Origin of the sequence: Parapedobacter deserti (genome assembly GCF_042646065.1) — a bacterium.
In the GTDB taxonomy this organism is placed as follows: domain Bacteria; phylum Bacteroidota; class Bacteroidia; order Sphingobacteriales; family Sphingobacteriaceae; genus Parapedobacter; species Parapedobacter deserti.
In genome coordinates, this window is the sequence record NZ_JBHRTA010000038.1 from 346,029 (window position 1) to 461,371 (window position 115,343).

Here is a 115,343-nt window from a genome sequence, read left to right on the forward strand (position 1 = left end):
GCAGCGTGAATGGTTTATTGAGGAACTACGGTATGCCGATACGTGGCGGCCCGGCCAGGCCGTTATTGTCTGTGTGCACCACGCGCCATACTCCGCTGATACCAACCACGGCTCCAGTCCAGCGATCATTACTTTTCTTGAGCATGCGTTTGAGACTGCGGGTGTGAAACCTGATATTGTCTTCAGCGGACATGTACATAATTACCAACGGTTTTCCAAGGCATACGAAGATGGTACGGTGGTACCTTATGTTGTAGCCGGCGCAGGAGGATATGCTGATTTACATCCGGTAGCCTCGGTCGGTGATTCCGAGGTGGACAACATCAACGCCGCCCATCAGGTGCACTTGGACAACTTTTGTGACGACCGCTACGGTTTCCTCAGCATAGCGATCGAGAAGAAAGCGGAAGGGCTGGAGCTGGTCGGTGAATATTACACGCTTGCTCAGGACGTGCTACGGCGGCCGCAAACGGAACCGGCACTGTTCGACCGATTTGTGGTGCCATTGCGGCGTCCGGCGGAAGCTTTGGAGAATACGGATTGTCTTGGTCAGCAATGGCAACACGGATGATGGGAAGCTCCCAGAATTGCTGGCTGCGGCTGAACTTAATAATAACGTTGCAAATTTTTAACAATTAATTGGATAAATGGCTGTTTATTTGCCTGTCAGAAACAAAACAAAGATCGATTTGAAAAAGCTAATTTTTATTGTCTCAATGCTGGCATTCGGCCAGGCGCTGTATGCCCAGTCGACGGTCAAGGGGTATGTGTATCATGATGCTAACGGCAATGGTAAGCGTGATCGACGGGAACAAGGCGTCGCTGGCGTTTCGGTCAGTAACGGTGTGCAGGTAGTGGCCACGGATCAGAAAGGGCACTATGAATTGCCAGTGGGGGATGATAATATCATTTTCGTTATCAAACCGGCTGGTTATGGAGTACCTATAAACGATAACAATCAACCTCAGTTTTACTACATTCATAAACCCAACGGGTCTCCGGCATTGAAGTATGGAGGCGTGGCACCGACGGGGCCGCTGCCGAAGTCGGTGGATTTTGCGTTGATTCAGCAAGAAGAACCTGTTACATTTTCTGCGCTGATATTTGGCGATCCGCAAGCATACAACGAGCAGGAAATCGATTATTTCTCCAAAGGCGTGGTGGCCGAGGTAGCGGGGATAAAGGACGTTGCTTTCGGACTGAGCTTGGGCGATTTGGTAGGAGATCATTTGGTGTTGCATAGCCCTTATGTAAAGGCCGTGGCCGAGGTCGGAATTCCCTGGTATAACCTGATGGGCAACCACGATATGGATTTCGATGTGCTGGCAGATTCCCTGTCCGATGAAACATATGAGGCTACGTTCGGTCCGGCCAATTATGCGTTTAACTATGGCGATGCACACTTTATTGTGCTGGACGACATTCTCTATCCCGATCCGCGCGACGGCAAGGGATATTGGGGGGGCTTCCGCAAAGATCAGCTGGATTTTGTGGAAAATAATTTGAAGCATGTAGATAAAGATAAATTGATCGTTTTAGCATTCCACATACCTTTGCTGCACGAAAATGAAGGTGCTTTCCGTAATGCCGATAGGCAACGGCTGTTTGACTTGCTGAAGGACTATTCAAATACCTTATCGCTGTCAGCCCACACGCATTTGCAGCGCCAGAACTTCTATGGCGAAGCAGACGGCTGGCGGCAGGCGAAACCCCATCATGAATATAATGCGGGCACTACATCGGGTGACTGGTATTCGGGTGAATTGAACGAAGATGGGGTGCCCATGTCGACGATGCGCGACGGCACACCCAAAGGCTACGCCTTCCTTCGAATAAATGGCAATAAGTATGTGATAGACTACAAGGTGGCTGGTGAGCCCAACGACATGCAGATCAAATTATTCCATCCAAAGGTGATTGCGCGGGGACGTCGCTCACAGGCCGGCATTTTTGCTAATTTCTTCATGGGGCATGAAGGCAATACCGTAGAATACCGGATCGGGGATGGCAAATGGCGGCCGATGACTTATACGGAAGCCCCAGATCCGGAATTTGTACGGCTGCTCTACCGTTGGGACACTGCCGATGAGTTGATGCCCGGTAGGCGCCCCTCCAATGCGGTAAACAGTACGCACCTGTGGCGTGGAAATATTCCCACAGACCTGCCCGTTGGCGAGCACCGTATCGAAGTGCGCGCAACGGATATGTTTGGCCGGACATTTACGCAGCAGAGCACCTACCGGCTTGCCGAGCCCGTTGCAAACCAATGACCACTTAGATAACGATTAACAACTTATTCCACCCGCAAGCCTGATGGCAGCGGGTGTTTTTTATTTACTCCATTTCCTTTAGCAGCAGTAATGGAACGCTAGACGCTTTGATTAGCTGTTTGCTGACACTCCGGTGAAACAACCGCTCGAAAAATCCATACGACTTGGGGATGGTGATGATCAGCCCTGCATGCTGGCCTTCCGCAAAATTTTCTATTTCCTCAGCTACATCATCGCTTTCTGCGTAATGATATGCGGGCCGTAATCCATCCAAAAGACCGTATAATTCGTGCTGTTCGGCGATGATATCGGATTTGAGGTGTTTTCCTTCGGTTGTCACATTCAGCACGAGCAATTCAGCCTGCAGACGTTGGAGCCACAAGTCGATTTGGCCCACTGGAGTATTGTGCGACGCACGCTTAAGATCGCAGGCAAAGACGATCTTTTTGATGGGTTCGAAGCGGGCGTTTCTTGGCACAACCAGCAGTGGCACCATACACTCCGCTGCCAGGTTTACGGTGTTGGTTCCCACTAGCACCCGTTCGAAATTGCTTTTTCCCGTTGTGCCTACGACTACTAGGTCCGCTCGTCGTTGTTCGGCAAGCATATTGACGCCTGTTAGCAGCGGCAGATCATTGGTCACCAACTCAATACCTACATCAGCTTGCTCGCCAAGCACGAGGTGGAGCTCCCGCTCGGCCATTTCAAGTTCGTGCAAGCTCCCTTTGTAAGCCAGGTCCGTATCCTGATTGACGACAGGAATTTCTGTGCTGACGGGGATATTGTAATTGGAATGGTAGAGGATAATATGGCTAATTCCGAGGGGTTTGACTAGCGCTGCCGCATATTTCGCTGCGTTCCGGGACGATTCCGAGAAATCTGTGGTAATGATGATTGTTTGCATAGTTTCGTGTGGATGGTTTCCTTTAAAATAAATAACGCAGTAATAGCGTAATGGTTTGAGTCGGTTCGCTCCCGATGTCAACGGCGGATAATAGGCCACGGCGAAGTCGGAAAAAGTCGTAGCGGTGGCAAGAAGCAATCTGAATTTTTTACTTTCGCGGGCGTAACGTTTTCCGCTGAAGGCTCAAGGAATGGGGGGTAGACACGGTCCGTTTTAGATGAAACGCGAGGAACTGCAGGCGAACGCAAGTTTACGGCGGGTCGTGCATAAAAGACCAGGGTCGGCACATGTCACGGGCCAACTGGATTTTTACCTGCAATAAAGCCTCATCACTTTGACTGCCGTTATTTAGGTGTTTCCCCGCAAAGGCTGCCTTGGCTGTCAGGACAACCAAGGCAAAAGGATTATCGGATGCCAAAAGACTGCCATTGTCCTGTTCAGCAATTTTGTATGTGTTGAACCTGTATTGGATATTTCCGGTTGTGTTCGGTAAACGTTTCCATCAAAAACCGCCGCTGCACGTCTTTGCCAAGGTACTTTAGTTTCAGCGTTTCGGCAGTGATTTCCGCGCCGTCCTTTACGAGTTGCAGGTGGGCATCGGCCATCTTTCGCTCCATCGTGTCGAGGTAGGCGTTCAGGCCACGGATATCCTCTTTGGTACCTTTTGCACGATTGGCCTTGGCATTCCAGCGTACGGGGTCGCATTCGCGGCCAGTGGACATTTCCTTGGGTTCACCGGCCACGGTGATACGCATGTAGATGGGTTTGGCACCACCCGCATAGTTTTTCGGCTTCTTCAAGTAGAAGAGCAAGGAATAATTTGTACTCCTGATAATACATCATTTATGGTTAACAAACCGAGCCGCCATAGCGGCGAGCTCTGCATCGCCACTGAAAAACAGTTTTCAGTGATGCAAATTAGCCTTGCAGCCTTGCGTGGTCAAGATGTTCAATAGTTTAACACGTTGTCTTACAGCTCTTACAACGTTTTCGGTGAGTAAAGGTATGCGAGGAATTGACTCACTGAATTACTCACTGTTTCTATGCGAATAATTGAATGAATCAGGATGTTGTAAAAAACAAAAAGCCCGCAAACGTTTTATTGCAGGCTTTTGTATGTTTTGATTTCAAGATGTGTAGCCCGTAGGGGAATCGAACCCCTGTTTTGAGAATGAAAATCTCACGTCCTAACCCCTAGACGAACGGGCCATTTTGATGTTCCGAAAACATACTCTTTTGTTTTTTCGGTCTGCAAAGATAGAAGTAATTCCATTCACTCCAAAGATTTCGGTGAAAAATTTTTAGCGCACTGCTATATTTCGCTATGTAGCAGTGATAAATATTTCTTCGCGCATCATCTCCTGTTTTGAGGCACCAACGATCTTGTGCTCTCTGACCACGGTACCGGTAAGTACAAAGCCGTTTGCTAACAGGAGTTCCTCTGCTTCTTCGGGGGCATATAGCGTAAAGCCATAAGCGGAAAAAGGAAGCGTTTCCATAAACCGTTTGCTGGCGATCGCAAGACAAAAAATACCGCTTGGCTTTAATACCCGCCGGATCTCCATCAGCTGCAAGGCAGGGTTTTTCCAGAAATACAGCGTGTTGACCGTAAATATCTTGTGAAAGGTGTTGTCGGAAAAGGGGAGATAAAGACCGTCTGTAAGTTTGAAAACAGCCTGTCCATTGCTAACGTATGGCTTATTGATCTTCTGTGCTGCCGCTACCATGGTTTCTGAAATATCTACCCCTGTATAACGGACGTTTGCCCCTTTTAATAACACATATTCCGCGAAACGCCCATTGCCGGGGCCGATTTCCAATATGCTGTCCCCGTCTTCGCAATCCAACAGGTCGATAGCGTGCCGGGTCATGTCGGCATTGCTGGTATTCATGTGCTCAGCGGTTGTAATGCCGTCTTCGCCCTCGGGCTTGGCCAGCTGCGCTGCCGCGGCCCGGAAGTCTATTGGGTTATTCATGGGTTATCGTTTGTCTACACTGTATTTGCCGGGGCCGACGAAGGCCAGTCCAAGAAAGACGACACCGACTTCTATGGCATGGGATGCACCCATCAGCCCATCGCCCTTATCAAGGTGGAAAAGGGCGGCGATAAGCATGGTAAATGCCAGTATCAGCGCCGTGGGCCGGAAAAATAGACCGATGAGAAAAAGAAATCCACCTATGGTTTCGGCTAAGGCAGCCAGCAAGCCCCATATCAAAGGTTGAAAGGTAATGCCTATGGCACTCATAGCTCCCCCTACGCCTGCCCAGCGATCGGGGCCGCCCAAGAGCTTTGGATAGCCATGCATAATGAACATGATCCCCAGCCCGATTCGGATCAGTAATAGTCCGGTGTTTTTGAATTTGCTCAATGATGATAGTGTTGCCATATCACGCAAAATTGAGTTATCTTTGCCCAAACTTGCAAGTATAAGGATTCATTTTTGTGTAAAATTGACGCCGATACCTGCTGACTAAATTAGAATAAATTGAGTAGTAAAGCTTTACCTTTCAAACGATATACGGTTACCTCGGCGTTGCCTTATGCCAATGGGCCGCTGCATATCGGGCACCTCGCGGGCGCCTACATACCGGCTGATATTTACGTGCGCTTTCTGCGCCTTAATGGGAAAGACGTAGTATATGTGTGCGGTTCGGATGAGCATGGTGCGGCCATCACCATCAAGGCGAAGAAGGAGGGAACGACACCGCAGGAAATTATCGATAAATATCATGCGCAAATCAAAGCGAGTTTCGAGCAGTTCGGGATTTCGTTCGATATTTATCATCGTACTTCCGAGCGGATTCACCATGAGCTTTCACAGGAGTTTTTTCTGAACCTGCACGACAAAGGCGAGTTTATTGAGCAAGTGACCGAACAATTTTACGATGAGGAATATCACCAGTTTCTGGCAGACCGCTACATTACCGGGACCTGCCCGAACTGCAAAAGCGAAGGAGCTTACGGCGATCAGTGCGAGAAATGCGGTACGTCGCTGAATCCGACCGACCTGATAAACCCGATTTCTACATTGAGTGGCAAGCCGCCGGTGCTGCGCGAAACCAGGCATTGGTACCTGCCCTTGGATAAATACCAGCCTTGGCTGGAACAATGGCTACTGGACGGGAAGAAGGATGTGCTTAAGCCTAACGTATACGGACAGTGCCGGTCATGGTTGAAATCGGGGTTACAGCCGCGTTCGATGACGCGGGATCTGGACTGGGGCGTGGATGTGCCGTTGGAAGAGGCTGAAGGCAAGAAGCTGTATGTGTGGTTGGATGCGCCTATCGGCTATATCTCTGCCACAAAACAATGGGCGTTAAATACGGGCAACGACTGGGAGAAGTATTGGAAAAAGCAGGCCGACCCGGCGGATGATGCATGCTTGATTCATTTCATCGGCAAAGACAACATCGTATTTCACTGCATTACCTTCCCGAGCATCCTCCATGCACATGGCGAGTATGTGCTGCCGGAGAATGTGCCGGCCAACGAATTTCTTAATCTGGAAGGGGATAAGCTGTCCACTTCACGCAATCATGCTGTATGGTTGCACGAATACCTGAACGAATTTCCGGAAAAGCAGGACGAGCTCCGCTTTGTGCTGACATCCATCTTGCCAGAAACGGCCGACAGTGAATTTACCTGGAAGGATTTTCAGGCGCGCATCAATAACGAGCTGGTGGCAATTTTAGGCAACTTCGTAAATCGGGTGCTGGTACTCTCGCATAAGTATTTCGATGGAAAGGTGGCGGCAGGGTCGGAGTTGACGGATACTGATCGTTTTATTTTCAGTGAACTGGTGCGTTACCCCAAGCATATCGCGGGGTCGATTACGCAATTCCGCTTCCGTGAGGCGCTGGTGCAGTTTATGAATGTGGCACGCTTGGGCAACAAGTATTTAGCCGATGCTGAACCGTGGAAACTCATCAAGACGGACGAAGAACGGGTAAAATCGGTATTGAACGTAAGCTTGCAGCTGACAGTTAACTTAGCGGTGATGGCACAACCCTTCCTCCCGCGTACGGCGCAAAAGATGTTTGAGATGCTCAATTTTGATGGACGCGATTGGAGCCTCGCCGGAGGAGAAAACCTGCTTCCGCCTGGGCACCAGTTGGGCGAGGCGCAATTACTTTTTGAAAAAATCACGGATGCTCAGGTGGATATGCAGTTGGCTAAGCTCTCCCAGTCGAAAGCGACGGCGAGTACCCAGGCAGCTGCCAAACCGATGGCCGAGGCTAAAGGAAATGTGAGCTTCGAAGCGTTTGCCAAGATGGATATTCGCGCTGGAAAGATATTGGCGGCTGAAAAGGTGACTAAAACCAAGAAGTTGCTGAAACTGACCATTGATACAGGCATCGATAAGCGTACGGTGGTGTCTGGCATTGCCGAATTTTTCGCCCCGGAAGAGATTGTGGGCAGACAGGTATCAATACTGGCCAATCTCGAACCACGTGAAATTAAGGGGATAACCTCACAGGGTATGATCTTGATGGCCGAAGATGCCGACGGGCGATTGGATTTTGTGGCACCGCAAACGGCCGTGCAGCCAGGCAGCGTTATCCGTTGAAGCCGCAATCCGTTTATTGGAGCAGGGTAATGGCCTCTTTGGCGGCCCTGACGTCATGGACACGGAGAAGCTTTACGCCCTTAATCAGCAACACGGTGTTGAGCACGGTGGTGCCGTTGAGGGCATCTGTTGGACCGAGTCCCAATTTTTTATAAATCATCGATTTGCGGGATATCCCGCCGAGGATGGGCAATCCGTGCAAATGCAGCTCGTCAAGACGGCGGAGCAGTTCGTAATTCTGTTTCAGGGTTTTTGCGAATCCGAAGCCTGGGTCAAGGATAATATCTTTTACGCCGAGGGCGCGCAAAGCGGCTATCTGTTTCCCGAAGAACAGGTTGATCTCCTGCACGACATCGGTATAATCCGTCAACTGCTGCATAGTATCGGGTGTGCCACGCATGTGCATGAGGATGTATGGCACCTGCAATTCGGCAATGGTTGCAAACATGCCGTAATCCAGCGTTCCGCCTGAAATATCGTTGATGAGGTGTGCCCCTGCAGCGATGCTAGCCCGGGCCACGTCGGCACGGAAGGTGTCTATGGATATGATGGCTTCAGGGAAATTAACTCGGCAGGCTTCGATGACGGGAATAAGGCGGTCCTGCTCTTCGGAGGGGCTGACCTGTGCAGCGCCCGGCCGCGAAGAATAGGCGCCTATATCCAACATGTCGGCGCCCTCCTCAAGTAGCTTTTCAGCCCGCAGCACAGCAGCGTCTACCGTGTTGTACCGGCCACCGTCGAAAAATGAGTCTGGAGTGATGTTTAAAATGCCCATCACTTTCGGGATGGATAGGTCGAGGAGTCTGCCGCCGGCGTTCATCTTCAATTCACCACCACCACACCATCGGCCACGATGTTGATGTCTGTCTTTGGCTCGGTGATTTTAGCGATCTCTGCGGCATTCTTGCCTGCGTCTTCTGCAAAGTGCTGCAGCTGAGCGACAGAAACTTCTTCGATTTTGGCCTGTCCTTCGAGTACCACGGTCTTACCGACAATATCCTGCGGCATAAAAAAACCATAATCCTTGAACCGTACAAGAATAGGGGCGCCGTCCCCTTCCCGCGACACGCGGATAAAGCAGCCTTTCTTCTTGCATACCTCTACGACCTTGCCGGTTACCTTGCCTGTATAAACGGAATCATCCGCCAATCTTGCTTCCAATTCGTGTACAGTGATGGCGCCGTCTTTGCTGACAGTTTTGCCGTAGTGTGCACCTGACCGGGCGGGCGGGATGTTGTCCTGAGCTTGCAATGTGGATGCAGCGCATACAGACACGATGAATATAATGATCAGTCGTTTCATGAGGTTGTTTATTTCCCAGACAAAAATAATGATAAATGTTGATAATAAACTACTTCCGGATGAATGAAAACTTTCCTCCGGATTCGAGCTTCATCACAATGGATGCCTGTCTTTCAGTTAGGTCGTCTTGTCCGTATTGGACCACATAATCCACCCCACCGATGATTTCCGGAGCGATTTCACCGAAGTTGCGCGGAGCTGGCTGTCCGCTTACGTTGGCCGATGTGGATACGATAGGCTTTCGGAAGCGTTGCAACAGACGGGTACAGAAGGTGTGGTTTACGATACGTATGCCGACACTTCCATCTTCAGCCAGCAGGTTTGGGGCCAAATTTTTGGCGTCGGAATAGACAATGGTAAGTGGGCGTTCGGTATATTCAATAAGCTGGTAGGCTACCTCCGGCACGTCGCTTACGTAGCTTTGCAGTTTATTATCGGTGTCGAGCAGTACAATGAGGCTCTTACCTTGTGCACGGCCTTTCAAACGGAATACCGCATCCACCGCTTCCGCGTTTGTCGCATCGCAGCCAATGCCCCATATGGTGTCAGTGGGGTATAAGATAAGGCCTCCGGCACGGAGGGTGTCGAGGGCCTTTTCGATATCCGATGACTGAGGGTTGTGGTGCATTCCTGCCTGGTTAAACCGCTACGTTGTGTTCCCGCAGGGCTTCGTTGAGCGACGTTTTCTTGTCGGTCGATTCTTTGCGCTTGCCGATAATCAGCGCGCAGGGCACTTGGTATTCTCCTGCTGGAAATTTCTTAGTATACGAGCCCGGTATTACTACCGACCGGGAGGGTACTACGCCTTTGTATTCAACAGGTTCGGGGCCGCTCACATCGATGATCTTGGTCGAGCCCGTAAGCACCACATTGGCGCCGAGCACAGCATCTGCTTCTACATGCACGCCTTCCACGACAATAGCACGCGATCCCACAAACACATTGTCTTCGATGACTACAGGAGCCGCCTGGACGGGTTCTAATACTCCACCGATGCCTACGCCTCCGCTGAGGTGCACATGTTTGCCGATCTGTGCGCATGATCCCACGGTGGCCCAGGTGTCGACCATGGTACCCTCATCTACATACGCGCCGATATTGACATATGAAGGCATCATGATGACTCCTTTAGCCAGATAGGCCCCATAGCGCGCGATTCCGTGTGGTACAACGCGTACCCCCAGTTCCTTATAATTGGTTTTTAGTTTCATTTTGTCGTGGAAGACAAACGGGCCGGTTTCGACAACTTCCATCTGTCGGATAGGGAAATACAAGATAACAGCCTTCTTAATCCAATCGTTTACATGCCAACGCGAGGCTATAGGTTCGGCCACTCGCAACCTTCCCTGATCTAGCTGTTGGATAACGGTCTCAATGGCTTCCTGATATTCCTTGTATTCTAAAAATTGCCGGTTTTCCCAGGCATCTTCGATGAGTTTCTGCAATTTCTTAATCATGTTGACTGGCGTAATAAAGTTATAGCCGCAAAGAAAATAAATTCTGCCGACATCCGCCGGGTTAACGGGCGTAAAAATCATAACTTTGCAGCATGGCTGCCGATAACGAAAAATTACGCGTAGACAAATACCTTTGGGCCATCCGGGTTTTTAAAACCCGGAGTCTGGCAACCGAGGCCTGCAAGGCGGGTCGGGTGAAATTGAATGGGCAGAGCCTTAAACCTTCTGCCATGGTGAAGATGGGAGACACCTATCATATCCAGAAAGGGGCCGAAAAGAAGGTCGTAAAAGTGACTGGCCTACTCGATAAACGGGTAGATGCTAAAACGGCAATTAGCTTCTATGAAGATCTGACTCCGCCTGAGGAGACTTATGGGCACAAGACGATACATCACGCTTCGGTACTCAAGCGAGACAGGGGGACCGGAAGGCCTACCAAAAAGGAGCGCCGGGAAATCGACGGCTTGCAAAATGACTGGTGGGAGAAGGACTAAGGTTTAATGAACTTTTGTTCTTCGATGTTGACCAATGCGGCTGCGATTGGATAAGTAATGCTCGTGCTTGCGTCACTTCCCGTGAAACGAGTAGGCAAAACCAAGCCACCGCCGATGTCTTTGAACCCGCTTATCGTAAAATGGTTTGTGTTATTGCTTGCCCGCCATCGCTTTGCTTGGCCCGTTTGCAAGTCAACGTATAACTGGCCCTCCACAGGCGTTTCGAAACTTGTTTTTGGGTTCTTGATATTAATTACGACTAAGCGCTGTGTGCCCACCAATTTTTCCCCGGTGACGGTGTAAGAGGCCTGGCCGCCGCACAATGCTGTGGGGAGAAATAACAAATAAGCATCTTTTTCAAACTCATCGGATACCTCGGCGATAACGTCTGCCGTGGTCCGTGGGTTGTCAAGCTTAACCCCGTTGATGTACACGGTCCCTTCTGCCGTTTTGGTGTTGAATAACACGATAGCGGCTTCATCATCCGTTGTAATCCCTTCGAAACGGCAACTCCCTGTTTTTTTGTCCCACAGATATTTACGTTCCCCCTGGGCAAAGGATTCATCTTCCCGCCCCACACAACTGAACATGAAGTAGCGTGCGTCCTCCCAATTTTTCTTTCCACCGATGGCGTCCCAAAGTTTTGTTTCGATGTCTGAATCAGAAACTTGGCCCTGAACGATGGCTGCGAAGGCGAGTAATGCAGTGAATAGGTTTAGTATAAATTTGACGAAATTGTGCATCATCTCTGTAATTCTACTTTTCAAATAGCTTTAGTAGCCACTATATTGAAAGCGCTAATATATGAATGATCGCAATACGGTGTCTATTATTGAATGATAGTAACAATTATCGCATTCGTTTGGTTTTTGGATAGGTGTTGTAGGCTGGGCAGGATTTTCGTGAGCAGGACTGCAACGACAATGAAACAAGCAAAACAAGTGTGATACTGATGGCGAACGTCCTTCTCATGTTGAACCCCTTATGGAAATGGGTACCGCAAAACTAGTATTGAAATCCGGTTATTCCAAATTAATAATGCAACCTTATCCGATTTCGGCGTTGAGTGCGGCCATCTGTATGGCAGTCACCGCTGCTTCCTCTCCTTTGTTGCCGTGTTTACCGCCGGCCCTATCCAAAGCCTGTTGTAGATCGTCTGTTGTCAACACACCGAAAATAACGGGCTTATTGTGTTTTAGCGCTACGTTGGCAATGCCATGAGCCACGGCGCTACATATATAATCAAAGTGTTTGGTTTCTCCCTGGATAACGCAACCCAGGCATATTACGGCATCCAATGACTTGTCACGAAGCACAATGTCCGCACCGCTTGTCAATTCATAACTGCCAGGCACCTGTACAATACGGATGTTTTCCTCAAAGCCACCGTATCTTTTCAGTGTGTCAAACGCCCCTTCCAGCAAGCGACCTGTAACCTCTGCGTTCCATTGCGACACGATGATACCAAACCGGTATGGAGCGGCTGAAGCAACCTCCATGTGGGCGAAATCCGATAGATTTTTGTTATGGCTTGCCATGAATAAACGGGACTGCCTATAGCTGCGCTTCTGCCCTTGCGATGTAGCTTTCTATAGCGGACGCTTCCTGGCTTTCAGGAAAGTCTGCTTGGATTCGCTTATAGGCATCAAGTGCTTGTTTAAAATCGTTTTGTGCCTCACATACCAACCCTAGTTTTTTAAGCAGCAATGGTGAGGTAAATGTATTTGAGTTTTTTTCGGCCGCTTTCTTGTAGTAAGAAGCGGCCTTCTTATAATCCTTGAGCTCAGAATACGCATCGCCAAGCAAGCCGATGACAAGGGGATCCAAGACGGTGCTGCCAGTATTGCTGTACTTTTCCAGGGCCTCGATCGCCTCTTGATATTTGCCCTGGCGGAGGTATAAGCCGCCGAGGTATGCATTCGCAATATTCGCTGACTTCGTGTTTTCATATTCCTCGGCAATTTCCCGGAATCCGGGATAAGACCCATCGCCATCAATAGCCCGTTGATGCAATGAATCTACCGTTGCGTAGGTTTCCGCTTTGAACAGTTGGTCAGCGGCAGTCGCCGCCCGGGGAGCCAGGTAGAATCGCTGGTAACCGATATAAAGCAATATCAACACAACTATTCCGCCTATAATGAACACCAAGCTCTTTTGGTTCTCCATAATGAAGTTGCTGTTTCCGGGCTTTTTCTCGGGAGCCGGCGCCGCCGTTTTATGTTTTTGATTACTTGACATTTCTGTTTGTAAATTCGGATTGCAAAAATACACTTTTGCTTATTATATCCAAGGCTTTTTTGTAACGTGTCTTCAAACGTCAAGTCCTGTTTTTCGTTTTTCGTCCAGGTCTTCGTAGACTGAATTGTTACTTTTAAACTCGGGTACCAACTTTTTCATTTTAAGAACGATTTCCCTCTCGTTCTGATTTTTGGTCAGGTTGATCAGCTGACTTACCTCGTATTCGATGTGCTCGAAATCATAATTCCTTACTTTAGCAATCATGATCTTTTGATGGTGGGTGGGAAGCGTATTTTCAAGATCGTTGAGCAGTTCTTCATATAATTTCTCCCCCGGTCGCAGTCCGGTGTATTCAATATTGATGTCCTTGTTGGGGACCAAGCCCGATAGCTTAATCATCTTGTTGGCCAGTTCGACGATTTTTACCGACTTGCCCATATCGAATACATATATTTCGCCTCCATTGCCCATAGACCCGGCCTCCAGCACTAACTGGCAGGCCTCGGGAATGGTCATGAAATATCGTGTGATCTCAGGGTGTGTGACGGTGACAGGCCCTCCCTTTTCAATTTGGCTTTTAAACCGGGGTATCACAGAGCCGTTGGAACCGAGCACGTTGCCGAATCTTGTAGTAATAAATCGGGGGTATGTGGCGCCGCTATTGCTATTTAATAAGGAATGCTGCTGAAACAAATGATTGAAGTAAGTCTGTACGTAGATTTCAGCGATTCGCTTAGACGCGCCCATGACATTGGTTGGATTGACAGCCTTGTCGGTAGAGATCATGACAAACTTTTCCACACCGTATCTAACAGCTAGGCGCGACACTAAGCGCGTGCCCAATATATTTGTGCGTACGGCTTCAACGGGGTGGTTCTCCATCATCGGAACATGCTTGTACGCCGCAGCGTGGTACACATAATGTGGTTTGAACGTACGGAATAAGGCGTCCATTCGGTCCTCGTCTCGAATGTCCCCGATGAATGCATGATAAAGCTGATTTCTTTGAGAATCCTCCAGCTCCAGTTGCAACTCATGCAACGGTGTCTCCGCCTGATCGGTTAGGATGATCATTTGCGGCAAATATTTTCCCAATTGCCTCGCGATTTCACTGCCAATGGAGCCCGCGGCACCGGTGACTAATACCCGTTTTCCACGCAATTGCTGACTAATGGTTTGATTATCTATTTTTATAGGCTCCCTTTCCAGCAGATCCTCAATTCGCATCTTTTGGATTTGGTTGGGCGTTACTTCCCCATTGATCAACCGATGTATGGGAGGCATGGTAAGCACTTTGATGTTTCGCTCCAAGCACAAATCTACAATGGCTGCCTTTTTTTCCACCGGGACATTATGAGAAGAGATAATAAGTTCGTCTACCTTGCCTTGTATGATAAGCTGTTCAAAATAATCGGTATGGTAAATGCGTACGCCATCGATTACCTTACCCACTTTCTGTACGTTGTCATCAATGAATCCGACAACCACGTTGTCGGCGGCATGATCATGGTCTAAGGTTCTTTTTGCAGCGATCCCGACGTCGCCAGCACCATAGATAATCGTTTGGCGACGGTTTACTTTCATGTTCTTGATGTACAGAAAGAAAAGTTTTACCGTAGAGCGGTATGTGATCAATAACAGAAAGTTCATTAAACCGTATGCAACCAACAGACTATTGGAAATTAACGGTGAGCGGTTAATAGCGATCAAAATGGTGTTCAGCAGAAAGAGGATGAGTACACATAGTGCTACTGAAGACAATATCCGCACGGAATCCAGGGCACTGGTATACCGTACGATACCCGCATACATTTTTAGCCGGTAGAAGACGGCAGAACTTACCACCGACACGACGAGAAGTTTCCGGCTGAAATCTACAGAATTTATGGTGTCGAAGGCAAAACTATTAAGCAGCAGGTTGGCAAAAAATAAAGCGGTCGCACTGCAGCATAAATCTAGCGTGAAAATAATCCAACGGGGAACGATGTTAAGTCTGTCAAACATCCGGTGCGATTAAAGGCAGCAAAATGGACACGTTATGGGGATAAATACGCCTCAAATATACAGAATTTTAAATTACAACCAAGCGTTCGGCAATTTAGCTTGTACTTGTCGTTCGAATAGGGACGCCGGAACTAACCACTTCTTGTGATCAGCCTAGATTTTGAAAAAAATTAACTATTTTCGCATCTTGAACCCAAGTTTTATGGATAAAGTAAGCGCATCATGAGCGAGTTATCAAAATTGGCGCGGCAGGCATTGTTGCAACCACAGGAGGCAATGCTTGAAACTGGAAAGAAGAAAAACAGCCTATACATCGGGATTCCCAAAGAAATCAGCTTTCAGGAGAACCGAGTGCCATTGACCCCGCTCTCCGTTGCGTTACTTGTTGAAAACGGCCATGATGTCGTGCTGGAAAGCGGGGCAGGTGCAGCAGCGAATTTTCTTGATCATCACTACAGTGAGCAGGGAGCGACTATCGTGCATGATAAGGAAGAGGTATACAAGGCTAATATTGTCATCAAAATCGCTCCTCCGACATTGGAGGAAATCAATATGATGCACAGTGGCCAGGTGCTGTTGTCGTCCCAACAACCTTCATTGATGAGCCTCGATCATCTTCAGGCCCTGATGAAAAAGAAGGTGACCGCACTGTCGTATGAGTACCTTCGCGATGAGGGCAATACCCTTACAGTGGTACGCGCTATGAGCGAGATTGTCGGCGCAACGTCCGTACTTATTGCCGCCGAATACCTGAGTAATGTATTTGACGGCAAAGGGTTGATGCTGGGCGGGGTCACCGGAGTTCCCCCCACGGAGATGGTCATCCTCGGTGCTGGGACGGTGGGTGAATTCGCTGCGAGGACAGCCATCGCACTGGGCGCCCAGGTCAAGGTGTTCGACAGCTCAGTTTATCGGCTCCGCCGTTTGCAGAACAATGTAGGAAGTAGGGTATTCACATCGGTGATCCAACCCATCGTATTGCGCAAGGCGGTGATTGGATGCGACGTTGTGATCGGGGCTATCCGGGCGAGCAATGGACGCAGTCCATGTATCATTAATGAAGAGACCGTGTCAAGGATGAAGCCTAATTCTGTGCTGATCGATGTCAGTATTGATCAGGGCGGATGCTTCGAGACGTCGGAAATTACCAACCACGAACAGCCCGTATTCCGGAAATATGATGTAATCCATTACTGCGTCCCCAATATCGCGTCCAGGGTAGCGCGAACCGCCACGTACGCGCTGACTAACATTTTCACGCCCATCCTGTTAGATATCGGTGAAAGTGGAAGTATTATGAATCTAATCTGGACGAGGCCCGGTATCCGAAATGCCATCTACCTCTATCAAGGGCATCTCACGAACAAGGATATTGCCAATAAATTCAACCTCACCCCTAAGGATCTGGATTTGCTCGTCGTTTCTAACCATTAACCGCTGCATGCTGTATCCAAGTACGATAATATGTATTATGCTCATGGTGACGCCCGTAGCTGCAAATTCCCAGGTCGTTATCAACTTATACGATGATGCGGTGCCAAACAGCAAACCGTCGTCCATGGAGGAGATTTCGACAACGGACGATCATGGAGTAGTCCGTATTTCTGGTGTGACCAAACCCACACTAACCGCATATCTCCCGAACAAAAAGACAGCCCACGCCGGAAAGGCGGTCATCGTCTGTCCTGGAGGAGGGTACAGCATCTTAGCAATCGGCCACGAAGGCCATGATGTTGCACAAGCGTTCGCGGCGCACGGCATAGCAGCCTTTGTGCTGCAATACCGGTTGCCTACCGATGATGCCATGATAGATAAGCGTATCGGCCCGCTTCAGGATGCCCAGCGCGCTATCCAATTGGTACGGGAAAGAGCAGATGAATGGGGAGTAGCACAGGATAAGATCGGTGTAGTGGGCTTCTCCGCGGGAGGACATTTAGCATCAACCCTTTGCACACAACATCAGGAACCACTCATCGATAATCCGGAGGGTACATCCCTGCGGCCAGATTTTGCCCTGTTGGCGTATCCCGTCATCAGTATGAAGGAGGGGATGACACACAACGGGTCAAAGAAAAATTTGCTGGGTAGTAATCCCGGGGCTGGAGACGTCGTCCGCTTTTCAAACGAAATGCAGGTAACGGCAGCTACGCCGCCGACGTTTCTGATGCATGCTGCGGATGATACCGTGGTGCCCATAGCGAATAGCGAAGCGTATCTAACAGCTCTAAAAAAATACGGTACAGCGGCACGGCTTGTCCGGTACCCCAGCGGAGGACATGGCTTTGGCCTCCACAACACGACTACTTCCGATAAATGGGTTGACCAATTTTTGACGTGGCTGGCCGAGCAATAAGTTGATTTTGACCATGGTGGCTGTTCCGGTGTGCTTCCTTTCGATTCTTGTTCGTCCGAACCACTTGGAAGCTGGTTGATCGCGGGGAGCGACACCAGCTAACCAGTGATTCACAAACACACATTATATCTTGGTCGTTCAACGACTAACGTTCTGTTCGAATATTCCGTCTCTATTAGGACGCTGACGTATTTAAAACGTTGCACGCATTTTGAAAAAAAATATATAAACCGCGCGTCAAAATCACAATCATAAGATTATCAACGCATTAAGTTTTTGAATACGTCATGGCGCTGTTTGAAAACGGACAATCTGCGTGTCAAAAGTGAACAGTTGGCGCTTACCCGATCTACATTAATTTACTAACTTAGCCGGGATGCAACAGTTTACGTCGACCCGCATTGCACCGACACCCAGCGGCTTCCTGCACCTGGGCAACGCGTATTCGTTTGCTCTGACAGCAGCGCTCGCCAAGCGATCCGGGGCACAGATCTTGCTGCGTATCGATGACCTGGACAGAAAGCGGGTAAAGTCCGAGTATCTGGCGGACATATTCGATACATTGAGCTATCTGGAGATTCCCTGGGATACGGGGCCGCGAGACTACCATGAATATGAAGCAACCTTCTCACAAGTGCACCGAATGGCGCTGTACGAGGATGCATTGCGCCAATTGCGAGCGAAAGGGGTGGTGTTCGCCTGTGATTGTTCGCGCACGACGCTGCTAAACGGTCATCCGCAGGGCGTCTATACGGGGGCATGTAAAACCAAGAGGTTATCGTTGGATACGCCGGGGTGCAGCTGGCGTATAGATACTGCGGCTGCGGCTCTGCCTGAGTATATGCAATATTTTGTCGTGCGGAAAAAGGACGGATTCCCCGCTTATCAACTCGCTTCTTTGGTGGACGATACCCACTTCGGGATCGATCTCGTTGTCCGGGGCAGCGATTTATGGGAGTCTACTCAGGCGCAGACCTATTTAGCTGAAGTGTTGGGGTACCCAGCCTTCCGCGATGCCACGTTTTGCCACCATCCCCTGTTGACGGCCAATGGCCAAGAGAAGCTTTCCAAATCGGCGGGCGCTACCTCGGTAAGGTATTTCCGCCGGCAGGGGATAGCGAAAGAGGAAATCTATCAGACCATTGGCCGTTTGCTGGGCCTGGCATACCCTGTTTATGGTTGGCAGGATCTGGTACCCAGTATAGGCTAGGTAAATTGTGTCATGCATTGCACATAATGGGAAATTCTATTAGTTTTGTTTTCACTACGAGTTATTGTAACGCATGAATAGACACATAAACTTTATCGTATTGGCTATGAGTATCGCGGCCTGTCAGAACCAAAAGACCATTAACCCTGCAGCGGAAATTTCGTTGTTGCCATATCCCGAATCAAAAAAAGGCGATGTGGTAGACCACTATTTTAGTGCCGAGGTGCCCGATCCATACCGGTGGCTCGAAAATGACACCGCTGATGATACCAAGGCCTGGGTAGCCGAACAGAATAAGGTGACCGAACATTACCTAGAGCAGATACCTTTCAGAGATGCCATTTACCGCAGGTTAGAAAAGCTGTGGAATTATGAAAAATTTTCCGCTCCTTTCAAAGAAGGCGACTATACATACTTTTATAAGAACGACGGGCTGCAGAACCAGAGCGTGCTATACCGGCAACAGGGAGATGACGGTGAGGTGGAAGTTTTCCTTGATCCCAATAAATTTTCTGAGGATGGCACCACTTCGATGGCGGGCATAGCATTCAGCAAAGACGGTAGTTTAGTTGCCTACCAGCTATCCGAAGGTGGTTCAGATTGGCGCAAGGTGGTGGTTATCCGCACAGATGACAAATCCATCGTCGGCGACACACTGGTTGATATCAAGTTCAGCGGACTGGCATGGCGGGGGAATGATGGCTTTTATTATAGCAGTTATGATAAGCCCAAGGAAGGCAGCGCACTATCTGGTATCACTGACCAGCACAAGCTCTATTTTCACCGGCTTGGCACGCCGCAGGAAGCGGATCAACTAATATTTGACGGACCGAATGCGCCGCGTCGCTACATCGGTGGATACCTCACTGAAGACGAACGGTTTCTCGTCATCTCGGCCGCCAATACTACAAGCGGAGCTGAATTGTATATCCAGGATTTGTCCAAACCTGGCAGCCCGATCGTGACGGTAGTGGATAATTTCGAAAAGAATCACAGCGTCGTTGACAATGACGGGAGTAAGCTGTTTATTTACACTAATTTGGGAGCGCCCAATGGGAAAATCGTAACGGTAGATGCAAACGACCCCCGGCCTGCAAATTGGGTAGACCTCATACCGGAAACGGACAATGTGCTCAATCCAAGTACGGGGGGCGGCAAAATATTCGCTCACTACCTCAAAGATGCCACCTCTTTGGTACAGCAATACAGCCGCGATGGCAACTTGGAGCGAACCATTGAATTGCCGGATGTTGGGTCGGCCGGCGGCTTCAGCGCCAAAACAGAAGATAAAACGTTGTATTATTCCTTTACTTCCTATATATATCCGCCCACAATATTTAAGTATGACATTGCCTCAGGCAACTCGGAATTGTACAAAGCGTCCGGTGTGGATTTTGACCCAACCAGGTACGAATCTAAACAAGTGTTTTATACCTCAAAAGATGGCACGAAAGTGCCCATGATCATTACACACAAAAAGGGAATAGCCCTGGATGGAAATAACCCGACGTTGTTGTATGGCTACGGAGGGTTTGATATCAGCCTCACCCCTTCGTTTAGCACGTCTAACATCATACTGTTGGAGCAGGGTGGGGTGTATGCGGTCGCGAACCTCCGGGGAGGCGGCGAATACGGTGAAAAGTGGCACTTGGCTGGCACTAAGCTTAATAAGCAAAATGTGTTTGACGATTTCATCGCCGCCGCAGAATACCTTATTGGAGAAAAGTATACATCTTCTGCAAAGTTGGGCATTGCAGGTGGCTCCAATGGCGGTCTGCTGGTTGGGGCGACCATGACGCAACGGCCTGAATTAATTAAGGTGGCATTTCCGGCCGTCGGTGTCTTGGACATGCTACGGTACCATAAATTCACCGCAGGTGCAGGCTGGGCATATGATTATGGTACGGCCGATGATAGCGAAGAAATGTTTAACTACTTATATCGTTACTCACCTTATCATGCATTAAAGCCAGATACGGCTTACCCGGCTACAATGGTAACTACGGCTGATCATGACGACCGGGTGGTACCAGCCCATTCCTTCAAGTTTGCGGCGCGTCTGCAGGAATACCACACGGGGCCAAACCCCGTATTGATACGGATTGAGACCAAAGCTGGTCATGGAGCGGGTAAGCCTACTGCTATGGTCATTGCTGAACAAGCAGATAAATGGGCGTTTCTGTTCCAACAAACAGGAACGCCCTTCAACGAGCCGTGATCTATGGCTATAAAAGCGATGTGACAATGGAGATTTTCAGAGACGACGATGGAAAGAAAGGCCGGTTCAGGATACTGATCGACGGCAATGAGGCAGGTCTAATGACCTATACCTGGGCCGGCGAGGGTAAGTTTATTATCGACCATACCGAAGTATACCCGGACTTCTCCGGACAAGGGGTGGGCAAGGAATTGGTAATGGCAGGCGTGGCGTTTGCGCAAGAAAATGACTTGAAAATCATTCCGTTATGTACGTATGCCAAACGCGTTTTCGATAGAACTCCGGACATCAAGGATCTGTTATTCTAACTGCCTGTGTTAGGCTACCTTACTTTGCGGCTGCGCGTTACCTTCGCAGCCGGTCGTGTTGGTAGCGGCGTCATGCGTCATGTGTCTGCCCGTTTTACAGGTCCGCTGGTTTTGTTTTTTTCGGAAAAATAAGCGACGCAATGACGCTGATTGCCAATATTGATACAATAACAATCAAGGAATGCGATGTGGTGAATCCCCAACCGGCCAGCCAGTGATGCAATAGCATTTTTGCGCCGATAAAGACAAGTAAAAACGACAATCCGGTTTTGAGGTAGTGGAATTTATGGATAATATTGACCAATAAGAAAAACATCGACCGCAAGCCGAGTATAGCAAAGATATTAGAGAAGAAGACGATATAAGGATCTTTGGTTACGGCAAAGATTGCCGGTATCGAATCCACGGCAAATATCAGGTCGGTAAATTCGATGACAAGCAGCACGAGAAAAAGCGGAGTGACATACTTTTTGCCGTTTTCATTATGGAAGAATTTGCTGCCCACGAAGTTGGGATACACCGAAAAATATTTTGACGCAAATTTCACCACTTTGTGGTTTTTCGGATCAATTTCCTCCTCTTGGTTGCGGTGGACGAACATCATGATCCCTGTATATACTAAGAAAAGTCCGAACAAATAAAGTATCCACTCGAACTCGCTGATCAACGCCGCACCGATGAAGATGAACAGAAAACGCAGTACAATTGCGCCAATGATACCCCATACCAGCACCTTATGGTAATACTCTGCCGGTACACCAAAGGATGAGAAGATCAATACCATCACGAAGATGTTATCGACGGAGAGGGCATATTCGACGACATAACCTGTGATGTATTCGAGGGCCAAATTCCGTTTATATAGTTCGAGGCTCGCCGCAAAATCTCCCGGGATGAGCCGGATATTATGCAGGTGTTTTTCGGTAACTTCAACAAGACGGGCGAAATCCTGGATGTCATGCAGTTCGTCTCCCCACACACGTAAGACAACATAGAAGCCAAGTGCGAAGCTGACCCAAACGGTACTCATGATGGCTGCTTTCGTGAAACTTACTGCTTTATTACCTTTACTGAAAAGCCCTAAGTCAATAGCCAGCATCAGCATGATGAAAAGTAAGAAGCCACCAAAAAATAAAATTTCGTTGCTCATGTTATTTATTCCGTTCTGTTGTATATCGTACAAGTTGTTCAAGCCCATTCCGGTATTCATTGGACGGGAAATGGGTAAGGATCTCAAAAGCTTCCTGCTGATATGCCAGCATCTTTGCTGTCGCGTACTCCATCCCGCGATTGGCCTTTACGAAAGCAATCACCTCGTTCACTTTTTCGCGATCTTCATGGTGGTTTTTTATCAAATTGATGATATACCTTTTTTCGGACTTACGCACCTGTTTTAGTGCATGAATCAAAGGCAGGGTGATTTTCTTTTCTTTGATGTCATTTCCAAGGGGCTTGCCCACATCATCAATACCGAAGTCAAATAAATCGTCCTTGATCTGAAAAGCTATGCCCACTTTTTCACCGAATAGGCGCATCCGGTTAATGGTTGCTTCATCGGCGCCCGCTGACGCCGCCCCGCAGGCGCAGCAAGATGCGATCAACGAGGCGGTTTTCTGTCTGATGACTTCAAAGTACACCGGTTCTTCGATGTCCATCCGCCGGGCTTTTTCCAGCTGCAACAGCTCACCCTCAATTATTTGTTGCACGGCATCGCTGACGATATTGAGCATCCGAAAATCATTGTTTTTCAGTGATAGCTGCATTCCTTTTGCCAATAGAAAATCGCCGACCAATACTGCGATTTTGTTTTTCCACAGTGCGTTAACCGAGAAGAATCCCCGCCGCACGTTAGCATTGTCCACCACATCGTCATGTACCAGGGTAGCGGTATGCAGCAACTCCACCAATGCCGCTCCGCGGTGGGTGGCATCGTTAATCGTGCCGGATAAACCTGCCGAAAAAAAGACAAACATGGGCCGCATTTGTTTGCCCTTGCGCTTTACGATGTAGTGGGTGATACGATCGAGCAGCGGAACAGAACTCTGCATTGAGTCCTTGAACTTGTCTTCAAATACGGCCAGTTCCCCGGTTATGGGTTTTTGTATTTCACTTAGTTTGAGCATGTAGAATGGTGGGCAACAACGAATGTAACCTGTCTGAATAAAACCGGCGCAAGATACTAAGATAATTTAACAATGACCTATAGCAGGGCTACCGATTCTTCCAGCTCTTGATACCATTTCTGGCCATATTTCCGGATGAGCGGTTCTTTCAGAAACGCGTACACCGGCACTTTAAGTTCGCGGCCGAGGGAACAGGCAGTACGGCAGATGTTCCAACGGTCATAGTGCAGCACGTCAAATTCCGGATATGCGGTGGCGCGGATGGGATACAAGTGGCACGAAATGGGCTTCCTCCAGTTAATTTCGCCGCGTTCATACGCTTTCTCGATGGCACATTTTGTAATACCATTTTCCCAGGTTACATAAGCACACGCTTTATCACCGTCGACGCAGGGAGTGGTGAGGTCGCCGTCCGCGTCGATCACATGCGTGCCCTGCTCTTCCACCGTGGCAATTCCCTTCTCCGTCATGTAAGGTCTTACTTTGGGATAAATTGCGTCCAGCATGCTCAGTTCATCACGCTGCAACGGTGCACCCGCATCCCCCTCGATGCAACAAGCGCCACGGCATTTGCCGAGATTACATACAAACTCTTCTTTAACCAGTTCTTCGCTTACCAAGACAGCGCCTATTTCGATCATCATGGTCAATTGTATTTTATTTTGACACGCCTTTTACTTTCTGCCCAAGAGGGTATTTTAATCCCCGGGCATCGGCAATCTCCAGCGTTACCGAGCCGATCAGTATCTCTACTTGCGCTTTTACCGGAATGCGGTTTCCATCGTTGGTGACCCATAGGTAAAGCCGGCTGTCCTTCTTGAATATCCTACCCGGCGTGATTTCTGGGCTGAATTTCAGACATTCCAGCGTTCCAAGTGGCGTCTTCACGTTTTCGATGCCTATGTATTCGATGCCCAATGTTGCAATTTCGTCATTCAGGAAATAAGTCATCTTGAACGACTGCCCGGGTTTTACGTTGGTGAGATCGAGGTTGCGGGAGAAGTAATACGCAGACAACAAATCGAATGTTTGGGCAGATTCACTTTTGAATGTGCCTTTGTTGCCCTGCACCGTTCGGGTCCGATGGTCAAACCGAACAATGTCCGTGCGGCGATAGTTTCCCTCCCGTATATTTTCAGTATAGTAATGAGGCAGAAAAGTTCGCGAATCGATATACGAATTGTAGCGGTTATCGACCGTATAGAAAACACTGAATGCCTTGGAGGTCTGGCCCCGTGCAGACAAGTGGTAGGTATGCGGGCTGCTAAATTTTATTTTCGAATCCTCCACGGTAAGTGTGCCCACTGCAGCTGAAATGACCCCATAACGCAGCCGGTAGTGCAGCTCTTCGCCTGCTTTAAAAGCTGACTCCTCAAGGTAGGGGAGGGGTTGGCTGCTGGCAACCAATACAGCGCCCAAAATGACGGAAATTAAGGCGAGCGTTTTTTTCATGGGATGCGATATACAACTAATATGCGGCTTCGTTGGACAGTGGCGTTACGCCTTCCGTTTAAATACGGGGACGGTGGAACACGGTTCTCCATACATGATGCTTTTTGCGACCTTACTCAGTTGGGCGGTAAATTTGACGAAAGCTGACTCTGGAATTGGGATATCTCCACAGCCTTTGACCACTACGCGCTGGTCTCTGAATTTTTCTATGTCAATTTTTTCGAGCGCTCTTTCGTATAGCATGGTTTCAAGTGTCGCTAGATCGCCGAACACGATGTCTTCTGCACAGCTTGCCAGCCGGTTGGCGAGAAGCATATACGCCCATGTGGGTACAATGGCATCAGCCGTACAGGTGATGGCGACAAACTTGCCGCGATACTGTTCCCAATCATGGTTCTTGACAAACTCCCTAAAGTCCTTTTCCCTCAGAATGAGGCCTTGGAATAAGTTGTCTTTGATATCATATAGTACCCGCTCGCCCTTTGAAGCAAAATCAGCAAGATCAACGGTCAACAGACCACTTTGCGCTACTTTATTGATGACGGTTTCTTGTATATCCATAACAAAAAAAATCCGGACGGTGCTTGCACCATCCGGATACAAAGTTACGAAAATAAAACTAAGTGTCCGTGTCTTAAAAGAACTGGGCCCGGTTATCGACAATCTTGGCCTGGTCTTGCAAAGCCCGGAACACCAGCGACCATGTGCGCTGAGCGAGCGATTGCATCAGTTGCCTTTTCTGCGCATCCAGGTCTGCAGGAGCCTCTGGGTTGACAAACCCGGTCACTTCTACCACATACACACCTTGTGAACCCCGAATCGGTTTTGACGGCTGTTTCGGCTGCAATCCGAAGACGGTACCTACGACCGCATTCTCCTGTGCAACGCCCGGTATTACCGGATTTGAAAATACGATATTTTCTGCTAGGGTCGGGGATTTACCGAGTTTCTGTGCGATTTGAGCGAGGCTATTGGCTCCGTTGGAAGCCTCTTGAGCCTGGGCTATCAATTTCTTTCCTTTTACCCTGCTTCGCACCACGCCTTCGATTTCACTTTTTACTGCTTCCAACGGCAATTGGCCTTTTTTGCGAATACCAGTAAGTTGCGCCACGATAAATTTGTCGTCTGTCTCGTAGATTCTGTCCGTAACCTCATTACGGTCGGCGTCGAACGCCCATCTCACCAGTTCACGTGGCACCTCTGTTCCCATAAGCATGGTTTCCATTGCCGTAACATCTTCCGCTTTCAGTACCGAAAGACCTTGTTGTGCGGCCGTTTCCTGGAAATTATTCTGATTGGCGGCTCCGAAGAATTCGCTTGCTTTAGCGTAGGCAGCGCTTGTTGTCTCCTTTCCGCTTGTTATCTGCTTGTCGACGATGGCCGCTTTTACCACCCGTGATGAACCGATCTGGTCTTCAACTTTGATGATATGGATACCAAATTGAGTAGTTACTACTACTACGTCTCCGCGCTTTGCGTCAAAAGCGGCGTTTTCAAAAGCAGGTATCATCATACCACGACCAAATGTACCCAGGTCACCACCATTGATTTTACTGCCTTCGTCCGTACTGAATTGAATAGCAAGGGCAGCAAAATTCTCTCCGTTTTCGATTAGGCCTTTGATGGAATCCGCTTTGGCTTTTGCCCTATCCATGCCGCCTTCCGCTGCCGGGTTAAGCAGGATATGGCTGGCTTTTACCGAGTCGGGGCCGACTTTGGTTTCCACGACTTTGCCGATCTCAAACCGACCGTTGGCAAGCACTGGTCCCACCGTTGTACCTACCGGCACGTTGAAAAGCAGCGTGTCCAGGGCAGGACTAAATTCGCCCTGTTTACGGAAGATAAAAGGGTATTTAGTGTCTGAGTTGACTGCTGCAAACAACGAATCGGTTGTCGTTTCGCTCAGCTGAGCCTTCAGCTCTTCGATGGCAGTTCGCACCGCTGCGGTGTCCTGGGCCGTTGGGCTTGCATCGAAAACAACAAATGCCAAACTGCGCGTTTCCTCGGGGTTTTTAAATACCCCTTTATTTTCATTGTAGTAATCCTTATAGTCCTGTTCGGTGATGGTTACCGCGCTGTCAGGCACTGAATCGTAGTCCAGCAGTACGTATTCAAAATTAGCCAGTTTGTTCCGGTTGGTGTATTCTGCGGTAGCTTCCAACGACGTGATATAGATGCTGTTGTTGATGAGGTTGGTGTATTTGGTGCTCAACCGTTCATCAATGACACTTTGCAACAGTGCTTCCCACTGCCCATGCGCTTCGTGGCCCTGGGGAAGAGCGCCTACTTGGGAGATGAAGCCCGTAAGTTGGCCACGGTCGAACTGCCCGGTTTGCGGATCGCGGAACGCTTGCTGTATTTGCATGGAGGGATTGTCCCCTTGCACAAGGTCGTTCAATTCTGTTTTCCCCACGGAAAGGCCAATGCGTTCCACCTCGCTTTTCAGCAGCTCTCGATTGAGGTATTGGCCCCACACCTGCTGTACTGCCCATGACCTCATCTGCGGATTTAGTGTGCCGCCGCCCATCTGTTGCCGAAACATTTCCGAGGTTTGCTCAACCTGCGCATTGAATTCGTTGATATCAATAGCTTCACCGTTGATGCTGCCCACCTGGTTTTGATGGCGGGCCCAGAACGGTGTGCCATAGCTGATCACGTCTCCCAACAAAAATGCAAAAATTGCGAAACCGATAAAAACAATGATAACCACTCCTGCCCGGTTACGCAAATAATTCATTAATCCCATAGCCTGTATAAAACTGTTTTCGTTATGCTGTTATTTTTCGTGTCAAATCCTTGTTTTCAGGCGGTTGTCCGACCTTTTTTCGAAATGAGGCGCAAGATACGACTTTTATCAAAAAAAGAATAAAATAAATAGAAATGGGCCATACATGCTATCGGAAAGCAGGCCCTTCCCCATCTTCAAAAATGTAAAGCCCGGTCGAATTCTGTACCTCGATATTTTCAAAGTTGCCGTCTGAGTGAAAAGAAGATCCCATGAAATTACCTCTTCCATCTTTGAAATACGCTTCAATGGGTACATGGTTGTAAAACGTGTTGGCTTTCTGATCGTGAATAAGCTCTTCCGTCTTAATAATTGACCCATCTGCCCGTGTGATGACGACATTCCCTCTGAATTCAGTCAGCTCCTGGAGCTCCTTCTGAATAGCATAATCAGACGTAATGCGTTGGCTTTCCAAGCCGTTTTCGTCATAAAAAATAATGGTTACCCCTTTTTGAAATTCATAATAGGGCTCTTCCACGTTGTAATGTCGCATTTCAGGCGCGCTCATTTTCGCCTTTACCTTTGCTGAGTCGCTATATATGACGGTTACCCCCAAGGAGATGTCTACGGGTTCTTCGGCTTGAATGGCCGCAATGCGGTCTACCTCCTTCAGGTCCGTTTCGCACGCGGCGAACATGAGCACGCTGCACAACGCAGCTACCGCAAAAAGGAAAATTTTTTCATTAGGAGCGCTCATTATCCATTGTTGCGATCGGGTTTAGCCATTAATCGTATTGTCTGCGTCGGAACCAACGCTCGTTGAGCGTAAACCCTAAGTTGAAATTAATGTAGCGTTCGCGTACCAAGTTATTGGACAAGGTACCCATCTGACCGAATTCAGTGGAAAAATTTATTTTGTAAAAAGAGCCGCCGAATAGCGAGGGAAGCGGGAAGCCGAAGCCTGCTGTCAGCGCCATTTGGTCTACATTTTGGTTATCTATATTGATATGGGTCTTATTGTATTTGAATCCTAACCGGTAATCCACCACATTGAAATACCGCACAGAGGTAACATCGGGTGTAAACTGTCCGCCGACCGCAAAGCCGTAGCTGTCAGTGAGGCCCGGATTGTTGTCGCCAATGCGAAAATCGCTCCATTTGGCATAATTTACATCGCCGCCTACCATCCAGCTGTTGCCCTTCGCAATGCTGAACCCGACCCGGTGTTTCATGGGCATGGCTATTCGTTGTTTCTGACCTTCGTACTGGCCACCGATTGAATCGACCGGCAGGTTTTCAAAATCATTTTCCACACTGGTCGGCGTGCGCGTGATCACGCGCGATGCGCTGGTGTTCATCGGAGTTCCCGCGGTGCCTGTGTAGCCAATGGTTAAGCTTACGTTATTCCCAAGCGGTTGGAAGTATTGCAGGCCATAATCAAAACTGAATCCGTTGACGTACTGACTGCTGTCTATTCTGACGTTCAGCGCACCAATGTCGTTGGGGATTTCTACAGACCTGATGTTTTCCAATGTTCCAAAAATATAGGAAGCATTCACACCGACACTGAAGTTTTTGTTAAGCTGAATACCATATCCCAAATAGGCCTTGGTTGTACCACCCGCGCCAGCATATACGGTGCGGATGTTTGTGGTATCGATATTACCGGGTATGGCGTAGCTGAAACCGACATCGGAAAACGGCATGATGCCAAAGCTGATTCCGCCGGGCCGCCCCAATGGGATGCCGAAGTTGATGTGACTGAGCGCAAAATTGTAAGAGTCTTCAGAAAGTTGATTTTTACTGAGTTGGGTAATGTTTCCAAAAACCCCCACATCTATGGTAGTGAGTGCCAGCGCTGAATAGGACGCTGGATTACCCACGTTAATATTACCATACCCGCTTAGGTAACGAACGCCTGTTGAGATTCCTCCCATTGCACGGGTTTGTGGCAGGAGATCTCCCCGTATCTCGCCTAAACCAAACCGTGAATAAGGCGAACTGGTGGTTGAGCGCTGTGCATTTGCCCAGGTGCTTGCCAAAAGAAAAGAAATGAATAGGAAAACTTTCGGAGTGAGATGCATAGTGCTGTAAACGTACTTCAGGATGCGATGCTGCATGTATGAATTTAAGGGAGTTATGCTTGAATTACCAACTATAATACGCAAAAAAATGTATGCAAAGCTATTTAAATTTTAGTTGCAACAGGACATCCTTTTTGTTAAAAAAGGTTAAAACGCTGTTTGTAAAACAATTAGAAGAACTGAAAGTAGAGAATGGTGAGTATCAATATCGCAAATACACTTTCGTAAAACCACCGTTTAACGGCGTAATTGAAGTAGTAAGTCATGTATATCGCGATGGGAGGCACCGTCAACAAAAAATGGTTTACAGACCAGTCCCGGTTTAGGTAAAATGAGACCACTGCGAGCACCAACATACAAAACAGGAGTTGAAAAGATTTGCGGATATGAACGACGCTTTTAAACAGGTTTTGCCGCAAGGTAAAAATAAACAGCACCATAATCAGGACTACCGGTAGCAATACCAGGTAGTCATGGATATCAATGTGAACGGATGTTGGGAACGGGTACGTCAGCGGCAGCCATATTTCATAAAATTCGTCTAAGCGATCGAACCAAAGGTATACTACGCTCAGCAGAAAGTAGACAGCAGCAAAGCCAATAGAAGGCGCCAACCACTCACGCCAGTTGAACGGCCGGAAAATCAGCAAGCCACACCAGGCAAGCAACAGCATGATGATGAAAGGGAAATAGACCAGGCTGCCGAGTGCCACGATCATGCCCAGGTCGAACATCAGTGGTTTTATCTCGTTGCGCCGGTATATACTGAGCAGCTTATCAAGCATCCAAATCGATATGAAGTTGCAGATGAGAACGGGCGATAGGACTAGAAAAGGCAAGATGAGGCTCGCTAACGTCATGTACATCAACGCGGCTAAGAAACTGGGCCTACCAACAAGATTGAAGTGATTGATCACCCGGTTGATCAGGAGTGCCTGAATGATCGTCAATACCAAGGTGATAAGCACGTTAGCTTCAGGCGAGATTTGTTGCGGGATTAATCTGCCGCTAAAATTGCTGATAGCAGGCTCGAAAAACACCGGAATGAGGTCCTCCGGCAGATGAGTAAACACACCGATGCAAAGCACGAAGCCCAAGGCGGACAACAGCAAGATATTTAAAGGAGTGTACTTCCGAAACTGATTAATCATCGTATTGCATACGCCGAATCGGCACTGCAATAATAAAGGTTAATTGCTAATTATTAATGATTAATTGACAATTGGTGGGCCCAAGAACATCAGCTGCTGACCATCGGCTCGGCTTTGAGCAGTTCAAGGAGCCTTTTGATGTCTAGTTTGCCATTGAGATCGTCATTCTCAAACGTATCCAGGTCTTTATCGGCCGTGGCATAATCCGCCGCTTGGTAGCGGTATATCTGCCAGGTGCCTTTGTGGTACTCTAATGCGGTAAGGTTTTCTACCCAATCCCCTGAGTTGAGGTAAGTCACGGCCCCTTTTTCGGTTTGGATCAGCCGGATTTCCGGGTGGTGTATGTGGCCACAAATCACATATTGATAACCTTTTTCTATGGCTAGCGTTGCAGCGGTGACCTCAAAATCGTTAATGAATTTAACGGCATTTTTTATGCTGTTTTTTATTTTCTTGGAAAGGCTCATCTTTTCCCTGCCGAGTTTCGTGAGCATCCAATTGACCACGCCATTCAGCAAAATCAGGCTGTCGTACCCAATAGCACCTAGCCTGGCAAGCCATTTGGAATGCTGCATGGTCACATCGAAGATATCACCATGGAACACCCAGGCCCTTTTTCTGCCAATGCAAAGAGAAAGTTTGTTGGTGAGCGTAAGCGAACCTAGGTTGAAGTCGGCAAATTTCCGGAGCATTTCATCATGATTGCCAGTTAAGTAGGTCACCGGAACACCGTCAGCTACAAATTTAAGAATCTTCCTGACGACTTTCATATGCGATTCCGGCCAGTAACGCTTGCTGAACTGCCATACGTCGATGATATCGCCATTGAGAACTATTTCCTTTGGCTTGATACTTTTAAGGTAGTGCAACAGTTCTTTGGCATGGCAGCCGTATGTGCCGAGATGTACGTCTGATATGACAACAAGGTCCACATTTCGTTTGTTCATAGGTGTTCGGATTAATAATCTTCGCCGTCTTCAAACCGCACATCGATGTACTTGATAAAGAAATATGATAATATTATTAAGCAAAGGATGATGGCGAAAATGGATATTTCAACTAAGTATACCATATTGCACACAAATATGAACAACCAATGTTATGTATTCATTACGGACAGATTAAGCTTTTCGCTGAGGTTGTGGCGATCTTTTTGATTTTTTTCCGCATATGTTTTCATAACCTATCCATTCTTTGTTATTTTGTGGCATTCGCTTTTCTAACTTAAAAACTCAGCAACGATCTTATGTTTTTTTTCCGGAAGACAAAACCGCTTACCTTTTTTATTACTTGCATCACATTAATCATACCTTTTGCCAGTGTCCGGGCCGCTGGCATCGACGAACAGATCGACGCTTGGTTTTCACCCATTGCAGACAGATGGGAACGGATCGTATTTTTTGAAATTCCGTTTACCGAGCAATTTTCTATCCCATTGGTATTGATTCTTTTGATCTCTGGAGGTGTCTTTTTTACGCTCTACTTCAGGTTGGTGAACATCCGGAAAATTCCTATTGCTTTTCGCGCCATCCGTGGCAAATACGATGCATTTGAGAGGCGCTCTCCGACAGATGGTCGCCCGGCAGCTGGGGAGCTCACCCATTTTCAGGCGTTAACTGCTGCGCTTTCGGGAACGGTTGGTTTAGGTAACATTGCTGGGGTAGCCGTTGCAATCGCCATCGGCGGGCCGGGAGCAACTTTTTGGATGATTGTTTCGGGGTTGATTGGCATGTCTACCAAATTCGTCGAATGTACGTTGGGCGTGAAATACCGCGACGTCGATGGAAATGGACAGACTTATGGCGGACCGATGTATTACTTGACAAAGGGGTTTAAGGAATTGGGCGTGGGCCGTTTAGGCAAAGTGCTGGCCGTGATCTTTGCAGTAATGTGCGTGGGGGCTTCTTTCGGAGGTGGTAATGCATTGCAGGCGAATCAGGCCATCGCCCAACTAACCAGCACACTGGGTATGGAAGGGGACTTCATAAGGACATTGTTAGGTGGGGTACTGGCCATTTTGGTTGGGGTTGTTATTATCGGGGGAATCAAGAGGATCGGGCAGATCACCGAAAAATTGGTACCTTTCATGGGGATTGTTTATGTGCTGGGCTGCTTGGCCGTCGTCATATCCCATTATTCGTATATCGGGGAGGCCTTCAGACTGATTGTTACCCAGGCGTTTTCGCCCGCAGCGGGATTTGGCGGTTTTGTAGGGGTATTGATTACCGGTTTCCGCAGGGCTTGCTTTTCGAACGAAGCGGGGATAGGCTCGGCAGCTATTGCGCATTCTGCCGTACGCACAAGCTACCCGGCGAGCGAGGGATTGGTGGCTTTATTGGAGCCGTTTATTGATACCGTTGTTGTCTGTACATTGACCGCCCTGACCATCATTTTTTTTAACAGCGAAGGTGTTTTTACCTATGGTGTGCAGGATCAATGGGGCAACGTGCTGATCGGTGAGCATGAGCGGGCGGTCGGCGGTGTGGAGCTGACCAGCTTGGCATTCGAAAGTGTAATTCCCCATTTTTCGATTGTGTTGACCGTAGGCGTCTTCCTGTTTGCATTTTCCACAATGCTGTCTTGGTCTTACTACGGTATTCAGTCGTGGAAATTCCTTTTCGGTCGGTCGAAATGGGCGGACCTTTCCTACAAAGTATTATTCCTTTTGTTCATCATTATCGGTGCTGCGGCCACCTTAGATTCGGTCATCAAATTTTCCGATGCGATGATTCTTGCCATGGCATTCCCGAACTTAATCGGACTTTTCCTTTTGGCACCCAAGGCAAAAAGGGAATTGACGAGCTATTTAGATGCTATTCGAAAGTTTACAAAAGACCGATAACAAAATCTTCTGACAAGCTTGCAGCTGACAAGCAGTGATTATCGGCAGCCTGTCAGATTTGCAGTGTATGCCTGTATTCGTCCATTGCAGGGAGATAGGGTAGAATCCTTGCGGTGTTATTCTGTTAGTTAAATCCCATGAACTAACAATATGGCAAAAATTGGCATGCCTGCATGAAGCTTGTTCCAAATAGGGTACATAACTTATTTTTCAAACTTTAAAAGAAGAAAAAATGAAAGTACTTGTAATTGGCGGCGGCAACATGGGAATGACATATGCGGAAGCAATGGCCAAGTCCAATTTTCTATCGCAAGATGGGTTGATGATTTTTGACAAAGACGAAGCAAAACGCGCAGTATTGCGTGAAAGCGGGTTGTTTACTGTGCACGACAGCTTGGGCACGTGTCTGCCAAACGCAGACGTAGTACTGATCGCAGTAAAACCGATACATGCGCCGGCGCTTATGGAAGAGATGCAACCGCTATTAAAGGACGGGCAGGTATTCATCTCGATTATGGCAGGTGTGACCATCGAAACCATAAAACAAGGGCTCGGCGCCGAGAAAATAGTGCGGGCTATGCCCAACCTTCCTGCGTTGGTAGGTTTAGGAATGACTTCCTTCACCGCATCGGCGGAAGTTTCGCGGCTTGAACTTGCAGCCGTCGAGGGGCTGCTGGACACTACGGGCCGTTCGATTAACCTGAATACTGAAAAAGAAATCGATGCATCGACCGGTATCTCGGGGAGTGGGCCGGCCTATATTTTTTATTTTATGCAGGCACTCATGGACGCAGCGTCACGGATGGGGTTTTCGAAAGACGAGGCCCGCTTATTAGTTGGGCAGACCTTTGCCGGCGCTGTAGAGCTGTTCAATTCGTCAGACCTGAGCCCGGAAGATTGGATGGACAAAGTTGCTTCTAAAGGAGGGACCACAAGGGCGGCACTGGACTCAATGGATGATAACAACTTAAATGCGCATATTCAGACAGCAGCCTATGCTGCATTCCGTCGGGCAGAGGCCTTAGGGCAGGAAACACTCGAAAAGGAGGGCACCCATGCTTGAGACACCGGTGTTGAATGCTGGCATAAAGCGAGTAGTCATTAAGGTAGGAACCCAGGTCATTACCAATAAAGATAACCGGATCGTCGGCAAGCTATTGGCGAAGCTGGTTGAACAGATCGCTTATCTTTACGAGCGTGGGATTACCTCCGTGCTGGTCTCGTCGGGCTCGGTAATCGCGGGTAAAGAGGTGATGAGCCGGGGGCTCATAACCACCGATAAAATTACGCGAAGACAAGTGTTTTCTGCAATCGGTCAACCGCGGATGATGCGGCACTACTACAACCTTTTTCAGGATCACGGTATGCGCTGCGCACAGGTACTGGCCACAAAGCGTGATTTTGACCCAGGAAAACACCGAGACAATATGGTCAACTGTTACGAAGGTCTGTTAGCCGAAGGAGTTATTCCGATTGCCAATGAAGACGATGCGGTGTCATTGTCGATGTCAACCTTCACGGACAATGACGAACTGGCCGGTTTGGTAGCTGAACTAATCGATGCGGATATGCTCATTCTACTGACGGATACCGACGGATTATATGACGGTCACCCGGATAAGGCTGATAGTCGGGTTATTTCGCATGTACAGGTTGATGAGCCGGTTGAACAATATATCCAAACGTCAATCAAGGGGGAGGCAGAGGGCCGAGGCGGAATGGAATCCAAGCTACGCGTAGCCAAGAAAACAGCCAAGTTGAATATCCCTACGTTCATTGCCAATGGAAAGCGTGACCATGTGATCATAGACCTTATCTGTGGTAAAGCAATTGGGACAAAAATTACGAGTTAACGTTATGCAACTTTTAACGACTGAACTAAAAAATAATGTCTTGTCATCGATGGCTGAGGTTATCGATGCACAACGCAACAATATCCTTACAGCCAATCAAAAGGACCTGGATTCTTTCCAGCGTGATGACCAAGCACTATATGATCGATTAGTAGTCGATGATCGTAAAATCGATGATATGATCCGCGCCATTAGAACGGTGCAGGACCAGGAAGATCCTGTAGGACGCTTGCTGTCATCCAAGGCGCTTGATAGCGGATTGCGGATTGAAAACCGGACCGCCCCATTTGGTACCATTCTCATCATCTACGAGTCTCGACCGGACGTGACGATTGAAGCTGCAGTGCTGGCGTTCAAAGCCAACAACAAAATCCTGCTTAAAGGGGGGAAAGAAGCGGTGAACACCAACCGTGTTTTGGTAGCTTGCTGGCATGAGGCACTCACGCGCCAAGGATTGGGCAACGACTGGATACAACTCTTCACGTTGGATCGGCAGGGCACACAGAACTTTCTGAGAAAACCCTCACAGCCGGTTGACCTCATCGTTCCGCGCGGAGGCGAGCACCTGATTGCTTTTGTGAAAGAACATGCACAGTGTGCCGTGCTGGTTAGCGGACGGGGTAATAATTTTGCATACGTCGCTGCTGATGCGGATTGGGAACAGGCAATCCGGGTCATCATCAATGCGAAAACGGGTAAGATCAGCGCTTGCAATGCGTTGGATAAAGTGCTTTTTGATCAGCGAATCCCTGATCTCAACGAAAAATTCAAATCGTTGGAGGCCATGTTGCACGATCATGGCGTACAGATTTTTGCATCCGATACCCTGTTGCCGTGGTTGGATGCGGCGACGCCCATCCCTGATGAGTCGATTTGGTATACGGAGTTCTTAGCGCTGAAGATCTGCATGGGGCTGGTAAGCGGGATGGAAGAGGCTGTCAGCATGATCAACCGGTACAGCGGCGGGCATTCGAGTGCGATTCTCACTCAGGATGTGCCGCAAGCCCGGCTGTTTATGGAGCAGGTAGACAGTGCTGCCGTTTATCACAATGCTTCAACCCGGTTTACCGACGGTGGCCAAATGGGCGTCGGGGCCGAACTGGCAATCAGCACGGATAAATTGCATCATCGCGGACCGCTGGGTCTGGAACAGCTGGTTACCAATAAATACTATGTATATGGCAACGGACATATACGTACCTGATTTCAGTGCCAGCTAACAACAGGAGAAAATTAGGGGATCACCGGCATTGCGGGTGATCCCCTTGTTCATTATGGTCGCTTCGGAGCGGAAACGCTTTCTTGGTTTTTTTTAATATCTTTGAAATGAGCTAGTACTAACCATTGATTGCTGAAAGCTTAGGCAAACGAACCGTTGCCGGCAGCCTTTTGGAGGAGTTAATGTTTAGTTTATATTGGAAGGTTATCTTTGGAACCCAAACAAGAAGTTTCCTCAAGGCGATAGTGATCATGATACGAGACGAAGCGATAGATACCATCAGTCAGTATTGGAAGCAGGTTATTAATGGGGACGACCGCGCTTTTCGCGCATTATATGACCATTGTATCGATAAGTTGTACCACTGGGGAAGTGTTTGTTGCAATGATCCGGAGGTCGTTAAGGACAGCATCCAAGAGCTGTTTGTCGATCTGTATACATACCGGCGGAAACTACGCCCAGAAACTGATGTGTATGCTTACCTCTACGTTTCGCTGCGCCGAAAATTAAACAAACAACGCAAGAAAGTGCGGGCCCTACGAGCGATGGATGAACACCTGCTGACCATTGATGCGGAGGAAGATATCGAACGGCAGACTGTCAGACGGGAAGAGTATGATCAACGCTTAGCTTTATTAAGAAAAGAGGTCGTCGAATTGCCCAGCCGTCAGCGGGAGGTACTTTTTCTACGCTACACTTCCGGACTCAGCTACGATGCCGTTTCTAAGATTATGAAAATTCCTATACCTACATGCCGTACCCTGCTCAGTCGTGCGCTCCGGCAGCTCCGGCAACGGATCAAACCTGCGTAAGCGGTTGCATGACAAAATTATCGTTTTGATTATCAGTGTTTTTTGATTTATTTTCCATTGGAGGGTATATATCTGCCAACAACTGTTCTTTATGGTTAATAAAGAGCCGATTGGTATGGATGACCCTTTAGATAACAGTCATAATCACCGTAACGAAAAAGCAGAACAGGATAAACTGCGTGATACGCCTTCTGACCGCGGCAACCATATGCTGTCCGATTCGGAGAAAGAACAATTGTGGTCGTCTATCCAAGCCGGCATTACGGCCCGGCACAGCAAAACCCGGCTTGTCCGTTGGACGGCATTGGCAGGGGCGGCATCTGTTTTCCTTGCCCTGAGCATAGGTTGGTGGCTGATCGACCGCCAGCATGTACCGGAAGAGACCGCGCTGTTGTCTCAGCTGGCCAAGCATGTATCAAAGCTGCCTGTAGACACCAGCGGGCAAATCCAGTTGATGATGGGCGACGGGAGGATCATCCACTTGGAGGATGAATCTACCCTTTCTTACCGGGATTCATTACTAGAGATCAACCACCAGGGAACACAGGCGTACCATCAGCTGCAAGCACCCGAGGCTTCCCAGTTCCATATTCTGTATGTGCCATACGGGAGGCGCATGGAGGTCGGTTTGCCGGATGGCAGCACCGTGTGGCTGAACGCAGGATCAACGCTTACCTTCCCTGCCGCCTTTGCTGCCGACCGCCGCGAGGTGTACATTGCCGGAGAGGGATATTTTGATATAAAGCATCAGGCACACCAACCGTTTGTCGTGCACACGAAGGATGTGCAAATCAATGTAACGGGGACAAGCTTTAATGTAAGTGCTTATGAAGATGATGCTTATACGGCAACCCTGCTGGTGGAAGGCAGTATTACTCTGAAAAGCAGCAAGCCGGACATGTTTAAGCAAATACGGATGAAACCCGGCAACAAGGCCACATTCAATCGGGAGAATGCCACGCTCAGCTTGGATGAAGACGGCGGAGAGGACGATGTCTCCTGGCGAAAGAGGCAGTTGGTATTTCAGCGTAAATCCATGCCTGAAATCGTGAAGAAGATAGAGCGTGTATACAATGCAAGCATCGACGTAGCTGGCGGCGATCGAGACAGCCGGACGTTCTCAGGTAGCCTCGATTTAAGCAAACCCATCCGGGAAGTGCTCAGCTATTTATACAATACGGATGAATATTCCATTATCCAGCAGGAAAGGAGGATAGCTATTCGAAGAAAATGACGCCCTATTAAAAGAAAAACGCGGAACAGGTGCGCCAACACCTGCCCGCTGGAATTCAATTAACAGTGTTTATTTATTAATGAATTAACGAAAGTATGAATTTTTTACATGCCCGGCAAGCATTCTGCTTGCGTAAAGGGCGGATTGCTCAATGTTTTCTTATGCTCAGAATTACCATCGTATTGATTGGGATAAGCATTATGGGCGCCCATGCGCATTCCTATTCCCAGGCCATACACGTTTCCATCCAGCAACGCAGTATCGAACTGTTGTTTATGGAGATTCAGCGACAAACAGACTATGCCGTGTTTTATGATGATCAACAGGTCGCTGACCAGCTGATCACCGTCAAGTCGAACGGCGGAGGTATCAAGGATGTTTTGGAAGCAGCGTTTGCACAGACGGATCTGACTTATCGGATTGACGGCAAACAGATTGTTGTGTCGGCAAAGCCAGCTACGGAACCAGGACGGCAGGACACGCTCATTACGGTGCAGGGCACGGTTCGCAGCGCTGGGGCCCCTCCTCAAGCCATTGTGGGAGCTACCATCCGCGAGCTGACTAGCAACCGTGGTGTTTTTACGGACAATAAAGGGCAGTTTTCCATACGGGTAGGAAGAAACAGTCGATTGCAGGTGTCATCCGTAGGTTTTGTACCCATGGAAATCGCTGTGAACGGTCGGACCCAACTGGATGTGGCTCTCGAACCCGATGTCTCAGACCTTGATGAAGTGGTTGTCGTGGGGTATGGAACCCAGCGGAAAATCAACCTGACCGGGGCTGTCAGCGCAGTGTCCGGGGCAGACCTCGAAAGCAGGCCGATCGCCAATGTAGGCAGCGGGCTTCAGGGGCTGATGCCGGGGGTCACCGTACGCAGCACAGGAAACACCGCGCCCGGTAATCGGGCGCCTGAGATTCGCATACGTGGCGTAGGCACTTGGGGCGACGCCAATCCGTTGATCGTGGTAGACGGCATACCCGGAGGCAATCTTAATATCCTGAATCCGGACGACATCGAGAGCATTTCGGTGCTGAAAGATGCTGCTTCTTCGTCCATCTACGGTGTACGCGGTGCAAATGGTGTGATTTTGGTGACAACCAAGCAGGGTAAAGCGGGTAGTAAACCCAATATCAGTTTGAATAGCTATTTCGGCAGGCAAACGCCAACGGCGTTGCCGGACTTTCTCGGTTCGCCGGACTACATGATGCTTCAGAATGAGGCCAATATAAACGCTGGACAGAACCCAACCTACACGGAGGAACAGATTCGCATTGCCCGCGAAGGCAGCGACCCGAATTACTTCGCCAATACCGATTGGATTGATGAAGTTTACAAATCCCATGCGCCACAGCAAAGCCATGCGGTAAACATCAATGGAGGAGCCGAAAATATCAATTACTATGCCTCCTATGGCTACCTCGGCGAGGGTGGCATGGTGATTGGCGACAATTTCAAAGCCAATAGACACAACGTGCGGTTGCGGCTGAATACCACCCTGCTCGATCGTCTTAAGGTAGACGCGAACATCGGTTATATTGATCGCGATTACAGCGGTTCTGCCTCAGGCACCGGAGCGCTATCTGCCGCGACCAGTATACGTCCGCTGGTGCCAGTGCGTTTCACCAACGGCAGCTGGGGATATCACGGTGGGCAGAGCAATCCGGTAGCCGTAGCGGCAGATGGTGGCAGCAACGATTTTGCATCACAGGAAGTGACAGCCAATATCAGTGCCACGCTCAATCTTTTGGAAGGACTGGATATCAAAGGGCAATACGGTTTGGTGAAATACAGTTCCCGCCGCAGTACCTTTCTTAAAACCATTGATTACTACAGTCCTGACGACAATGCATTGATTTACCAAACGAATTATCCCAACGAAATCAGGCTGAATAATTATACGGGTGCCTATCAGACCTTTATCGGTACTGCCAACTATAGCAAAACCTTCGCTGACCGGCATGGCCTCAGCGCATTGCTGGGCTATTCCCTTGAAGAGAATGTCGGCAGGGATTTTTGGGCTTCGCGCCAGAATTTGCCGACACAGGACGTGCCCTCGCTTGCGCTGGGAACGGAAAACCAGCTGAACAATAGCTCGAGCGGCCAAAATGCATTGATGTCGTTCTTCGGGCGCGTCAATTATGATTTTGACAGTAAGTACCTGTTGGAAGGGAATTTCCGCTATGACGGTTCGTCACGTTTCCATCCTGATGTACGCTGGAATTGGTTTGGTGCGGTATCCGCCGGCTGGGTGTTCTCATCTGAGCCGTTTTTTCAACCGCTCAGGTCGTTTTGGGATATGGGTAAATTGCGGGCGTCCTATGGAACGCAGGGCAATGACAAGGTAATAGGCATCAGGCCTGATGACCGTATGCGCGACTTTCCTTACATGGCGATCTTAAGCCCTGTACAAGTGGGCAGCAATAACCCGATCGGCGACAAAGGGCAAGTTGGCTTCCGGCAAACGTTTATTCCCAACGCCGGTTTGGCGTGGGAGTCGGCAAGAAAATTCGATGTTGGATTGGACTTTGCTTTTCTGAACAACCGATTGAACCTTACAGCTGACTATTACGTTAACAGAACCACCGGACTATTACTATATCCGCCGTTGCCGGATGTGATCGGTGTGGGAACGGAATACCCCGCCCAGAACTCAGGAGAAGTGGAAAATAGAGGATGGGAACTTGTCGCAGGATGGCAGGATAAGGCCGGGGAATTTGAATATCGTTTTACCGCAAACCTTTCGGACGTGCGCAACAAGGTGACGCGGCTGGAAAATTTTGCTACTAACTTGGGCGATCGCGTACGGATGGAGGGCTATCCACTGGACGCGTTCTACGGTTTTATCGCGGAACGCATCGCCCAATATGATGATTTCGATCTGGTTGACGGCAATTACATACCGAAATTTCCATTTCAGAGCGGTGATATCGTCGGGCCCGGTGACTTGATTTATCGTCCGGCAAATCCGGATGACGAGGCGATTACCGTTCAGAAAGACCGCCATGTCCTGGGCAGTGATATTCCGCGGTATACCTATGGACTTCGTGGCGACCTGGCCTGGAAAGGGATCGATTTCAGCTTCTTTATCCAAGGGGTTGGCAGGGCGGAGGGATTTCTTGCCGGTTCTGCAAGACACCCGTTTATCAACAACAGCGCTATGCCGCAGGGCATCCACTTAGACCGATGGACACCGGAAAATCCGGGTGCTTCGTATCCGCGCTTTGTATACATGCGGACGCATAACACGCGGTTGTCGTCTTACTGGATCGAGGATGCGTCTTACCTACGTCTGAAGAATATCCAATTGGGCTATTCGTTGCCCCAGCGCTGGTTGCAGGGCTCGCGTTTAGGTAGGGTGCGGGTGTACGCTTCGGCCGACAATTTGTTCACACTGACTAATTTCTTCTATGGGTACGATCCGGAAGTGCCGGCTGGAAATACCGGCGGGTACTATCCCATGGTCAAAACTTTTGTTTTTGGATTGAATGTAAACCTGCAATAATCACGTTGAAGAATGAAACGTATAAATCATAGACACATGCCTATATTTCGCAAGACAGCCGCTTGTCTGCTGGCTGCTTTGTCATTGTCGTCCTGCGGCGACTTTCTCGACCGCACGCCGATGGATGAAATAGTCGATGAAACCTATTGGAAAACGCAACAACAGTTGGAAATGGCTGTTACGGCCATCTATTCCCGCGTAAAAGCCAAAAATTTCGTCGATATGGAAAACCTGGGCGAGAACACGATGTGGCCTACGACCAATCAGTACAAGGACATCGGCTCTGGTGTGTTCCCCGTGACACAGCCGACGGTTGATAGCGAATGGCGCAACATGTACCGCGATATCCGGGAGTGCAATGCATTTCTGGAAAACTACCAGAACGCTACCGAGAACGTGCCCGGAGCCAAAGCGCGCCTGGCCGCCGAAGTACGGGTGATACGGGCACTGGCTTACAGTTTCCTTACGTCCTTTTATGGAGACGTACCGTTAGTAACCAAGACACTGAATCCCGGTGATCCAGAATTGATGGCACCACGCAATCCTCGTGAAGAGGTTGTCGACTTTCTTTTGGCTGAATTGGATGCCGCTGCGTCGGTGCTTCCGGCGGAAATCCCCACGGGTGAGAATCTGGGACGCGTTAGCAAAGGTGCCGCATTAGCCCTGAAAGCACGCATAGCTCTTGCCAATTACCGATATGATGTAGCGGAGGCGGCCGCCAAAGCGGTAATGGATCTCGGCGTCTACGACCTGTATTCCAATGGAAATCCGGCAACCAGCTATTGGGAGCTTTTTACGGATAAGGGCAAGCTGGCAAGTGGAAACAACCGGGAGACGATTTTCGCACGGATGCATAAGCTGGACATCATTATGCATAACCTGAGCCGGGAGATACAGGTGCCGGACCAGTTTGCACGTTTTGTGCCCACCCGCTCCGTCGTTGAATCGTACCTGTGCATCGACGGACTGCCCATTGACAAATCTCCGTTGTACAACGACGATACGTATGCATCCATTTTTGAAAACAGGGACCCGAGGATGGACCAGACAATCCTCGTGCCGGGCGATAGCTGGGGTGGCCGGTATGACGGGCGCCCTGTGGATGAAAACCCGGACCCTTCGATTTACATGACGCCTAAGTTCAGTCAGGACGGCCGCGGATCGGTGACCACCACAGGATATTACTATAAGAAATATGTAGATCCCGGTGCGGTGCCGACTTACAATCGCGATGACAATGATATTCACCATATCCGTTATGCGGAAGTGCTGCTTACGTTCGCGGAAGCTAAATTCGAGCAGGGCACGCTGACACAGGCCGATCTCGACATATCCATCAACCTGCTGCGTGACCGCGTGGGCATGGCACATATGAACCTGGCTTTTCTTGCAGCCAACCAGATGGATGTCCGTGAGGAAATCCGCCGCGAACGCCGGGTGGAGCTGATGCTGGAAGGCCATCGCTATTTTGACGTGCGGCGTTGGCGGGAGGGTGAACGTTTAGGAAGGGACATCGAAGGCGTGAAAGCCGAATGGTTCCCGATATTGACCGCTTCCACCAGCACGTTTAGGATCAGTGACGAAGGCTACCTTGTTGTGCAGTGGAACCGCCAGTTTGAGGATCCTAAGAACTACCTGTGGCCAGTACCGGAGCCTCAGCGGCAACGAAACCCCAATTTGGGACAAAATCCTGGCTGGTAACTGAAATATGACTATGTTGCATGGGGGCTGATCTGCCTCCATGCTTTTTTAAATACGATCGACAATGAAATTAGTAAACCAACGAGTGCTGAAACACATGCTTTATCTTCCGATTCTCCTGATCGGATTGTTTGCCTGCGCCAAAGATGGCGATAAACCGGGCGATGAGCGACCGGAACCGCCCCGCGAATGGACAGGGGCTGAGCTTAAAGTAATGGCCTATAACATCCACCATTGCAATCCGCCCAGTAAACCGGACGTAATCGATGTGGAGGCCGTTGCCAAGGTCATCCGGGATGAATCGCCTGACCTGGTGGCCTTGCAGGAAGTAGACGTGTATACCCTTCGTTCAGGCAAGAGCCTACATCAGGCAAAAGCGTTGGCCGAACTCACAGGCATGCATTACTACTTTAAAAGGGCCATTGATTATCAAGAAGGTGAATATGGCATTGCCGTGCTGTCCAAGTTTCCCATCGATGACACGCTAAGCTTTGCACTGCCCATGGCGCCGGGCCTTGCCGGAGAGCCGCGTGCTGTCGCAGCTGTTAAGGTGAAATTGCCCGGTGGCCAAGTGCTCACGTTTGCCAGTACACACCTCGATCTGAGGGAAGAACACCGTGTATTACAGGCGCAGGAAATCGTGGCTGAATTGGCCAAGGATAACAGTTTAGTCGTCATCGCCGGCGATTTCAACGCCTCCGCAGGCAGCGAGTCGATCGGTATCATGGACCAATCGTTCCGCCGCACCTGTATTGGCAACAATTGCCCCGGAACGATTCCCGTAGAGACTCCGACCCGAGTAATCGATTATATCTTTTACAGGCCGCTTTCAGAAATCAAGGTGGTTAAGCACAAGGTGGTTGCCGAAACGTATGCATCAGACCACCGACCCGTTGTCGCCATACTCCAGCTGCGGGAAAATTAGGGCTGGGTGAGTAACACAAACGTTAGTACTGAAAGAGGGAATAAGGGATTCGGTGTGTGTAGGTTAATAAATCAGTGATCCGTATCTTTAGCCCGTGAAAACTAACGTAGATGAATTAGCTGGCAAACTTCAAGGTTTGACGGATTCCTTAAATGGCTCCTTTTATTACGATACCAGTTCCGAACACCAAGCGATACTCCGTGCATACGCTACCGACGCCTCTGTGTATCAGGAACGCCCACTGGCTGTGGCTATACCGAAAGACACAGACGACTTGCACACCCTCATTGCGTTTGCCTCCACCCATGGTCTGACGCTCATCCCACGCACCGCTGGAACGTCGTTAGCGGGGCAGGTGGTAGGCCATGGTATCGTTGTGGACGTATCGAAGCACTTCAATAAAGTGCTGGAGGTAAACGCGGAAGAGCATTGGGTGCGTGTACAGCCCGGTGTTATCAGGGATGATCTAAACGCATACCTCCGACCCTATGGTCTGATGTTCGGTCCGGAAACCTCGACAGCCAACAGGGCCATGGTAGGCGGTATGGTGGGGAACAATTCCAGCGGCCTGCATTCCATTGTTTGGGGCGATACGCGCAGCCACCTGCTATCAGCCAAGGTATTGCTGGATGATGGCTCCGAGGTAACATTCGAGGCACTGGATGAAGCGGCGTTGTTCGGTAAACTGGTGTTAGCAAACCGTGAGGGAGACCTCTACCGTAGGATGAATGAGTTATTGTCGGATCCGGTAAACCGCCAAACCATTCAAGCTGACTATCCTAAGTCCACCCTGACAAGGCGGAATACCGGCTATGCACTGGATATGCTGAGCGATACCACCCAACCCTTCAATTTCTGCAAGTTGCTGGCCGGATCGGAAGGAACATTAGGCATTCTTACGGAAGCTAAGCTCAATTTATTACCGTTGCCACCGAAAGAAATCGGGCTGCTATGTATTCATTGCGGCTCACTCATCGAGTCCCTTCATGCCAACGTGGTGGCCTTGCAGCACCGTCCGGAAGCATCTGAACTGGTTGATAAGTATATCATGGATTTTACTAAGGGGCATCCTACTTATCAATACAATCGTTTTTTCATCGAAGGTGATCCGGCAGCTCTCCTCATGGTAGAGTTCCGGGGAGAGACACTGGCTGATGTTCACGATAAGGCAGCGGCGCTGAAAGCGGATTTAATAGCGCGCGGGTTCGGGTATGCCTACCCACTGATTACCGGGCCACAAACCAATTTAGTATGGGATGTGCGTAAGGCTGGGCTGGGTCTTATCCGTAATCTGCCCGGCGATATCCAGCCCGTCAACCTCATTGAGGACTGCGCAGTATCGCCGGAAGACCTTCCGGCGTACATCGCGGACGTACAGCGGATTTTAGAAAAATACGGCCTGAAAGCTTCGTATTATGCACACGCCGGCGCGGGAGAGCTGCATGTGGAGCCGCTGATCAACTTGAAGACGGCCGAAGGCCGCAGCGCTTTCCGGGCCGTTCTTGCGGAGACAGCCGAATTGGTAAAGAAATACAACGGCTCGCTGAGCGGTGAACACGGCGATGGGCGGCTTCGGGGAGAATTCATCGGCGCCGTGCTTGGCAACAAGGTGTACAACTTGCTGAAGGAGGTGAAGGAGATATTCGATCCAAGAGGCGTCTTCAATGCCAACAAGATCGTAGACACGCCGCCGATGGATAAGTTCCTGCGTTATGAGCAGGATACCTCATCTTTCAAAATCGACACGGTGTTTGACTTTACGAGGCAGGAAAGCATCCTCCGGCTGTCCGAAAAATGTTCCGGCTCAGGCGATTGCCGTAAAACGCACATCACCGGAGGCACGATGTGTCCTTCCTACATGGCTACACGTGAGGAGAGAGACACGACCCGTGCGCGGGCCAATCTGCTCCGGCAATTTCTCACCAGTTCACCAAAAGCCAACCGCTTTGATCATCCAGAAATCAAAGAAGTGATGGAGCTGTGCCTGAGCTGCAAAGGCTGTAAAACCGAATGCCCGTCGGGTGTGGATATCGCTAAAATGAAAGCGGAATTCCTGCAGCACTACTATGATGCAAACGGCACCCCATTCAGGGCATGGGTGATCGCCAATTTCACCAAATCACAACAGGTAGCTTCTTTCTTCCCAGGACTGTATAATGCCGTCATTAACAATAACCGGCTATCGAGCGTCGTTAAACGAGTGCTTGGCTTTGCCGTGGACAGGTCGCTCCCCCAAGTGAGTGCTACAACCTTGCGTCGATGGATTGAGCGGCAACAGGCCAGCAACCCGCGCGGGAGGTTCAAAAAAACAGTATATTTATTTTGTGATGAATTTACCGAGTATAATGACGTGCCTATCGGCCAATCAGCCTACCGGTTGCTCACGGCGCTTGGTTATGAAGTAAGGCTTGCTAAACACCTGGAAAGTGGCCGTACGTATTTGTCAAAGGGGTTGGTGCGGAAGGCAAAAGCGATCGCCAACCGTAATGTTCGCTTCCTGAAAGACGTCATCACGGCAGATACCTTGCTGATTGGTATCGAGCCGTCGGCCATCCTGACGTTCCGGGATGAATATCCAGAGCTAGTGGATAGGGCGTTGGTGTCGGATGCATACACCCTGGCCGGTCGTGCGGTGTTGATTGATGAGTTTTTAGCCATGGAGATGGAAAACGGTTCCATTGAGCCGGCCATGTTTACCGTGCAGCCGCGCAAGGTAAAATTGCACGGGCACTGTTATCAAAAGGCTTTTCATTTGGTGGAGTACACGGCGAAGATTCTTGCGTTTCCAAAAGGGTATCAAGTAGAAATTATTCCATCGGGTTGCTGTGGAATGGCCGGCTCTTTTGGTTACGAAAAGGAGCACTACGATGTGTCACAGAAAGTAGGTGAACTGGTATTGTTTCCGACCGTTAGGGAAACACCAGACGAAACGTTGATTGCCGCGCCCGGCACCAGCTGCCGTCATCAGATCAAAGATGCTGTAGGAAGACGGACATATCATCCAGTTGAAATTCTGTGGGAGGCATTGCGGAAGTAGTGAGGGAGCGTTATTGGTATTAAGTTGAAAAGAACGCGGCGAGCTGCGGCAATGATCGTAGGGCAAACAGGCGTTCTCTCTGCAGCGGCTTGATTAAGTAGTCGATCACTTGCGGATAACGCAGAGCTTGAATTCTATCGGCTTTATCGATCGATGAAGTAACGATTATGACGAATATAGAAGAGCCGCCTGGAAATTTTTGGAGGGCGTCTAACACATCCCATCCACTCAGCAAAGGCATATTGATGTCAAGGAAAAGTAGAAACGCTCTATCGGGTGAAAGTCGTTGCCTTAGCGCCATCAGTGCCTCGCGGCCGTCTGTGCAGATGATGGGGTCTGCTGAAATGCCCGTATTGCGAAGCAGTACTTTAGCCATGATGTTAAACATGTTATCGTCATCGATGATCATGACACTAAGCTCCATCAGTCTTGGGTTTAAAAGTTGATTTTTTCCGCTTTGCCGGTTATCTCTCTCAAAATATCATCCAGCTCGGTCGCTGAATTATGGATGGCCCTTAGCAACTCGTCGTTCGGAACACCTGATTCCGGGAAATTTTGTATAAGATCCACAAGTCCCATGATTCGGGCCAGAGGCGCTCGCACCTTGTGCGACTGCATCCAGGCGATCTCTTGCAGTTTCCTGTTTTGAGCTTCAATAGCGTCTATATAGGCCAGTTTTTCGCTGATGTCCTGCGCTAAGACAATTCTAGCTTTCCGACCATGGAAGGTGATGGTGTTGCTTTGGATCTCTACATGGATAATCTTTCCGTCTTTCTTGCGGTGAAAGTATATTCCTTTGCTAAACAGCTTTTCATTTTGCCTGGAGATGTTCACTGCGGCGACCACTTTGGGTATTTCTTCAGGCGGTCTTATGTCTTTTATGGTCATAGATAGAAACTCTTCTTTTGTGTAGCCATAATGGTTTATAGCGGCGTCGTTCACATCTAAAAATCGATAGCTTTCCAAGTCGTATACCCACATCGGTAACGGACTGAGGTGGAAGAGGTCACTGTATTTTTTTTCAGACTCCTCTAAGACTTGGAGCTGTTGTTCCATGGCTGTATGCAGCCGTTTCAAGGATAATTCCGCGTGTTTGGTTTCGGTGATGTCCAAACACGCACCGATTATTTTGTTAGTTGACCCATCCGGGTTGAGCACGACCCGACCCCATGACTTAATGTGTCGAATTTCTTGTGTCGGGCGGACAATTCGTTCTTCAAATACCGTATCTTGCCGGGTTTCCAATGTGTTTTGAATAATATCAAAGACTCGTTGCCGGTCGTCGTCATGTATCCGTGAGAGGTAGTTTTCTAAGCTGGGGTAGAATGTCTTTTTATCAAGCCCATAAATGTTATAGAGGGTATCCGACCAGATGACATGATTGGTTTCGACATCCCACTGCCATGTGCCAAATTGTGCCAATTCTTGAGTCTGCTGGGTGGTAAGCTCGTTTTCCTTTTCGAGTTCCGAATGGTAGTGATTTGCTAAAATTACGTTCAAGAATGCGCCGGCTCGGTCAATTGACATCATTTCGTCGCTATCGGGGTTTCGAACGGCCTTGTAATACATGCCTAAAACCGCGGTTACCTCGTTATTGGCGTCGATGATGGGGTAGGACCATGAAGACCTCAGCCCGTATTTCAGCGCGATGTGTTTGTAGTCTACCCATCTGCGGTCGGTGGAGATGTCACTCACCATTACCGGTTTTCGGGAAAACGCCGCGCTGCCACATGAGCCAGTATATTCACCGATTGGAAGGTTATGTATGGCTTTAAGATAAGATTTCGGCAATGAAGGTGCAATCCAGCTGAGCAACCGGTTGTGGCGGACGCGATGGATGGAGCAATGCATTCCCGGAAAAATCGCCTCGATTCCTTCGAGATAGGAGGTGAGAATTTGCTCGATCGGTAACGCTTTTCTTGCATTCAATTCCAGAATTGTCCGTTCGAGCTGGTTCAGCTCTGCGAGACGCTTGCTTCTGGTAATATCTATCATAATCCCACGTAGCCAGCGGGGCTTGCCAGATTTCGCTATGACGGACACAATATACTGAATCCATATTGGATATCCGTCTTTTCGGACCATCCGGCAGTCGAATGAGTGGTTTGTCAGGCTTGCGGTTTGTTGGCGGTGATGGGAAACCACCCGTTCTCGGTCGGGCTCGTAAATGCGGGTCATCCAAAAACTGGGTTCTGCCCATTCTTCGGCGCTATAGCCAAGTATCTGCTCGACCTTCTCACTGACAAACGTTAGTTGATCAGTTTCTGCATCGGCTTCCCACACGATGCCATCGATCGTTTGGATAAGGCTGTGGAAGTTGTGTTCAGAGGAAACCAGCGCCTCCTCCGTATATTTTTTTTCCGTAATGTCCATTGAAATACCGTAAACCCGAACACAGGTATTCTTCACCAAGTCGGCCTTGCCAACAGTAAAGAGCCATCGCTGGTTTCTTTTTGCAGTAGTGATGGGGAAGACCGTGCGAAAAACAGTACCGTCGTTAGCTGCTTTCGTGAACGCCCTCATCAGCTCCTCACGGTCCTTTTCGTTGGTGTAGAATGCCAGTGCTGAATCGAAATCTGGATGATAGTCCGGTTCGACTTCATAGATTTCTCGAAGCCCCTGCGACCAAAATACGGTTTGGCGAGCCAAATTCACTTCCCAGCTGCCAATCTTGGCCACCTCTTGGGTCCCCTGAAGGAACTCGTTATAATTTACCGCTTCGGTCACATCGGTCAGCGACCGGATGATTAACTTGATCTCTCCGCGTTCGTCGAGCACTGGGATGTTCTGGTTGTCGAGGTATTTAATATCAACCCGGGCCGGCGATCCAGTTATGGGACTGGCGTATTTTTGCGCCGCCACTCGATGTGGTTTTTTTTCGCGAAGCACGGTTTCAAACGTTTCGCTCCAATTGTTGTCATTTAAATAGGGATTGCGGCGAAAAACATCAAAAAAGCCCTTACCAATGAGCTCTTCCCGAGTTTTCCCGGTCAGCTCAGCATAGGAGTCGCTGGCATCGACCATAGTAAATTTCGGCGCATCAGGAAGAAGCACTAAGCTGGGGGTTGGCAGCGCATGGAAAACCGTCGAGAAATTTATTTCTCCAATCATCCAGATGTTGACTTTAAGATGTTAAATTTAGGTTGTTTTTTATTAAAGTCCTAACATTTCTGTCAATGGATGAAAACTATCATTGCAAGAAGGCATGCTTTCTTGCAATGATACTAAGTGCTTGGAGCTGGGATCTTACGGCCAGATTCCTAAATTTTGGTATGATACCGCTATTTTATTTATCGCACCGACAAAAGCCGCTGTCCGTAGGGTGTCAATATCCCGGTTGGCGATTTTGATTTCGCGGATTTCATGGTAAGCTCGGATCATGGTGTCTTCCAGTCCGGAGTTGACCAGCTCCAGCTCGTCTGCGCCCTTAACGATGGCCAAGCGCTGCGCAGCTGAGAGTGATTTTCCAGTTATCGCCTCAACTGTGTTGACGAGGTTGAGATTTGACATTTCTTCATAGCGTTTGTCCATCCGGCCAAACGCCACATGGGATAGGTTTTTTAACCACTCGAAGTAAGAAACGGTTACCCCGCCTGCGTTGCAGTACATGTCCGGGATGATGATGCCGCCGTTTTTTACAAATAGAGCTTCAGCGCCGGGGGTGGTCGGCCCATTGGCACCCTCGGCGATGATTTTAGCCTTGATGCGGCCGATGTTTTCTTCGGTCAGCTGGTTTTCCAGAGCTGCGGGCACAAGGATATCGCATTCCTGTTCTAAGCCTTCAGCCGGTGTCTGGAACGATTTGGTAGCCTTCTTGTATCCGAGAATCGAGCCTGTGTTTTTGCGGTGCTCAAGAATGGCATCCGGATCAAGGCCGTCGGGATGATACAGTGCACCGTCATATTCACAGACGCCTACAATAATGGCGCCTAGCTCGATGAGCACCTTAGCGGTGTTGTACCCCACGTTTCCGAGTCCTTGCACAATGACCCGTTTGCCGGCAGTGCCCGGTGTAAGGCCGATTTCTTTCATGTCTTCGGCCACATTGACACATTCACGTATCGCAATGGCAACTCCTCGTCCTGTTGCGGCTTTTCGACCGTTGATACCGTGCAAAGAGAGGGGTTTACCCGTCACACAGCCAAAGGCGTCGAGCTGGCCTGGGTTCATCGTTGTATAGGTGTCAGCTATCCAGCTCATCTCCCGTTCTCCAGTGCCATAATCGGGTGCGGGAACGTCTATTGCAGGGCCGATAAAATTCTTTTTGATGAGCTCTACCGTATATCGTCTGGTAATATTTTCTAGTTCATTTACTGAATAATTTTTAGGGTTGATGGCAATTCCACCTTTGGCCCCGCCAAACGGAACATTGACTATGGCACATTTATAAGTCATCAGCGCGGCGAGCGCCATCACTTCATCCTCGTTAACTATGTCGCTGTAACGGATACCGCCCTTCGTGGGCGACATATGCTGCGAATGTTCTACACGCCACGCATTGATGACTTCGATCTCGTCGCCACGCCTGAAAGGAAAGCTAAACCGGTACACGCTGTTGCAAGTCTTGATTTGGTTGAGCAGTCCTTGAGGGTGTTTGGTGAATTGCGCTGCATGGTCAAAAAACTGCGATACGTCATTGAAAAAATGGGGGTCTTGTGGTGTTTTTGCTATTACCTTAGCCATAACAATGTTAATATAGATAATTGGTACTTAATGCTTAAACTTCGGCAACTCCGAACATTCCCGATCTATGTGTGTTTGGTTCCTTGCCGGTTTTCCAACCGGGTCAATTTTCTGTCGATGGTAACTAAATAGATGGCCAATCCTAAAAAAAGCACTACCAAAACAGCTACTACCACATATATCTTGCCCGAGCTGCGCAAACCCGTAGCCATTTCGACCCCGGGATTTGATTGCGCAAAACTACACATTAACCCATTGATAACTAATATAAAAGAAAGAATTGTCTTTTTCATATAATTATACAATAAACGTTGTCAATTTTGATTATTTAATCGTTTTACAGTTGTCATTATACCAATCGTTAGGTGTCGCTGCTATGGTTTTCGTATTCCAGTTTACGGATGCGTAGCCGCAACGTCATTAGCCATATGCCGACAAGTATCCAGCCGACGGAAGCGGGGTATAGAACTGCTTTCATCGAGTTATCAAGGTCAAACTGTCCGAATCCTGAGTTGCCGCCGCTGCCGGGATGGAGTGAGTCGGTCGTCTTGGGAAGAATGTACATCAAAACGATCATAATGGGAAATGCAAAGATGTTATAGATGGCCGATATCTTTGCGCGTTTTTGCTCTTCTTCCAATGCATTCCGCAGTACAAGATAAGCGAGATACATCAAGGTGGCAATAGCCGACCCGTTCAGTTTCGGGTCATTGGGCCAAGGGTCGCCCCAAGTAAAGTTGGCCCATAGCATCCCGCTTAGCAACCCGAATACGCAGAATATGACCCCTACATTGACACTTTCCACAGCTATGAAATCGTGTTGGGGGTTATTCGATGAAAGGTATCGAAGGCTGTATACGATCGAGATAAAGTACAAGGCGAACATCGTGAACCACATGGGCACGTGATAGTATACATTGCGTATGGTTTCGTGCACAATCGGAAGTGCAGGCACAGCGCCTAAAAGACCCATTATCAAGCTATACAGAACGAGCGCTAAACCAAGAATTTTCCACCAATTTTGTTTCATAAATTATCTCGCACAAACGGGTATCTGATATTGTCAAGCTAAAAACTGTCAATTTTTAGTCTCGCCAAAGGTAAGGAAATAACAACAAAGAAATGGCCACGGTAATGACATTGATAGCTGCCAAGACGATTAGCTCGTCGTAGCTGACGCTGCGCTCCAGGCCCGCTATGGCGTTTTTGGATACGCTGATAAGCACAAGTAACAACGGTATAACAATCGGGAAACTGAGTATGGCCATAAGCGTACTGTTATTGCCAGCTTTTGCACTGATACCGGATACCATGGTAAACACCGAGGCAAAACCGATACTGCCCAATATAACGATCGTCAAATAGAGCGCGGGGTCGCCTAGCGGGTTCTGAAAAATAACAGAATACACACCGTACGCTATTGACGAGAGCAACAGCATGACAAGCATGTTATACGCAATTTTTGATAGAATAATAGCTTTCGCGCTGGCTATGGTGTAATAGTATAATTGCCTGCTGCGGCTTTCCTGTACGAAGCTCTTATTGATGGCGTTGACGGAGGCGAATAAAAGGATGATCCAGAACAATGCATTCCACGTGGCCGTATCTACTGATTTGAATGCTTGATAACACACGAATACAGTAGAAATAACGTAGAGCACTATTCCATTGATAGCATACTTGGTACGCCACTCCAGTATAACGTCTTTTTTTATGAGAGATGTGACCTCGCTGAGCAAACTCATTTCCCGCAAAGATACGATTATTCATGGTCGTCGCGGGAAAAGACGCATACTATATTCCGTCTTCAGTCTTTTGTTTGGCAGACTTCACGGCCGCGTTTGCCGCGCTGATGCCTTCTTTAGCTAATTGGTCGGTTTGCTGAATCGCTCTATGGCCTTTGCGTTTTGCTTCAGCCCGCATGTCGTGAATTTCCTCTGAAGCTCGGTCGGCCAGTTTAGAGGCCCTATCCATCTCTTTTTTCGTGCTTTTCCGGATAGCGTTAGTGAGCTCACGTATGCCCTCGCTCGCACGATCCAATTGTTTTCGGCCTCCCTTTGTGCCCATCAGTAACCACACTGCCGTACCAGCGGCCAATCCCACCAATGCATATGTTACAATACTGTTCTTTGAGTTCATTTTTTTTCCCTTTTTTATTTTATGCCCTTTTTTGTTGTCCGATTTCATAACTTGTAAACAACATATGGCTTAAAATGTTTGGCTTTCCGGCGTCAATACTCATATTTGCTTTTCCAGCGTTGCCGCAGCTGCTCGCGCAGCTTCTCTTCAGCCGGGTTTTTGCCAGGGTCATACAGCTTGGTGCCGCTCAGCGCTTCTGGCATAAATTCTTGTTCCACAAAATTTCCCTCGTAGGCATGCGCGTATTGGTAGTCCTTGCCGTAATCCAATTGCTTCATTAGCTTGGTTGGAGCATTTCGGATATGCAGAGGGACGGAGAGGTCGCCGGTTTGCCGTACCAGTGTTTGGGCTTTGTTAATCGCTTCATAGGAAGCATTGCTTTTGAGCGAAGCGGCAAGATAAGTTACGGTTTGTGAAAGGATGATACGCGCTTCAGGCCAACCAATGACATTCACTGCTTGAAAACAGTTGTTGGCAAGCAGCAAGGCGTTAGGATTGGCGTTACCTATATCCTCCGACGCTAAGATGAGCAGCCTACGGGCGATGAAAAGCGGATCCTCTCCGCCTTCGATCATTCGTGCTAGCCAGTAGACCGCCGCATTTGGGTCGCTGCCGCGGATGGATTTGATGAATGCTGATATGATGTCATAATGCTGCTCACCGGCCTTGTCGTAGATGGCCATATTTTGTTGCACCTGCCGGAGCACAAATTCATTGGTTATTTCAAGCGGATCGCCGCCGGCAGCGTTGACAACCAGTTCAAGCACGTTCAACAGCTTACGGGCATCTCCGCCTGACAGCCTGAGCAGTGCCTCATGTTCTTTCACGTTCACCTGCTGTTTGCGAAGGTATTCATCTTCCTTCAGTGCCTTGTCAATGATGCTTAACAGTTCTTTTTCGGATAGGTGTTCCAGTACATACACCTGGCAGCGGGAAAGCAAAGCTGCGATGACCTCGAACGACGGGTTTTCGGTTGTGGCTCCGATTAACGTGATCACCCCGCGTTCAACGGCGCCCAGGAGCGAATCTTGCTGCGACTTCGAAAAGCGATGGATTTCGTCGATAAACAGGATGGGTTGTCCCTGCTGAAAATCCCGGAGCTGCTTGGCCTTATCAATGACCTCGCGCACATCCTTCACTCCTGAGTTGATTGCGCTTAAGCTAAAAAATGGCCGGCTCAGTTGCTTCGAAATGATAAAAGCGAGCGTCGTCTTTCCAACGCCTGGCGGCCCCCATAAAATCATCGATGGGATATTGTTTTGGTCAATGGCGTTGCGGAGCACGGCTCCTTCACCAATGATATGCGGCTGCCCCACGTAGTCTGCTATGGTGTTGGGGCGCATTCGTTCAGCTAGCGGTATCCGAGTTGCCATGATTTTTAGCAAACTTAGGCAAATCAGGTTTTATATACAAGCAAAAACCGAGTAAATCTGCGCCCCCCGTGTAAGCTGAGCAATTTGAAAGTAAGGGACAATTTTCGTATATTAGTGGCGGATTGGATAATTATATGAACGAAAGACGAAGACTGCCCTGTCGTGCAGTGTGGTTTTTCTCCATTTTGTGGGGCATTTCCTTTGGTGCCGTTGGGCAATCGCAAGAAGACTTTTCAGGCCAGATTACCAAATATGACAGTACTTTTTCCGGTATCGGCCCGGAAGTATATTTTCTTCCACCGCCGCCTACTGCAGAGGAAATTCTTGACGACCGGTATGCGGAGAAAGAAGTTGATTCGGCGGCAGTTGATGAGTATGTAGGTAGGATGAAATATTATCACCGGATGGTGATGACCGGCAATGGTGGAACCACAGCGAAATACTTGCCGGTGAGCGAAGCACAAACATCGAGCGTTGAGGGCAAGCTGCTTATGGCGGCTGATCGGAGCCGTGCCGCCAGCAGCACGAATCTGGTGGCTGACATTGAAAACCGGCTTGCCATGGAGTATGTAGCGCTTGGTGCATTTGACCTGGCCATCGAATTTTTTGGAAGTGCGATGCAGGCGAAGCAAGCGCACGGCAATATGGCCGATTGGGAAATTATCGCGCATAATTTGGCCGTCACCTACGAATACCTCGGCCAGTTGGATAAGGCATACGGGCTACGTCTGCAGTTGTACGATCGCGCGGTGAAAACCCGCGATAATAGCCATCAAGCTAAGGCCCTCATGGAACTTGCCTTTATCAAGGCAAAGCAGGGTTTCTCAGCAGAAGCTGAGCGGGACATTATCCGAAAGGTTGTGCCGTTATTTCGCAGGGCAAGAAATGAGGCTGGGCGCGCCTCAGCCTACCGGACATTAGCCGACATTTATACCATGCAGAGTAAGTATCCGGAAGCGCAATGGTTTTTGGTCCAGGCTAAATCCATTGTCGACAAGGAAGGCTTGGCCGACCAACTGCCGGAAATAATTTTCAACCTTGCAGAGACAAAAAAGCGAGCAGGAAATCCACGTGTGGCTATTGAAGAGTATAAAGTTGCCGATGATCTGGCGAGAAAGGACCACATGATGGGAATGCAGTTGGCCATTCAAGATGCGTTGGGCAACCTGTATCATCAGGCAGGCGATTACAACGGGGCGGCCCTTGCCCTCAATCGGTATGATATGCTCAAAAATGTCTTGTTTAAAGGTGAAGCACCCGTAGATAATTGATTGGTATTGTAACAAATAAAAGTCAAACAATTCTCGGGGGCATTGCGTAATAAAGATTGATGATTTTTGTCTAAATTTAGCGCCTTGAACAATTGCAGGTGGGATTGTGGACCGATCACAATCAAGATCAAAGAATATAAAAGAAGTATGGAAAATATGTTGAAGAAAGTGTTTTTTGCGTTGTTTGTGGTAGCCATAGTCGCTTGCGGATCCAAGCCGAGGGTTGATCTGAAAGCGGAGGCAGGGGTGTTACAGCCTACTGCTCAGCACGCAGTAATTGCCAAGGATGTGGTCAGCCTGTTTGAAACGGTCAGCTATAAGAAAGTACCGTTCAACGATTCCATCTCGTCTCTTGTTTTTGATAACCTCCTCAAAGCTGTGGATCAGGGTAAAAATTACCTGATGCAGGCGGATATCGATGATTTCGAACAATACCGGAATACGCTGGGGCAGGACTTCCGCGATGGCGACCTGAGCGCGGCATACCACATGTTCAATGTTTACATGAAGCGTTACCTTGAGCGGCTGGATTATGCGTTGACACAGGTAGAGGCGCCCCACAACTTCTCGGTAGACGAGCGGTACGTTTACAACAGAGAAAAAGAGGATTGGTTTGCTTCTGAAGCCGAAGCTGATGACCAATGGCGTAGGCGCGTAAAATACGACCTGCTCAACCTACGGCTCAGTGGCGATGGAAGCGATTCGGCTGCGGCAAAGCAGAAGGAGATACTGACCAACCGGTACAAGAATTTGATCTCTATGGCAAAAAAGACCGATAACAACGAGGCTTTTCAGGTTATCATGGGAGCGCTGACAGACGCCGTCGATCCGCACACGAGCTATTTCAACCCTTATTTCGCTCAGCGTTTCAATGAAGAGATGGCCAACACCTTTGAAGGGATAGGCGCACGGCTTACTACCGAAAACGAGGTAGTGAAGGTTGCTGACGTTATCGTCGGTGGACCTGTATATAAAGAGAAGGCGTTGCAAATAGACGACCGCATCATCGCGGTGGCTCAGGGCAAAGACGGCGAGTTTGAGGATATTATCGGGTGGAAACTGGACCATGCCGTGGCGAAGATCAAAGGGCCGAAAGGTACGGTGGTTAGGCTGAAGGTGATACCAGCGGGACAAGACCTTACTGCTGAGCCTAAGGTCGTATCACTCACGCGTGACCGCGTCGTGATCGAGGACGAATCAGCCAAGCGCGAAGTCAAGGAGGTGGTGGGGGACGACGGAAAGACCTACCGTATCGGCATCATCAGCCTTCCGAAATTTTACATCGATTTTGACGCTTACCGGAAGAACGACCCCAATTACAAGAGCACAACACGGGATGTGCGGCTGCTACTTGACTCGCTCAAGCAGGAGAATGTAGACGCTGTGGTAATGGACCTCCGGTTCAACGGCGGTGGCTCATTGCAGGAATCCATCGAATTGACAGGCTTGTTCATCGACAAAGGCCCCGTAGTGCAGGTGCGCGACACGCGCAACCGTGTCGATGTGAATGAGGACCGCGAGACGGGAGTGGCCTGGGATGGTCCGCTGGGGGTTATTATCAACCGGTTCAGTGCCTCCGCTTCGGAAATATTTGCCGCAGCGATACAGGATTATGGACGGGGCATCGTGCTTGGTTCCCAGTCTTACGGCAAGGGTACGGTGCAGTCGGCCATCGATATGGGCAAGGTGATCAGCCCTGCAGACCGCCTGCTGCTGAAAGCCAAGGCGGATGACAAGAATGGACTACCCGTTGGTGCCCCTCAGTTCGGGCAAATCAACATCACGTTAGCCAAATTCTACCGCATCACCGGCAGCAGTACCCAGCACAAGGGGGTAGTGCCGGATATCGTATTCCCCTCGCTCTATTCCGAAGAGAAATATGGCGAAAGCTCAGAACCCTCCGCGCTGCCATGGGACCAGATCAAGCCAGCCGACTTCGTAACCATAGCTGACCTCAAGCCGACAATTGCTCAGCTTGAAGCCAAGCATCAGGACCGCATGGAGAAATCTCCAGCATACAAGTTTTTGCTTGAAGATATCGAGACCATGAAACGGCAAGAGTCAGAGACAAGCGTTGCCTTGCAGGAAGAAAAGCTGAAAAAAGAGCGGGAGGAAAACCGTCTGAAGAGCAAGGCCCGCTCCGATGCACTTCAGCAGATGCGGATCAACCTTCCGCTGGGCGGCGGAGCAGCCACCGATGTGGATGAAGGACTGGATTTCATCCAGGAAGAAAGTTTGGCTGTGATGGCAGATTACATGGCGTTGGTGGCGAAATAGTGTATAAACTACGAGTTGTCCGTTTCCAGCAAGCCACGAGCTGGAAACGGACAACTTTTTTTGCATACCGTTAAAAATTTACTATAATTATCCAAAATCAGATTATGGCAACAATCACATTTAAAGGAACCGAGATCCATACCGCCGGTGCGCTGCCCGACGTGGGCAGCCAAGCTCCTGATTTCAAACTGACATCGGGAAACCTTACCGATAAGACATTGGCAGACTACAAAGGAAAAAAGGTAATACTGAATGTCTTCCCAAGCATCGATACCGGCACTTGTGCGGCTTCGGTGCGAACGTTTAATCAAAAGGCGGCCGCGCTTGAAAATACCGCGGTGCTTTGCATTTCCAAAGATCTTCCGTTTGCGCAAGCGCGGTTTTGTGCTGCGGAAGGAATCAGCAATGTCGAAACGCTCTCCGAATATAAGGATACCAATTTTTCCGATGCCTACCGACTCAGCGTCGTAGACGGTCCATTGGAAGGCTTGCTGAGCCGGGCTGTGATCGTGATCGGCGAGGACGGCACAATTAAATATACGGAGCAGGTCGCTGAGATCGCAAACGAGCCGAATTACGATAACGCATTGGCGGCGTTGGCATAGGGTAGCCCTTTAAAGCTAATTTTTGTTGCATGACACCGGTTGAAAGATCTGCCCGTCGGTGAAATCGATGGTTGCACGATCCGTAAACCGGTACACGTTTTCGTGTTCCTCACGATCGCCGGCCCCCCTTATCAAGGCGCCTCCTCTTTGCAAGAACGCCTCCTCCGTGACACTTCGCATCCCTTCTGCCTGGTAGTCATATTGCACAAAAAGCGTGTCGCCGCTGGTGTCGCCGTGCACGGTGCCCCGGCTCCCGTCTATTTCGTAGTTGTCGAAACGAAGTGTGCCAGACACGGAGCCGTCCTGCAAGCTGAGTTGTAGCCATGCTGAATCCCTCCCGTTTACATATAGGTAGCAGGAGCTGTCGGCCGATTGAGAGGGCGGCTCTGAGGTGCTTGATGTACTTCGATTGTTATCACCGGCATCCCCTGGCGAGCTAGGCCGATTGCAGGCGCTACCAATGGTGACGCCCATAGCGATCAGTAAGGACAAAGTGCTGGAAAAAGAATTTTTTGTATCCATACGGGGTTCACGGCAAATTCCATGCAAAAAATCGGCGGGGAACAATAGCCGCTGCGTTTATTGCCGCCATGCTTTGTATTGATTGATCAACCCGTTCGTAGATGCGTCATGGGTGGAAATAGCGTTATCATTACGCAGCTCGGGCAGGATTTTTCCCGCCAGCTGCTTACCGAGCTCGACGCCCCATTGGTCGAAGCTGAAAATGTTCCAAATAATGCCCTGCACGAAAATCTTGTGTTCATAAAGGGCGATAAGTGATCCTAACGTATAAGGTGTTATCTTTTTAATAAGGAATGAGCTGCTGGGCCGATTTCCTTCAAATACCTTGAATGTTTTCAGCCGTGTTATTTCCTCATCTGTTTTGCCAGACGCCGCTAATTCCGCGATCACTTCGGACTCATCCTTCCCGTTCATTAGCGCTTCGGTCTGAGCAAAAAAATTCGAGAGCAACAGGGTATGATGTTCGCCTATGGCATTATGCGTCTGTGCTGGCGCAATGAAGTCGCATGGGATCAGTTTGGTGCCCTGATGAATCAGCTGATAGAATGCATGCTGGCCATTGGTGCCCGGTTCTCCCCAGATGATTGGGCCGGTCTGGTAGTCAACGGGGTCGCCGTTTCGATCTACGTATTTGCCGTTGCTTTCCATGTCCCCCTGTTGAAAATAGGCGGCAAAGCGGTGCAGGTACTGGTCGTATGGCAATATGGCGTGTGTCTCGGCATCGAAGAAATTATTGTACCAGATGCCGAGCAACGCCATAATGACCGGAGTGTTTTCTTCAAAAGGGGTCTGCTGGAAATGCTGGTCAGTGGCATAGGCGCCCTGAAGTAGCTGCTCAAAGTTCTCAAAGCCGATGCTTAGGGCGATAGATAGCCCGATGGCACTCCACAGCGAATAGCGGCCGCCGACCCAATCCCAGAATTCAAACATATTTTGGGTGTCGATGCCGAACTCAGCCACGGCCTTGGCGTTGGTAGACAGGGCTACGAAATGCTTGGCAACAGCGTCTCGTCCCGCACCGCTGTCGAGCAGCCATTGACGTGCCGTGTGGGCGTTGGCCATGGTCTCCTGTGTGGTAAATGTCTTGGATGCGATCAGGAAAAGCGTCGTCTCGGGATCGACCCGCTTGAGCGTCTCGGCGATATGTGTCCCGTCCACATTGGATACAAAATGGATGTTCAGGTGGTTTTTGTACGGCTTCAGCGCTTCAGTGACCATCACTGGCCCTAAGTCCGACCCGCCAATGCCGACGTTGACCACGTCGGTAATGGCCCTTCCAGTATGGCCTTTCCAGTCGCCATTGATCACCCGTTGTGAAAAGTCGCGCATCTTAGCTCGAACAGCTTTTACCTCGGGCATGATGTCCTTGCCATCTACCAGTAAGGGGGCGTTGTCTTGCTTGCGTAAGGCGGTATGTAGTACAGCACGGTTTTCGGTCTCATTGATGGGTTCGCCGGAAAACATGGCACTTATGGCATCTTCCAGTTTGCACTCTCGGGCCAATTGCAGCAGCAATACTTTTGTGGTTTCATTTATCCGGTTTTTCGAATAGTCAAAAAGCAGGTCGCCGAACGTAATCGAAAATTTTTCGAACCGTTGCGGATCTTTCTGGAATAAGTCGCTGAGGTGTTTCGGTGCAATGTCGATAAAGTGGCTGCTGAGGTAATTGTAAGCTTGTGTTTCAGTGAAGTCTATCCGGGGTAGCATAATAGTTCTTTTGAGGGCTAAGTTAAGTTTTTTGAGTGAAGAGCGGATGACGGATTGTAATTTTGATTTTAGATGCACGTTTGCCGCTCAGCGACCTGCGAAATAAAAGAAAGATAATTTGTTTACCTTTGCTTCCATGACCAAAGAACAGATACAAGACTTGAGGGATAGAACAGCTTCCCTGAGGAGGCACCTTTGACATCGATGCTAGGAAAAAAGGAATAGAAAACGAGCAGGCCATTACCTTGCAGCCTGATTTTTGGGACGATTCCAAAGCCGCGGAGAAAGTCCTGCAAGCCATCAAGAGCAAGAAAGTGTGGACCGATCACTTTGATGCGGTGGCGGCGGCAGTGGACGATGCGGTGGTTATGTTTGAATTTTATCAAGCAGGAGATGCCACGGAGGCAGACCTAAAAGAGCAATACGAGGCGGCCTTGGCGAAAGTGGAGGAGCTGGAATTCAAGAACATGCTGAGTGCTGAGGAAGACCAGTTGGACGCCGTATTGCAGATTACGGCTGGTGCAGGTGGAACCGAAAGCTGCGATTGGGCTGGCATGCTGATGCGGATGTACATCATGTGGGGCGAAAGCAACGGCTATAAAGTGACAGAACAAGACTATCAGGAAGGCGATGTTGCGGGCATTAAGACGGTAACCTTGCAGTTCTCTGGCGATTTCGCGTACGGCTATCTAAAAGGCGAGAACGGCGTACATCGGTTGGTACGTATTTCACCATTCGACTCCAATGCCAAGCGGCATACGTCATTTGCTTCGGTATATGTGTATCCGCTGGTAGATGATAATATCGAGATAGAGGTAAAAGACGCCGATGTCGAATTTGATACATTCCGCTCGGGCGGAGCAGGAGGGCAAAATGTAAACAAGGTAGAAACCGCCGTACGGTTGCACCATAAGCCCACCGGAATTATCATCAAAAACCAAGAGTCGCGCTCACAGCTTCAAAACAAGGAGAACGCCTTGCGGCTTCTCAAATCGCAACTGTACGAGATTGAGATGCGCAAGCGGCAGGAGGCTTCCGCCGCGATAGAAGGCAGCAAGAAAAAAATCGAATGGGGGTCGCAGATCCGGAATTATGTCTTGCATCCGTATAAGTTGGTGAAAGACTTGCGTACCAATGTCGAGACATCCAATACCCAAGCCGTGCTTGACGGCAATATTGACGAATTCCTGAAAGCCTACCTAATGGAGTTTGGAAGGAACTAAAATTCATTCTTCCACATCATGCTTTCGACAGGACGGGTGGTCTTATTGTTGTATTTCGCGTTTTGCTTCGTATTGTAAAAGGTCTCAATATCTCCTTCCACAGCGAAGTAAATGAGTTGGCCGATTGGCATGCCAAAATAAATCCTTACGGGTTGCGCCACGGAGATTTCAAGAGTCCAGGTATTACAAAACCCAACATCCCCCTTTCCGGCAGTAGCGTGGATGTCTATGCCGAGGCGGCCTGTACTCGACTTACCCTCAAGAAAGGGCACATGGTTATGAGTTTCGGTATATTCAAGCGTCACACCAAGGTATAACGTGTTGGGCTCTAAGACAAATCCGGTTTTCGGAATTTCGAAATGAGTGATTTCATTGTGCCTTTTAGCATCTAACACACGGTCCTGATAGGTTGCAAGGTACTTCCCTAAGTGCACATCATAGGAATTGGTGCCCAAGCACTCCCTTCGGAACGGCTCAATGATGATGGATCCGCGTTCGATCTCTTCCAGTATACGCTTGTCAGATAAAATCATGTTTAAAAATCGAGGGAGCAAAAATACGTTATTGAATCAGATTATTAAGGACTATTAGCGATAAATAACTATTTTTGGCTATATGGCATTAGCATACTTGCGTGAACTGGATAATAATGTGCGGTTCGCAATATGGCGCATTGAAGAATCGGCAGACGACCTTATAAGCCGGTTACAACTGGATGACCGCGAAAAAGCTGTCTTAAGCCGCTTGAACAAGGGTAAGCGCACACTGCATTGGCTCGCCACACGTGTACTTCTGCGGACAATGTTAGACACGCCGGGTTTTATCGATTGTCCTTCCGATGATAACGGCAAACCCTACTTAGCCAATTTCCCGCAGCGGATCTCACTCACCCACTCGTTCGAATATGCTGCAGTAATGATGAGCGACAACGGCGAAGTCGGAATCGATCTCGAGCTGGTGAAAGCGAAAATACTGCGTATTGCGGATAAGTTCATGAAAGCCCAAGAGCTGGAATCCATTGGGCGTCACCATATCGAAAAGCTTTATGCGTGTTGGTGTGCCAAGGAAGCCGTATATAAATTGCAGGGAAACAAAGGGGTCTCGTTTAAGGATAACATGACCATCCTTCCGTTTGATTTTCAAGATCAGGGCGTACTTTTTCTGGATCTGGACGCTGTGAACCGGCAGGAGCGGTTCAAGGTATATTACGAAAAATTCCAGGAGTATATGCTCGGCTATGTCGTGGAAGGGTAGTTGCAGTCTATTCCAGCAACGCCCTTACCTGTTGGGAAGCATTTTTGCTGTCCACTTTGTCGATAATGTGCGTGATGATACCCCGTTCGTCGATGACGAACGTTGTGCGCAATATTCCCATGTATGTGCGGCCAAAAAGCATTTTCTCACCCCATACCCCGTAACTGTTGACGATTTTTAAATCGGTATCGACCAGTAACGTAAATGGCAAGCTGAACTTTGCTGCGAAGTTGCGGTGCGAGCGCTCGGTATTCGCGCTAACGCCGATGACTTCAAAGCCGTCCGCTTGCAGCGAGCGGTAGTCGTCCCGGAAACTGCAGGCCTCGTCTGTGCAGTTAGGCGTATTGTCCTTTGGGTAGAAATAAAGGATAACTTTTCTGCCTTTGAAATCGCTTAATGACACCGTGTCTCCGTGTTGATTTTTTGCTGTAATTGCGGGCGCGCTATCGCCGACCTTCGGTTTTGCCATAGTATCTTATTGTATTATCTGATGAAGTTGGCCTCATGGACCTGCGTATTGTCCTTCCAATCGGTGACCTCCAGGCGGAAGCGATGTTTACCTTTCGGTAAGCCGACTTCGAATACATGCCATAGGGATCGGAATTTGGGATCGTATTCCATGAGCACCCATTGGTCATCGATATACCCGTTGAATGATTGGATACCGGACAGGTCGTCGAAAATCTTGAAGTCTACGCGGTTGATGGCTCCCATGTCCTTCCCTGCACTGATATTTTGCGGTTGGATGGTAGGTGGCAGGGTGTCTACCGTGATGTAGAAGCTGCCAAACGATCGGGTTTTGGTGCGCACCCATCCGTCATCGAAATTGCCGCCCTGTGACCTTCCCTGATTATCCACCAGGATGGCTTTCGATCGGAGCGCTTCGGTCAGGGTGGTATCCGGCTTGATTTTCAATTCGTAGCTGTCAAAGAGCGGAATGAAGCGGTTGTGCACATGCTGGATCATGGAATACCCGTTTTTAGGCCGCGCCCCTTGGTGGTAACTGAAGTGCAGGTGGTCATACAACGCATTCTTGGGGACGATCACTTCTATGTTTTCGGCTGCATACCGGTTTTCGCGGTCATAGCGGAACATCGCCGTGCCAGCGGTACGCTGCCGGACGGGAGCGTAGGATGGCGAATTCCGCACCTTGAATGAGTGCGATGCGGTATTGCCATGTACATCGCGTACGCGATAGGTAAGCGTATGCTCTTGCTCGTCCGTGAGGGTGATGCTCCCGTCTCCATCGAGAACATGGTAGATGTTGATGGGGTTGTTCGGATCTTTAAAGCTTTTCTGGACCCTTGTATTTTTCATGATGTAATACGGATAGTCCACGTAGGAATGGATGGCTCGGGAAGTTGCAAAAGATAATTCTTCAAAAAGGACTGTGCTGACGGGTTTGTTGCCAAGCAGCAGCTCGATCGAGTACACACCGTTGTTGAATGATGTGCCGTTGTGCCGGTCAATCGTATTGATTCCCACGCCAAAACGGCCGTTGACGGGAATCACCTGGCTGTCTTTCAACGACAGGTGCCGCCTCGGTGTATGTTCGTTGAATGGCTCATCTGCCAAGTCATAGACGGTAATGCCCTGGATGAGCGGTGGAATGTCGTCTGGAAATGTTAACCCGAACAACTGGGGATTTAATGGCGCCTGGGTTTCCGTGTCGCGTATTTCGAAGTGCAGGTGTGGGCCTTGGGAGCTTCCGGAATTGCCCGCCAGACCTATACGATCGCCTTTCTTCAATGGCATGACCGCTTCGTCAAGTGGAATATCCACATCAAACCGCTGCAGTTCGTATTGCTTCGCCCGGACGATCGACGTCAGGGCTTCGTTGAATTCGTGCATATGCAGGTATACGCTGGTATAACCGTTCGGGTGATCGATGTAAACGGAATTTCCTCCTCCGCCGATCTGTACCCGCACGCGTGATACATAACCATCCGCTACGGCAAAGAGCGGGAGACCCACCCGCTGCTGTGTGCGGTAATCATCACCAGCATGGAAATGTGTAGCGCGCAGCTCGCCGAAGGTGCCGGAGGCCTGCGGGGGGATAGCCAACGGACGCCGGAAATAACCCTGCGGGTAATCACGGTTTTTCATCACCGCAGATTGCGCATAAGTTCCCGTGGGAACGAGAAGACAGAGAAAAATGATTGCTTGGATTATCTTCATGAGTACGCTATTATTTCACGTGAAAATTGAACATTCGCCGGTCGCCGATAAACCCTTCCAGGTAATCGCCGATAGCGACCGGGCCTACGCCGGCGGGTGTGCCGGTAAAAACAAGATCGCCCTTTCGCAACGTAATGTACTGCGACACGAAAATCAAAATATCCTCGAATGAAAATAGTAAGTCTTTGGTGTTGCCCGCTTGCACCGTTTCTCCGTTTTTGTCCAACCAAAACGGCAGGTTATACAGGTCGTTGAAAGTTTCTTTCGGCAGCAATTCGCTTACCGGCGCCGAGCCATCAAAGGCCTTTGCTAACTCCCAGGGAAGCGATTTCTCCTTGTGCAACTGCTGGATATCCCTCGCCGTGAAATCGATGCCCAGCCCAATGGCGTCATAATAGGTATGCGCAAATTTTGAACCGATATGTTTTCCTTCCTTGCAGATACGGAGAACCACCTCGACCTCGTGGTGGATGTTGCTGGAAAAGTCGGGATGATAAAAGTCGCGGTTGTCTTTCACAACCGCTGTATCGGGTTTGAGAAAGATGACGGGTTTTTCGGGTACCGGATTATGGAGTTCCTTGGCATGTGCTGCGTAATTGCGTCCGATGGCGATGACTTTCATGTAAATGTTGTTTTAACCGGCGAAGAAGCTTTCGCTTGCCACAGGCGGGCCTAAGCTGCCTATTTTTTATGCTCCATTGTCGTCGACGGCTCGCGCAAGTGACACAGGGGCCGGCCGGCGTGCCGCAAAAATAGTAAGAAAGATCTAAAAACTTTTACAATTCCGGTTTGTGAATAAAAATAGCTTTTTTGTATATTCACGTTACAATAAATACGGAGGTGCTTATGCAGACTTTAAATGCTAACTGGTTTATTGAAATGCCGATAGACTTTGAGCACAAGCAGTATCAGCTGCTCGCTTATCTGCAGCAGATTAATGCTCGTTTCAACAGGACACAGCTTTATCCCAATCTGAACGACCTGGTTTTTCATTACAACAACCTGAAAAAGTTTAAGAGTGATAAAACCACATTGGAGAGCAGCTTCCCCGTGCGCTTGAGCAATATTGACTTGCAGGCGGTAGAAATCACGTATGAAAAAATCGTAAACGATGATGCTATGATGCAGGAGATTGAGCAGATTATCCACTTCGCAACCGAAAAAATCAAACCTGCAATCAAAGAAGGTCGTGAAATCCATGATTTCGTGGAACGCCATTTGGCCATTTCCGAGGTAGGCATGCGCCCGCTCTATCCCTTTCATGGATACCTGTTGCTGCGCAATGGAGACGATCGCGGAGTGCGCGTTTACGAATACCAGGTGACGCTGTTTGAAAGCCAGCACGAGAAATACCGGGGCATTCACACGACGTATATCACCAGATACGAGCGGCATTTCGTTTACAACACACCGGAATCCATCCGGAAAGATCTGATCCACACGCGTAGGCAATTACCTAATCCGGCGGTATATCAAGTGGAAAGCGATATTACGTTTCCCGTTGAAAATACATTACTGCCTCTGGCAAAAAAGACACTCGTCAAAGCGATATCAGCATTGAACTGACATAAAACAGGCAGGGAGTGCAATTCAGATGGTTTTTTGAAAGAAAAAAAACCATCTGAACGACTTTTTGTTGTTCCATAACTATTAGACAAGGCTGGTTCACAACAACGCTTGATTTATGATGGATCCGAGGCGTCCGCCACCCGTTAGCTAAAATGTTTTAGTTAGTTAATGTTCTTTGCGACCCTAAGCGGACACGATAGGGACAGGTCGGTGCGTCTTCATAGCCAGCCTTTAACGGAGACTCCGTATACACTGATGCCGGCCCCGCAATTCAAAAAGTTCAAGCAAAACACACATCATGAAACAACGTAATTATATATCAACGGAATACATACTTCTTCTTCTTCCGGTTACATTATTATTCATTTCCATGGCGGCGTACGGTTCGGCTAAGGTGGATAGACTACCCGCAAGAGGGGCAGCATCAACCATGCTGCACGCACAACAAAGGACTATTACAGGTAAGGTGGTCGGAGCGGTGGATAGTCTTCCCCTCATAGGAGTCACCGTCGCCGTTAAGGCCACTTCACGTGGAACGACCACTGACGAAAACGGCAACTTTGCCATTGAAGCGTCGGCAGGCGAAGTTATTATCTTTACGTACCTGGGTTATGAAGATCAGGAAATTAAGGTTAGTGACCGAAATCAGCTTACGATAGCCCTTGAACCAGACGCTTCCCAAACCTTGGAAGAGGTCGTCGTCGTAGGGTATGGTACCTTGCGCCGCAAAGAGGTAACCTCTGCGGTGGCTACCGTAAGGGCTGAAGATTTCAATGCTGGTGGTGCGCGGTCTCCGATGGATCTTATTCAGGGGAAGGTTGCCGGTCTGAACATCACTCGCACCCAGGGGAATAATCCCAATTCCCGTGCCGCAATCCAACTGCGTGGGGTTACATCCATCACAGGTACACGCGCACCACTGATCGTGATCGATGGCATTCCCGGCGGGAGTCTCGATCTCCTGCAACAGGACGACATCGAGTCGTTCGATGTACTGAAAGACGGCTCGGCTGCGGCAATATATGGAACCCGTGGCAATGCGGGGGTAATCCTCATCACGACAAAAAAAGGCCGTGAAGGAGAACCGAGGTTCGATTACGCGACTTATGTACAGCGGGAAGTCGTAGACCGTAGACCGGATTTCCTGACCGCTTCGGATTTTCGGGGCCTGATTTCACAGGGTTTGATTAATGCGGATCAGGATTTCGGCGCGTCAACCGACTTATACAATGAATTGATAGATCGACAAAACACCAGCCAATACCATAACTTCGCTGCCTCGGGCGGATCGGCCAATACCAATTATCGGGCATCCATTTTTTTTAATGACGCAAAGGGTATCGCCCGGCGGAGCAGCCGCGAACAATGGGGTGGAAGGATCAATATCAACCAGAAAGGGCTACAAGACAGGTTGAGCCTGCAGGTGAACATCGCTGCAAATTTTGACAAATCAGATCTGATGGGCGGCGGCTTCAATAATTCCGACGACCCTAATGCGCGCATCACGAGTACAGGAGCTGATTTCGAGCAGGCGGTACAGCGCAATCCGACAGCGCCTATATATAACCCTGACGGTTCATTTCTTGAGACCCAGGGATACAACAATTTCAACCCGGTTTCACGACTGGCCAATCGCATTGCCGAACGCAATCAGCAGGTGTTTTCCGGTGATGCGCGCCTCACCTTGGATATCGTTGAGGGGCTGTCGGCTACGGTTTTCGGCTCGTATGTGCGTACCAACTTCAACGACCGCTTTTATCGCTCTACGAATGACTGGGAGCAGCGGCAATCGTCCGAATGGCAAGGGATGGCCTATGCTGCCAAGTGGAATGATCTTTCCTGGATACAGACGCTTGAGTCGACATTAGATTATAACACAACATTCGGAGACGATCATTCGTTGACCGCACTGCTCGGATACAGCTATCAGTACGGCACAGCTGAGCGGTTCAATGTGAATAACAACGGGTTTACCACAGATGGATTCCTGGATTGGAATTTGGGTGCAGGAAGCGCAATACAGAATACGACCCTGCCCCGCCCGGGAATGGGCAGCTTCAAGGACGACAATACGCTCATCGCGTTTTTCGGCCGGGCAAACTACGCCTACAGGGGAAAGTATATGGCGCAGGTCATTCTCCGACGGGAAGGCTCGTCGCGCTTCGGGGCCAATCATAAGTGGGGCAATTTTCCGGCTGTCTCTGTCGGATGGACGCTGAGTGAAGAAGCGTTTCTGCGGGACGTAACCCAAATCAACGAATTGAAGCTGCGGGTTGGATATGGCGTCACTGGCAATCAGGGGATACCAAACTACCAGTCGCTGCTCACGTTGAGCACGGGCGGAGTGTATCCTCAGGACGGGGTGTACTACCAGACGTATGGCCCCGCGCGCAATCCCAACCCAAACTTGCGGTGGGAACAAAAAGCCGAGTGGAATTTCGGTTTTGACTTTACGTTATTCAACAATCGGCTCAGCGGCGCACTGGATGTCTACGATCGGGAAACCAAGGACCTCCTGTATAACTACAATGCACAACAACCGGCATTTGTGCGCGACCTCATTTATACCAACGTGGGATCTATCCGCAATTATGGGGTGGAGTTGCAGCTTTCAGCAACAGCCATCCGGCGCGACGATTTCCGATGGAGCATTGATTTCGCCGGCAGCACAAATGCGAATAAACTGACCGTCTTGTCGGGTGAATCTTTCCAGGCAAACTGGCTGGAATTCGGCGGATTGCCCTCTCCAGGAAACTTGGGCAATGCAATCCGAGTAGAAGAAGGCGGAGCGGTGGGTAATTTTTACGGCAAGCGGTTTGCAGGGTTTACCGAAGATGGCCGGTGGCTGTTTCGCAAAGCAGATGGGACAACTGGGTCAGCAGGAGAAATGAACGAAAACGACCTCACCGTCATCGGAAACGGCGTGCCTAGATATCATGCATCGCTGAGTAACACCTTTGCTTATAAAAATTTTGACTTGACAATATTTTTTAGGGGTAAGTTTGGATTCGATATTTTGAATACGCAGGACCTGTATTTCGGGAATAAGCGGTGGCTGCCAAACAATTTGCTGCGCAGCGCGGTCACTACTCACAATCAACTGGATGACGATCCTCAGTACTCAGATTACTATATCGAACGCGGTGATTTCGTGAAACTTGATAACTTAACTTTAGGTTATAGTTTCCAGTTGAATACGCCTTACATCCGGAACATGCGGGTTTATGTTACTGGCCGGAACATCGCTACGTTTACCGGATACAGCGGTATCGACCCAGAGCTGGAAGACACGGGATTCGAAACGGGTATTGATTCAAGAGGCTTTTACCCGCGTACGCAATCGTGGGCCATTGGATTGAATGTTGGATTTTAGATGACAGACGATGAAAAGTTATATCAGAAAAGCAATATACATAGCTACTGCTGCCGTAACGGCAGGAGGTATCAATGCATGCACCAACTTAGACGAGACCTTGTACAGCGAGCTCAATAAGGATAATTTTTACAATTCAAGGCTTGAGGTCATGCAAGCGGCCCTCCGGCCGTTTACACACATGCAGGCTTGGCTGGCGCCCACAGGTGGTAGTGGTTATTATTACCATGCCGAACTATCTGCTGACCAACTGGCGTGGCCGCAAAAAGGCCGGCACGGGTACGATGGCGGAGACCATTTCAGGCAACACTACCACACGTGGACGGATAATGAAAACCGGATGAGGACTGCCTGGGTACTGATGTGGACCGGTGTTGGCTATATCAATTCGGCACTTGCTGACCTCAACGAAGTTGAGTATGCCGCACTGGGTATCGGCGATGAGGAAATGGCGGCTATTTTGGCCGAACTGCATGTGTTACGTGCATTCCATTATATGAAACTCATGGAATTGTGGGGCAATGTGCCTATCGCCACTGAAGTTGCAGGAGAACCCCTTAATTTGCCTACGCAGCCAAGAGAAGCGGTATTTGAGTTCGTACGGACCGAGTTGGAAACCTATGTGCCCCAGTTGCTACCCTACTCTACCGAGCTGGTTGGGCGGGTATCTGCAACCGCTGGATATGCCATGCTGGCGGAGTTGTACCTCAATGCCGAGTATTTCGTCGGAACACCCATGTGGGATGAATGTATCGCGGCTTGCGACAGAATCATCAGCGGCGAGGCCGGAGGACTCGGTGGGATTCCCCGGCTCGCGGAAGACCTGAATGAGACGTTCAGCAACACGAATCAGAACGCTCCCGAGTCACTCTTCCAGTTTGCTTATAGTCGACAAGGGGGGTTCGTGTTCGATTGGGGAGGCTTTTTCATGGGATACGATTACATGCGCGAGGTGCTGGACGTGGGATATACCGGATGGAATGCGTTCGTGGTCATCCCTTCGGCGTTTGATGCCTATGCAGAAAATGACTTGCGGAAGCAAGAGTGGTTTCTATTTGGTCCGCAATACCGATACGGAACCACTGAACCCGTGCTGGGCACGGAAGAATGGATTGATCAGCCACTCGTGTTTGTGAATTCGATACGCCGGGAAAGCGAAGGCGACCTCACCAGTGAAGGGAGCATGGCGGAAGGTGAGGAAAATAGCGGAGCACGGTTCCATAAGTATAAAAGCGGCCGATTAAGTGATGTTAATTACCGGGAAAATCACTATATCTTGTATCGGCTCACCGAAATTTATTTCAATAAAGCAGAAGCAATCATGCGCAGAAACGGGGGCGTGGCGACCCAGGAGGCGGTAGACTTGGTAAACGCTTGCCGCGAACGGGCTTTTACTCCAGAGGACTGGCAGGAAGCACGATATACAACCGCTACTTTGACCATGGATGAGCTACTCGCCGAGCGTGGGCGTGAATTTATCTTCGAGGGCAAACGGCGTACCGATATCATCCGTTTCGGTAGATTTACCAATGGAAGCTGGTGGGACCACGAACCTACAAACGACCCAAACAGGGAAATTTATCCAATACCTCATACACAGATCGCGATCAATCCCAACCTAAAACAAAACCCAGGGTATTAAATTAATCGCAATTGCCAGCAAGTTGTTACGCAACTGCTGGCAATTTTTATTATATTAGCCCCGTACAAACCAAAGGTAGTTTTATACTGACCAGTTTTCTAGTGATAAACACGCATACGCTAAAACAATTTATGTTAAATGAAAAAGAGTAGTAAATCAACAGTAGGCGCAACCCGTAGGGATTTTATAAAAACGGGAGCTGCTGCCGCAGCAGGTTTCATGGTCGTGCCACGGCACGTGCTGGGAGGTGCAGGCTTTGTAGCACCCAGCGACAAGCTCGTTATTGCCGGTATTGGGGTGGGGGGCAAAGGCGAATCGGATTTGAAAAGCTTTCACGACAGCGGTAAGGCAGAGATTGCTTACCTGTGCGATGTCGATGACCGCCGGGCAGCAGGTTCCGTAAAGCGTTTTCCCAAGGCTAAATACTATAGAGATTTTCGCGAGATGCTCGATAAAGAGCACAAACATATCGACGCTGTTTCAGTGTCAGGACCGGACCATAACCACGCCGTTCATGCGCTTCCTGCTATGCAGCTCGGTAAGCATGTGTATGTGCAGAAACCGTTGACCCACGATGTCTACGAAGCACGTGTGCTGACTGAAGCCGCGAAGAAGTACAAAGTAGTGACCCAAATGGGCAACCAGGGAGCTTCAGGCGATGGTGTGCGCATTATGCGCGAGTGGTTTGATGCCGGTCTGATCGGTGATGTGCATACCATTTATACCTGGACAGACCGGCCTGTATGGCCGCAGGGGATTCCGTGGCCGGGGCAGAAGGCGGAAGTACCGAAGGAACTCGATTGGGACCTTTGGCTGGGCACGGCGCCTTACAAAGATTACGTAGAGAAACTGGTGCCCTTCAACTGGCGCGGATGGTGGGATTATGGCACCGGTGCGCTGGGCGATATGGGCTGCCATATCATGGAAGCACCATTCAGTATTTTAGGCCTCCAATATGTAAAAGATGTACAGGCTAGCGTGGGTACTGTGTATGTGGATGAATTTAAACGCGGTTACTTCCCCGAAAGCTGTCCGCCGTCAAGTTATGCGGTCATGACCTTTCCGAAAACCAATAAGACGTCAGGGGATGTAACAATCCACTGGATGGATGGCGGGATCCAACCGCAGCGACCCGATGAATTGGGAGCAAACGAAGTATTCGGGGATGGCGGCAATGGCATTCTCTTTATCGGTACCAAAGGGAAAATGATGGCCGGTTGCTACGCGGAAAACCCACGGTTATTGCCTACTTCCTTGACTGAGCAACATAAATTGCCGGTGAAATATGAACGTGTGCCTGGCGGTGCTAGCGGCCACTACGCACAATGGGTCGAAGCGTGTATAGCCGGCTATGGCAATAAGGAGGTGAGCGCACCGTTTGAAATATCAGGCCCGCTGACCGAAGCCTTATTGATGTCTAATCTGGCTATCCGCGGATCGGATTTGCGGATAGATAATAAATATCCGGGCAGAAACCTCAAGTTGATTTGGGACAACGACAACATGAAGGTCTCCAATTTCGACGAGGTAAATCAGTTCGTGAAGCGCGAGTACCGTAAAGGATGGGAATTGCCCAAGGTCTAAGCGGCGTTTAACAAGCTATTTTTTCTCTACGGCGAAAAATGGGATGGGGGCAGGTTTGCCCCCATTTTTGCTTTATACACTGATGGAAGTATCCAAGATAAAATCTTCGTCGCGCAGGTGCACAATCTCTGTCGCCTTCTCGTAGTTGGTGGACTTTTTGGAGAAAAAATCATGCTGCGTCGTTTCGACGTTGAGGCCGTTCAGCACAATAGGATTTACGCGCTTGACTTCGAAAGCAGGCTCGAATCCAAGGTTCATCAGCGCCTTGTTGGCATTGTAACGGACGTACTCTTTCACCTCGGCAGTGAGCCCTACGTCCGTATAGATCTCTTCAGTATATTTCAGCTCGTTTTCGTACAGGTCGTTCAGCAACGCCAACAGCTTCTCTTTCGATTTTTCCGGTTGCGGCAGTTTCTTGTAAACATCCTGTGCCAGCAGCCCGACAAATACCCCGTGTATGGATTCATCCGCGATGATTTTTTTGATGATATCTGCGCTGGCTACCATATATCCTTGCCCGCACAACCAAAGCGGGATAAAGAAACCGCTGTAAAAAAGGAAGGATTCCAGCAGAACCGAAGCACTTAGCCCCATGAAAAGATCCTCTTTGCTTATATCCGTTTCAGCGAGCTTGCGGTAGTGTTTGTCAATGGTGGAAGCTTTGAATTGTAGGTATTTGTTGTTCTGAACCCAGTTAAAGATGTCTTCGATGTCCTGGGATGTGGCCACGGTGGTGAAAATGGTGGAATATGATTTGGCATGGATGGCCTCCATCATACACATATACGCCAATACGGATTTGTTCTGTAAAGACTCTACATGATCCATGATTTTCGGCATTCCCGTGTGACTTTGCAGGGTATCAAGCAAGGTAAGACCACCCAGGGCTTTTTTATAACATTCCCGCATTTCGGGCGACAGCGCTTTCCAGCTATCAATATCCTTGGAAGGAATGTATTCAGTGTCTATCCAGAACTGTTTGATATTTTGCTCCCAAAACATCAGGGCATAGTCGTTTTCCGGGTCATTCCAGTTGACGGCTTTATATTGTTTCATATCAACTAAAGATAAATGGTTAAATTTGATATCAGACAAGAATACGAAGCACTTCTTGATGTCCAAGCATGGCTTCGTATTCTTGCTTTGAGCGCTTATGTCTTGTCTCTTATTCTTACTTTCCGTTACGCAGAGCAGGATACACACTCATCAATCGTTGATTTGCGCGTACGTGTGTAATACAGCGATTTCAGGCCCATTTTATGCGCATAAATATAATATCGGGCCAAGTCGCGGGTATTATCGCGGGAGTTGGTATGTAGTATGGTGGATATTCCCTGATCAACATGCCGCTGGATAACGGAAACAAGCCGCAAAACCTTCATTTGATCCATATCGTATGCCGATTTGTAATAGAAATAATTTTCATTGGTCAAGTATGGCATCGGATAGTAAGTCGTGCTGTCGCCGTATTCACGCACCTCGATGGTATCTACGATCGGCATCACGGAAGCTGTGGCATTCATGATGTATGACGTGGACTGGTTGGGGGCGATGGCGATCCGATAGGCGTGGTAGACGCCATGTTCCTGCACCTGCTGTTTCAAGGTCTTCCAATCCTTCTTGGTCGGGATATCCATGCCTGCAAACAGTTCGCTAGTTTTGATAGTTGTCGGAAAATAGTCCTGGCTGACATATTTGTCAAAATAGGTTCCGTCGGCATACGCGGATTTCTCAAAACCCACGAAAGTGGTTTTCCGCTCGCGGGCGATTTCCATGGAAGCTTGCAGGGAATAGTAGTTGACCATCATAAAGAATACATTGGCAAAATCCAGCGCTTCTTCGCTTTCATACATGATGAAGTTTTTGGCCAGATATCCATGCAGGTTCATCGCTCCCAAGCCCACGCTGTGCAGTTCGCGGTTGGCTTTTTGGATAGACGGTACCATGGCGATGTCCGTTACGTCAGACACCATGGTGAGGGCCCGCATGGCAGTTTTTACAGCCTGTGCTACCCGTTTATTGTCCATTACTGTCGCAATGTTTAGTGAGCCAAGGTTGCAAGAAATCCCATAGCGAATCGTATCGTCCTGTCCGTAGATATTAATATCAGAGACTTCAGAAACCTGCATGATTTCTGTACATAGGTTGGAAAATTTGACTTTTCCGATGCCATTCAGCGCATGCTGGCGGTTCGCGTTTTCCTTGAAGAAGATGTAAGGGTATCCACTTTCCTTTTGTGTCTGAGCGATTTTGACAAGCAAATGCCGGGCGTTGACTTTTTTCTTCTTGATTTTCGGATTAGTGATCAGCTCGTCGTACATCTGGTCCATGTCCACCTCATCTAAATATTGGCCATATTCCTGCTTGACGGTGTGCGGATAGATCAGGTAACAGGGTTCATCCTTGGTCGCGAGTTCCATAAATTTATCTGGAATGATAACCCCGATGGAAAGCGATTTGATGCGTACCTTTTCGTCGACGTTGATCTTTTTGCAGTCAAGGAATTCTTCGATATCTGAATGGAAAATATTGAGGTATACAGCGCCTGCCCCCGGGCGCTGACCAAGCTGGTTAGCATAGGAAAACGTATCTTCAAGGATTTTCATGATAGGCAGTACGCCGCCGGCGCGCCCTTCCACACCCTTGATCGCTTCACCACGACCCCGGATTTTAGAAATATTGAATGAAACACCCCCACCGATAGACGATAGCTTCATCGCGGAATCCACGGCATAGCCGATACCATTTAGATTGTCGCCGATCTCATCAAGGAAACAGGATACCAATTCGCCCGAGCGCTTTTTTCCCGCATTGAGGAAGGTAGGCGTAGCAGGCTGATATTCTTGGCTAATCAGTAGTTCGGCATATTGAAGGGCGCGGTCAACTCCTTCATGGCGGGCGAGGAACAACGATACAGCAGCAACACGGTCCTCATAACGTTCAAGGAACTTTTCTCCTGAATCGTCTCGCAGCGCATAACTCTGGAAAAACTTGAACGCGCTCATGAACGACGGAAAACGGAATTTTTTGGCAGCTATGAAATGGTATACCCTTTCCATTTCCTCAAACGTAAACCACTCATAAAAATTGATGTAGTAATTGTTCTCGATGAGGTAGTCGATCTTTTCTTTCAGTGTATAAAAGAAAACGGTGTTTTTATTAACATACTCCAAAAAGTAAGCGCGTACGGCTTCTTTGTCCTTATGGAGGCTAAACTCGTCATCATGTTTGATCATGATTTCGTTATTGAGCAAAATCCAGCTCTTTGCCACGTCGTTTGTTACCATAGTTCCTTGCTTTAATAATCGCTATAAATTCATTAACGTCTTCGTTGGTTCCCGATAGCTCGAATTTGAGGGCCAGCGGTATACCGTATTCGTTTGCAATCTTTTCTCCCGCCATGGCAAAATTCCTTCCCCAATTCCGGTTCCCACTAGAGGATACTGAGAGGAGGTAGGAGCTAGCATATTGCAGGAAATTTTTGGTGGTTTCTGGTACTTCACCAAACCGGGTAGTGTATGTCACCAAATGCCCTTCATGCTTTACTTCCATATCTGGATGGATTTGTTGAGCCGTCCACCCGGTCAAATCTGTTACCTTCTGCATGAATCGCTCCACGTTGCCTGTTTTGCTGTCGTAATAAATCCGCTCCATGTTGCAAATCCTTTAGATGGTAAACCCCCACGTTTCGAGGGGGCCTATGCTGTATTTGGTATCCTGTTTCAATCGTCCGGCTCTGGGGCTTCCAACTCCGTATACCGGGGTTCGGCTTATTGTATAGCCAACGCTGACAGTTCATCAGGCTTGAACCCGATGATTCGCTGCGTCTCCTGATCTTGGTTAAGCACGATAACCGTAGGTACGGTACGCACCTTATATTGGATTGCTAGCTCCGGTTTGTCAAACGGATTTACTGTTTCATAGGTGATACCCCTGCGATCGAGATATTCAGACACCTGGTTGCAGGGTGCGCAATCGTTTTTTTCGAATTTTATAATCCGTGTCATAGTAGTAAATTTTGATGTTCAGCACACAATCGGACTCCGAATGTTTCCCGGGTAGACTCCGACACTTTATTAAACAGTGGTTGGTAAGTTGTAGCCCTTGAACAAATATCAGCTATTTAATTCCAGTACGGTAGTAATTGTTATCAACAGATGTTGAATTATTCACAGTGTGGATAATCAGTGTGGGTTTATGGTTTTTTAACGATTTGATATTCAGTGGTTTGACAAATGCTTTAGTGTTTGGACACTACCGAGTGTGGAAATGTTAGCACCAATTCGGTATATTTATTGATACCAGTAACCACTACGCGTATTGCTTCTTGCTCATACCAAATACTCAAATAAAGTAGCGTCATTATTTACTTCCTTAAAGTCGAATCGGTGTATACGCATGCGTTCTACCAATGCGCTATAATCTGCAGCGTTTTGCAGTTCGATTCCCACTAAAGCCGGCCCCCGTTCGCGCTGCGTCTTTTTTATAAATTCAAAGCGCGTGATGTCGTCATGGGGGCCCAACACTCCGTTTACAAATAGTTTGAGTGCGCCTGGACGTTGGGGAAAGCGGATGATGAAGTAGTGTTTCAGCCCTTCATAGAGTAGCGAAAGCTCTTTGATTTCGCCCATCCGATCAATGTCATTGTTCCCTCCGCTCAAGATACACACCACCTTCTTACCCTTGATTTCATCACTGTAGAAGTCGAGTGCAGCCACGCTGAGCGCTCCGGCAGGCTCTACTACGATCGCGTCCTTATTATAAAGTTCAAGAATCGTGGTGCATATTTTGCCCTCTGGAACAAGCCGAACATCGTCCAACAAGTCCTTGCAGTATCGGTAAGTCAGCTCGCCGATTCGTTTCACGGCAGCGCCGTCCACAAACCGATTGATCTCGTTCAGGGTTACTGGCCCGCCATTTATCAATGCCGCCTTCATGGACGGCGCCCCCTCGGGTTCCACGCCATAAAGCGTAATATCGGGCTTGGTCTGCTTGAGGCAAGTTCCTGTTCCGGCCGCTAGCCCCCCACCGCCAATAGGGATGATTACGACGTCGGTATCCGGTTGGTCCTGGAGGATCTCGACTCCTACTGTTCCCTGGCCCTCAATGATGTCAGTATCATCAAACGGATGGATGAAGGTCATCCCCTTTTCCCTGGCATAGGCTAAAGCAGCTTGTTGGCAATCGTCAAACGTATCGCCCGTGAGGACAATTTCGATATAGCCATTTCCGAACATTTCCGTTTGGCTAATTTTCTGCTTCGGGGTTGGGCCAGGCATGAAGATCACCCCGCTAATGCCTAGTCTTTTACACGAAAAAGCTACTCCCTGAGCATGGTTCCCGGCACTGGCGCAGACGACGCCGGTACTGCGCTCTGCTTCAGGGAGCTTGCTGATCTTGTTGAAGGCGCCCCGCAATTTATACGAGCGCACCACTTGCATGTCCTCACGTTTGAGGTAAATGTTGGCACTGTACTTTTCTGAAAGCCGATGGCTGTGCTGCAGCAGGGTATGTGTGGTCACACCTGCCAAACGCCCGGCGGCGGCTTCATATGGTGTTTTCATGGTGCTGGGCTCGCAATTATTTCCCATGCACGGACTTGTGCTGCTAGCCAGTCACCGACCTCGCTGGTCTTATAAGCTTTGCTTTTGCCGGCAAGATCTTCCGTTACTATCCCTTCGGCCAACGATTGATTGGTCACGGCCCGGATGAGGCTTGCTTCGTCTTTCAGGTCGAACGCATCTTCAAGCATCATGGCCGCAGAAAGCACGGTCGCTAGCGGATTGGCAATGTCCTTCCCCGCCGCCTGTGGGTAGGAGCCATGTATCGGTTCGAATAATGATGTATGGACACCTATGGATGCTGAAGGCATTAATCCCATCGAACCCGAAATCACTGAAGCTTCATCCGTGAGGATATCACCGAATAGATTTTCGGTGATTAAGACGTCATAGGAAGACGGCCACTGCACCAAACGCATTGCTACAGCATCTACAAATTCATAGCTGACCTCTACCTCCGGGAAATCCGTTTCCATATCCTGCACGGTTTCCCGCCACAGGCGCGAACTTTCCAGTACGTTGGCTTTGTCTACGCAGCAAAGTTTTTTACGTCGGTTCATAGCCATTTCGAAGCCGAGTTTTGCCAGGCGCTTCACCTCTTCCCGCGTATAGGTACATGTGTCAAAAGCTGTATCACCGTTGTCTTTACGACCGCGCTCGCCGAAGTATATGCCTCCGGTCAGTTCGCGGAGGATAATCAGGTCTGTCCCTTCGATGCGCTCTCTTTTCAACGGAGAGTTGTCAATGAGGGAGGGAAAGGTAAACGTAGGGCGTACGTTGGCAAACAGACCAAGCTTCTTGCGCATTTTCAATAATCCCTGTTCGGGCCGAACGGGAGCCTTTGGATCATTGTCGTAGCGTGGGTGGCCAATTGCACCAAATAGTACAGCATCAGCAGCCATGCATATTTTGTGAGTGGATTCGGGATACGGGTCGCCCACGGCATCAATGGCCGCTGCTCCGGTCAGTCCGGACGCCCACTTGATCTGGTGGCCGAATTTTTCAGCGACAGCATCCACCACTTTCACTGCCTGATCCACTACCTCGGGCCCGATTCCATCACCCGGTAAAAGCGCAATATTCAATTCCATGTTATAAAAAAGTCAAAAGATAAAATACAAAAATAAAACGAGTGCAGTAATATTTAAAATCAGGTCTTTAACATCTCCATCCCCGCGTTACGCTCAGCATTCAAGACAATGTTCAGCATTCTCTGGGTAGCCTTGATGGCAGAAACCGTCTGATCCGAATCCAGCCCACGTGTAGAGAACCTTCGGTCGTTCATTTCCCAGGTAATGGTCGTTTCACAAAGCGCATCCGAACTACTTCCGGGAGCAATACGTACGTTGTAATCCACCAAGTTTGGCAGCAGGATGTCGTTTTTAGCGTACGCCATGGTCAGTGCATTCATGAACGCATCGAACTGCCCATCGCCCTGCGCATGCTCCTCAAAGAGTTGTCCGGATATTCGTACAGCAATGGTGGCCGACGGGTGTAATCCCTTGGCATGGGTCAGCACGTAAGATTCCACCAAAATTTTTTCTTCGATGCTCTTTGTATTAAGTACGTCGGAGATAATATACGGCAGGTCTTCGGTGGTGACCACCTCTTTTTTGTCGCCGAGTTCGATGACCCGCTCGGTTACTTTCTTTAGATCGTCTTCGTTCAATTTAAGCCCCAGTTCCTGAAGGTTTTTCTCGATGTTGGCCTTGCCCGAAGTTTTGCCTAAGGCATATTTGCGTTTCCGCCCAAATCGTTCAGGCAGTAGGTCATTGAAGTAGAGATTGTTTTTATTATCACCGTCTGCATGTATGCCGGCCGTTTGTGTAAATACATTGTCGCCAACGATAGGCTTATTGCTAGGAATCCGCACGCCCGAAAAATTTTCAACAAGTTTGCTTACGGTAAATATGGCGGTTTCCTTGATGCCTACTTCCACATCGTCCAGGAAGTCTTTGATCACGGCCACGGCACTGGCCAGAGGAGCATTCCCTGCTCGTTCACCCATACCGTTTACGGTGAGGTGCAGCCCATCTGCTCCAGCCTTTACTGCTTCCAGCGCGTTTGCCGTGCCGAGGTCATAATCGTTGTGGGCATGGAAATCGAAATGGACTTGTGGGTATCGGGCCTTTAAAGCTGAAATATATTTAAACGTTTCGGTAGGGGTAAGCACGCCAAGCGTATCCGGTAATAGAATCCGCTTGATGGCTTGTGAGACGAGGAAATCCAGGTACTGCAGAACATAATCGGGCGAATGACGCATACCATTGCTCCAGTCTTCCAGATATACATTGGTAACTATACCTTGCTCGGCAGCCAGTTGGATGACGGCAGCGACTTCGCTGAAATGCTGTTCCGGTGTTTTGCGGAGCTGGTGAGTCAGGTGATTAAACGAACCTTTCGTCAATAGATTTTGCACCTTTACCCCTGCCTGCTGCATCCATGAAATGGAGACTCCTTTATCCACGAATGAAAGTACTTCAATCGCATTCAGATGCCCATGTTGCGAGGCCCAGTCCGTAATGGCTTTAACCGCTTCAAACTCTCCTTTAGAAACACGGGCAGACGCGACTTCCACCCGATCTACGCGAAGTTCTTCCAGCAGCAACTGCGCTATGGTTAATTTTTCCGAAACCGAAAACGACACACCCGAGGTTTGCTCACCGTCGCGCAGTGTCGTGTCCATGATTTCTATTTTCCTTCTTTCCATTATTACAAAGGAAGGGTCTTTGCAAACTCTTGAATGTCAGATTTGATATTGAGTAGATAATCAATGTCGTCAAACCCATTCAGCATATTGCTTTTTTTATAGCTGTTTATTTCAAACGTCTCGAAATCGCCTGTAGCGAGCAATGTGATGGTCTGTGCTGGCAAATTCACCTCAATCTCGGTGTCTGGGTTGTCGTAAACTGCTGCGAAGATCTTTTCTAAAAACTCGGCGCTTACTTGTACAGGTAACACGCCGATGTTCAAGCAGTTATTTCTAAAAATATCAGCAAAAAAGCTAGATACTACACACCGAAACCCGTAGTCGTAAATGGCCCACGCAGCATGTTCCCTGGATGAACCCGAACCGAAGTTTTTGCCTCCGACAAGAATTTTCCCCTTATAGGTTGGGTCATTCAACACAAAGTCCGTTTTCGGGGTGTTGTCCGGGTTATAGCGCCAGTCGCGGAAAAGGTTGTCCCCAAAACCAACACGTTCTGTTGCTTTTAGAAAGCGTGCCGGAATGATTTGGTCGGTATCCACATTTTCGATGGGAAGCGGAACTGCGGTACTCGTTAATATATTGAAACTATCGTATGCCATGTTAAAATTATTGAATAAATGTTCTCGGATCAGTTACCACACCGGTTACCGCAGCAGCAGCAGCCACCAGTGGGCTGGCCAGCAGCGTTCTGGCACCGGGGCCCTGGCGGCCTTCAAAATTCCGGTTAGATGTGCTGACAGCGTACTTACCAGCAGGCACCTTGTCATCGTTCATAGCCAAACAAGCTGAACAGCCGGGTTGACGCAAGGTAAAGCCCGCTTCAGTCAAGATGTCGAGCAATCCTTCTTCTTTAATTTGTTGCTCAACAACATGCGACCCGGGCACCAGCCATACGGTTACGTTTTCTGCTTTCTTCTTGCCTTTTACCAACGATGCGAATGCCCGAAAGTCTTCAATACGGCCATTCGTACAGCTTCCTACGAAAACGTAGTCTATTTTTTTGCCGATCATCGGGTCACCTTCACGAAACCCCATATAGCCCAGTGATTTTTCGTAGGTGGCTACTCCGCCCGCTACTTGTGTGGCATCCGGAATGGCATGAGTAATACCCATACCCATACCTGGGTTGGTACCATAGGTAATCATAGGCTCGATTTCTGAACCGTCAAAAACAAGCTCTTTGTCAAAAACGGCATCGTCATCTGTTTTCAACGTTTCCCAGTATTCCATGGCTTTGTCCCAATCAGCTCCTTTAGGGCTGAATTCACGGCCTTTTATGTAATCAAAAGTGGTTTGATCAGGGGCTATCATGCCGCCTCGGGCACCCATTTCGATGCTGAGGTTACAGACAGTCATCCGTCCCTCCATACTCATCTGTTCGAATACGCTTCCGGCATATTCAACGAAATAGCCTGTCGCGCCCGATGTGGTTAGCTTAGATATGATAAATAACGCCACATCTTTTGGCAACACGCCTTTGCCCAGGTCGCCATTGATGGTAATACGCATTTTTTTTGGTTTCGGCTGCATGATGCACTGTGTGGAGAGCACCATCTCGACTTCTGAAGTGCCGATGCCGAACGCAATCGCTCCGAAAGCCCCATGTGTGGAAGTGTGTGAGTCACCACAGACAATGGTAGCTCCGGGTTGCGTAATGCCATTTTCCGGACCAATCACGTGCACAATACCGTTTTTATCATGCCCAAGTCCCCAATGTCTGATGCCGTATGCTTTGGTGTTTTCTTCCAGCGCTCTTAATTGGTTGGCAGACAACGGATCTTGTACAGGCAGGTGCTGATTAATAGTCGGTGTATTATGATCAGCAGTAGCAAATGTGCGTTCAGGGTATAGAACTGTGATGCCTCTTTGTCTTAATCCTAAAAAGGCAACCGGACTGGTTACTTCATGGATCAAATGCCGGTCAATAAATAACACATCGGGCCCCCCTTCGATTTTGCGCACCACGTGCGCATCCCATACTTTATCAAATAATGTCTTACTCATCTTTTTTATCGTTGTTATTTCGTTTTTTTCGCTCAATCGTTTTCTGCGTCCTGCTATGGCTTTCTGATGTTCAGCCTGACTAGATAAACTTATTCAATGCATCTAAATAAGCGTTCGCGGATGCCCGTACTATGTCGGTACTGAAGCCATATCCCATATATGATTTATCTTCGTGAATCACCCGCATATCGACTTTGCTCACGTCATCGCTTCCCCCATGGATGGAGTGGATATTGAATTCCTTGATTTCGATGGTTTCCCCAATGATACTTTCAATTGCTTTTATCGCTGCGCTGACTGGCCCGTTCCCCGTTGCTGTTGCTTCATGTTCTACACCATTATAGCTCAGTTTGACAACGGCGTTCGGGACCTGTTGGTCACCTGTTGTTACTTGCAGCGAATTGATCGCTAATCCGTTTTTAAAGCTTTGCTCGGTTTCGTCTCCCATCAATTGCAAAAGGTCATCATCCTTCAGCTCTTTTTTTGCATCGGCCAGCTCCAGGAACCGTTGATAAACTTGATCTAAATCGATACGGTCGATGGTGTATCCCAATCGCTCCAAATGGTGTTTTAAAGCATGTCTTCCACTTCTCGCGGTTAAAATGATTTCAGATTGGTCAATCCCTACATCTTCAGGATTCATGATTTCGTAATTTTCACGGTGCTTGAGCACCCCATCTTGATGGATGCCAGAACTGTGTGCAAACGCATTTTTACCTACAATGGCTTTATTCGGCTGCACCGGCATGCGCATCATCCGGCTTACCATGGTACTCAATGGGTATAGCTGCTTGGTATTGATATGGGTGTGGAGCCCGATGGACGGATGAGTCTTTAAAATCATGACCACCTCTTCCAGCGAAGTGTTCCCGGCACGTTCGCCAATGCCGTTGATCGTACATTCGGCCTGGCGTGCACCATTTTGTAAACCTGCGATGCTGTTGGCGGTTGCCAACCCTAAATCATTATGGCAATGGACGGAGATAATTGCTTTATCAATATTTTTGACGTTTTCTTTTAGGAATCTTATTTTGGCACCGTATTGTTCAGGTAGGCAATAGCCGTTTGTGTCTGGTATGTTGACTACAGTGGCCCCCGCTGCTATCACGGCCTCGATCATTCGAGCTAAGTATTCGTTGTCTGCTCTTCCAGCGTCTTCTGCGTAGAATTCGATGTCTTCGACAAAAGATTTGGCATATTTTACTGCTTCTACCGCACGTTCAATGATTGCTTCGCGCGTGCTGTTGAATTTATATTTGATGTGCGTGTCGGATGCGCCAATACCAGTATGGATACGTGGATGCTTAGCATGTTTTAGTGCTGCAACGGCGCTGTCGATGTCGCCTTTGACAGCGCGTGTGAGCGCGCAGACGGTAGGCGTTTTCACTAGTTTGGAGATTTCAACAACGCTGTTAAAGTCTCCCGGGCTTGAGATCGGAAAACCCGCTTCAATGACATCCACGCCCAACGCTTCCAGCGCTTCTGCAATGATCAGTTTTTCAGGAGTCGTCAATTGCGAACCGGGTACCTGTTCTCCATCCCGGAGGGTAGTATCAAAAACGTATATTCGGTTTGGATCATGCAACATGGTAAGATCTTTTATATTTCTGTTTGATAAACAAGTTCTGTTATTGTTGTTATAGTTTTTACTTCACCATCTTCAAGTACCATTTTCTTTTCCAGGCAACTGGGCAATTGTGTTTCGTAATGGCCGACGTAAATCAATGTCTTTCCATAATTGCAGAGTTCGTCGACCACCGCATTGAAATGTTCAGCTTGTGCGTGGTCCAGCCCTTGGCATGGTTCATCCAAAATGAGCAACGGTGGATTTTTGATCATGGTTCTAGCTAACAGGACCAAGCGTTGCTTTCCGAGCGGCAACGTGGTTATCAGTTGGTCTTTGTGATCGGTAAGCTCAAAAAAATCCAGCAACTGGTTGATTTTTTGCTGTTGGTCATGGCTGGGTTGTCTAAACAAGCCGATACTATCGTAGAAGCCGGATGCAAGCGCTTGCCACACGTTAGCCGTTTTATCAAAATACCAATGCAATTCTGGGGAAATGATGCCGAGTCGTTCCTTAATGTCCCAAATGCTTTCTCCGCTTCCCCGGCGTTGCCCGAAAAGCTGGATATGATTGGCATATGCCTGCGGATGGTCGCCAGTAATGAGGCTTAGCAAGGTTGATTTTCCTGAGCCATTAGGTCCTTGGAGTAACCATTTTTCCCCTGCTCGTATTGTCCAGTTAATGCCCTTTAAAACTTCCTTGTCTCTATATCTGACGTGGATGTCCTCCATATGAACCATGGCCTCGGCAGGTATTTTTGGTTCTTCCCGTAGGAATGAAGGTAGTCCTTTTTGGATGCGGATCGTGTCTTTTGATAAGTCAAGTACGGAGTCTAGCGGTCTTAACCGCCCATTTTCAATCGCTGCAAATCGGTTGATGCAGTCCGGTAACACCGTATTGTTCGTGATCAGTATGAGATGAACGCCTCTCAATGCTAAGTCGTCAAAGTACAGGTTAAGCTTCTTCCGCGATGATTGATCCAGGCCAGTGTAGGGTTCATCAATGATCAGCAACTGTGGTTTCAGCCACAGTGCTTTGATTAACTGCAATTTCTTGTGTTCACCGCTGGAGAGCGCTATCAGCTGCGTATTTTTCAGATCGATGAAGTCAAATAGGTCTATGTATTGCTCCACCTGATCGAACGACAAGTTTTCCGTTTTGGCGTAGTGTGCTAGTTCGGCATATACAGTCAGCGTGTCGTTCCTTTGCTGCTTATTGTAACGTTGTTGATAATAAAAATTACGGTCACCCTCCAAGTTGGTAAACTGATACCAATTCGATACGTACAGAACGCGCATAGGAAGCGAAGATGAATGGTTGAAAAAGAATTGAATGGTGCCGTTTGCTTTTTCAAGTCCAGCCAATGCCTTTGCTAGCGAACTTTTTCCTGAGCCACTTGTTCCGCCGATAAGCCAATGTTCGCCTTGATGGATTTGCCAATTTAATTGGTCCAAAACAACACGTCCGGCATATTGCAAACTCAATTGGGCGATATGGACAATTGGATTAGTCACAGTCAATCAGGCTTTGAAGCCGTTGGTTACGTTTATTTCTTGCAAGAGTAGTTTATATGATGCAAACTTATGTAAATTGGCGTTGATATGCAATTGCATCTGGGTCAGCTGAGGCAGTGGTGCGTTCAAACCAACCCAGATGCTGTTGTTATTTTAAGCAGTTTTAATTGCTTTCATATCCTTCATTGCTTTACGGAGTACGGCGCCCACTTTCTCAACCGGATGCGTACGGATCGCTTCGTTTACTGTGATCAGTGTCTGGTTGTCGACAGCCAGGTCTTTGCCCTCGTTGTAATTCTTGCCGATAATGTCCGTGTCTACCGTTTTCATGAAGTCGGCCAATAGGGGCTTGCATGCATGGTCAAACAAGTAACACCCATATTCTGCAGTATCAGAAATCACCCGGTTCATCTCGAACAGCTTTTTACGGGCAATCGTATTAGCGATAAGCGGCGTTTCATGAAGGGACTCGTAATATGCCGACTCAGGCTTGATGCCTGCTTCCACCATGGTTTCGAACGCAAGTTCAACCCCGGCTTTAATGTAGGCGACCATAAATACGGCATTGTCGAAGTATTCCTGCTCGCCAATCTTAACGTCGCCTGCAGGCGTTTTTTCGAAAGCAGTTTCGCCCGTTGCCGCACGCCATTTTAACAATTGTTTATCACCATTTGCCCAGTCTTCCATCATGGTCCTGCTAAATTCTCCACTCATGATATCGTCTTGGTGCTTCTGGAACAAGGGACGCATAATTGTCTTCAATTCTTCGGAAATCTCGAAAGCCTTTATTTTAGCCACATTGCTTAGCCGATCCATCATGGCGGTAATACCACCCTGCTTTAAGGCTTCGGTAATGACTTCCACACCGTATTGAACCAGTTTGGATGCGTAACCTGGTTCGATACCTTTATCTACCATCTTATCAAAAGAAAGGATTGAGCCTGTCTGCAGCAGTCCACACAAAATGGTTTGTTCGCCCATTAAGTCGGATTTAACTTCTGCAACAAAGGACGAGCGCAACACTCCGGCTTTATGGCCACCGGTGCCCACGCAGTACGCTTTGGCTTCAGCCAATCCTTTTCCCTGGGGGTCATTTTCTGGATGCACTGCGATGAGGGTCGGTACGCCAAAACCACGCAGGTATTCTGCGCGAACTTCTGAACCGGGACATTTCGGTGCTATCATTATGACCGTGATATCTTTGCGGATTTGCTTTCCCTCCTCGACAATATTAAAACCATGTGAATAGGAGAGGGTAGCCCCTTCTTTCATCAGCGGCATCACCGCATCGATGACAGACGAGTGCTGTTTATCGGGAGTTAAATTGCTCACCAGATCAGCAGTGGGAATCAGTTCTTCATAAGTGCCGACATTGAAGTGGTTGTCAGTCGCGTTTTTCCACGAATCCCGCTTTTGCTCGATTGCTTCCTTACGGAGCGCATAGGAAACATCTAATCCGCTATCTCTTAAGTTGAGACCTTGGTTTAAGCCTTGTGCACCGCAGCCTATAATAACGATTTTTTTGCCTTTTAGGGCGCTGACCCCATCCGAAAATTCGCTGATATCCATGAATTCTGCGACACCTAATTGGTTTAATTTCTCTCTAAGTGGTAGGGTGTTGAAATAATTTGCCATTGTTCTATTTAATATTCGTTGTCTTTCTGTTGAGTTGATTATTATTTTTATTGCTCTTCGTTGTGCTTGCGCATAGTTACCCATAGCACCCTACATGGTGAATACATTGTCCTGCTTGTTGAGGTATCGGTTTTCTACGACCTCATCCGCCGGTTCAGCTTCTTCAAACTCTTTCAGTTTTTTATGGAAGCCCTCGCTGTCCTTGATGATTGCAATCCGTGCGCTCCTCACAAACTCAATGAGGTTGTATTCAGCCAGCGCTTCGGTCAGCGCGTCAATCTCCTCCCGGTGCCCTGCGGTTTCGAATACGGTGTAATCATTGCGGATAACTACCGCGCTCGCTCCATATTGGCGTAGTAAGCGCTCTACTGGTGCTTTTTCTGTCACCATGTTCGTCGGGACTTTATACAGCGCCTGCTCTTGCCAAATGACCTCATCATTCGTGTTGTAATAGGCTTTCAGCACCTCTACCTGTTTTTCGATCTGGCGGCAGAGCTTGCGTACCACATCCTCGGTTTCATGGATGACGATAGTGAAGCGGTGAATGCCTTCCGCTTCCGAGGGAGAAGTGTTGAGGCTTTCGATGTTAATCTTACGCCGTGAAAAGATGGTGGAGATGCGGCCAATCATACCGATGCTGTTCTCTGTATAAAGGGTGATGGTATATTCCTGCTTTTCCATTTTTTATGCTGACTTTACTTCAATCTGATTTCCGCTACACTGCTGCCCTGCGGCACCATTGGGAATACGTTGTTTTCCTTGCCTACCATGACTTCCAAAAGGTAGGCGCCATCATGGTTGATCATTTCCGTTAGGGCATCCTTCAACCCTTCGCGGGCAATGACTTTTTTGCCGGGTATATTATATCCTTTGGCCACCGTCACGAAGTCAGGGCTGGTAATATTTACAAAGGAGTACCGCCTGTCGTGGAAAAGTTGTTGCCATTGACGGACCATACCCAAAAACTCGTTGTTGAGGATAAGGATCTTCACTTTGGCGCCGAATTGCATGATCGTGCCGAATTCCTGAATAGTCATCTGGATACCACCGTCCCCGATGATAGCTACCACGGTTCTTTCAGGTGTTCCATACCATGCGCCTATTGCAGCCGGCAATCCAAAACCCATGGTGCCTAATCCTCCCGAAGTGACATTGCTTTTCGACTTGTTGAACTTGGCATAACGACAGGCTACCATCTGGTGCTGGCCCACGTCGGTCACGATGACCGCTTCGCCGCCCGTGAGTTCATTCAATAGGTTGATGACTTCACCCATGGTCATGACATCCGTTGTGGGGTTCAATTCTTCATGAATGACCTCATTGATTTCATCCTGTTCCAATTGGCGGAAACGGGCAAGCCATTCGGGATGCGCCCGCGCTTCCACCAGCTGCGTGAGCAGTGGGAGCGTTTCCTTGCAGTCTCCCCAGACCGGCACGGTAGCTTTTACATTCTTATCAATTTCTGCAGGGTCGATGTCTAAGTGGATAACGTTAGCCTGTTTAGCATACTTATCCAACCGGCCTGTTACCCGGTCATCGAAGCGCATGCCAATAGCAATGAGTACATCGCACTCATTGGTAAGTACGTTAGGTGCGTAATTGCCATGCATGCCCAGCATACCGACATGCAGAGGGTGGTCGGTTTCAAGGGCACTAAGCCCCATCACTGTTGCCGCCGCCGGGATTCCGGTTTTCTCGATGAATGCTTTGAAGTCTGCCTCCGCTTTACCGAGGATGATACCCTGTCCGAAAAGGACAAAAGGCTTTTTCGCCTCGTTGATGAGCGCTGCCGCCTGCTCGATATATTCCCTGCGCACAATTGGTTTTGGCCGGTAGCTGCGTATGTGATTGCATACCTGATACCCGTTATACTCGAACAACTGAAGCTGAGCGTTTTTAGTAATATCGATCAGCACCGGCCCCGGTCTTCCTGTCCGGGCGATGTGGAAAGCCTTTGCCAGCGCCATGGGGATTTCGCAGGCATCGGTGACCTGGTAATTCCACTTGGTCACCGGGGTGGTAATGTTGATGACGTCGGTTTCCTGAAACGCGTCGGTTCCGAGTAAATGGGCAAATACTTGACCGGTGACACAGACAATCGGGTTGCTATCGATCTGTGCGTCGGCTAATCCCGTGACCAGATTGGTAGCACCGGGGCCGCTGGTTGCGAATACGACGCCCACGCGGCCCGAGGTACGCGCATAGCCTTGCGCGGCATGGATACCGCCCTGTTCATGCCGCACCAGGATGTGCCTCAGTCTATCATTGTAATCATACAGTGCATCGTAGATAGGCATAATAGCACCGCCCGGATAACCGAATATCGTATCCACACCTTCCGCCAACAACGCTTCAAGTACAGCCTGGGAGCCGCTTATCTGCTTTGACCCAGCCTTCTCTTCCAATTTGCTGTGCGGTGTGTCTTTTGTGATTTCCAGAGTGTTCATAGTCTGTCGTTTTTTGCAATTGGCATTCAGCAATCACTGTCAGCCCTTAGCTTTTTAATTTTGACCTTTTACTTATTCAGCATTCATCCGTCACGCAGCCTGATGATGCATCGGCCACGGTCCTTGCATATTTAAATAGTACGCCTTTGGTTACCTTCAATGCCGGCTTTTGCCACTTCGCCCGGCGCTCGGCAATGATCTCGTCCGCTACTTGGAGGCTGATGGTGTTGTTTACCGCATCAATGACAATGATGTCGTCGTCTTCCACCAGCCCGATGAGGCCGCCATCGTAAGCTTCCGGTGTAATATGCCCCACGACGAATCCATGGGTTCCGCCGCTGAAGCGTCCGTCGGTGATCAATGCCACGCTCTTTCCCAAACCAGCACCAATGATGGCCGAGGTGGGCTTCAGCATTTCGGGCATCCCCGGCGCGCCTTTGGGCCCTTCGTTTTTGATGACAATCACATCGCCATACTTTACCCTACCGGAAGCAAGGCCAACGATCAGCTCTTTTTCGCCATCGAATACGCGGGCCGGGCCCTCGAACCGCTCGCCTTCTTTGCCTGATATTTTAGCAACACTGCCTTTTTCAGCGAGGTTACCGTACAGGATCTGGAGGTGCCCGGTAGCCTTTATGGGGTTGTCCAGTGTTCGTATAATCGGCTGGTCGATTTCATTGATTGGCGTTACATCGGACAGGTTTTCTGCCAAGGTCTGGCCAGTTACCGTCAGGCAGCCGCCGTGCAGCAGGCCTTCATTGAGCAGGTATTTCATAACCGCTGGTACGCCGCCGTATTGATGAAGGTCCTGCATGAGGTACCGGCCGCTGGGTTTCAAATCGGCCAGCACAGGCGTTGTATCGCTCATGCGCTGAAAATCATCTTGGCTGACGTTGATGCCCACGCTTTTACCTATGGCGATAAAATGCAATACGGCATTGGTGCTGCCTCCCAAGACAATGATGACACGCATCGCGTTTTCAAACGCCTCCCGGGTCATGATATCCGAAGGCTTGATGTCCCGCTCGAGTAAGATGCGGATATACTTGCCTGCATCCCGGCATTCGCGTCTTTTCTCCTCACTGATCGCGGGATTGGAGGAAGAATAGGGGAGGCTCATACCTAGTGCTTCGATAGCGGCGGCCATGGTGTTCGCTGTGTACATCCCGCCACAGGCACCGGCTCCCGGGCAGCTATTCTTGACAATGCCGATGAAATCTTCTTCGGACAGGTTGCCTGCGATCTTTTGTCCCAGCGCTTCGAATGACGAAATGATGTTGAGGTCTTGACCTTTATAATGGCCCGGTGCGATCGTGCCGCCATACACCATGATGGATGGCCTATTGAGTCGGCCCATGGCCATGATAGAGCCCGGCATGTTCTTGTCGCATCCCGGAATAGCAATGAGGCCGTCGTAATACTGTCCACCGCAGATGGCTTCGATGCTATCCGCGATAATGTCGCGGCTAACCAGTGAGTAGCGCATGCCGTCGGTGCCGTTGCTCATCCCGTCGCTCACGCCAATGGTGTTGAATATCAGTCCTACCAGATCGTTGCCCCATACACCTTCTTTTACCACCTTAGCAAGGTCATTCAGGTGCATATTGCAGGTGTTGCCATCATAGCCCATACTGGCGATTCCCACTTGCGCCTTCTGCATGTCGTCATCAGTCAGGCCGATCCCGTAAAGCATCGCTTGTGCCGCCGGTTGGGTCTTATCCTGGGTAAGGACTTGGCTGTATTTATTCAGTTTAGTTGTTTGTTCAGTTAGCATGGTTATATAATCACTTGATAATTCTCTTTTTCTAACGTTAAGTTTTTGTATGCCCGCTGTATGGTGGCGCCGAGCGTATCGGCCCAAGCTTCAGAATAGACCGTGTCGTCTACGGAGGCAACGCCGACAATACCTGTAGCTGTACCTGTCAGGAAGGCGCTATCTGCAGCCTTTAGCTCTTCAGGCAGAAGCGGTTTTTCGACTACGTCGATGTTGAGCACATCGGCTAGTTCGAGTACGGTTTTCCGGGTGATTCCCGGAAAAATATGGCCAATGGGCGGTGTATATAACACACCATCTTTCTCGATGAAAATGTTATTACTTGAGGCCTGCGCTATATATCCGTTGCTGTCCCGCAGTATGGCCTCATCAAACCCCCTACTTGTTGCTTCGGTTGTGGCTACAATAGATGCTACGTACTGACTGGATATTTTGGATTCCGGCGGCAAAGAACTAGGACTGGGGCGCCGATACGGCGACAAGGTAAGTTTGATCAGGCCTGTCCCGAGGAAAGGCCCCCATTCCCAGGCAGTGATGATAATACTGGAACTCTCTGCAGGAGTCAGATACATGTTATAGCCAGTTATGACCAATGGCCTCACATAAGCACTCCTCAGGTTATTTTTTTCAAGCAGCTGGTAGGTCATATCTACTAAGCGGTCGGTTTCCCACGGAAATGGAATGCCAACATGCCCGCACGACTGTCGCAGCCGGTCGTAATGCTGTTCGGCCCGGAATAGGCGGGTTCCATTATGGGTATTGTAAGCGCGGATGCCTTCTATGGCTGAATAACCGTAGTGCACCGACTGGCTGAAGAGATCAATTTGTGCACAGTCGGCCTTCAGGAACTCCCCATCCACATACACCCAAGTATCGTTACCGAAATATTTCATCTTTTTCCCTTAAATCGCCTATTGGCGCCCGCCTTTCTTGGTAGCTTTTGCTAAGTTGCAATCCATGCAAGTTTCGACTTCATTAAGTTAGAACGTTTATTTATTATCGGCAATAGTAAATGGTGAGTTTTTTAAATTAAAATATAATTTCATTTAAATGTATTGGTTGTAATTTAATTTTAACTTTTACCTATTCTATAATATTTAATTTTGCATTGCGCAGACTCAAACCGTTTCCGGTATTCAGTCCATTTTGAAACAAGATGACTGAATCACGTCGAATTCTGCGTAAAATGGGGCGTCACTCTAAAAAAGTTGTTAAAAAAAAGCCCCCCGGGAGACTCATTCACCGGGGGGCTTTCTTGATCGCTGTTCTATTTTATCTTTCGACTATTCCCTCGGCAAGTACGGTAACGTTGTTGTGAATCACTTCCACAACACCGCCGATAATCGAAATAATTTCCTCGCTTTTGCCGGTTCGGATAATCACTTTCCCATCTTCCAAGGTGGAGACAATGGGTGCATGGTTTTCCAACACCTCAAAAGACCCCGCTGATCCAGGTACGGTCACCGATGTGACTTCGCCATCAAAAATCGGTTTATCTGGTGTGATGATTGTTAACTTCATTTTTTTACTGACGTCTCACGTCTAAATTAGACCGCTTCCGCTAATAGTTTCTTGCCTTTCTCGATGGCGTCTTCAATAGTGCCAACCAGGTTGAAAGCAGCTTCAGGGTATTCATCCACTTCGCCGTCGATGATCATGTTGAATCCTCTAATGGTATCCTTAATGTCAACCAATACACCTTTAAGGCCGGTAAACTGCTCGGCTACATGGAAAGGTTGAGACAAGAACCGCTGGACACGGCGTGCGCGCGCAACGACAAGTTTGTCTTCTTCCGAAAGTTCGTCCATACCCAGGATGGCAATGATGTCTTGTAGCTCTTTATAGCGCTGCAATATCTCTTTTACCCGTTGGGCTGTGTTGTAATGTTCGTCGCCCAGGATGGCAGGGCTTAATATCCGCGAGGTGGAGTCGAGCGGGTCTACTGCGGGGTAAATGCCCAGTTCTGCAATTTTACGGGAAAGCACCGTGGTTGCATCCAGGTGAGCAAACGTGGTGGCTGGTGCGGGGTCGGTCAAGTCGTCCGCAGGTACATAAACGGCCTGAACGGAAGTAATGGATCCACGCTTGGTGGAAGTGATCCGTTCCTGCATCAGGCCCATTTCCGTTGCGAGAGTCGGTTGGTAGCCAACCGCTGAAGGCATCCGGCCAAGTAGCGCCGATACTTCAGAACCAGCCTGTGTAAACCGGAAGATATTATCGATGAAGAACAGGATATCGCGTCCGGCTCCTTCGCCATCACCATCCCGGAAGTATTCGGCTATGGTCAATCCGGAAAGTGCCACACGAGCACGCGCGCCTGGAGGCTCATTCATCTGCCCGAATACGAAGGTGGCTTTGGAATCCTTTAATTCCTCTACGTCTACCTTTTCCAAAGGCCATTCACCTTTTTCCATCCCTTCCATGAATTCCTCGCCATATTTGATAATGCCCGATTCCAGCATTTCACGGAGTAGGTCGTTTCCTTCACGGGTACGTTCGCCGACACCGGCGAACACCGAAAGTCCGGAATAGGCCTTTGCAATGTTGTTGATCAACTCCTGAATCAATACCGTTTTCCCCACACCGGCACCGCCGAACAGGCCGATCTTACCACCTTTGGCGTACGGTTCGAGCAGGTCAATCACTTTGATGCCCGTAAACAGCACCTCGTTTTCGGTGGAAAGGTCTTCGAACTTCGGCGGAGTGTTGTGGATACTGCGCCCATTGGATTTGTCAAGTTGCTGAATGCCGTCGATTGCATCGCCAACCACGTTAAACACCCTGCCTTTTATGCCTTCACCGACCGGCATTTTGATAGGGGCACCGGTGTCAATCACCTTCATGCCGCGCATCAGGCCTTCCGTGGCGTCCATGGCAATGGTGCGCACAAGCTCCTCGCCGAGGTGCCGCTGCACTTCTAATACAATACGCTGGCCATTTTCTTTCTCGATTTCCAACGCATCGTAAATCTTCGGGAGCTTGGCGTTTTCGGAGAAACTCACATCGACCACAGGGCCGATGATCTGGGCTATTTTTCCAATATTGGACATATTTTCAGGAACTAAAATTTTATAAACCAATGTAATAAAGGCGAAATACAGGCCTTAATTTCGGACTGCAAAAATACGTTTAAAACAATTAAAAGCAAATTTTAATGAAAAGAAATGTTACAGTGCAGGTATTCCTGTATAGCTTGTCTTTTAAATGCTCCATAACCGGGCAATATACAGCGCCCATGCACCTCATATCCGCGTTTCCCTAAATAGATATGCGGAGGGCTATGGTGGCATATACACACCGCTTGCTGCCCGGGGGACGTGAAAGGGTTGGCGAAGGAAAGCCGAAGGGAACGCGAAAGTAGTAGGGACGCGGTACGGAGTTCAACGGACTTTTAACGGACTTCGACGGAGTTATTCGGTAAATGGAGTTGGCCGGTAAATCTGGATAAGTGATGGATGCATCATCCGGGGGACACAATAATACAAATTCTGTAAACAGGATCAAAAGCCGGACCTTAGCTTTCTTTTCCGGCCCCTTTCCTTTCGCTGCTTGCGCAGGTGCATGCGGCGGCTTACCTTATCGCTGCATTATCCCATACGCCTATTAAGCTCGTCCTGCAGTTGGCGTTTGAGTTTCTGCTCCTTTTCCATTGCTTTTTTACGGTGCTGTTCGAATTCGACCTGAAGGTTTTCGATCGCTTTTTTTGTGTCGTTCGTCACCACATTGCTTTGATTATAGCGGTAGATGAAGAAAATAAGTGCAATGGTGAGCAGCAGCACAATACCCCACATCATCATACTATACGTGCTCTTCTGCAGCTGAATACCCATAAAGGAAAAGCTGTCTTTTTCCTGTTGCGAGGCTTGTAGGTTACGGTTGGCTTGCGATAGGGAGTCCGCCATCACATCAATCGAAGCCTGTTGGTTGACATTCATGGCTTTTAAATCCACTATTTCCTTAGTCAGCGCCTTTATGGTATCGGCTACGTTTTTCCGGATCCGGTCGAGGTTTGCTTGCCGCACGTGCTCAATACCATCCTGCGTCCTTGAAATCGCATAAAGGTAAATGAATTGGCTATCGATCGTGCCGCTGGTAAGCGAACCTTTTGGAGGCTCTCTTTTTACCGCACTTTGGCCAAAAACATATTCCGTTGAAATAAAAGCAATTAAAAGGGCCAGAATAGTAATATTTCTCATGTCCGATAACAATTTGTAATCTAGTTTTTAAAATAAGAACACGATATTACGGGTTTTATTGTTTAAACCGAAACGGAAAACAGAAAATCAACATGCGTTTAGCAAACATGACAGCCCATAACAGTTCGCTTTTTCTTCTTTTCTATCTTGCGCCGTTTTAAATCGCCAGTTAACCGTATTATTATGCAAGCATTAGCAGGAGTTCTGTTTCATTTTATTGGAGGCTTCGCCTCAGGGAGTTTTTATGTGCCTTACAAAAAGGTCAAAGGATGGGCGTGGGAAACGTTTTGGATAATCGGTGGCCTGTTCTCCTGGCTGATCGCACCACCGTTGGCGGCATACCTCACTATTCCGGGTTTTGCCGATATTATACGGCAAGCAGATGGCGATACGCTCGGCTATGCATATCTTTTTGGTTTGCTGTGGGGTATCGGCGGACTCACGTATGGCCTTGGCGTGCGTTACTTGGGCGTGTCGTTGGGAAGCAGCATCATTCTTGGGTTGACCATGGTATTTGGTTCCCTGGTGCCTTCCATATATTATTACTTCAATGGCAGCGAAGGTAAAGAAACAATCGATTTGTTTTTTACCACTAACTCGGGGCGGACCGTACTGGTGGGGCTGGCAGTATGTATCGCGGGGATATGGCTCTGCGGCAGGGCGGGAGTGTTGAAGGAAAGGGAGCTCGCCGGCGGAGCTGTCGATGCCAGCGGCAACAAGGATTATAAATTCGGACTGGGATTGTTGGTAGGTATTATTTCGGGGGTCTTAAGCGCATGCTTTAATTTCGGACTGGAGGCGGGTAAACCTATGGCCCGCGTGGCCAATGATGTTTGGAAAGCCGCAAACCCCGGAGAGGGAGAGTTCTTATTCCAAAACAATGTCACGTACGTTGTTGTGCTTTGGGGTGGTCTCACCACCAATTTTCTCTGGTGCATGTTTCTCAACGCACGCAACAAAACATTCGGCGACTATGTAAACCGCAACGTGCCTATTGCACGCAATATCTTCTTTTGCGCATTAGCCGGGACAACATGGTATTTGCAGTTCTTCTTTTACGGGATGGGAGAAAGCCGGCTTGGCAATGGAGCCAGCTCGTGGATATTGCACATGGCGTTTATCATCTTGATCGCTAATGCTTGGGGAGTGATATTGCGGGAATGGAAAGGCGTGAGCAGGAAAACATATGCAACGATCATCGGCGGAATCGCGACGATCATCCTTTCCATTATTTTGGTAGGGTTTGCACGGACATTGGAATAAATTACTTATTCATAAGTCAGTTAGTAGTTGTCAGTCGCGATACACAGTATTCAATACACGGTAAGATAAGCAAAAAGCAAAACACAGAAAACAATACAGAAAAATGTCAGAGATTATTGGAAAAACATCGTTTAAGCATGTGAGTTATTTGTGGGATGACGCCAAAGCGGCGGAACTGGAAGGTGACGAGGTCGCGTTGCTGTTGTACCGGTCCAATTTGCTGGGTGCTGATCTGAGGCTGACCAATTACGGTGGGGGCAATACGTCGTGCAAGGCCATGGCTAAAGACCCGCTGATGGGGCAAGAGACCGAAGTGATGTGGATCAAAGGGTCAGGTGGGGATATCGGCACCCTCACGCGCAGCGGGCTGGCGGCACTCTATATCGATCGATTGAGGAGTTTGGAAAATGTATACCGCGGCATTGAGCATGAAGATGAAATGGTAGAGCTGTTCAACCATTGCATTTATGACCTGGCCTCCAAGGCTCCTTCCATCGATACGCCGCTTCATGGCTTTTTGCCGTTCAAACACATCGACCACCTGCATCCCGATGCGGCCATCGCCATCGCGGCGGCCAAGGACGGCAAGCGGATCACGCAAGATTTGTTCAACGGCGAGCTGGGCTGGGTAGACTGGCAACGGCCCGGATTCGATCTGGGACTTAAACTGCGGAAGTGTTTGGCGGAAAATCCAGGGATACGGGGCATTATGCTGGGTTCGCACGGTCTGTTTACCTGGGGCGATACCGCATATGAAAGCTACGTCAATACGCTGACGGTTATCGAACGTTGCGCGGAATACCTTGAAGCAAATTACGGCAAGCAGCGTCCGGTTTTCGGCGGCGTAAAAATTACGCCTTCAGCGGCTGAAAGCCGGCATCGGCAGGCAGCCGCCTTGGCACCTGTACTGAGGGGTTTCTGCTCGTCAGTGCACCACATGGTGGGACATTTCACGGATGACGAGCGGGTGCTGGAGTTTATCAACTCCAACGACCTCGGTCGTTTGGCTCCCCTGGGTACCAGTTGCCCCGATCATTTCCTGCGGACAAAAATCAGTCCGCTGGTATTGGACCTCGCGCCGGACGCCGACCTGTCAGACGCGGAAGCGCTGAAGGCAACGCTGGCCCCGGCTTTTGAGGCGTACCGTACCATGTACCGTCAATATTATGACGCGTGCAAGCATCCGGACAGCCCGGCTATGCGTGATCCTAATCCAGTGATCGTCCTGTATCCGGGCGTTGGTTTGTTTTCCTTTTCCAAAGACAAACAAACCGCACGTGTTGCAGCTGAGTTTTACATCAATGCCATCAACGTGATGAAGGGGGCCGAGGCGATATCCGAGTACACATCGTTGCCCCGGCAAGAGGCCTTTGATATCGAATACTGGCTTTTGGAAGAGGCTAAATTGCAGCGTATGCCTAAACCGAAACCCTTGACGGGCAAAGTAGCCTTGGTTACCGGAAGCGCTGGTGGTATCGGTAAGGCTATCGCAAAGAAATTTGTTCACGAGGGGGCGGTTGTCGTGCTCAACGATGTTAACGCAGCCCGGCTGGAGCATGCAGGCGATGAGTTCAAAGCTGCCTTTGGGAAAGATGCGTGCACAACGGCGGTTTTGGATGTAACCGATGCAGCAGGGATTCAGCGGGCGTTTGATGCTGCAGTCCTGGCCTTCGGCGGCGTCGATATCATCGTAAACAATGCCGGACTGTCGATTTCCAAGTCTGTTGAAGACCATACCGAAAAAGACTGGGACCTGCTGTACAATGTGTTGGTCAAAGGCCAGTTTCTGGTTACCCAGGCTGCTGTGGCAATACTAAAGAAGCAGGGGATCGGCGGCGACATCGTGAACATTGTGAGCAAAAACGCGCTGGTGAGCGGACCGAACAACGCGGGATATGGCTCGGCCAAGGCGGCGCAATTGCACCTCAGCCGGCTGAATGCGGCCGAACTGGGAGCGCATAAAATCCGGGTGAACGTCGTCAACCCAGATGCCGTGATCAGTGACAGCAACATATGGGCCGGCGGTTGGGCCGAAGGGCGTGCAAAGGCTTACGGCATCACCGTAGCAGAGCTGCCCGCTTATTACGCCAAGCGCACCCTGCTCAACGAGATTATCCTTCCCGAAGACATTGCCAACGCCTGCTTCGTGCTGGTCGGAGGGTTAATGAACAAATCCACCGGCAATGTGCTGAACGTAGATGGGGGAGTAGCCATGGCATTTGTACGTTAATTATCTTTTATTAGCAGAATTGTCAGTTATATCGCCGTAGTGGATCTTAATTGGCGATTCTGTTTTACCTTTGACAAGTAGACCTATTATGAATATTAACAAAGATCAAATAGCTGAGCATAACAAACGGTTGGAACCCGTCCAAAAACGCAGGTTTGAACAGCTTGCAGCCGAATTATCCGGTGCTGAGCGGATTGTGCAGCACCTTGTTGATTTTCAAGTAGCTATTCCCAGCTGGGCGCTGGGCACGGGGGGCACCCGGTTTGGGCGGTTCTCCGGCGGCGGCGAACCTCGCAATCTGCAGGAGAAGATCGCAGATATTGGCATTTTGCATGCGCTCAACCGTTCGAGCGGAGCAATATCGCTGCACATTCCGTGGGACATTCCGGAAGATTATTCGGCCATACGGACGCTGGCCAATCAGCACGGTCTGGCATTCGATGCCATGAACTCGAACACCTTCCAAGATCAACCCGGACAAGCGTTGAGTTATAAGTTCGGTTCCATGCAGCATGTGGACCCGGCTGTGCGCAGGCAGGCGGTCGACCATAATATCGAAGTGATAAAACATGGCATTGAGCTTGGCTCAAAGTCCCTGACCGTATGGTTGGCCGATGGTTCGAGCTTCCCCGGGCAGCTGAATTTCCGCAGGGCCTTTCAAAACACATTGGAGAGCCTGCAGGAAGTATATGCGGCGCTGCCCGACGATTGGAAAATGTTTGTGGAATACAAGGCGTTCGAGCCGAATTTTTACTCGACCACGGTAGGCGATTGGGGGCAGTCACTGCTCTACGCCAGTAAGCTGGGAGACAACGCATATACGCTGGTCGATCTGGGGCATCACCTTCCCAACGCCAACATCGAACAGATTGTGGCCTTACTGCTGATGGAAGGAAAGCTGGGTGGGTTCCATTTTAATGATTCCAAGTATGGCGATGATGACCTGACCACGGGCAGCATCAAACCTTATCAGCTGTTTTTGATCTTCAATGAGCTGGTGGAGGGCATGGACAACCGGAGCATGGATCATACCAAAGACCTGGGCTGGATGATCGATGCCTCGCACAACCTGAAGGATCCCCTGGAAGACCTGCTCCAGTCGGTCGAAGCAATTTTGATCGCCTATGCGCAAGCCCTGTTGGTAGACCGTCCGGCACTTGCCGAAGCGCAGGCGGAGAATGACGTGGTGCGTGCACAGGAAGTGCTGCAGCATGCCTTCCGCACCGATGTACGGTCATTGGTAGCCGAGGCCAGGCTGCGTGCGGGGGCAGCACTCGATCCCATCCAACTGTTTAGGGAAATCGATGTGCGCGGTAGATTGATCAAAGAACGAGGCGCTAGGACAGTAGCTACAGGATTGTGATGAAAACACCTGTCATAGCCATATTCGACGTAGGTAAAACCAACAAGAAACTGTTTCTCTTCAATGAACAGTACAAGATCGTTTTCGAGCGGTCAGCAAGGTTTACCGAAACAGTTGACGAAGATGGCGACCCATGCGAAAACCTGGAAAGTCTCCGGCTGTCTGTCTTCGACTCGTTGCATGAGGTTTTCCGAAAGAGCGAGTTTGAGATCCGAGCCATTAACTTCGCCGCTTATGGAGCCAGTCTGGTCTATGTCGACGGCGATGGTAAACCGCTCACCCCGTTATACAATTACCTGAAGCCATACCCGGAAGCGTTGCAGCAGAAGTTTTATGAAACATATGGCGGAGCGGATACCATAGCATACACCACCGCATCGCCTGTATTGGGGAGCCTCAACTCCGGTATGCAATTGTATCGGATCAAGTATGAAAAGCCTGCTTTGTTTGAACGCATCCATTATGCATTGCACCTACCGCAATACCTGAGCTTTCTGGTTTCTGGCCGGATGTATTCGGATATGACCAGCATCGGCTGCCATACCCACCTTTGGGACTTCACCAAAAACGATTATCATGAATGGGTACGGCGTGAAGGAGTAGTCGGTAAACTTGCGGCCATCGTTGCCGGTGACGAAGTGTTCCCTGCCTCGTTTCCCGGAAACGGGTATGGCGTGGGGGTCGGCCTGCACGACAGTTCTGCAGCACTGATCCCATATCTCATCAGTTTCCATGAGCCTTTCGTGCTACTTTCCACGGGCACGTGGTGCATCAGCCTCAATCCGTTTAACCACACGCCGCTTACCAAAGCAGAGCTGGACGCAGACTGCCTGTGTTACATGCACTACAAAGGTACGTCAGTGAAAGCGTCGCGGCTTTTTGCAGGCTACGAACATGAACAGCAGGTCAAGCGGATCGCCGAACATTTCGGGGAATCCAGCCACAGGTATTGTACGATCCCGTATGACAGGAACATGGTCGCCAGCTTACGTAGCAAAACCGCTCCATCAAGAGCCATAGGTGGCAAGGTGTCCGCATTTGTACAACGCAGTTTGTCAGACTTTGCTTCGTACGAAGAAGCTTACCATCGTCTCATCATGGATATGGTTGACCTGCAACGCACCTCTACCGAGCTGGTGTTGAAGGGTTCACACGTCAAACGGATATTTGTAGACGGCGGATTCAGTAAAAACACGATTTACATGAACTTGCTGGCGGCCGCCTTCCCGGAGATGGAAGTGTTCGCCGCCTCCATGGCACAGGCCACGGCGGTGGGTGCAGCGCTGGCCATCCACCATGCATGGAATAGGCGCGCTATGCCAAATGATCTGATTGAGCTGCGATTTTACGCACATACCATCGAAAGAGACCAAGTAAAATAAAAATGAACGCCGATCTGCTGAGATACGATTCCCGATATCCGTCGGTACAAGACCTCAAGAGGAAAGCCAAGCAGCGCATTCCCAAATTTGCTTTTGATTACCTGGAGGGCGGTTGCAACGATGAGCTGAACCTTTGGCGCAACGAAGCCGATTTCCGCGATATCCAGCTGATGCCGAGGTACCTAAAGAAGCACCATGGGGTGGATATGCGCACGGAGTTATTCGGCCATGTTTACGACGCACCATTTGGAATATCGCCCATTGGGTTGCAAGGGCTGATGTGGCCCAACGCGCCGGAAATATTAGCAAGGGCAGCCATAAAGCACAATATACCATACACACTGAGTACCGTATCCACCAGCAGCATCGAACGCATTGCGGAACTGACGGCATCGCAGTTTTGGTTTCAGCTGTATCACCCGACGGATGACAAGCTGCGCGACGATCTCCTACGCCGCCTGGAGGCGGTGGGCTGCCCGGTGCTGGTGGTGCTTGTGGACGTCCCTTCCTTCGGGCTGCGGTACCGCGAGATCAAAGCGGGTCTGTCGATGCCGCCCAGGATGAACGTCCGGAATTTTGTGCAGGCTGCCGTACGTCCTGCGTGGGCGCTGGAAACGCTGCGGGTCGGCATTCCTGAATTTGCAACGCTGAAGCCGTACATGGGCAAGGATCTTAACCTAAGTCAGCTGGGTAAATTCATGAATGCCACATTTACCGGGCGGGTCGATTCGGACAAAGTCAAGGCCATACGTGACCGGTGGAAAGGCAAGCTGGTGATCAAAGGCGTGGTGTGTGACGAGGATATGGAAGAAAGCATCAGACTGGGCGCCGATGGTGTTATCGTATCCAACCATGGCGGGCGACAGATTGATGCAGGTGAATCGACGATCAAGCCTTTGAGGGGGCTGACTGATAAATATGCCGATAAAATGACGATTATGATCGACAGTGGCCTGCGATCGGGGCCGGACATTGGCCGGTCGCTGGCATGCGGGGCAAATTTCACCTTTATGGGCAGGCCGTTTATGTACGGCGTTGCCGCTTTGGGGCAACGGGGGGGCGACCATACCATTGCCATGTTCAAGGCCCAGCTGAAACAGGTGATGGAGCAGGTTTGCTGCGAAAACGTTGTCGATTTTCCAAGTGTATTGGTTACCAAGTAGTGTAATCTCGGACGTCTTGTGCGGAGATGCAGAAAATTATGACTAGTTTAGCAACTACGAAACCCAATTGAGCAGATCGTGAATAGGCCGGCTTGCTGCATCGGGTAACCACATGATTTTCGGTGAAATCGGCGCGACATTTGAAGGGCTCACGCAATGTCACGTTGGCATTGCCGGACGGTGTTCGGCGTATATTACCTGCAGGCAGTCATCACATTTCATGGAATACTGGTAAGCGATAAAAATGTAAGCAGGAAAGTGCAGGATGCCGGTTTGGCTTGTTTTTGTTTTTTTCGTTCACTTATAAACAGATACTTCAATTATGACGAATTTTTTCTTCCGGCGATGTGCATTGTCGTTGGCTATTGTGATTATTGGAACAAGCGTTATGCAAGCTACAGCCCAGAATCTTGCCGTATATGACCTCACCTGTGAATATAAAACGAATCCACTTGGCATGGATAAGGTGCAACCGCGATTGAGCTGGAAAATCCGCTCGACGCAAAACGATGTGGTGCAAACCGCTTATGAAATCCGTGTCGGCACCCAGTCAAACCGTTGGACGGCCTCTGCCGCTGTCTGGCAATCGGGCAAGGTGGCGGGGGATCGATCCATTCTCGTGCCGTATGCTGGCGATGCATTGCAGTCGGCCAAGCGATATTACTGGCAGGTGAGGGTGTGGGACAACCACGGAAATGTCTCCCCATGGAGTGAAGTGAATTGGTGGGAGATGGGTTTGCTGAATACGGGCGATTGGAAAGCGCAATGGATTTCTCATCCAGCGGACACCCTGCCTGTGTCGGGACCTGCGCCGATGTTCCGGAAGACGTTTTCGGCCCCAGGACCGGTAAAACAAGCGCGGCTATACATCACTTCACAAGGGCTGTATGAAGCGCAGCTGAATGGGCAACAGATCGGGGAAGCCTATTTCACGCCCGGATGGACCAGTTATCACAGCCAGTTGCAATATCAGGTGTATGATGTCACAAATTTGATCAAACGCGGTGACAACGCGCTTGGTGTAACGCTGGGAGATGGATGGTTCCGGGGGAATCTGATGGTCGCTGGGCGCAACTTATACGGAAAGACACTGGCTTTGCTGGCGCAGCTGGAAGTGACCTATTCCGACGGACGTGTAGAGCGGGTAGTGACGGACGGCAGCTGGAAGGCCTCGCTGGACGGGCCGATACGCGTTTCTGACATCTACAACGGGGAGACGTACGATGCAAGGAAAGTGCTCCATGATTGGGTATCGCCAAGTTTCGACGATCGCATATGGGATGCGGTGTCCGTCAGCCCGTCACCCCGCTACGACCACCTCGTGATTTCTGCAGCCCCGCCAGTCACCATACACGAGCGCATCAAACCGATTGCCCTCATCACCACGCCAAAAGGCGAGAAGGTGCTTGATTTCGGACAGAACCTGGTTGGACGTGTATCTTTCAGCGCCACCGGTGCCCCCGGCGATTCGCTGGTCATTCACCATGCTGAGGTGTTGGACAAGGACGGAAACTTCTATACGGAAAATCTGCGTGCTGCAAAGCAGCAGATTACGTATATTTTCAATGGAGCAGGAGAGGAGGCATATGCGCCCCATTTCACCTTTCAAGGCTTCCGTTACATTAAACTGGGCGGGAACGCTGATCTAATCGATACCACCAATATCGTTGCAGAGGTATTGCATTCCGCTACGAAACCCACGGGAACCTTTGAAACCTCCAATCCATTGCTCAACCAATTGCAGCACAACATTGTCTGGGGGCAAAAAGGTAACTTTCTGGACGTACCAACCGACTGCCCCCAGCGCGATGAGCGGCTGGGTTGGACGGGTGATGCCCAAGCCTTCTTCAGCACGGCGGCGTTCAATATGGATGTGTCGGGTTTTTTCGTCAAGTGGCTGAAAGACCTGAAGGCTGAGCAGTATAACAGCGGTGCTGTACCTCACGTGATTCCGAACGTCTGGAAAAGCGAGGACGGCGGCTCTGCAGGATGGTCCGATGTGGCTACCATTATCCCTTGGGAATTCTATGTAGTCTATGGCGATACCACAATCCTTGCAGACCAATACGAATCCATGGTAAGATGGGTAGGCTTTATGGAAGCAAAAAGTACTGACGACCTCTGGAACACCGGCTTCCACTTCGGGGATTGGCTGTTTTTCCGGCCCGACGATGATACCGACGGGCGTTCGGCCATCACCGACAAATACCTTATCGCGCAAGCGTTCTTTGCCCACTCCACCCAACTGCTGATCAATGCGGCTTCGGTATTGGGCAGAACCGACGACGTTGCCAAGTACGAGTCGTTGCTGAAGCGGATTAAGGCCGCTTTCCTGCGCGAATACGTCACGCCTTCGGGAAGGCTGGTGTCCGGTACGCAGACCGCCTATGTACTGGCACTTCACTTTGACATGCTACCCGAGGACCTTCGTGAACAAGCGGCCCGGCGTTTGGCAGACAACATTGCAAGCTATGGCAACCACCTGACTACGGGCTTTCTCGGTACTCCCTATCTATGCCACGTGCTGAGCCGCTTCGGGTATGACGATATCGCGTTCACCTTGCTCATGCGGGAGCGTTACCCCTCATGGCTATATCCCGTAACGCAGGGCGCGACGACCATTTGGGAGCGTTGGGACGGCCAAAAGCCCAACGGGACATTCCAAAATGCAGGCATGAATTCTTTCAATCACTATGCATATGGAGCCATCGGCGACTGGATGTATAAGCATATTGGGGGTATTCAGCCCATCGCCGATAAACCTGGCTATCGGGAGTTTGTGCTTTCACCAAAAATCGGAGGAGGACTTACTTCTGCCAAAACATCGTTGGAATCGCCATACGGTGCCATACGCTCTGAGTGGATGCTGGAAGGAGACCGGGTGAAATTGGCGGTTGAGGTGCCGGTCAATACGAAGGCGACGATTGTCTTCAATGCCGCACGGGGCGGAAGTATACGAGACGCGCGCGGTGAAACAGTCGCCTCAGGACTGCAAATAGGTTCGGGTAGGTATGAATTCGAGTATCTGGTGGACAGTACTAAATGAAGGTTTGTGAGATTTCGGTGACAGCCGGCTAATTGTTTGTCGGCCGATCCGTTATTTTATTGTTATCTTTGGCTATGCACACGGCGGCTTCACCGAAGATTTCACGGTTGCTCTACAAGACCGGCATTGTCGTTATCGGCGCAGGCCAGGCAGGGTTATCGGCTGCTTACCATCTCAAAAATCGGGGGCTGGGCATTGGCCATGGCTTTGTCATTTTGGATCAGTCGCAGCACCCGGGAGGCGCTTGGCAATACCGGTGGCCGTCACTGACGCTAAGTACGGTAAACGGCGTGCACGACCTTCCGGGTCTGCCATTTGCCGATACCATAGCGGGCACCGCTTCGACGGTAAAAGCCAGTACGGCTGTGCCGCACTATTTTGAGGTTTACGAGCATACGTTCGGCCTCGCCGTTTACCGCCCGGTGAAGGTAAAGGTGGTGTGTGAGCGCGAAGGGCGCTTCCGGGTGGAGACCGATCGCGGATTCTTCTCTGCGCAGGGCATCATTAACGCTACGGGTACGTGGGAGACGCCCTATATTCCTGAGTATCCCGGTGCGGCTCGTTTTCAGGGCGTGCAGCTGCATACGAAGGATTATCGGTCGGCCGACACGTTCCAAGGCAAACATGTGGTCATCGTGGGGGCAGGCATTTCCGCCATCCAGCTGTTGGACGAAATTTCCCGGGTGACTAAAACGACCTGGGTAACCCGCAGACTGCCTGTTTTCCGTGAAGGCCCATTCGGCGAAGCGGAAGGCCGGGCGGCTGTAGCCGTCGTGGAGGACCGCGTGCGCAAGGGACTACCGCCAGGCTCTGTTGTGTCGGTGACGGGCCTTCCGGTAACAGCCGCTATCGAAGCCATGCGTGCCCGCGGCGTGCTTGACCGTAAGCCCATGTTCAGCGAAATCACTGAGACCGGTATCCGCTGGCCGGATGGCCGCGAACAACAGGCCGATGTCATCCTATGGTGTACGGGTTTCCGTAGTTCGCTGGACCATCTGACGCCGTTGATGCTCCGGGAAGAAAGTGGAGGTATTGCGATGGCGGGAAGGTTGGCAACCCAAGCGGCTAAGAATCCTCGCGTACACCTGGTCGGCTATGGGCCTTCGGCATCCACGATCGGTGCGAACCGTGCGGGCAGGGCGGCAGCACTGGAACTGATCGCTCACTTGGGGCTATAGCTCTTCTTCCCGCTCCAGCATCAGGATTGCACTTTGCGGTACGATAAAGTACTTTTCACCTTGGTACTGAATTTCCGTTGAAGCGGCGGAGTGGAAAATAGCTAAATCGCCTTCCCTGGCTTGCAACGGAATGTATTTTACGCGTTCCTCCTGGGGCTTCCAGTCGTCATCTTCCGCGGGAACCGGCAATACGTAGCCCGGGCCGGTCTTCATTACATAACCCCACTGTACTTTTTCTTTCTCCTGTACGCCGGGCGGCAGGTACAAACCGCTTTCCGTACGTTCGTTCGGTTTGGTAGGCTTGATCAATATCCGGTCACCGACGACAATGAGCTTTTTTAATTTGTTGTCTTCTGTCAACTGAATGGTCATGATAATCGCACTTTCGCAGCCAATAACAAAAGCCATGCTGAAAGCGGTATGAATGCCAATGTGGCATGCGACCGGTAGGATCGATGAAAAAAACGGCTTTCGCCAATTGTAGATGCTGACGAAGTTTCACCGATTTCATAATACCATATCCTTTCAAAAATTGTATATTTGAAATTTGTACACGGATGTATTGTACACGGATGTACGGCTACGCATATGAACGAATCAACAGCAACTCATAAAGCGAATGAAAAGGATTTGGGTGATGCCATCGGAAGCGCGCTAAAAGCGAATCTTCCTGAGGCGGAGTGGCAGTGGCTGTCTGAGCAGGTGGCGAGGATCGCTGCTGACCCCCAACAGCGTGTCGTTGCTCAGGTATTTACATCGCTGCCCAGGCAGCTGAAAGGAGCCCGAAAGGACGGGTGGATCTCACTTACTGAGCCGTATACGGGGCCGAACGGGCTGCCACTGATTGTCGAACGCTGGCCAACCGTTAAGCTGGCCCGTGTTTGGGTGCTCATGGCCATACCAAAACAGGAACAGACCACTTACGTGCAATTGATCGAGCGGCTGTTTACCTATGGCGAAATGGAGGAGCTAGCAGCGTTGTATGCTGCGCTCCCGGTCTACCATTATCCCGAAGCCTGGGCTTCGCGTTGCAAGGAAGGTATCCGAAGCAATATAGGGCCCGTGAGGCAGGCTGTCACCTTGCAAAATGCCTACCCCGGCCGTTTCTTGGACGAGGGAGGCTGGAACCAGTTAGTGTTGAAGGCTTTTTTCACCGAAGAACCCATAGGGGCTATCGTTGGGCTGCGTGAGCGGAATAACACACGGCTTGCCGGTGCACTGGTCGATTATGCCTATGAGCGCCATGCTGCCGGTCGGCGCATCGATCCTATGCTGTGGCTGTTGATAGCGCCTTTCCTGGATGAACGGGCATATCACCTGATGACGCAGATGCTGAAGGAGAGCGGAACACTGTCGGAGCGGCAGGCGATTAGTTATGCCTTTAAAAACAGCGGTTTCGGGCCTGCAAAGCAATACGTAGAAAACGATGCAGCATTGAGGAAACTATCGGATGCAATGGAGACCCAATGGGAGTATGGAAGGAAAGACGAACAAGGTACAACAAGTTACAATAATAGATAACCACTACGTTTAATAATCAATGTGCACTTATCACGAACAGGATCGCGCGTCGATGGGACAGCGCGTAGCATTGGAGCTGGATTTGGTAAAGGGATACCGCTTTTTCGATCCCCATGTACACATGGTGTCGCGTACCACCGACGACTACCAAGCGATGGCGGATGCCGGGGTGATAGGGCTGATCGAACCTGCGTTCTGGGTTGGCCAGCCGCGTACCGGCATCGATACCTACCGCGACTACTACGCCAGCCTTGTCGGATGGGAACGTTTCCGGGCCTCCCAATTCGGTATCAGGCATTTCTGCACCATTGGGTTGAACTCCCGTGAGGCAAACAACGAAGCATTGGCTGAGCAGGTAATGGAGCTGCTACCGTTCTTTATACACAAAGAAGGGGTGGTTGGTGTGGGCGAAATAGGCTTCGATGACCAGACCGCAGCGGAGGAAAAGTATTACCGGCTCCAGTTGGAGCTGGCCAAAGAGGCGGGGCTCCCTGTGCAAGTGCATACCCCGCACCGCGATAAGACCAAGGGCACTTCACGGAGCATGGACATCGCCTTGGAGCACAAACTCGACCCTGCGATGGTTATTATTGACCACAACACAGAGGAAACCGTCAAGGAAGTGCTTGACAAGGGATTCTGGGCAGCGTTTACCATCTACCCGTTTACCAAGATGGGCAACGAGCGGATGGTACAGATCGTCAAGCAATACGGTTCAGAACGGATTATGGTTAATTCTGCGGCCGATTGGGGAATCAGCGATCCGCTGGCCGTACCCAAAACTGCGGCTTTGATGGTCAAAAGCGGGATTACGAAGAACGATATCGAAAAGGTATGCTATGAAAATGCAATTGCGGCCTTTACCCAAAGCGGCCAATTGGATGAAGCCTTATTCGATGAAAAAATCCGAATCGACCAAGCCGAGAAATTCGAAGGCAACTCGGTATTGCGGGGTGGGCAACAGCCCCGAAGAGACGCCGATTCGATCATCATTTCCTGAAGGATCATGGCGATACTAAGACCCTATCTTCAGCTTATGCGGCCAGCCAACATCATGACCGCCATTTCGGACGTGCTGGCAGGGGCGGCTATCGCCATCCTTTATACCGGCGAGCCGGGCACATACCCCATGTTGAGCGGCCTACTGCTGCTGGCAATATCAACCATCGGCCTGTACGGCGGGGGTGTTGTATTCAATGATGTATTCGACGCGGCGCTGGATGCCAGAGAGCGCCCCGAACGCCCCATACCCAGCGGAAACGTACCTTTGCGCAGCGCTGCTTTGCTGGGAATAGCCTTGTTTGTTGTCGGCCTACTGGCTGCTACGTTGGCTAGCCCGGTTTCGGGCATCATAGCGGTGGCCATTGTGCTTATGTGCCTGGGTTATGATAGATGGGCAAAACACCATGCCGTGGCGGGTCCCTTGGTCATGGGGCTGTGCCGTGGCTTGAACCTGTTGCTGGGCATCAGCTATCTAGCCAGTGCGCTGCCGCTAACGTGGTTTCTTTCGGCCATCCCGGTCATCTACATCGCTGCCGTAACCACCATCAGCCGCGGAGAGGTACATGGTGGGCGGAGAATGCCTTTGTTTTTTTCCGCTGGATTATACGCATTGGTCATTGGGCTGATTGCTCATTTCGGCGTTTTTCAGCATGGGGACACTTTCGCCGTGCTCATGCTGGCCCCGTTTGCCCTATTTATCTATCCTCCATTGATCAGAGCCATAAAAACGACGGCCCCACAGGATATCCGCACGTCTGTCAAACATGGTGTGCTCGGTCTTATCTTCATGAACGCGGCATGGACTGCTGCCGCGGGCATGTGGGGTCTTACCATCATGGTTTTGTCACTTTTCCCGATATCCATTTGGCTATCAAAATTGTTTTCAGTTACTTAGGAGTTTGAATACAGGAGATATAATGAATAAACGGTCGATCAAGCAATCGTTTACCGTTACCTTCGAATACGATGTACACTTCACAGCGGACCTTTTTGCTGCGGAAAACCCGTTGCTGGCACAGTTTTTTGCAAACAAAACAGCTGCCGCGACCCCGAAGTTGCTGGTTGTGATGGATGGGGGCGTCGTGGAATACCACCGCAGCCTACCGGAAAAGATAAGGGCCTATGTCAGTGAAACAGGATGTGTCGAGTTAGTTGATGAGGTGATGGTGATTCCGGGTGGTGAAACCGCAAAGAACAACGTCCATGTGACAGACAGTATTATTGATGCGGTAGACCGGCATGGCATCGATCGTCATTCCTACATCATGGCTATCGGAGGCGGAGCAGTGCTGGATGCTGTGGGCTACGCCGCTGCGGTGGCGCACCGCGGTATTCGCCATATCCGGATACCGACAACCGTGCTGTCACAGAACGATTCAGGAATGGGTGTAAAAAACGGGATCAACTTCCGAGGCAAGAAGAACTTCATCGGCACATTCAGCCCGCCGGTTGCGGTATTCAATGACAGCAGCTTCTTGCGTACGCTGCCGCATCGCCAATGGCTGGCAGGAATATCCGAGGCCATCAAGGTAGCGTTGATCAAAGACGCCGATTTTTTCGAATGGATTTCGCGGCACGCTGAGCTACTGCATAACCGCGATGCGAAAGCGATGGAGCACCTGATTTACCGGTGTGCCGAGCTGCATTTGCAGCATATCGCGGGGTCAGACCCTTTTGAGTTTGGATCGTCCAGGCCCTTGGATTTCGGCCATTGGAGTGCGCATAAACTGGAGCAGCTTTCAGGCTTTGAAGTTCTGCATGGCGAAGCCGTGGCTATCGGCATCGCCTTGGATAGCACGTATTCGTCACTGGCAGGTTACCTGCCTTATTCGGACAGCCAGCGCATTGTCGACGTATTGCAGGCACTTGGTCTGCCTATTTTCCATTCACTTTTGGAAATCGGCGATATCGGGCATCCGTTGCTAACCGGTTTGGAAGAATTCCGGGAGCACCTGGGCGGCCGCCTCACGATCATGCTGCTCCAAGCTATCGGCAATGGAATGGAGGTACACGAGTTGGACAGTGCCCTCGTGTTGCAGGCTGCCACAGCCCTGCAGCAACGGGTAGCAGCGATACACGGTTGATATGGTTACGGCATACGGACACCTCACCTATTGCACCAACATCCATGGCGGTGAAACGTGGGAAGACCACTTTGCGCTGCTGAAAACCCATTTCCCGAGGGTGAAAGAAGCGGTGTCACCGCACCGACCAATGGGAATCGGGCTACGCCTATCGGATTTAGCAAGCCAAGCCCTGACAGCCGATGCCAAGCTGGCTGAATTCAACGGATGGCTGGCCGATACGGGAAGCTATGTGTTTACGATGAACGGATTTCCCTTCGGGGCTTTTCATGACCATGTCGTCAAGGCACACGTGCATGCACCCGATTGGACAACCATT

General features: G+C 49.5%; 96 protein-coding genes and 1 tRNA gene (2 of these 97 cut by a window edge). 40 read left to right on the plus strand and 57 right to left on the minus strand.

Going from position 1 to position 115,343, the window contains the following annotated elements; translation table 11 throughout:
• Together ACFOET_RS14110 and ACFOET_RS14115 are read left to right on the plus strand one after the other, a co-directional pair.
• On the plus strand, positions 1–571 hold the end of the coding sequence (locus tag ACFOET_RS14110; protein WP_379023737.1) for a metallophosphoesterase family protein. The gene continues 614 nt to the left of window position 1, outside the view; only the last 571 of its 1,185 coding nucleotides appear in the window; the start codon falls outside the window, past its left edge; the stop codon is at positions 569–571.
• 118 nt (positions 572–689) lie between these two features.
• Entirely contained in the window at positions 690–2,270 is a 1,581-nt protein-coding gene (locus ACFOET_RS14115) for a calcineurin-like phosphoesterase C-terminal domain-containing protein (protein WP_379023739.1), read from the plus strand.
• A 64-nt stretch (positions 2,271–2,334) separates the two neighbouring features.
• Here ACFOET_RS14115 and ACFOET_RS14120 read toward each other — a convergent pair whose 3' ends face one another.
• The 5 genes from ACFOET_RS14120 to ACFOET_RS14140 form a co-directional block, all read right to left on the minus strand.
• A complete protein-coding gene (locus ACFOET_RS14120) occupies positions 2,335–3,174 on the minus strand; it encodes a universal stress protein (protein WP_379023741.1) in 840 nt (279 codons plus the stop codon).
• A gap of 437 nt (positions 3,175–3,611) precedes the next feature.
• Complete coding sequence (locus ACFOET_RS14125) at positions 3,612–3,974, minus strand: Arm DNA-binding domain-containing protein (RefSeq protein WP_379023743.1); 363 nt, start codon at positions 3,972–3,974, stop codon at positions 3,612–3,614.
• Positions 3,975–4,311: 337 nt separating this feature from the next.
• Positions 4,312–4,383: transfer RNA gene (locus ACFOET_RS14130), tRNA-Glu, on the minus strand.
• 113 nt (positions 4,384–4,496) lie between these two features.
• Complete coding sequence (locus ACFOET_RS14135) at positions 4,497–5,150, minus strand: class I SAM-dependent methyltransferase (protein ID WP_379023745.1); 654 nt, start codon at positions 5,148–5,150, stop codon at positions 4,497–4,499.
• Between the two features lie 3 nt (positions 5,151–5,153).
• A complete protein-coding gene (locus ACFOET_RS14140; RefSeq protein WP_379023747.1) occupies positions 5,154–5,561 on the minus strand; it encodes a DoxX family protein in 408 nt (135 codons plus the stop codon).
• Positions 5,562–5,660: 99 nt separating this feature from the next.
• Here ACFOET_RS14140 and metG point away from each other — a divergent pair, with 99 nt between their 5' ends.
• The gene (metG, locus tag ACFOET_RS14145) at positions 5,661–7,742 is read left to right on the plus strand and encodes a methionine--tRNA ligase (RefSeq protein WP_379023749.1); all 2,082 of its coding nucleotides are present in this window, start codon (positions 5,661–5,663) and stop codon (positions 7,740–7,742) included.
• Between the two features lie 13 nt (positions 7,743–7,755).
• Here metG and folP read toward each other — a convergent pair whose 3' ends face one another.
• From folP to ACFOET_RS14165, 4 genes are read right to left on the minus strand one after another with little or no spacing between them, the layout of a single operon-like run.
• Positions 7,756–8,562 (minus strand): dihydropteroate synthase, encoded by an 807-nt coding sequence (gene folP / locus ACFOET_RS14150; RefSeq protein WP_379023751.1) that lies wholly within the window; start codon positions 8,560–8,562, stop codon positions 7,756–7,758.
• 2 nt (positions 8,563–8,564) lie between these two features.
• A complete protein-coding gene (locus ACFOET_RS14155; RefSeq protein ID WP_379023753.1) occupies positions 8,565–9,044 on the minus strand; it encodes a DUF4920 domain-containing protein in 480 nt (159 codons plus the stop codon).
• 49 nt (positions 9,045–9,093) lie between these two features.
• A complete protein-coding gene (locus tag ACFOET_RS14160; RefSeq protein WP_379023755.1) occupies positions 9,094–9,672 on the minus strand; it encodes an L-threonylcarbamoyladenylate synthase in 579 nt (192 codons plus the stop codon).
• 10 nt (positions 9,673–9,682) lie between these two features.
• The gene (locus ACFOET_RS14165; RefSeq protein WP_379023757.1) at positions 9,683–10,501 is read right to left on the minus strand and encodes a 2,3,4,5-tetrahydropyridine-2,6-dicarboxylate N-succinyltransferase; all 819 of its coding nucleotides are present in this window, start codon (positions 10,499–10,501) and stop codon (positions 9,683–9,685) included.
• 92 nt (positions 10,502–10,593) lie between these two features.
• Between ACFOET_RS14165 and ACFOET_RS14170 the strand changes: the two genes are divergently transcribed.
• Positions 10,594–10,995, plus strand: a complete 402-nt coding sequence (locus tag ACFOET_RS14170; protein WP_379023759.1) for an RNA-binding S4 domain-containing protein — start codon at positions 10,594–10,596, stop codon at positions 10,993–10,995.
• Here the strand turns inward: ACFOET_RS14170 and ACFOET_RS14175 are convergent.
• The 4 genes from ACFOET_RS14175 to ACFOET_RS14190 all read right to left on the minus strand — a co-directional run bounded on the left by ACFOET_RS14175 (position 10,992) and on the right by ACFOET_RS14190 (position 15,237).
• Positions 10,992–11,762 (minus strand): hypothetical protein, encoded by a 771-nt coding sequence (locus ACFOET_RS14175; protein ID WP_379023761.1) that lies wholly within the window; start codon positions 11,760–11,762, stop codon positions 10,992–10,994. The genes ACFOET_RS14170 and ACFOET_RS14175 overlap by 4 nt on opposite strands.
• 279 nt (positions 11,763–12,041) lie before the next feature.
• Entirely contained in the window at positions 12,042–12,533 is a 492-nt protein-coding gene (gene ribH, locus ACFOET_RS14180) for a 6,7-dimethyl-8-ribityllumazine synthase (RefSeq protein ID WP_379023763.1), read from the minus strand.
• Between the two features lie 16 nt (positions 12,534–12,549).
• Positions 12,550–13,233, minus strand: coding sequence for a tetratricopeptide repeat protein (locus ACFOET_RS14185; protein WP_379023765.1), 684 nt, complete (start codon positions 13,231–13,233; stop codon positions 12,550–12,552).
• A gap of 72 nt (positions 13,234–13,305) precedes the next feature.
• On the minus strand, positions 13,306–15,237 hold the full coding sequence (locus tag ACFOET_RS14190) for a polysaccharide biosynthesis protein (RefSeq protein ID WP_379023767.1): 1,932 nt from the start codon (positions 15,235–15,237) through the stop codon (positions 13,306–13,308).
• Between the two features lie 222 nt (positions 15,238–15,459).
• On the opposite strand from ACFOET_RS14190, the gene ACFOET_RS14195 reads away from it, so the two are divergent.
• The 5 genes from ACFOET_RS14195 (at position 15,460) to ACFOET_RS14215 (ending at position 21,326) form a co-directional block, all read left to right on the plus strand.
• Positions 15,460–16,671: an alanine dehydrogenase gene (locus ACFOET_RS14195; protein WP_379023769.1), complete on the plus strand. Its 1,212-nt coding sequence runs from the start codon at positions 15,460–15,462 to the stop codon at positions 16,669–16,671.
• Positions 16,672–16,714: 43 nt separating this feature from the next.
• Complete coding sequence (locus ACFOET_RS14200) at positions 16,715–17,590, plus strand: alpha/beta hydrolase (RefSeq protein ID WP_379023771.1); 876 nt, start codon at positions 16,715–16,717, stop codon at positions 17,588–17,590.
• A 376-nt stretch (positions 17,591–17,966) separates the two neighbouring features.
• A complete protein-coding gene (locus tag ACFOET_RS14205; protein ID WP_379023773.1) occupies positions 17,967–18,800 on the plus strand; it encodes a glutamate--tRNA ligase family protein in 834 nt (277 codons plus the stop codon).
• 73 nt (positions 18,801–18,873) lie between these two features.
• Positions 18,874–21,018 carry a prolyl oligopeptidase family serine peptidase gene (locus tag ACFOET_RS14210; RefSeq protein ID WP_379023775.1) on the plus strand — a complete coding sequence of 715 codons (2,145 nt, stop codon included), beginning with the start codon at positions 18,874–18,876 and terminating at the stop codon, positions 21,016–21,018.
• Positions 21,019–21,044: 26 nt separating this feature from the next.
• Positions 21,045–21,326 carry a GNAT family N-acetyltransferase gene (locus ACFOET_RS14215; RefSeq protein ID WP_379023777.1) on the plus strand — a complete coding sequence of 94 codons (282 nt, stop codon included), beginning with the start codon at positions 21,045–21,047 and terminating at the stop codon, positions 21,324–21,326.
• A 94-nt stretch (positions 21,327–21,420) separates the two neighbouring features.
• On the opposite strand, the gene ACFOET_RS14220 is transcribed toward ACFOET_RS14215, so the two are convergent.
• The 10 genes from ACFOET_RS14220 to ACFOET_RS14265 all read right to left on the minus strand — a co-directional run bounded on the left by ACFOET_RS14220 (position 21,421) and on the right by ACFOET_RS14265 (position 31,808).
• On the minus strand, positions 21,421–22,476 hold the full coding sequence (locus ACFOET_RS14220; protein WP_379023779.1) for a TerC family protein: 1,056 nt from the start codon (positions 22,474–22,476) through the stop codon (positions 21,421–21,423).
• A gap of 1 nt (position 22,477) precedes the next feature.
• Entirely contained in the window at positions 22,478–23,449 is a 972-nt protein-coding gene (locus ACFOET_RS14225) for a polyprenyl synthetase family protein (RefSeq protein ID WP_379023781.1), read from the minus strand.
• Between the two features lie 77 nt (positions 23,450–23,526).
• Complete coding sequence (locus ACFOET_RS14230; protein ID WP_379025122.1) at positions 23,527–24,090, minus strand: DUF3109 family protein; 564 nt, start codon at positions 24,088–24,090, stop codon at positions 23,527–23,529.
• Positions 24,091–24,106: 16 nt separating this feature from the next.
• Entirely contained in the window at positions 24,107–24,901 is a 795-nt protein-coding gene (locus ACFOET_RS14235; RefSeq protein WP_379023783.1) for a DUF3108 domain-containing protein, read from the minus strand.
• Between the two features lie 45 nt (positions 24,902–24,946).
• Complete coding sequence (locus tag ACFOET_RS14240) at positions 24,947–25,462, minus strand: DUF2480 family protein (protein WP_379023785.1); 516 nt, start codon at positions 25,460–25,462, stop codon at positions 24,947–24,949.
• A gap of 73 nt (positions 25,463–25,535) precedes the next feature.
• Positions 25,536–27,647: a peptidylprolyl isomerase gene (locus tag ACFOET_RS14245; RefSeq protein WP_379023787.1), complete on the minus strand. Its 2,112-nt coding sequence runs from the start codon at positions 27,645–27,647 to the stop codon at positions 25,536–25,538.
• Positions 27,648–27,795: 148 nt separating this feature from the next.
• Entirely contained in the window at positions 27,796–28,383 is a 588-nt protein-coding gene (lptC, locus tag ACFOET_RS14250; RefSeq protein ID WP_379023789.1) for an LPS export ABC transporter periplasmic protein LptC, read from the minus strand.
• Between the two features lie 28 nt (positions 28,384–28,411).
• Positions 28,412–29,746 carry a hypothetical protein gene (locus tag ACFOET_RS14255; protein ID WP_379023791.1) on the minus strand — a complete coding sequence of 445 codons (1,335 nt, stop codon included), beginning with the start codon at positions 29,744–29,746 and terminating at the stop codon, positions 28,412–28,414.
• Between the two features lie 134 nt (positions 29,747–29,880).
• Positions 29,881–30,861, minus strand: coding sequence for a DUF6427 family protein (locus ACFOET_RS14260; protein ID WP_379023793.1), 981 nt, complete (start codon positions 30,859–30,861; stop codon positions 29,881–29,883).
• 89 nt (positions 30,862–30,950) lie between these two features.
• A complete protein-coding gene (locus tag ACFOET_RS14265) occupies positions 30,951–31,808 on the minus strand; it encodes a UDP-2,3-diacylglucosamine diphosphatase (RefSeq protein ID WP_379023795.1) in 858 nt (285 codons plus the stop codon).
• 299 nt (positions 31,809–32,107) lie between these two features.
• On the opposite strand from ACFOET_RS14265, the gene ACFOET_RS14270 reads away from it, so the two are divergent.
• The 10 genes from ACFOET_RS14270 (at position 32,108) to ACFOET_RS14315 (ending at position 47,987) form a co-directional block, all read left to right on the plus strand.
• Positions 32,108–33,703: an alanine/glycine:cation symporter family protein gene (locus ACFOET_RS14270; RefSeq protein WP_379023797.1), complete on the plus strand. Its 1,596-nt coding sequence runs from the start codon at positions 32,108–32,110 to the stop codon at positions 33,701–33,703.
• Positions 33,704–33,935: 232 nt separating this feature from the next.
• Positions 33,936–34,766 carry a pyrroline-5-carboxylate reductase gene (gene proC, locus ACFOET_RS14275; RefSeq protein ID WP_379023799.1) on the plus strand — a complete coding sequence of 277 codons (831 nt, stop codon included), beginning with the start codon at positions 33,936–33,938 and terminating at the stop codon, positions 34,764–34,766.
• Positions 34,759–35,556, plus strand: a complete 798-nt coding sequence (gene proB / locus ACFOET_RS14280) for a glutamate 5-kinase (protein WP_379023801.1) — start codon at positions 34,759–34,761, stop codon at positions 35,554–35,556. The genes proC and proB overlap by 8 nt, the downstream gene beginning before the upstream one ends.
• A gap of 4 nt (positions 35,557–35,560) precedes the next feature.
• Positions 35,561–36,760: a glutamate-5-semialdehyde dehydrogenase gene (locus tag ACFOET_RS14285; RefSeq protein WP_379023803.1), complete on the plus strand. Its 1,200-nt coding sequence runs from the start codon at positions 35,561–35,563 to the stop codon at positions 36,758–36,760.
• A gap of 266 nt (positions 36,761–37,026) precedes the next feature.
• Entirely contained in the window at positions 37,027–37,587 is a 561-nt protein-coding gene (locus ACFOET_RS14290) for an RNA polymerase sigma factor (RefSeq protein ID WP_379023805.1), read from the plus strand.
• A 91-nt stretch (positions 37,588–37,678) separates the two neighbouring features.
• Positions 37,679–38,821: a FecR family protein gene (locus tag ACFOET_RS14295; protein ID WP_379023807.1), complete on the plus strand. Its 1,143-nt coding sequence runs from the start codon at positions 37,679–37,681 to the stop codon at positions 38,819–38,821.
• Between the two features lie 161 nt (positions 38,822–38,982).
• The gene (locus ACFOET_RS14300) at positions 38,983–42,324 is read left to right on the plus strand and encodes a TonB-dependent receptor (RefSeq protein WP_379023809.1); all 3,342 of its coding nucleotides are present in this window, start codon (positions 38,983–38,985) and stop codon (positions 42,322–42,324) included.
• 36 nt (positions 42,325–42,360) lie between these two features.
• On the plus strand, positions 42,361–44,025 hold the full coding sequence (locus tag ACFOET_RS14305; RefSeq protein WP_379023811.1) for a RagB/SusD family nutrient uptake outer membrane protein: 1,665 nt from the start codon (positions 42,361–42,363) through the stop codon (positions 44,023–44,025).
• Between the two features lie 64 nt (positions 44,026–44,089).
• Positions 44,090–44,950, plus strand: a complete 861-nt coding sequence (locus tag ACFOET_RS14310) for an endonuclease/exonuclease/phosphatase family protein (protein WP_379023813.1) — start codon at positions 44,090–44,092, stop codon at positions 44,948–44,950.
• Positions 44,951–45,044: 94 nt separating this feature from the next.
• Positions 45,045–47,987: an FAD-binding and (Fe-S)-binding domain-containing protein gene (locus ACFOET_RS14315; RefSeq protein WP_379023815.1), complete on the plus strand. Its 2,943-nt coding sequence runs from the start codon at positions 45,045–45,047 to the stop codon at positions 47,985–47,987.
• Positions 47,988–48,006: 19 nt separating this feature from the next.
• Here the strand turns inward: ACFOET_RS14315 and ACFOET_RS14320 are convergent, their stop codons facing one another.
• The 8 genes from ACFOET_RS14320 to ACFOET_RS14355 form a co-directional block, all read right to left on the minus strand.
• Positions 48,007–48,411 carry a response regulator gene (locus ACFOET_RS14320; protein WP_379023817.1) on the minus strand — a complete coding sequence of 135 codons (405 nt, stop codon included), beginning with the start codon at positions 48,409–48,411 and terminating at the stop codon, positions 48,007–48,009.
• 11 nt (positions 48,412–48,422) lie between these two features.
• The gene (locus tag ACFOET_RS14325) at positions 48,423–51,098 is read right to left on the minus strand and encodes a PAS domain-containing protein (RefSeq protein WP_379023819.1); all 2,676 of its coding nucleotides are present in this window, start codon (positions 51,096–51,098) and stop codon (positions 48,423–48,425) included.
• Positions 51,099–51,233: 135 nt separating this feature from the next.
• Positions 51,234–52,670, minus strand: a complete 1,437-nt coding sequence (locus tag ACFOET_RS14330) for a Glu/Leu/Phe/Val family dehydrogenase (protein ID WP_379023821.1) — start codon at positions 52,668–52,670, stop codon at positions 51,234–51,236.
• A gap of 65 nt (positions 52,671–52,735) precedes the next feature.
• Positions 52,736–52,963 (minus strand): CcmD family protein, encoded by a 228-nt coding sequence (locus ACFOET_RS14335; RefSeq protein ID WP_379023823.1) that lies wholly within the window; start codon positions 52,961–52,963, stop codon positions 52,736–52,738.
• Between the two features lie 68 nt (positions 52,964–53,031).
• Positions 53,032–53,700: a cytochrome c biogenesis protein CcsA gene (gene ccsA / locus ACFOET_RS14340; RefSeq protein WP_379023825.1), complete on the minus strand. Its 669-nt coding sequence runs from the start codon at positions 53,698–53,700 to the stop codon at positions 53,032–53,034.
• Between the two features lie 55 nt (positions 53,701–53,755).
• The gene (locus ACFOET_RS14345) at positions 53,756–54,415 is read right to left on the minus strand and encodes a heme exporter protein CcmB (protein WP_379023827.1); all 660 of its coding nucleotides are present in this window, start codon (positions 54,413–54,415) and stop codon (positions 53,756–53,758) included.
• 49 nt (positions 54,416–54,464) lie between these two features.
• Positions 54,465–54,809 (minus strand): hypothetical protein, encoded by a 345-nt coding sequence (locus ACFOET_RS14350; RefSeq protein ID WP_379023829.1) that lies wholly within the window; start codon positions 54,807–54,809, stop codon positions 54,465–54,467.
• A gap of 92 nt (positions 54,810–54,901) precedes the next feature.
• Positions 54,902–56,182 (minus strand): replication-associated recombination protein A, encoded by a 1,281-nt coding sequence (locus ACFOET_RS14355; RefSeq protein WP_379023831.1) that lies wholly within the window; start codon positions 56,180–56,182, stop codon positions 54,902–54,904.
• Between the two features lie 134 nt (positions 56,183–56,316).
• Here ACFOET_RS14355 and ACFOET_RS14360 point away from each other — a divergent pair, with 134 nt between their 5' ends.
• The 3 genes from ACFOET_RS14360 (at position 56,317) to tpx (ending at position 60,335) form a co-directional block, all read left to right on the plus strand.
• Positions 56,317–57,453 (plus strand): tetratricopeptide repeat protein, encoded by a 1,137-nt coding sequence (locus tag ACFOET_RS14360; protein ID WP_379023833.1) that lies wholly within the window; start codon positions 56,317–56,319, stop codon positions 57,451–57,453.
• A gap of 147 nt (positions 57,454–57,600) precedes the next feature.
• On the plus strand, positions 57,601–59,730 hold the full coding sequence (locus ACFOET_RS14365) for a carboxy terminal-processing peptidase (protein ID WP_379023835.1): 2,130 nt from the start codon (positions 57,601–57,603) through the stop codon (positions 59,728–59,730).
• 104 nt (positions 59,731–59,834) lie between these two features.
• Entirely contained in the window at positions 59,835–60,335 is a 501-nt protein-coding gene (gene tpx / locus ACFOET_RS14370; protein ID WP_379023837.1) for a thiol peroxidase, read from the plus strand.
• Positions 60,336–60,350: 15 nt separating this feature from the next.
• Here tpx and ACFOET_RS14375 read toward each other — a convergent pair whose 3' ends face one another.
• Positions 60,351–60,857, minus strand: a complete 507-nt coding sequence (locus ACFOET_RS14375) for a hypothetical protein (protein ID WP_379023839.1) — start codon at positions 60,855–60,857, stop codon at positions 60,351–60,353.
• A 57-nt stretch (positions 60,858–60,914) separates the two neighbouring features.
• Entirely contained in the window at positions 60,915–62,564 is a 1,650-nt protein-coding gene (pgi, locus tag ACFOET_RS14380) for a glucose-6-phosphate isomerase (RefSeq protein WP_379023841.1), read from the minus strand.
• A gap of 136 nt (positions 62,565–62,700) precedes the next feature.
• Here pgi and prfB point away from each other — a divergent pair.
• A protein-coding gene (gene prfB / locus ACFOET_RS14385; protein WP_379023843.1) for a peptide chain release factor 2 occupies positions 62,701–63,787 on the plus strand; the annotation gives its coding sequence in 2 pieces (ribosomal slippage) (positions 62,701–62,760 and positions 62,762–63,787; 1,086 coding nt in all).
• On the opposite strand, the gene dcd is transcribed toward prfB, so the two are convergent.
• Complete coding sequence (dcd, locus tag ACFOET_RS14390; protein WP_379023845.1) at positions 63,784–64,320, minus strand: dCTP deaminase; 537 nt, start codon at positions 64,318–64,320, stop codon at positions 63,784–63,786. The genes prfB and dcd overlap by 4 nt on opposite strands.
• 82 nt (positions 64,321–64,402) lie before the next feature.
• Between dcd and ACFOET_RS14395 the strand changes: the two genes are divergently transcribed.
• Entirely contained in the window at positions 64,403–65,041 is a 639-nt protein-coding gene (locus ACFOET_RS14395; protein ID WP_379023847.1) for a 4'-phosphopantetheinyl transferase family protein, read from the plus strand.
• Positions 65,042–65,048: 7 nt separating this feature from the next.
• On the opposite strand, the gene bcp is transcribed toward ACFOET_RS14395, so the two are convergent.
• From bcp to ACFOET_RS14410, 3 genes are read right to left on the minus strand one after another with little or no spacing between them, the layout of a single operon-like run.
• Positions 65,049–65,510 (minus strand): thioredoxin-dependent thiol peroxidase, encoded by a 462-nt coding sequence (gene bcp / locus ACFOET_RS14400; RefSeq protein WP_379023849.1) that lies wholly within the window; start codon positions 65,508–65,510, stop codon positions 65,049–65,051.
• 14 nt (positions 65,511–65,524) lie between these two features.
• Positions 65,525–67,219: a M23 family metallopeptidase gene (locus ACFOET_RS14405; protein WP_379023851.1), complete on the minus strand. Its 1,695-nt coding sequence runs from the start codon at positions 67,217–67,219 to the stop codon at positions 65,525–65,527.
• A gap of 10 nt (positions 67,220–67,229) precedes the next feature.
• Positions 67,230–67,841: a fumarylacetoacetate hydrolase family protein gene (locus ACFOET_RS14410; RefSeq protein WP_379023853.1), complete on the minus strand. Its 612-nt coding sequence runs from the start codon at positions 67,839–67,841 to the stop codon at positions 67,230–67,232.
• A 224-nt stretch (positions 67,842–68,065) separates the two neighbouring features.
• Between ACFOET_RS14410 and ACFOET_RS14415 the strand changes: the two genes are divergently transcribed.
• From ACFOET_RS14415 to ACFOET_RS14430, 4 genes are all read left to right on the plus strand, one after another.
• Positions 68,066–68,785 carry a hypothetical protein gene (locus ACFOET_RS14415; RefSeq protein ID WP_379023855.1) on the plus strand — a complete coding sequence of 240 codons (720 nt, stop codon included), beginning with the start codon at positions 68,066–68,068 and terminating at the stop codon, positions 68,783–68,785.
• 301 nt (positions 68,786–69,086) lie between these two features.
• Complete coding sequence (locus ACFOET_RS14420) at positions 69,087–72,161, plus strand: SusC/RagA family TonB-linked outer membrane protein (RefSeq protein ID WP_379023857.1); 3,075 nt, start codon at positions 69,087–69,089, stop codon at positions 72,159–72,161.
• Between the two features lie 10 nt (positions 72,162–72,171).
• On the plus strand, positions 72,172–73,803 hold the full coding sequence (locus ACFOET_RS14425; RefSeq protein ID WP_379023859.1) for a RagB/SusD family nutrient uptake outer membrane protein: 1,632 nt from the start codon (positions 72,172–72,174) through the stop codon (positions 73,801–73,803).
• 138 nt (positions 73,804–73,941) lie between these two features.
• On the plus strand, positions 73,942–75,387 hold the full coding sequence (locus ACFOET_RS14430) for a Gfo/Idh/MocA family protein (protein ID WP_379023861.1): 1,446 nt from the start codon (positions 73,942–73,944) through the stop codon (positions 75,385–75,387).
• Between the two features lie 72 nt (positions 75,388–75,459).
• Here the strand turns inward: ACFOET_RS14430 and nrdF are convergent, their stop codons facing one another.
• From nrdF to ACFOET_RS14525, 19 genes are all read right to left on the minus strand, one after another.
• The gene (nrdF, locus tag ACFOET_RS14435) at positions 75,460–76,443 is read right to left on the minus strand and encodes a class 1b ribonucleoside-diphosphate reductase subunit beta (RefSeq protein WP_379023863.1); all 984 of its coding nucleotides are present in this window, start codon (positions 76,441–76,443) and stop codon (positions 75,460–75,462) included.
• Positions 76,444–76,568: 125 nt separating this feature from the next.
• The gene (gene nrdE / locus ACFOET_RS14440; RefSeq protein ID WP_379023865.1) at positions 76,569–78,674 is read right to left on the minus strand and encodes a class 1b ribonucleoside-diphosphate reductase subunit alpha; all 2,106 of its coding nucleotides are present in this window, start codon (positions 78,672–78,674) and stop codon (positions 76,569–76,571) included.
• Positions 78,631–79,041, minus strand: coding sequence for a class Ib ribonucleoside-diphosphate reductase assembly flavoprotein NrdI (nrdI, locus tag ACFOET_RS14445; RefSeq protein WP_379023867.1), 411 nt, complete (start codon positions 79,039–79,041; stop codon positions 78,631–78,633). Before nrdI ends, nrdE begins: the two co-directional genes overlap by 44 nt.
• Before the next feature lie 116 nt (positions 79,042–79,157).
• The gene (locus ACFOET_RS14450; protein WP_379023869.1) at positions 79,158–79,394 is read right to left on the minus strand and encodes a glutaredoxin family protein; all 237 of its coding nucleotides are present in this window, start codon (positions 79,392–79,394) and stop codon (positions 79,158–79,160) included.
• A 324-nt stretch (positions 79,395–79,718) separates the two neighbouring features.
• Positions 79,719–80,951 (minus strand): threonine ammonia-lyase IlvA, encoded by a 1,233-nt coding sequence (gene ilvA, locus ACFOET_RS14455; RefSeq protein WP_379023871.1) that lies wholly within the window; start codon positions 80,949–80,951, stop codon positions 79,719–79,721.
• Positions 80,948–82,039 (minus strand): 3-isopropylmalate dehydrogenase, encoded by a 1,092-nt coding sequence (gene leuB / locus ACFOET_RS14460; RefSeq protein ID WP_379023873.1) that lies wholly within the window; start codon positions 82,037–82,039, stop codon positions 80,948–80,950. The genes ilvA and leuB overlap by 4 nt, the downstream gene beginning before the upstream one ends.
• Positions 82,040–82,098: 59 nt before the next feature.
• Positions 82,099–83,658, minus strand: a complete 1,560-nt coding sequence (locus ACFOET_RS14465) for an alpha-isopropylmalate synthase regulatory domain-containing protein (RefSeq protein ID WP_379023875.1) — start codon at positions 83,656–83,658, stop codon at positions 82,099–82,101.
• A gap of 2 nt (positions 83,659–83,660) precedes the next feature.
• Positions 83,661–84,257, minus strand: a complete 597-nt coding sequence (gene leuD, locus ACFOET_RS14470; RefSeq protein ID WP_379023877.1) for a 3-isopropylmalate dehydratase small subunit — start codon at positions 84,255–84,257, stop codon at positions 83,661–83,663.
• A gap of 7 nt (positions 84,258–84,264) precedes the next feature.
• Entirely contained in the window at positions 84,265–85,662 is a 1,398-nt protein-coding gene (leuC, locus tag ACFOET_RS14475; RefSeq protein WP_379023879.1) for a 3-isopropylmalate dehydratase large subunit, read from the minus strand.
• Positions 85,663–85,741: 79 nt separating this feature from the next.
• Complete coding sequence (locus ACFOET_RS14480) at positions 85,742–87,250, minus strand: 2-isopropylmalate synthase (RefSeq protein WP_379023881.1); 1,509 nt, start codon at positions 87,248–87,250, stop codon at positions 85,742–85,744.
• A gap of 11 nt (positions 87,251–87,261) precedes the next feature.
• The gene (locus tag ACFOET_RS14485) at positions 87,262–88,740 is read right to left on the minus strand and encodes an ATP-binding cassette domain-containing protein (RefSeq protein WP_379023883.1); all 1,479 of its coding nucleotides are present in this window, start codon (positions 88,738–88,740) and stop codon (positions 87,262–87,264) included.
• A gap of 153 nt (positions 88,741–88,893) precedes the next feature.
• Positions 88,894–90,375: a ketol-acid reductoisomerase gene (ilvC, locus tag ACFOET_RS14490; RefSeq protein WP_379023885.1), complete on the minus strand. Its 1,482-nt coding sequence runs from the start codon at positions 90,373–90,375 to the stop codon at positions 88,894–88,896.
• 90 nt (positions 90,376–90,465) lie between these two features.
• A complete protein-coding gene (ilvN, locus tag ACFOET_RS14495) occupies positions 90,466–91,056 on the minus strand; it encodes an acetolactate synthase small subunit (protein WP_379023887.1) in 591 nt (196 codons plus the stop codon).
• Between the two features lie 14 nt (positions 91,057–91,070).
• A complete protein-coding gene (gene ilvB, locus ACFOET_RS14500) occupies positions 91,071–92,822 on the minus strand; it encodes a biosynthetic-type acetolactate synthase large subunit (RefSeq protein WP_379023889.1) in 1,752 nt (583 codons plus the stop codon).
• A 76-nt stretch (positions 92,823–92,898) separates the two neighbouring features.
• Positions 92,899–94,596 (minus strand): dihydroxy-acid dehydratase, encoded by a 1,698-nt coding sequence (gene ilvD / locus ACFOET_RS14505; protein WP_379023891.1) that lies wholly within the window; start codon positions 94,594–94,596, stop codon positions 92,899–92,901.
• 2 nt (positions 94,597–94,598) lie between these two features.
• Positions 94,599–95,489 (minus strand): branched-chain-amino-acid transaminase, encoded by an 891-nt coding sequence (gene ilvE / locus ACFOET_RS14510; RefSeq protein WP_379023893.1) that lies wholly within the window; start codon positions 95,487–95,489, stop codon positions 94,599–94,601.
• A gap of 379 nt (positions 95,490–95,868) precedes the next feature.
• The gene (gene atpC / locus ACFOET_RS14515) at positions 95,869–96,117 is read right to left on the minus strand and encodes an ATP synthase F1 subunit epsilon (RefSeq protein WP_379023895.1); all 249 of its coding nucleotides are present in this window, start codon (positions 96,115–96,117) and stop codon (positions 95,869–95,871) included.
• A gap of 26 nt (positions 96,118–96,143) precedes the next feature.
• Positions 96,144–97,646, minus strand: coding sequence for a F0F1 ATP synthase subunit beta (gene atpD / locus ACFOET_RS14520; RefSeq protein ID WP_379023897.1), 1,503 nt, complete (start codon positions 97,644–97,646; stop codon positions 96,144–96,146).
• A 537-nt stretch (positions 97,647–98,183) separates the two neighbouring features.
• A complete protein-coding gene (locus ACFOET_RS14525; RefSeq protein WP_379023899.1) occupies positions 98,184–98,792 on the minus strand; it encodes a hypothetical protein in 609 nt (202 codons plus the stop codon).
• 183 nt (positions 98,793–98,975) lie between these two features.
• Between ACFOET_RS14525 and rhaT the strand changes: the two genes are divergently transcribed.
• From rhaT to ACFOET_RS14560, 7 genes are all read left to right on the plus strand, one after another.
• Entirely contained in the window at positions 98,976–100,055 is a 1,080-nt protein-coding gene (gene rhaT / locus ACFOET_RS14530) for an L-rhamnose/proton symporter RhaT (RefSeq protein WP_379023901.1), read from the plus strand.
• 103 nt (positions 100,056–100,158) lie between these two features.
• Positions 100,159–102,285 (plus strand): bifunctional aldolase/short-chain dehydrogenase, encoded by a 2,127-nt coding sequence (locus tag ACFOET_RS14535; protein WP_379023903.1) that lies wholly within the window; start codon positions 100,159–100,161, stop codon positions 102,283–102,285.
• Between the two features lie 88 nt (positions 102,286–102,373).
• Entirely contained in the window at positions 102,374–103,648 is a 1,275-nt protein-coding gene (locus ACFOET_RS14540; protein ID WP_379023905.1) for a sugar isomerase, read from the plus strand.
• The gene (locus ACFOET_RS14545) at positions 103,645–105,030 is read left to right on the plus strand and encodes an FGGY-family carbohydrate kinase (protein WP_379023907.1); all 1,386 of its coding nucleotides are present in this window, start codon (positions 103,645–103,647) and stop codon (positions 105,028–105,030) included. The genes ACFOET_RS14540 and ACFOET_RS14545 overlap by 4 nt, the downstream gene beginning before the upstream one ends.
• Positions 105,031–105,032: 2 nt before the next feature.
• Complete coding sequence (locus tag ACFOET_RS14550) at positions 105,033–106,193, plus strand: alpha-hydroxy acid oxidase (protein WP_379023909.1); 1,161 nt, start codon at positions 105,033–105,035, stop codon at positions 106,191–106,193.
• 322 nt (positions 106,194–106,515) lie between these two features.
• A complete protein-coding gene (locus ACFOET_RS14555) occupies positions 106,516–109,239 on the plus strand; it encodes a glycoside hydrolase family 78 protein (RefSeq protein ID WP_379023911.1) in 2,724 nt (907 codons plus the stop codon).
• Between the two features lie 74 nt (positions 109,240–109,313).
• Positions 109,314–110,417, plus strand: a complete 1,104-nt coding sequence (locus tag ACFOET_RS14560; protein WP_379023913.1) for an NAD(P)-binding domain-containing protein — start codon at positions 109,314–109,316, stop codon at positions 110,415–110,417.
• Here ACFOET_RS14560 and ACFOET_RS14565 read toward each other — a convergent pair.
• Positions 110,412–110,825 carry a co-chaperone GroES gene (locus tag ACFOET_RS14565; RefSeq protein WP_379023915.1) on the minus strand — a complete coding sequence of 138 codons (414 nt, stop codon included), beginning with the start codon at positions 110,823–110,825 and terminating at the stop codon, positions 110,412–110,414. The genes ACFOET_RS14560 and ACFOET_RS14565 overlap by 6 nt on opposite strands.
• Positions 110,826–111,005: 180 nt before the next feature.
• Here ACFOET_RS14565 and ACFOET_RS14570 point away from each other — a divergent pair, with 180 nt between their 5' ends.
• The 5 genes in view from ACFOET_RS14570 to eboE are tightly spaced (at most 22 nt apart) and all read left to right on the plus strand, a layout consistent with a single transcriptional unit that may run on beyond the window.
• On the plus strand, positions 111,006–111,938 hold the full coding sequence (locus ACFOET_RS14570) for an EboA domain-containing protein (RefSeq protein WP_379023917.1): 933 nt from the start codon (positions 111,006–111,008) through the stop codon (positions 111,936–111,938).
• Positions 111,939–111,957: 19 nt separating this feature from the next.
• Positions 111,958–112,938, plus strand: a complete 981-nt coding sequence (locus ACFOET_RS14575) for a TatD family hydrolase (RefSeq protein ID WP_379023919.1) — start codon at positions 111,958–111,960, stop codon at positions 112,936–112,938.
• A gap of 6 nt (positions 112,939–112,944) precedes the next feature.
• Entirely contained in the window at positions 112,945–113,835 is an 891-nt protein-coding gene (gene eboC, locus ACFOET_RS14580) for a UbiA-like protein EboC (RefSeq protein WP_379023921.1), read from the plus strand.
• Between the two features lie 22 nt (positions 113,836–113,857).
• Positions 113,858–115,024, plus strand: coding sequence for a 3-dehydroquinate synthase (locus tag ACFOET_RS14585; protein WP_379023923.1), 1,167 nt, complete (start codon positions 113,858–113,860; stop codon positions 115,022–115,024).
• Between the two features lies 1 nt (position 115,025).
• A protein-coding gene (gene eboE / locus ACFOET_RS14590; RefSeq protein WP_379023925.1) for a metabolite traffic protein EboE crosses the window boundary here: on the plus strand, positions 115,026–115,343 show its 5' end (the start). The gene runs 924 nt beyond the window's last position; only the first 318 of its 1,242 coding nucleotides appear in the window; it begins with the start codon at positions 115,026–115,028; its stop codon lies beyond the right edge, outside the window.

What these genes read in the sequence shown, in the direction of transcription:
- ACFOET_RS14290 (WP_379023805.1), top strand. Translation starts at nt 37,027, where the DNA reads ATGATACGAGACGAAGCGATAGATACCATCAGTCAGTATTGGAAGCAG.
- ACFOET_RS14585 (WP_379023923.1), top strand. Translation starts at nt 113,858, where the DNA reads ATGAATAAACGGTCGATCAAGCAATCGTTTACCGTTACCTTCGAATAC.
- ACFOET_RS14245 (WP_379023787.1), bottom strand. Translation starts at nt 27,647, where the DNA reads ATGGGATTAATGAATTATTTGCGTAACCGGGCAGGAGTGGTTATCATT.
- ACFOET_RS14305 (WP_379023811.1), top strand. Translation starts at nt 42,361, where the DNA reads ATGCCTATATTTCGCAAGACAGCCGCTTGTCTGCTGGCTGCTTTGTCA.
- ACFOET_RS14540 (WP_379023905.1), top strand. Translation starts at nt 102,374, where the DNA reads ATGAATATTAACAAAGATCAAATAGCTGAGCATAACAAACGGTTGGAA.
- proB (WP_379023801.1), top strand. Translation starts at nt 34,759, where the DNA reads ATGCTTGAGACACCGGTGTTGAATGCTGGCATAAAGCGAGTAGTCATT.
- ilvD (WP_379023891.1), bottom strand. Translation starts at nt 94,596, where the DNA reads ATGCTAACTGAACAAACAACTAAACTGAATAAATACAGCCAAGTCCTT.
- ACFOET_RS14165 (WP_379023757.1), bottom strand. Translation starts at nt 10,501, where the DNA reads ATGATTAAGAAATTGCAGAAACTCATCGAAGATGCCTGGGAAAACCGG.
- nrdI (WP_379023867.1), bottom strand. Translation starts at nt 79,041, where the DNA reads ATGGAGCGGATTTATTACGACAGCAAAACAGGCAACGTGGAGCGATTC.
- ACFOET_RS14355 (WP_379023831.1), bottom strand. Translation starts at nt 56,182, where the DNA reads ATGGCAACTCGGATACCGCTAGCTGAACGAATGCGCCCCAACACCATA.
- ACFOET_RS14325 (WP_379023819.1), bottom strand. Translation starts at nt 51,098, where the DNA reads ATGATTGGAGAAATAAATTTCTCGACGGTTTTCCATGCGCTGCCAACC.
- leuB (WP_379023873.1), bottom strand. Translation starts at nt 82,039, where the DNA reads ATGGAATTGAATATTGCGCTTTTACCGGGTGATGGAATCGGGCCCGAG.
- ACFOET_RS14425 (WP_379023859.1), top strand. Translation starts at nt 72,172, where the DNA reads ATGAAAAGTTATATCAGAAAAGCAATATACATAGCTACTGCTGCCGTA.
- ACFOET_RS14345 (WP_379023827.1), bottom strand. Translation starts at nt 54,415, where the DNA reads ATGAGTTTGCTCAGCGAGGTCACATCTCTCATAAAAAAAGACGTTATA.
- nrdF (WP_379023863.1), bottom strand. Translation starts at nt 76,443, where the DNA reads ATGAAACAATATAAAGCCGTCAACTGGAATGACCCGGAAAACGACTAT.
- ACFOET_RS14265 (WP_379023795.1), bottom strand. Translation starts at nt 31,808, where the DNA reads ATGAACAAACGAAATGTGGACCTTGTTGTCATATCAGACGTACATCTC.
- dcd (WP_379023845.1), bottom strand. Translation starts at nt 64,320, where the DNA reads ATGATTTTATCTGACAAGCGTATACTGGAAGAGATCGAACGCGGATCC.
- ACFOET_RS14295 (WP_379023807.1), top strand. Translation starts at nt 37,679, where the DNA reads ATGGTTAATAAAGAGCCGATTGGTATGGATGACCCTTTAGATAACAGT.
- ilvB (WP_379023889.1), bottom strand. Translation starts at nt 92,822, where the DNA reads ATGAACACTCTGGAAATCACAAAAGACACACCGCACAGCAAATTGGAA.
- ACFOET_RS14575 (WP_379023919.1), top strand. Translation starts at nt 111,958, where the DNA reads ATGTGCACTTATCACGAACAGGATCGCGCGTCGATGGGACAGCGCGTA.
- ACFOET_RS14170 (WP_379023759.1), top strand. Translation starts at nt 10,594, where the DNA reads ATGGCTGCCGATAACGAAAAATTACGCGTAGACAAATACCTTTGGGCC.
- ACFOET_RS14215 (WP_379023777.1), top strand. Translation starts at nt 21,045, where the DNA reads ATGGAGATTTTCAGAGACGACGATGGAAAGAAAGGCCGGTTCAGGATA.
- ACFOET_RS14360 (WP_379023833.1), top strand. Translation starts at nt 56,317, where the DNA reads ATGAACGAAAGACGAAGACTGCCCTGTCGTGCAGTGTGGTTTTTCTCC.
- eboC (WP_379023921.1), top strand. Translation starts at nt 112,945, where the DNA reads ATGGCGATACTAAGACCCTATCTTCAGCTTATGCGGCCAGCCAACATC.
- bcp (WP_379023849.1), bottom strand. Translation starts at nt 65,510, where the DNA reads ATGGCAAAACCGAAGGTCGGCGATAGCGCGCCCGCAATTACAGCAAAA.
- ACFOET_RS14310 (WP_379023813.1), top strand. Translation starts at nt 44,090, where the DNA reads ATGAAATTAGTAAACCAACGAGTGCTGAAACACATGCTTTATCTTCCG.
- ACFOET_RS14260 (WP_379023793.1), bottom strand. Translation starts at nt 30,861, where the DNA reads ATGATTAATCAGTTTCGGAAGTACACTCCTTTAAATATCTTGCTGTTG.
- ACFOET_RS14430 (WP_379023861.1), top strand. Translation starts at nt 73,942, where the DNA reads ATGAAAAAGAGTAGTAAATCAACAGTAGGCGCAACCCGTAGGGATTTT.
- ACFOET_RS14525 (WP_379023899.1), bottom strand. Translation starts at nt 98,792, where the DNA reads ATGAGAAATATTACTATTCTGGCCCTTTTAATTGCTTTTATTTCAACG.
- ilvN (WP_379023887.1), bottom strand. Translation starts at nt 91,056, where the DNA reads ATGGAAAAGCAGGAATATACCATCACCCTTTATACAGAGAACAGCATC.
- ACFOET_RS14230 (WP_379025122.1), bottom strand. Translation starts at nt 24,090, where the DNA reads ATGATCGAAATAGGCGCTGTCTTGGTAAGCGAAGAACTGGTTAAAGAA.
- ACFOET_RS14350 (WP_379023829.1), bottom strand. Translation starts at nt 54,809, where the DNA reads ATGAACTCAAAGAACAGTATTGTAACATATGCATTGGTGGGATTGGCC.
- ACFOET_RS14560 (WP_379023913.1), top strand. Translation starts at nt 109,314, where the DNA reads ATGCACACGGCGGCTTCACCGAAGATTTCACGGTTGCTCTACAAGACC.
- ACFOET_RS14395 (WP_379023847.1), top strand. Translation starts at nt 64,403, where the DNA reads ATGGCATTAGCATACTTGCGTGAACTGGATAATAATGTGCGGTTCGCA.
- ACFOET_RS14120 (WP_379023741.1), bottom strand. Translation starts at nt 3,174, where the DNA reads ATGCAAACAATCATCATTACCACAGATTTCTCGGAATCGTCCCGGAAC.
- ACFOET_RS14300 (WP_379023809.1), top strand. Translation starts at nt 38,983, where the DNA reads ATGCTCAGAATTACCATCGTATTGATTGGGATAAGCATTATGGGCGCC.
- ccsA (WP_379023825.1), bottom strand. Translation starts at nt 53,700, where the DNA reads ATGAAACAAAATTGGTGGAAAATTCTTGGTTTAGCGCTCGTTCTGTAT.
- ACFOET_RS14570 (WP_379023917.1), top strand. Translation starts at nt 111,006, where the DNA reads ATGAACGAATCAACAGCAACTCATAAAGCGAATGAAAAGGATTTGGGT.
- ACFOET_RS14160 (WP_379023755.1), bottom strand. Translation starts at nt 9,672, where the DNA reads ATGCACCACAACCCTCAGTCATCGGATATCGAAAAGGCCCTCGACACC.
- ACFOET_RS14255 (WP_379023791.1), bottom strand. Translation starts at nt 29,746, where the DNA reads ATGCAGCATCGCATCCTGAAGTACGTTTACAGCACTATGCATCTCACT.
- ACFOET_RS14535 (WP_379023903.1), top strand. Translation starts at nt 100,159, where the DNA reads ATGTCAGAGATTATTGGAAAAACATCGTTTAAGCATGTGAGTTATTTG.
- proC (WP_379023799.1), top strand. Translation starts at nt 33,936, where the DNA reads ATGAAAGTACTTGTAATTGGCGGCGGCAACATGGGAATGACATATGCG.
- ACFOET_RS14135 (WP_379023745.1), bottom strand. Translation starts at nt 5,150, where the DNA reads ATGAATAACCCAATAGACTTCCGGGCCGCGGCAGCGCAGCTGGCCAAG.
- ACFOET_RS14220 (WP_379023779.1), bottom strand. Translation starts at nt 22,476, where the DNA reads ATGAGCAACGAAATTTTATTTTTTGGTGGCTTCTTACTTTTCATCATG.
- ACFOET_RS14415 (WP_379023855.1), top strand. Translation starts at nt 68,066, where the DNA reads ATGCAGACTTTAAATGCTAACTGGTTTATTGAAATGCCGATAGACTTT.
- ACFOET_RS14375 (WP_379023839.1), bottom strand. Translation starts at nt 60,857, where the DNA reads ATGGATACAAAAAATTCTTTTTCCAGCACTTTGTCCTTACTGATCGCT.
- ACFOET_RS14285 (WP_379023803.1), top strand. Translation starts at nt 35,561, where the DNA reads ATGCAACTTTTAACGACTGAACTAAAAAATAATGTCTTGTCATCGATG.
- leuD (WP_379023877.1), bottom strand. Translation starts at nt 84,257, where the DNA reads ATGGCATACGATAGTTTCAATATATTAACGAGTACCGCAGTTCCGCTT.
- ACFOET_RS14550 (WP_379023909.1), top strand. Translation starts at nt 105,033, where the DNA reads ATGAACGCCGATCTGCTGAGATACGATTCCCGATATCCGTCGGTACAA.
- ACFOET_RS14330 (WP_379023821.1), bottom strand. Translation starts at nt 52,670, where the DNA reads ATGGCTAAGGTAATAGCAAAAACACCACAAGACCCCCATTTTTTCAAT.
- ACFOET_RS14365 (WP_379023835.1), top strand. Translation starts at nt 57,601, where the DNA reads ATGGAAAATATGTTGAAGAAAGTGTTTTTTGCGTTGTTTGTGGTAGCC.
- ACFOET_RS14200 (WP_379023771.1), top strand. Translation starts at nt 16,715, where the DNA reads ATGGTGACGCCCGTAGCTGCAAATTCCCAGGTCGTTATCAACTTATAC.
- ilvE (WP_379023893.1), bottom strand. Translation starts at nt 95,489, where the DNA reads ATGAAATATTTCGGTAACGATACTTGGGTGTATGTGGATGGGGAGTTC.
- atpC (WP_379023895.1), bottom strand. Translation starts at nt 96,117, where the DNA reads ATGAAGTTAACAATCATCACACCAGATAAACCGATTTTTGATGGCGAA.
- nrdE (WP_379023865.1), bottom strand. Translation starts at nt 78,674, where the DNA reads ATGGTAACAAACGACGTGGCAAAGAGCTGGATTTTGCTCAATAACGAA.
- tpx (WP_379023837.1), top strand. Translation starts at nt 59,835, where the DNA reads ATGGCAACAATCACATTTAAAGGAACCGAGATCCATACCGCCGGTGCG.
- ACFOET_RS14240 (WP_379023785.1), bottom strand. Translation starts at nt 25,462, where the DNA reads ATGGATATACAAGAAACCGTCATCAATAAAGTAGCGCAAAGTGGTCTG.
- ACFOET_RS14210 (WP_379023775.1), top strand. Translation starts at nt 18,874, where the DNA reads ATGAATAGACACATAAACTTTATCGTATTGGCTATGAGTATCGCGGCC.
- ACFOET_RS14480 (WP_379023881.1), bottom strand. Translation starts at nt 87,250, where the DNA reads ATGTTGCATGATCCAAACCGAATATACGTTTTTGATACTACCCTCCGG.
- atpD (WP_379023897.1), bottom strand. Translation starts at nt 97,646, where the DNA reads ATGTCCAATATTGGAAAAATAGCCCAGATCATCGGCCCTGTGGTCGAT.
- folP (WP_379023751.1), bottom strand. Translation starts at nt 8,562, where the DNA reads ATGAACGCCGGCGGCAGACTCCTCGACCTATCCATCCCGAAAGTGATG.
- ACFOET_RS14565 (WP_379023915.1), bottom strand. Translation starts at nt 110,825, where the DNA reads ATGGCTTTTGTTATTGGCTGCGAAAGTGCGATTATCATGACCATTCAG.
- ribH (WP_379023763.1), bottom strand. Translation starts at nt 12,533, where the DNA reads ATGGCAAGCCATAACAAAAATCTATCGGATTTCGCCCACATGGAGGTT.
- ACFOET_RS14450 (WP_379023869.1), bottom strand. Translation starts at nt 79,394, where the DNA reads ATGACACGGATTATAAAATTCGAAAAAAACGATTGCGCACCCTGCAAC.
- ACFOET_RS14185 (WP_379023765.1), bottom strand. Translation starts at nt 13,233, where the DNA reads ATGTCAAGTAATCAAAAACATAAAACGGCGGCGCCGGCTCCCGAGAAA.
- ACFOET_RS14205 (WP_379023773.1), top strand. Translation starts at nt 17,967, where the DNA reads ATGCAACAGTTTACGTCGACCCGCATTGCACCGACACCCAGCGGCTTC.
- leuC (WP_379023879.1), bottom strand. Translation starts at nt 85,662, where the DNA reads ATGAGTAAGACATTATTTGATAAAGTATGGGATGCGCACGTGGTGCGC.
- ACFOET_RS14420 (WP_379023857.1), top strand. Translation starts at nt 69,087, where the DNA reads ATGAAACAACGTAATTATATATCAACGGAATACATACTTCTTCTTCTT.
- ACFOET_RS14155 (WP_379023753.1), bottom strand. Translation starts at nt 9,044, where the DNA reads ATGAAACGACTGATCATTATATTCATCGTGTCTGTATGCGCTGCATCC.
- ACFOET_RS14140 (WP_379023747.1), bottom strand. Translation starts at nt 5,561, where the DNA reads ATGGCAACACTATCATCATTGAGCAAATTCAAAAACACCGGACTATTA.
- ACFOET_RS14465 (WP_379023875.1), bottom strand. Translation starts at nt 83,658, where the DNA reads ATGGAAAGAAGGAAAATAGAAATCATGGACACGACACTGCGCGACGGT.
- ACFOET_RS14405 (WP_379023851.1), bottom strand. Translation starts at nt 67,219, where the DNA reads ATGAAGATAATCCAAGCAATCATTTTTCTCTGTCTTCTCGTTCCCACG.
- ACFOET_RS14270 (WP_379023797.1), top strand. Translation starts at nt 32,108, where the DNA reads ATGTTTTTTTTCCGGAAGACAAAACCGCTTACCTTTTTTATTACTTGC.
- lptC (WP_379023789.1), bottom strand. Translation starts at nt 28,383, where the DNA reads ATGAGCGCTCCTAATGAAAAAATTTTCCTTTTTGCGGTAGCTGCGTTG.
- ACFOET_RS14195 (WP_379023769.1), top strand. Translation starts at nt 15,460, where the DNA reads ATGAGCGAGTTATCAAAATTGGCGCGGCAGGCATTGTTGCAACCACAG.
- rhaT (WP_379023901.1), top strand. Translation starts at nt 98,976, where the DNA reads ATGCAAGCATTAGCAGGAGTTCTGTTTCATTTTATTGGAGGCTTCGCC.
- ilvC (WP_379023885.1), bottom strand. Translation starts at nt 90,375, where the DNA reads ATGGCAAATTATTTCAACACCCTACCACTTAGAGAGAAATTAAACCAA.
- ACFOET_RS14410 (WP_379023853.1), bottom strand. Translation starts at nt 67,841, where the DNA reads ATGAAAGTCATCGCCATCGGACGCAATTACGCAGCACATGCCAAGGAA.
- ACFOET_RS14225 (WP_379023781.1), bottom strand. Translation starts at nt 23,449, where the DNA reads ATGCTCAAACTAAGTGAAATACAAAAACCCATAACCGGGGAACTGGCC.
- pgi (WP_379023841.1), bottom strand. Translation starts at nt 62,564, where the DNA reads ATGCTACCCCGGATAGACTTCACTGAAACACAAGCTTACAATTACCTC.
- ACFOET_RS14320 (WP_379023817.1), bottom strand. Translation starts at nt 48,411, where the DNA reads ATGGAGCTTAGTGTCATGATCATCGATGACGATAACATGTTTAACATC.
- ACFOET_RS14555 (WP_379023911.1), top strand. Translation starts at nt 106,516, where the DNA reads ATGACGAATTTTTTCTTCCGGCGATGTGCATTGTCGTTGGCTATTGTG.
- ACFOET_RS14190 (WP_379023767.1), bottom strand. Translation starts at nt 15,237, where the DNA reads ATGTTTGACAGACTTAACATCGTTCCCCGTTGGATTATTTTCACGCTA.
- ilvA (WP_379023871.1), bottom strand. Translation starts at nt 80,951, where the DNA reads ATGAAAACACCATATGAAGCCGCCGCCGGGCGTTTGGCAGGTGTGACC.
- ACFOET_RS14335 (WP_379023823.1), bottom strand. Translation starts at nt 52,963, where the DNA reads ATGAAAAAGACAATTCTTTCTTTTATATTAGTTATCAATGGGTTAATG.
- ACFOET_RS14235 (WP_379023783.1), bottom strand. Translation starts at nt 24,901, where the DNA reads ATGAAAAAAACGCTCGCCTTAATTTCCGTCATTTTGGGCGCTGTATTG.